The sequence below is a fragment of the Streptomyces ficellus genome (genome assembly GCF_009739905.1).
Classification (GTDB): domain Bacteria; phylum Actinomycetota; class Actinomycetes; order Streptomycetales; family Streptomycetaceae; genus Streptomyces; species Streptomyces ficellus_A.
Genome location: NZ_CP034279.1, coordinates 2,798,052 through 2,912,436, shown reverse-complemented (window position 1 = coordinate 2,912,436; position 114,385 = coordinate 2,798,052). Strand labels below are relative to the sequence as shown.

The 114,385-nt window shown below is 73.3% G+C and carries 98 protein-coding genes, 1 pseudogene and 2 riboswitches (1 of these 101 running past the window's edge); of the genes and pseudogenes, 63 read left to right on the top strand and 36 right to left on the bottom strand.

Translation table 11 applies throughout. The annotated features are described in order from the left end of the window. Window positions 1-731: 731 nt before the first annotated feature. The 6 genes from EIZ62_RS12530 (at window position 732) to EIZ62_RS12505 (ending at window position 13,929) form a co-directional block, all read left to right on the top strand. Window positions 732-3,359: a serine/threonine-protein kinase gene (locus tag EIZ62_RS12530; RefSeq protein ID WP_244375654.1), complete on the top strand. Its 2,628-nt coding sequence runs from the start codon at window positions 732-734 to the stop codon at window positions 3,357-3,359. Window positions 3,360-3,538: 179 nt separating this feature from the next. Next, entirely contained in the window at window positions 3,539-6,274 is a 2,736-nt protein-coding gene (locus EIZ62_RS12525) for a protein kinase (RefSeq protein WP_156692791.1), read from the top strand. Window positions 6,275-6,463: 189 nt separating this feature from the next. After that, a complete protein-coding gene (locus tag EIZ62_RS12520; RefSeq protein ID WP_156692790.1) occupies window positions 6,464-8,257 on the top strand; it encodes a serine/threonine-protein kinase in 1,794 nt (597 codons plus the stop codon). Window positions 8,258-8,285: 28 nt separating this feature from the next. Next, entirely contained in the window at window positions 8,286-10,259 is a 1,974-nt protein-coding gene (locus EIZ62_RS12515) for a serine/threonine-protein kinase (RefSeq protein WP_156692789.1), read from the top strand. Window positions 10,260-10,398: 139 nt separating this feature from the next. Beyond that, window positions 10,399-12,036, top strand: coding sequence for a succinic semialdehyde dehydrogenase (locus EIZ62_RS12510; RefSeq protein ID WP_156692788.1), 1,638 nt, complete (start codon window positions 10,399-10,401; stop codon window positions 12,034-12,036). A gap of 84 nt (window positions 12,037-12,120) precedes the next feature. Next, window positions 12,121-13,929: a GMC oxidoreductase gene (locus EIZ62_RS12505; RefSeq protein ID WP_156692787.1), complete on the top strand. Its 1,809-nt coding sequence runs from the start codon at window positions 12,121-12,123 to the stop codon at window positions 13,927-13,929. A gap of 65 nt (window positions 13,930-13,994) precedes the next feature. Here the strand turns inward: EIZ62_RS12505 and EIZ62_RS12500 are convergent, their stop codons facing one another. Next, entirely contained in the window at window positions 13,995-15,146 is a 1,152-nt protein-coding gene (locus tag EIZ62_RS12500; RefSeq protein ID WP_156692786.1) for an LAETG motif-containing sortase-dependent surface protein, read from the bottom strand. A gap of 275 nt (window positions 15,147-15,421) precedes the next feature. On the opposite strand from EIZ62_RS12500, the gene EIZ62_RS12495 reads away from it, so the two are divergent. Further along, on the top strand, window positions 15,422-17,131 hold the full coding sequence (locus EIZ62_RS12495; RefSeq protein ID WP_156692785.1) for a COG1361 family protein: 1,710 nt from the start codon (window positions 15,422-15,424) through the stop codon (window positions 17,129-17,131). A 450-nt stretch (window positions 17,132-17,581) separates the two neighbouring features. Here the strand turns inward: EIZ62_RS12495 and EIZ62_RS12490 are convergent, their stop codons facing one another. Then, window positions 17,582-17,941: a chorismate mutase gene (locus EIZ62_RS12490; RefSeq protein WP_156692784.1), complete on the bottom strand. Its 360-nt coding sequence runs from the start codon at window positions 17,939-17,941 to the stop codon at window positions 17,582-17,584. Window positions 17,942-18,247: 306 nt separating this feature from the next. Here EIZ62_RS12490 and guaA point away from each other — a divergent pair, with 306 nt between their 5' ends. Beyond that, complete coding sequence (gene guaA, locus EIZ62_RS12485) at window positions 18,248-19,831, top strand: glutamine-hydrolyzing GMP synthase (RefSeq protein WP_156692783.1); 1,584 nt, start codon at window positions 18,248-18,250, stop codon at window positions 19,829-19,831. A gap of 68 nt (window positions 19,832-19,899) precedes the next feature. Here guaA and EIZ62_RS12480 read toward each other — a convergent pair whose 3' ends face one another. Next, window positions 19,900-20,373, bottom strand: a complete 474-nt coding sequence (locus EIZ62_RS12480) for a cupin domain-containing protein (RefSeq protein WP_156692782.1) — start codon at window positions 20,371-20,373, stop codon at window positions 19,900-19,902. Between the two features lie 65 nt (window positions 20,374-20,438). On the opposite strand from EIZ62_RS12480, the gene EIZ62_RS12475 reads away from it, so the two are divergent. Together EIZ62_RS12475 and EIZ62_RS12470 are read left to right on the top strand one after the other, a co-directional pair. After that, a complete protein-coding gene (locus EIZ62_RS12475) occupies window positions 20,439-21,233 on the top strand; it encodes a class II aldolase/adducin family protein (RefSeq protein ID WP_156692781.1) in 795 nt (264 codons plus the stop codon). 258 nt (window positions 21,234-21,491) lie between these two features. After that, a complete protein-coding gene (locus tag EIZ62_RS12470) occupies window positions 21,492-22,010 on the top strand; it encodes a DoxX family protein (RefSeq protein WP_156692780.1) in 519 nt (172 codons plus the stop codon). On the opposite strand, the gene EIZ62_RS12465 is transcribed toward EIZ62_RS12470, so the two are convergent. Both EIZ62_RS12465 and EIZ62_RS12460 read right to left on the bottom strand, forming a co-directional pair. After that, complete coding sequence (locus tag EIZ62_RS12465) at window positions 21,917-22,225, bottom strand: hypothetical protein (RefSeq protein ID WP_244375650.1); 309 nt, start codon at window positions 22,223-22,225, stop codon at window positions 21,917-21,919. The genes EIZ62_RS12470 and EIZ62_RS12465 overlap by 94 nt on opposite strands. Further along, window positions 22,212-23,522: a PspC domain-containing protein gene (locus EIZ62_RS12460; protein ID WP_156692779.1), complete on the bottom strand. Its 1,311-nt coding sequence runs from the start codon at window positions 23,520-23,522 to the stop codon at window positions 22,212-22,214. Before EIZ62_RS12460 ends, EIZ62_RS12465 begins: the two co-directional genes overlap by 14 nt. A 174-nt stretch (window positions 23,523-23,696) precedes the next feature. On the opposite strand from EIZ62_RS12460, the gene EIZ62_RS12455 reads away from it, so the two are divergent. The 3 genes from EIZ62_RS12455 (at window position 23,697) to EIZ62_RS12445 (ending at window position 27,122) form a co-directional block, all read left to right on the top strand. Beyond that, a complete protein-coding gene (locus tag EIZ62_RS12455; RefSeq protein ID WP_156692778.1) occupies window positions 23,697-24,971 on the top strand; it encodes an ATP-binding protein in 1,275 nt (424 codons plus the stop codon). Further along, window positions 24,968-25,660, top strand: coding sequence for a LuxR C-terminal-related transcriptional regulator (locus EIZ62_RS12450; protein WP_156692777.1), 693 nt, complete (start codon window positions 24,968-24,970; stop codon window positions 25,658-25,660). Before EIZ62_RS12455 ends, EIZ62_RS12450 begins: the two co-directional genes overlap by 4 nt. 115 nt (window positions 25,661-25,775) lie before the next feature. Beyond that, window positions 25,776-27,122: an alpha/beta hydrolase gene (locus tag EIZ62_RS12445; protein WP_341873943.1), complete on the top strand. Its 1,347-nt coding sequence runs from the start codon at window positions 25,776-25,778 to the stop codon at window positions 27,120-27,122. Window positions 27,123-27,154: 32 nt separating this feature from the next. Here the strand turns inward: EIZ62_RS12445 and EIZ62_RS12440 are convergent, their stop codons facing one another. After that, on the bottom strand, window positions 27,155-28,189 hold the full coding sequence (locus EIZ62_RS12440) for a C40 family peptidase (protein WP_156692776.1): 1,035 nt from the start codon (window positions 28,187-28,189) through the stop codon (window positions 27,155-27,157). A gap of 231 nt (window positions 28,190-28,420) precedes the next feature. Here EIZ62_RS12440 and EIZ62_RS12435 point away from each other — a divergent pair, with 231 nt between their 5' ends. Beyond that, window positions 28,421-28,774: a hypothetical protein gene (locus EIZ62_RS12435; protein ID WP_156692775.1), complete on the top strand. Its 354-nt coding sequence runs from the start codon at window positions 28,421-28,423 to the stop codon at window positions 28,772-28,774. Window positions 28,775-28,853: 79 nt separating this feature from the next. Here the strand turns inward: EIZ62_RS12435 and EIZ62_RS12430 are convergent, their stop codons facing one another. After that, window positions 28,854-30,119 (bottom strand): C40 family peptidase, encoded by a 1,266-nt coding sequence (locus EIZ62_RS12430; protein WP_156692774.1) that lies wholly within the window; start codon window positions 30,117-30,119, stop codon window positions 28,854-28,856. Beyond that, window positions 30,118-30,284, bottom strand: a riboswitch (cyclic di-AMP (ydaO/yuaA leader). (Overlaps the previous gene by 2 nt.) Before the next feature lie 210 nt (window positions 30,285-30,494). On the opposite strand from EIZ62_RS12430, the gene pcrA reads away from it, so the two are divergent. Then, complete coding sequence (gene pcrA / locus EIZ62_RS12425) at window positions 30,495-32,993, top strand: DNA helicase PcrA (RefSeq protein WP_156692773.1); 2,499 nt, start codon at window positions 30,495-30,497, stop codon at window positions 32,991-32,993. Between the two features lie 20 nt (window positions 32,994-33,013). Here pcrA and EIZ62_RS12420 read toward each other — a convergent pair whose 3' ends face one another. Together EIZ62_RS12420 and EIZ62_RS12415 are read right to left on the bottom strand one after the other, a co-directional pair. Beyond that, window positions 33,014-34,543, bottom strand: a complete 1,530-nt coding sequence (locus tag EIZ62_RS12420) for a M23 family metallopeptidase (RefSeq protein WP_156692772.1) — start codon at window positions 34,541-34,543, stop codon at window positions 33,014-33,016. Window positions 34,544-34,770: 227 nt separating this feature from the next. Then, a complete protein-coding gene (locus EIZ62_RS12415; protein WP_244375648.1) occupies window positions 34,771-35,607 on the bottom strand; it encodes an esterase/lipase family protein in 837 nt (278 codons plus the stop codon). A 295-nt stretch (window positions 35,608-35,902) separates the two neighbouring features. Between EIZ62_RS12415 and icmB the strand changes: the two genes are divergently transcribed. Continuing rightward, window positions 35,903-36,316: a coenzyme B12-dependent isobutyryl CoA mutase small subunit gene (gene icmB / locus EIZ62_RS12410; protein ID WP_156692771.1), complete on the top strand. Its 414-nt coding sequence runs from the start codon at window positions 35,903-35,905 to the stop codon at window positions 36,314-36,316. Between the two features lie 316 nt (window positions 36,317-36,632). Here icmB and EIZ62_RS12405 read toward each other — a convergent pair whose 3' ends face one another. Further along, window positions 36,633-38,258, bottom strand: coding sequence for a DUF5691 domain-containing protein (locus EIZ62_RS12405; protein ID WP_156692770.1), 1,626 nt, complete (start codon window positions 38,256-38,258; stop codon window positions 36,633-36,635). Between the two features lie 15 nt (window positions 38,259-38,273). Next, a complete protein-coding gene (locus tag EIZ62_RS12400; RefSeq protein WP_208827892.1) occupies window positions 38,274-39,626 on the bottom strand; it encodes an SWIM zinc finger family protein in 1,353 nt (450 codons plus the stop codon). A 135-nt stretch (window positions 39,627-39,761) separates the two neighbouring features. Here EIZ62_RS12400 and EIZ62_RS12395 point away from each other — a divergent pair, with 135 nt between their 5' ends. The 6 genes from EIZ62_RS12395 to sucD all read left to right on the top strand — a co-directional run bounded on the left by EIZ62_RS12395 (window position 39,762) and on the right by sucD (window position 47,455). After that, a complete protein-coding gene (locus EIZ62_RS12395) occupies window positions 39,762-40,193 on the top strand; it encodes an MmpS family transport accessory protein (RefSeq protein WP_156692769.1) in 432 nt (143 codons plus the stop codon). A gap of 95 nt (window positions 40,194-40,288) precedes the next feature. Beyond that, window positions 40,289-41,443 carry an ATP-binding protein gene (locus EIZ62_RS12390; protein WP_425281873.1) on the top strand — a complete coding sequence of 385 codons (1,155 nt, stop codon included), beginning with the start codon at window positions 40,289-40,291 and terminating at the stop codon, window positions 41,441-41,443. Further along, the gene (locus EIZ62_RS12385; protein WP_156692768.1) at window positions 41,440-43,866 is read left to right on the top strand and encodes a DUF5682 family protein; all 2,427 of its coding nucleotides are present in this window, start codon (window positions 41,440-41,442) and stop codon (window positions 43,864-43,866) included. The genes EIZ62_RS12390 and EIZ62_RS12385 overlap by 4 nt, the downstream gene beginning before the upstream one ends. Continuing rightward, the gene (locus EIZ62_RS12380; RefSeq protein WP_156692767.1) at window positions 43,863-45,017 is read left to right on the top strand and encodes a VWA domain-containing protein; all 1,155 of its coding nucleotides are present in this window, start codon (window positions 43,863-43,865) and stop codon (window positions 45,015-45,017) included. Before EIZ62_RS12385 ends, EIZ62_RS12380 begins: the two co-directional genes overlap by 4 nt. A 355-nt stretch (window positions 45,018-45,372) precedes the next feature. Next, window positions 45,373-46,551: an ADP-forming succinate--CoA ligase subunit beta gene (sucC, locus tag EIZ62_RS12375; RefSeq protein WP_156692766.1), complete on the top strand. Its 1,179-nt coding sequence runs from the start codon at window positions 45,373-45,375 to the stop codon at window positions 46,549-46,551. 19 nt (window positions 46,552-46,570) lie between these two features. Beyond that, window positions 46,571-47,455, top strand: coding sequence for a succinate--CoA ligase subunit alpha (sucD, locus tag EIZ62_RS12370; RefSeq protein ID WP_156692765.1), 885 nt, complete (start codon window positions 46,571-46,573; stop codon window positions 47,453-47,455). A gap of 95 nt (window positions 47,456-47,550) precedes the next feature. Here the strand turns inward: sucD and EIZ62_RS12365 are convergent, their stop codons facing one another. Both EIZ62_RS12365 and EIZ62_RS32430 read right to left on the bottom strand, forming a co-directional pair. Beyond that, complete coding sequence (locus tag EIZ62_RS12365; protein WP_244375646.1) at window positions 47,551-48,501, bottom strand: sigma factor-like helix-turn-helix DNA-binding protein; 951 nt, start codon at window positions 48,499-48,501, stop codon at window positions 47,551-47,553. 140 nt (window positions 48,502-48,641) lie between these two features. Continuing rightward, window positions 48,642-48,713, bottom strand: a pseudogene (locus EIZ62_RS32430) (helix-turn-helix domain-containing protein); the annotation flags it as partial. Between the two features lie 209 nt (window positions 48,714-48,922). Here EIZ62_RS32430 and EIZ62_RS12360 point away from each other — a divergent pair. Next, on the top strand, window positions 48,923-50,734 hold the full coding sequence (locus tag EIZ62_RS12360) for a cell division protein PerM (protein WP_156692764.1): 1,812 nt from the start codon (window positions 48,923-48,925) through the stop codon (window positions 50,732-50,734). Between the two features lie 29 nt (window positions 50,735-50,763). On the opposite strand, the gene EIZ62_RS12355 is transcribed toward EIZ62_RS12360, so the two are convergent. Next, window positions 50,764-51,591, bottom strand: a complete 828-nt coding sequence (locus tag EIZ62_RS12355; RefSeq protein ID WP_156692763.1) for a hypothetical protein — start codon at window positions 51,589-51,591, stop codon at window positions 50,764-50,766. Window positions 51,592-51,840: 249 nt separating this feature from the next. Here EIZ62_RS12355 and purN point away from each other — a divergent pair, with 249 nt between their 5' ends. After that, the gene (gene purN / locus EIZ62_RS12350; RefSeq protein WP_156692762.1) at window positions 51,841-52,467 is read left to right on the top strand and encodes a phosphoribosylglycinamide formyltransferase; all 627 of its coding nucleotides are present in this window, start codon (window positions 51,841-51,843) and stop codon (window positions 52,465-52,467) included. Beyond that, window positions 52,454-54,007 (top strand): bifunctional phosphoribosylaminoimidazolecarboxamide formyltransferase/IMP cyclohydrolase, encoded by a 1,554-nt coding sequence (gene purH, locus EIZ62_RS12345; RefSeq protein ID WP_156692761.1) that lies wholly within the window; start codon window positions 52,454-52,456, stop codon window positions 54,005-54,007. The genes purN and purH overlap by 14 nt, the downstream gene beginning before the upstream one ends. A gap of 100 nt (window positions 54,008-54,107) precedes the next feature. Here purH and EIZ62_RS12340 read toward each other — a convergent pair whose 3' ends face one another. Next, window positions 54,108-54,698, bottom strand: a complete 591-nt coding sequence (locus EIZ62_RS12340; protein ID WP_156692760.1) for a hypothetical protein — start codon at window positions 54,696-54,698, stop codon at window positions 54,108-54,110. A gap of 268 nt (window positions 54,699-54,966) precedes the next feature. Between EIZ62_RS12340 and EIZ62_RS12335 the strand changes: the two genes are divergently transcribed. From EIZ62_RS12335 to EIZ62_RS12315, 5 genes are all read left to right on the top strand, one after another. Next, window positions 54,967-55,833, top strand: a complete 867-nt coding sequence (locus tag EIZ62_RS12335) for a bifunctional methylenetetrahydrofolate dehydrogenase/methenyltetrahydrofolate cyclohydrolase (RefSeq protein ID WP_156692759.1) — start codon at window positions 54,967-54,969, stop codon at window positions 55,831-55,833. Between the two features lie 24 nt (window positions 55,834-55,857). Further along, window positions 55,858-56,460 (top strand): DUF3017 domain-containing protein, encoded by a 603-nt coding sequence (locus tag EIZ62_RS12330; RefSeq protein ID WP_156692758.1) that lies wholly within the window; start codon window positions 55,858-55,860, stop codon window positions 56,458-56,460. A 157-nt stretch (window positions 56,461-56,617) separates the two neighbouring features. Then, entirely contained in the window at window positions 56,618-57,856 is a 1,239-nt protein-coding gene (locus EIZ62_RS12325) for an NADP-dependent isocitrate dehydrogenase (RefSeq protein WP_156692757.1), read from the top strand. 408 nt (window positions 57,857-58,264) lie between these two features. Then, a complete protein-coding gene (locus EIZ62_RS12320; RefSeq protein ID WP_156692756.1) occupies window positions 58,265-59,362 on the top strand; it encodes an XRE family transcriptional regulator in 1,098 nt (365 codons plus the stop codon). Between the two features lie 482 nt (window positions 59,363-59,844). Further along, window positions 59,845-60,834 (top strand): malate dehydrogenase, encoded by a 990-nt coding sequence (locus EIZ62_RS12315; protein ID WP_156692755.1) that lies wholly within the window; start codon window positions 59,845-59,847, stop codon window positions 60,832-60,834. A 56-nt stretch (window positions 60,835-60,890) separates the two neighbouring features. On the opposite strand, the gene EIZ62_RS12310 is transcribed toward EIZ62_RS12315, so the two are convergent. Then, window positions 60,891-62,042 carry an acyltransferase family protein gene (locus EIZ62_RS12310; RefSeq protein WP_156692754.1) on the bottom strand — a complete coding sequence of 384 codons (1,152 nt, stop codon included), beginning with the start codon at window positions 62,040-62,042 and terminating at the stop codon, window positions 60,891-60,893. Between the two features lie 106 nt (window positions 62,043-62,148). Here EIZ62_RS12310 and EIZ62_RS12305 point away from each other — a divergent pair, with 106 nt between their 5' ends. The 7 genes from EIZ62_RS12305 to EIZ62_RS12275 all read left to right on the top strand — a co-directional run bounded on the left by EIZ62_RS12305 (window position 62,149) and on the right by EIZ62_RS12275 (window position 70,119). Next, entirely contained in the window at window positions 62,149-62,403 is a 255-nt protein-coding gene (locus EIZ62_RS12305) for a helix-turn-helix transcriptional regulator (protein ID WP_156692753.1), read from the top strand. Beyond that, window positions 62,400-62,930, top strand: a complete 531-nt coding sequence (locus EIZ62_RS12300) for a hypothetical protein (protein ID WP_244375644.1) — start codon at window positions 62,400-62,402, stop codon at window positions 62,928-62,930. Before EIZ62_RS12305 ends, EIZ62_RS12300 begins: the two co-directional genes overlap by 4 nt. Window positions 62,931-63,065: 135 nt before the next feature. After that, window positions 63,066-64,562 carry an aldehyde dehydrogenase family protein gene (locus tag EIZ62_RS12295; protein WP_244375642.1) on the top strand — a complete coding sequence of 499 codons (1,497 nt, stop codon included), beginning with the start codon at window positions 63,066-63,068 and terminating at the stop codon, window positions 64,560-64,562. Between the two features lie 44 nt (window positions 64,563-64,606). Then, entirely contained in the window at window positions 64,607-66,145 is a 1,539-nt protein-coding gene (locus EIZ62_RS12290; protein ID WP_156692751.1) for a GMC family oxidoreductase, read from the top strand. Further along, window positions 66,145-67,260 carry a quaternary amine ABC transporter ATP-binding protein gene (locus EIZ62_RS12285; RefSeq protein ID WP_156692750.1) on the top strand — a complete coding sequence of 372 codons (1,116 nt, stop codon included), beginning with the start codon at window positions 66,145-66,147 and terminating at the stop codon, window positions 67,258-67,260. Before EIZ62_RS12290 ends, EIZ62_RS12285 begins: the two co-directional genes overlap by 1 nt. Beyond that, complete coding sequence (locus EIZ62_RS12280) at window positions 67,257-69,161, top strand: ABC transporter permease subunit (protein WP_156692749.1); 1,905 nt, start codon at window positions 67,257-67,259, stop codon at window positions 69,159-69,161. Before EIZ62_RS12285 ends, EIZ62_RS12280 begins: the two co-directional genes overlap by 4 nt. 1 nt (window position 69,162) lies before the next feature. Then, window positions 69,163-70,119: an ABC transporter substrate-binding protein gene (locus tag EIZ62_RS12275; protein ID WP_156692748.1), complete on the top strand. Its 957-nt coding sequence runs from the start codon at window positions 69,163-69,165 to the stop codon at window positions 70,117-70,119. A gap of 117 nt (window positions 70,120-70,236) precedes the next feature. Here the strand turns inward: EIZ62_RS12275 and EIZ62_RS12270 are convergent, their stop codons facing one another. Further along, window positions 70,237-70,797 (bottom strand): TetR/AcrR family transcriptional regulator, encoded by a 561-nt coding sequence (locus tag EIZ62_RS12270; protein ID WP_156692747.1) that lies wholly within the window; start codon window positions 70,795-70,797, stop codon window positions 70,237-70,239. A gap of 109 nt (window positions 70,798-70,906) precedes the next feature. Between EIZ62_RS12270 and EIZ62_RS12265 the strand changes: the two genes are divergently transcribed. Beyond that, window positions 70,907-71,509, top strand: a complete 603-nt coding sequence (locus EIZ62_RS12265) for a DUF2867 domain-containing protein (RefSeq protein ID WP_156692746.1) — start codon at window positions 70,907-70,909, stop codon at window positions 71,507-71,509. Next, window positions 71,499-71,978 carry an LIC_13387 family protein gene (locus tag EIZ62_RS12260; RefSeq protein ID WP_156692745.1) on the top strand — a complete coding sequence of 160 codons (480 nt, stop codon included), beginning with the start codon at window positions 71,499-71,501 and terminating at the stop codon, window positions 71,976-71,978. The genes EIZ62_RS12265 and EIZ62_RS12260 overlap by 11 nt, the downstream gene beginning before the upstream one ends. Window positions 71,979-71,984: 6 nt before the next feature. Here the strand turns inward: EIZ62_RS12260 and EIZ62_RS12255 are convergent, their stop codons facing one another. Then, a complete protein-coding gene (locus tag EIZ62_RS12255) occupies window positions 71,985-74,894 on the bottom strand; it encodes a SpoIIE family protein phosphatase (RefSeq protein WP_156692744.1) in 2,910 nt (969 codons plus the stop codon). A 160-nt stretch (window positions 74,895-75,054) separates the two neighbouring features. On the opposite strand from EIZ62_RS12255, the gene EIZ62_RS12250 reads away from it, so the two are divergent. Beyond that, entirely contained in the window at window positions 75,055-76,143 is a 1,089-nt protein-coding gene (locus tag EIZ62_RS12250; RefSeq protein ID WP_156692743.1) for a GNAT family N-acetyltransferase, read from the top strand. Here the strand turns inward: EIZ62_RS12250 and EIZ62_RS12245 are convergent. Continuing rightward, window positions 76,122-76,847: an isocitrate lyase/PEP mutase family protein gene (locus tag EIZ62_RS12245; protein WP_156692742.1), complete on the bottom strand. Its 726-nt coding sequence runs from the start codon at window positions 76,845-76,847 to the stop codon at window positions 76,122-76,124. The genes EIZ62_RS12250 and EIZ62_RS12245 overlap by 22 nt on opposite strands. Then, complete coding sequence (locus tag EIZ62_RS12240) at window positions 76,844-77,398, bottom strand: carboxymuconolactone decarboxylase family protein (protein ID WP_156692741.1); 555 nt, start codon at window positions 77,396-77,398, stop codon at window positions 76,844-76,846. The genes EIZ62_RS12245 and EIZ62_RS12240 overlap by 4 nt, the downstream gene beginning before the upstream one ends. A gap of 47 nt (window positions 77,399-77,445) precedes the next feature. Here EIZ62_RS12240 and pdxR point away from each other — a divergent pair, with 47 nt between their 5' ends. Continuing rightward, a complete protein-coding gene (gene pdxR, locus EIZ62_RS12235; protein ID WP_156692740.1) occupies window positions 77,446-78,882 on the top strand; it encodes a MocR-like pyridoxine biosynthesis transcription factor PdxR in 1,437 nt (478 codons plus the stop codon). A 46-nt stretch (window positions 78,883-78,928) separates the two neighbouring features. On the opposite strand, the gene rocD is transcribed toward pdxR, so the two are convergent. Then, window positions 78,929-80,131 (bottom strand): ornithine--oxo-acid transaminase, encoded by a 1,203-nt coding sequence (rocD, locus tag EIZ62_RS12230; protein ID WP_156692739.1) that lies wholly within the window; start codon window positions 80,129-80,131, stop codon window positions 78,929-78,931. 107 nt (window positions 80,132-80,238) lie between these two features. Continuing rightward, window positions 80,239-80,330, top strand: a riboswitch (ZMP/ZTP riboswitch). Window positions 80,331-80,366: 36 nt separating this feature from the next. On the opposite strand from rocD, the gene EIZ62_RS12225 reads away from it, so the two are divergent. The 3 genes from EIZ62_RS12225 to EIZ62_RS12215 all read left to right on the top strand — a co-directional run bounded on the left by EIZ62_RS12225 (window position 80,367) and on the right by EIZ62_RS12215 (window position 83,520). Beyond that, window positions 80,367-81,659, top strand: coding sequence for a serine hydroxymethyltransferase (locus EIZ62_RS12225; protein ID WP_156692738.1), 1,293 nt, complete (start codon window positions 80,367-80,369; stop codon window positions 81,657-81,659). 140 nt (window positions 81,660-81,799) lie between these two features. After that, entirely contained in the window at window positions 81,800-82,813 is a 1,014-nt protein-coding gene (gene trpS, locus EIZ62_RS12220; protein WP_156692737.1) for a tryptophan--tRNA ligase, read from the top strand. Between the two features lie 116 nt (window positions 82,814-82,929). Next, window positions 82,930-83,520 (top strand): 2'-5' RNA ligase family protein, encoded by a 591-nt coding sequence (locus EIZ62_RS12215; RefSeq protein WP_156692736.1) that lies wholly within the window; start codon window positions 82,930-82,932, stop codon window positions 83,518-83,520. A gap of 21 nt (window positions 83,521-83,541) precedes the next feature. On the opposite strand, the gene dprE2 is transcribed toward EIZ62_RS12215, so the two are convergent. Further along, window positions 83,542-84,312, bottom strand: coding sequence for a decaprenylphospho-beta-D-erythro-pentofuranosid-2-ulose 2-reductase (gene dprE2, locus EIZ62_RS12210; RefSeq protein ID WP_156692735.1), 771 nt, complete (start codon window positions 84,310-84,312; stop codon window positions 83,542-83,544). Between the two features lie 22 nt (window positions 84,313-84,334). After that, window positions 84,335-85,702: a decaprenylphosphoryl-beta-D-ribose oxidase gene (gene dprE1 / locus EIZ62_RS12205; RefSeq protein ID WP_156692734.1), complete on the bottom strand. Its 1,368-nt coding sequence runs from the start codon at window positions 85,700-85,702 to the stop codon at window positions 84,335-84,337. A gap of 176 nt (window positions 85,703-85,878) precedes the next feature. Between dprE1 and EIZ62_RS12200 the strand changes: the two genes are divergently transcribed. Genes EIZ62_RS12200 through EIZ62_RS12185 form a run of 4 tightly spaced genes read left to right on the top strand, consistent with a single transcriptional unit; the run spans window position 85,879 to window position 88,688 of the window. Beyond that, window positions 85,879-86,472, top strand: a complete 594-nt coding sequence (locus EIZ62_RS12200; protein ID WP_156692733.1) for a phosphatase PAP2 family protein — start codon at window positions 85,879-85,881, stop codon at window positions 86,470-86,472. Beyond that, window positions 86,465-87,376 (top strand): decaprenyl-phosphate phosphoribosyltransferase, encoded by a 912-nt coding sequence (locus EIZ62_RS12195; protein ID WP_167536373.1) that lies wholly within the window; start codon window positions 86,465-86,467, stop codon window positions 87,374-87,376. Before EIZ62_RS12200 ends, EIZ62_RS12195 begins: the two co-directional genes overlap by 8 nt. Further along, window positions 87,373-87,798 (top strand): GtrA family protein, encoded by a 426-nt coding sequence (locus EIZ62_RS12190; RefSeq protein WP_244375640.1) that lies wholly within the window; start codon window positions 87,373-87,375, stop codon window positions 87,796-87,798. The genes EIZ62_RS12195 and EIZ62_RS12190 overlap by 4 nt, the downstream gene beginning before the upstream one ends. After that, on the top strand, window positions 87,786-88,688 hold the full coding sequence (locus EIZ62_RS12185) for a YihY/virulence factor BrkB family protein (RefSeq protein ID WP_156692731.1): 903 nt from the start codon (window positions 87,786-87,788) through the stop codon (window positions 88,686-88,688). The genes EIZ62_RS12190 and EIZ62_RS12185 overlap by 13 nt, the downstream gene beginning before the upstream one ends. Here EIZ62_RS12185 and EIZ62_RS12180 read toward each other — a convergent pair. Continuing rightward, the gene (locus tag EIZ62_RS12180; RefSeq protein ID WP_341873942.1) at window positions 88,621-89,922 is read right to left on the bottom strand and encodes a D-alanyl-D-alanine carboxypeptidase family protein; all 1,302 of its coding nucleotides are present in this window, start codon (window positions 89,920-89,922) and stop codon (window positions 88,621-88,623) included. The two genes, EIZ62_RS12185 and EIZ62_RS12180, sit on opposite strands and share 68 nt — an antisense overlap. 85 nt (window positions 89,923-90,007) lie before the next feature. On the opposite strand from EIZ62_RS12180, the gene EIZ62_RS12175 reads away from it, so the two are divergent. Both EIZ62_RS12175 and EIZ62_RS12170 read left to right on the top strand, forming a co-directional pair. After that, on the top strand, window positions 90,008-90,265 hold the full coding sequence (locus EIZ62_RS12175) for an SCO4848 family membrane protein (protein WP_156692729.1): 258 nt from the start codon (window positions 90,008-90,010) through the stop codon (window positions 90,263-90,265). 6 nt (window positions 90,266-90,271) lie between these two features. Continuing rightward, entirely contained in the window at window positions 90,272-91,558 is a 1,287-nt protein-coding gene (locus EIZ62_RS12170) for a metallophosphoesterase (protein ID WP_156692728.1), read from the top strand. On the opposite strand, the gene EIZ62_RS12165 is transcribed toward EIZ62_RS12170, so the two are convergent. The 10 genes from EIZ62_RS12165 to EIZ62_RS12120 form a co-directional block, all read right to left on the bottom strand. Next, complete coding sequence (locus tag EIZ62_RS12165) at window positions 91,524-92,243, bottom strand: TetR/AcrR family transcriptional regulator (RefSeq protein ID WP_208827890.1); 720 nt, start codon at window positions 92,241-92,243, stop codon at window positions 91,524-91,526. The genes EIZ62_RS12170 and EIZ62_RS12165 overlap by 35 nt on opposite strands. An 11-nt stretch (window positions 92,244-92,254) precedes the next feature. Continuing rightward, a complete protein-coding gene (locus EIZ62_RS12160) occupies window positions 92,255-92,671 on the bottom strand; it encodes a thiol-disulfide oxidoreductase DCC family protein (protein WP_156692726.1) in 417 nt (138 codons plus the stop codon). Window positions 92,672-92,678: 7 nt separating this feature from the next. Continuing rightward, window positions 92,679-93,137, bottom strand: a complete 459-nt coding sequence (locus tag EIZ62_RS12155; protein ID WP_156692725.1) for a hypothetical protein — start codon at window positions 93,135-93,137, stop codon at window positions 92,679-92,681. Between the two features lie 172 nt (window positions 93,138-93,309). Beyond that, window positions 93,310-93,501 carry a ferredoxin gene (locus EIZ62_RS12150; protein WP_156692724.1) on the bottom strand — a complete coding sequence of 64 codons (192 nt, stop codon included), beginning with the start codon at window positions 93,499-93,501 and terminating at the stop codon, window positions 93,310-93,312. A gap of 11 nt (window positions 93,502-93,512) precedes the next feature. Then, complete coding sequence (locus tag EIZ62_RS12145) at window positions 93,513-94,709, bottom strand: cytochrome P450 (RefSeq protein WP_156692723.1); 1,197 nt, start codon at window positions 94,707-94,709, stop codon at window positions 93,513-93,515. 198 nt (window positions 94,710-94,907) lie between these two features. Further along, on the bottom strand, window positions 94,908-95,666 hold the full coding sequence (locus EIZ62_RS12140) for a succinate dehydrogenase iron-sulfur subunit (protein ID WP_156692722.1): 759 nt from the start codon (window positions 95,664-95,666) through the stop codon (window positions 94,908-94,910). After that, window positions 95,666-97,420 (bottom strand): succinate dehydrogenase flavoprotein subunit, encoded by a 1,755-nt coding sequence (sdhA, locus tag EIZ62_RS12135; protein ID WP_156692721.1) that lies wholly within the window; start codon window positions 97,418-97,420, stop codon window positions 95,666-95,668. The genes EIZ62_RS12140 and sdhA overlap by 1 nt, the downstream gene beginning before the upstream one ends. A 22-nt stretch (window positions 97,421-97,442) precedes the next feature. Further along, window positions 97,443-97,922 carry a succinate dehydrogenase hydrophobic membrane anchor subunit gene (locus tag EIZ62_RS12130; RefSeq protein ID WP_156692720.1) on the bottom strand — a complete coding sequence of 160 codons (480 nt, stop codon included), beginning with the start codon at window positions 97,920-97,922 and terminating at the stop codon, window positions 97,443-97,445. Between the two features lie 8 nt (window positions 97,923-97,930). Continuing rightward, window positions 97,931-98,311, bottom strand: coding sequence for a succinate dehydrogenase, cytochrome b556 subunit (gene sdhC, locus EIZ62_RS12125; protein WP_156692719.1), 381 nt, complete (start codon window positions 98,309-98,311; stop codon window positions 97,931-97,933). Window positions 98,312-98,446: 135 nt separating this feature from the next. Further along, entirely contained in the window at window positions 98,447-99,034 is a 588-nt protein-coding gene (locus tag EIZ62_RS12120) for a 2-oxo-4-hydroxy-4-carboxy-5-ureidoimidazoline decarboxylase (RefSeq protein WP_156692718.1), read from the bottom strand. Between the two features lie 145 nt (window positions 99,035-99,179). Here EIZ62_RS12120 and EIZ62_RS12115 point away from each other — a divergent pair, with 145 nt between their 5' ends. The 9 genes from EIZ62_RS12115 to EIZ62_RS12075 all read left to right on the top strand — a co-directional run bounded on the left by EIZ62_RS12115 (window position 99,180) and on the right by EIZ62_RS12075 (window position 106,752). Beyond that, window positions 99,180-100,817: a beta-N-acetylhexosaminidase gene (locus tag EIZ62_RS12115; protein ID WP_156692717.1), complete on the top strand. Its 1,638-nt coding sequence runs from the start codon at window positions 99,180-99,182 to the stop codon at window positions 100,815-100,817. An 85-nt stretch (window positions 100,818-100,902) separates the two neighbouring features. Next, the gene (locus EIZ62_RS12110) at window positions 100,903-101,718 is read left to right on the top strand and encodes a DUF4328 domain-containing protein (RefSeq protein WP_156692716.1); all 816 of its coding nucleotides are present in this window, start codon (window positions 100,903-100,905) and stop codon (window positions 101,716-101,718) included. A 57-nt stretch (window positions 101,719-101,775) separates the two neighbouring features. Beyond that, entirely contained in the window at window positions 101,776-102,276 is a 501-nt protein-coding gene (locus EIZ62_RS12105; RefSeq protein ID WP_156692715.1) for a hypothetical protein, read from the top strand. Between the two features lie 124 nt (window positions 102,277-102,400). After that, on the top strand, window positions 102,401-103,471 hold the full coding sequence (locus EIZ62_RS12100) for a hypothetical protein (RefSeq protein WP_208828212.1): 1,071 nt from the start codon (window positions 102,401-102,403) through the stop codon (window positions 103,469-103,471). Between the two features lie 165 nt (window positions 103,472-103,636). Then, on the top strand, window positions 103,637-104,461 hold the full coding sequence (locus EIZ62_RS12095) for a helix-turn-helix domain-containing protein (RefSeq protein WP_156692714.1): 825 nt from the start codon (window positions 103,637-103,639) through the stop codon (window positions 104,459-104,461). Continuing rightward, window positions 104,458-104,709: a DUF397 domain-containing protein gene (locus tag EIZ62_RS12090; RefSeq protein WP_156692713.1), complete on the top strand. Its 252-nt coding sequence runs from the start codon at window positions 104,458-104,460 to the stop codon at window positions 104,707-104,709. The genes EIZ62_RS12095 and EIZ62_RS12090 overlap by 4 nt, the downstream gene beginning before the upstream one ends. A gap of 41 nt (window positions 104,710-104,750) precedes the next feature. Beyond that, window positions 104,751-105,338, top strand: a complete 588-nt coding sequence (locus tag EIZ62_RS12085) for a DinB family protein (RefSeq protein ID WP_156696355.1) — start codon at window positions 104,751-104,753, stop codon at window positions 105,336-105,338. Window positions 105,339-105,430: 92 nt separating this feature from the next. Next, window positions 105,431-105,991 carry an RNA polymerase sigma factor gene (locus EIZ62_RS12080; RefSeq protein WP_156692712.1) on the top strand — a complete coding sequence of 187 codons (561 nt, stop codon included), beginning with the start codon at window positions 105,431-105,433 and terminating at the stop codon, window positions 105,989-105,991. Then, a complete protein-coding gene (locus EIZ62_RS12075; protein WP_156692711.1) occupies window positions 105,988-106,752 on the top strand; it encodes a hypothetical protein in 765 nt (254 codons plus the stop codon). The genes EIZ62_RS12080 and EIZ62_RS12075 overlap by 4 nt, the downstream gene beginning before the upstream one ends. 548 nt (window positions 106,753-107,300) lie before the next feature. On the opposite strand, the gene EIZ62_RS12070 is transcribed toward EIZ62_RS12075, so the two are convergent. Continuing rightward, window positions 107,301-108,353, bottom strand: coding sequence for a trypsin-like serine peptidase (locus EIZ62_RS12070; RefSeq protein ID WP_156692710.1), 1,053 nt, complete (start codon window positions 108,351-108,353; stop codon window positions 107,301-107,303). Between the two features lie 1,034 nt (window positions 108,354-109,387). On the opposite strand from EIZ62_RS12070, the gene EIZ62_RS12065 reads away from it, so the two are divergent. Together EIZ62_RS12065 and EIZ62_RS12060 are read left to right on the top strand one after the other, a co-directional pair. Continuing rightward, window positions 109,388-110,101: an RNA polymerase sigma factor gene (locus EIZ62_RS12065; RefSeq protein WP_208828210.1), complete on the top strand. Its 714-nt coding sequence runs from the start codon at window positions 109,388-109,390 to the stop codon at window positions 110,099-110,101. Beyond that, window positions 110,101-111,237, top strand: coding sequence for a hypothetical protein (locus EIZ62_RS12060; RefSeq protein WP_156692708.1), 1,137 nt, complete (start codon window positions 110,101-110,103; stop codon window positions 111,235-111,237). The genes EIZ62_RS12065 and EIZ62_RS12060 overlap by 1 nt, the downstream gene beginning before the upstream one ends. A gap of 209 nt (window positions 111,238-111,446) precedes the next feature. Here the strand turns inward: EIZ62_RS12060 and EIZ62_RS12055 are convergent, their stop codons facing one another. Continuing rightward, a complete protein-coding gene (locus EIZ62_RS12055; protein WP_156692707.1) occupies window positions 111,447-112,316 on the bottom strand; it encodes a L,D-transpeptidase family protein in 870 nt (289 codons plus the stop codon). A 185-nt stretch (window positions 112,317-112,501) separates the two neighbouring features. On the opposite strand from EIZ62_RS12055, the gene EIZ62_RS12050 reads away from it, so the two are divergent. Together EIZ62_RS12050 and leuE are read left to right on the top strand one after the other, a co-directional pair. Further along, a complete protein-coding gene (locus tag EIZ62_RS12050; RefSeq protein WP_156692706.1) occupies window positions 112,502-114,082 on the top strand; it encodes an acyl-CoA mutase large subunit family protein in 1,581 nt (526 codons plus the stop codon). 82 nt (window positions 114,083-114,164) lie between these two features. Beyond that, window positions 114,165-114,385: the beginning of a leucine efflux protein LeuE gene (gene leuE, locus EIZ62_RS12045; RefSeq protein WP_156692705.1), read on the top strand. Its footprint extends 439 nt past the window's final position; the window shows 221 of its 660 coding nt (coding positions 1-221); it begins with the start codon at window positions 114,165-114,167; its stop codon lies off the right edge, out of view.

Genomic DNA, 114,385 nt, shown 5'->3' with positions numbered 1-114,385 from the left:
GCCGTGCACGCCGGTCCTGGACGGTTACCCACCGTCAGTCCGCTGCGCCGGTGCGCCGAGGCGAGGAGGAGTGCGGAGGCGTGGTTGCGGCCGCGCCGACACCACGGGGGCAGTTGTCGGGTCGTCACCATGCCGCCGGGGGCGCCGGACGTGCCTGAGGGGAGGACGTGCGGTGCGGGCGCGGGTGGGTGAGGACGCGACATCGGCGGGGGTGCGGCTCGGTGCGGTGGGGCGCGATGCGGCGCGCTGGGGTGTGGTGCGGCGCTGGGCATGGCCGTCGGGGGTAAGTCGCGGTAGAACGGCGGAGGGGGCGGGGGAGGGGGTGGGGGGAGGGCCCCCGGGCAGCGGATCGGCGCCGGGGCCGAGCAGGGCCGTGACCAGCACAAGGTCCCGTCGGGCGTGGGACCGTGGCATCGTGTGGTCTCTCCTGTAAGGGCCGTCCCGGGGCACGGAGGACCCGGGAGATCCGCCGGTCCCGGAGTGAGAGACAATGGACGCTCTTCCAGGGCGGGTTACCGCATCGCGCGGAAGCGGCAGGCGCGGGCGAGGATCAGGGATCGCAGAGGGGACGCATGTCGGGAGCGGAGCAGTCGCGGAACGCGGCTCGGAAACCTCAGCGGAACGTGGGGAAGTCGGGCGTCGAGTCGGACGGGCCGGGCCAGGATCCGCGCACCGGAACGGCCGGGGACGCACCCGCCACGTCGGGTACGGAGCCGGTCAGGGACGCGACCATGAAGCTGAGCACCGGCCGCCCCGCGGACGACGGTGCGAACAAGGGCGAGTCGGTCCCCGCCCCGCGGTCCGGCAAGGGCGCGCGTGCCGCCAAGTCCGGCGGCGGCTCGGGCCAGGACGCGGGCGGCGCGACGGACGCCGACCGGCCCGGTGCGGCCGCGGCCGATGCCGCTGACGACGCGTCGGCGCCCTCGCCCACGGGCGCCGGTTCGGAGAAGCCCGAGGCCCCGAAGGTGCCCGCCGAGGCTGCCAAGTCCAGGGTCGCGAAGGCATCAAAGGCAGCGAAGGACTCGGGCGGCTCCGGGGACGACGTGGACGGCGCGGCCGGCGCGGCCGACTCCGCGGTTTCGTCGGACCCGTCCGTCGAGGGCAAGGATTCCGGAGACCCGAAGGGTTCCCCGGACGCCTCCGCGGACCGGAAGGACCTGAAGGACTCGAAGGACTCGAAGGGCCCGAAGGGTGCGGAGAGCCCGGCAGCCGCTCCCGCGAGCCTGAAGAAGTCCGGGAGCGCGCAGGAGCCCGTCGCCCCGAAGGACGCCGAGGCCCCCAAGTCGCCCAAGCCCGACAAAGCGCCGGCGCCCGCACCCGCCGACGCCCGAGCACCCAAGAGCGCCCAGCCCTCCGACGCCAAGGCGTCCTCCGATGCCAAGCCGTCCTCCGACGCCAAGGCGTCCACCGGCGCCAAGCCGTCCTCCGACGCCAAGGCGCCCGCGGCGGGTGGCCGTGCGGGTGGCCGGGCCGATGCGGCGGCTGCGGTGCGGCCGGCCGGCGAGGGGCGGCTGCTCGCGGGGCGTTACCGGCTCGGAGGCGTGCTGGGCCGGGGCGGCATGGGCACGGTGTGGCGGGCGGTCGACGAGACGCTCGGGCGTACCGTCGCCGTCAAGGAGCTGCGGTTCCCCAGCAGCATCGACGAGGACGAGAAGCGCCGCCTGATCACGCGCACCCTGCGCGAGGCCAAGGCGATCGCCCGGATCCGTAACAACGGGGCCGTGACGGTCTACGACGTCGTCGACGAGGACGACCGTCCCTGGATCGTGATGGAGCTGATCGAGGGCAAGTCGCTCGCCGACGCCATCCGGGAGGACGGCGTCCTGAGCCCGCGGCGGGCCGCCGAGGTCGGGCTCGCCATCCTCGACGTCCTGCGCTCCGCGCACCGCGAGGGCATCCTGCACCGTGACGTGAAGCCGTCGAACGTCCTCATCGCGGACGACGGCCGGGTCGTCCTCACCGACTTCGGCATCGCGCAGGTCGAGGGCGACCCGTCCATCACCTCGACGGGCATGCTCGTCGGCGCGCCCTCGTACATCTCGCCCGAGCGGGCCCGTGGGCACAAGCCTGGCCCGGCGGCGGACATGTGGTCGCTGGGCGGCCTGCTGTACGCGTGCGTGGAGGGCTGCCCGCCGTACGACAAGGGCTCCGCCATCGCCACGCTGACCGCCGTGATGACCGAGCAGCTCGACCCGCCGAAGAACGCGGGCCCGCTGGAGGAGGTCATCTACGGGCTGCTGCACAAGGATCCGGCCAAGCGCCTCGACGACGCGGGCGCCCGCGTGCTGCTCAACGACGTGATTCACGCGCCCGAGGCGCCGGTGGTGCCCGAGCCGTCGCCGGAGACCACCCGTATCGTGCCGCTGCTGCCGCTCCCCGGCGAGGGGGCCGTGGGCAGGGCGAAGGAGGCGGACGACCCGGCGGCGGAGCGGATGCGGGGCGCGCTGCGCTCGGTACGCAACGCGGCGGCGTTCGCCAAGGCGGAGTCGGCCTCCGGGGCGCAGACCGCCGAGCGTTCCGCGCCGGTGACGCCGGCCCGGGCGCCGCTCACCGACGTGGTGCCGCGGCGCACGCTCGTGATCATCGCGGTGGTGGTGGTGCTCGCCGTGCTCGCCACCATCCTGGTCTTCGCGCTGGGCGGTGGCGACGAGCCGGGCGCCAAGGGCCAGGGCACGCCGGGCACCGACCGGACGGCGTCGGCGGGTGCGACGGCCTCGGCCGGTACGGACGCCGGCAACAATGAACGGCCCGACGGTGAGCAGGGCAAGGAGCAGGGCGGTGACCAGCCCGGCACCGGCGGTGGCAATGGCAGCGGAGGCACCGGCGGAGACGGCGGTACGAAGCCGTCCGGTGACACCGGAGCGACGGCCGGGGCCGGTTCGGGCAGTGGCTCGGCGGCCCTGCCGGCCGGGTACCGTCTGGTCACCGACGACCGGTTCCACTTCACCATGGGCATGCCGTCGGGCTTCGCCAGGACCGCCATAGCGGGGCAGAACTCGGGTGGCATATACAGCGCGGGCGGCGGGTTCCCCCGTGTCCAGGTGGACTTCACCAACAGCCCGGGTGACGACGCCGCCGCGGCCTGGGCCGCCGCCGTGGTCGGTCTGAAGGCCAGTGTCAGTGGCTACAAGCATCATGGGATCGACAAGGTCGACTACAAGGGTTATCCGACGGTCGCCGACTGGCAGTTCGAGCGCAGGCAGAGCGGAGAGCAGGTGAGGGTGCTCAACCGGGGCTTCAAGGTGGACGCGAAGCGCGGCTACTCGATCATGATTACGTGCAAGTCCGCCGAGTGGGACGCGGCCGAGTGCAAGACGCTGCGGGACACGGCGTTCGCGACGTTCAGCCCCAAGGACTGACCAGGGCCACGTATCGTGAGAGCTCGTGGACCGTACGCAGCCGGAAAGTAGTGGGTAACTGCACGCCGGGCGACCGGAATTGACGGGTTCGTACGGTCCGTGAGGCAGGCGTACGGTCTGTGAGGCAGGCGTACGGACTGTGAGACCGGGGGACAGCGCGCTCGTGGGGAGGCGGCGTCGTGGACGACTACGCGGGAAGGGTGCTCGCCGACCGCTACCGCCTGCCCTTGCCGCCCTCCGACGAGTACGAACTCGTCGAGACGCGGGCCTTTGACACCTACAGCGGCCAGGAAGTGCTGGTCCGCCAGCTCCCGTTGCCGGAGGTCGTCGACGCCGAGGTGATGGAGCCGGACGGGCCGGCGGGTTACGCCGGAGCGGACGGCGCGCGCGTGCCGTCCCGCGGATCCACCACCGGCCGGGCGGTCCGCAGGTCCGGTGACCCGGCGGTGCGGCGGGCGATCGAGGCCGCGCAGGCGGCCGCGCAGATCCCGGACCACCCCCGGCTCGACCAGGTCTTCGACGTCTTCGCCGAGGCCGGGTCGCTGTGGATAGTGAGTGAACTGGTCGCGGCCCGGCCGCTGGCGGCCCTCCTCGCGGAGAAGCCGCTGAGCCCCTACCGCGCGGCCGAGATCGGCTCCGACGTGCTGACCGCGCTGCGCGCCCTCCACGCGCACGGCTGGGTCCACCGGAACATCACGGTGCGTACGGTGCTGGTCTGCGACGACGGACGGGTGGTCCTGACGGGGCTCGCCGCGGGCGCCGCGGAAGAGGCCCTCTGCGGGTACGCCCCGGTTCCCGACCCGGACGCCGACGACGACTTCCCGCACCCGCCGGACCCTCCGGGGCCCGCGCCCACCCCGCTGCCCGCCCTCGCCCCCGGCTACGAGCCGGCCACCCCCGCGCTGCCGGAACCCCGCACCCTCCAGGAGCCGCCCCCGGCCCTGGGCCACTCCGCCCTCACGGGCACCGGGCGGGGCGGCGCCCCCGGCCTGCCCGCGCCCGAGCGTCCCGGCCTCCCGGAGCCCGCCGCGCCGGACCACCGTGCCTCCCGGGCCGGAGCCATCGCCGCGTACCGGGCCGGGGCGCGGGCCGCCGGGCGCGCGGACGAGGCGGGCGCGGCCCTCTCCCTGCCGCCCCCGCCCAAGGGCCCCGCCGCGCCCGCGGGCGGGACACCGGGCGACTACGAGCCGCAGTGGTGGACCCACGCAGCCGACCTCGACGACGACGAGGACGACGACCACGACCCCGGCCACCCCGGACGGGGCCGTGCCACCGGGCCGGGTGACGGAAGTGATGAGGGCGGGACGAGTGGCGGCGGTGCGCCCCGGCGCGCCCTGCTGACCGGCACCTGGAGCGACGGTCCGGGCTCCGGTTCCGGCATCGGCTCCGGGGCCGGTCCGGTCCCGGCGGGCGGGGGCGTCTCGCCGTACGGGGCGCGGGACGCGCTGCGCGCCGACGCCCGGCGCCAGGGGCAACCGCGGTCCGGCGACGGTACGGTGCCGCCCCCGGGGACCCACGCCGGGGCCCACTCCGGCGCGCCCGGTGCGTCCGGTGAGGCGGCCGAGCCCCGGTACCGGGGTCCGGCCACGCCCCTCGCGGCCGAGCGGGCCCGCCAGGCCCGGGTCGCGATCGTGGGTGCCGTGACCGAGCGGTGGGCGCCCGAGCAGGCGGGGCCGGTCCACGACACGTGGCAGTTGGCGCCGCCCATCGGCCCCTCCACCGACCTGTGGGCGCTCGGGGCGCTGCTGTACCGCGCGGTCCAGGGCCATGCCCCGTACCCCGAGGAGAACGCGGCCGAGCTGGTCCAGATGGTGTGCGCCGAGCCGCCCGCGTTCGCGGAGGAGTGCGGCCCGCTGCGCCCGGTCGTCGAGTCGCTGCTGCGTCAGGACCCGACCGAGCGGCCGGACTTCGAGGAGCTGCGCGGCTGGTTGCGGTCGCTGGTCCGGTCGGCGCCGGAGCCCGACGCGGGCGCCGGGGTCGTCCCCATGCCGTCCGTCGACGCCGCCCGCCTTCCCGTCGTACGCCGCCGGGGCGAACTGGTCCGCAGGCGCCGCGCGGGCGCGGCCGGAACCACTCACGGCCGGCACCGCGGTCACGCCCGGAGGGCGAGGCCCGCGAAGAGCGGTGGCCGCGTGCCCGGAAACGCCGTCGCCCCGCACGGCGCCCGTGGCCCCCGCGCGCTCGGCCGCACCCTGCTGATCGTCATACTGCTGGCCCTCGTCGCGGCCATCGCGTACGCCGTGATGTTCATGCCCAAGGCGGAGCAGCAGCAGGGCCAGGCACGGACCCCCCAGGCCCCGCAGACCCCACCCGCCTCGCAGCAGCCCCAGCAGCCCCAGCTGCCGTCCCAGAACCAGCCGTCCGGGGATCCGCAGCAGCAGCAGCCGACGCCGAGCGTCCCCGCCCCGTCGACGAACACCGTCTCGCCCGGCTCACCGAACGGGCCGGACGCGCCCGACATGCCTGCCGGGTACACGCTGCGTGACGATCCGGAGGGTTTCCGGATCGGTGTCGACAAGACCTGGCACCGCAGCCCCATCAACGACGTCGGACAGATCCGCTACACCGGCGGCGACTTCACCCTGATCGTCGTCCCCGGCCGGGACACCGTCGCGGCGGGCGGCAGCGACCCGCTGGAGTACCAGCGCACCAAGGAGCGCGAACTCCAGCCCTGGCGGGACAGCAGCTGGGCGACCGCCTCCGGCCTGCGCCGGATCGACGTGGGCCGACAGGTCATGGCTGAGGGCCAGTTCACCTGGTCGGACGCCAACGGCCGTGAGGTGTACGTGCGGAACCTCGCCCTCATCGTGGGCGACCGCTACCACGTCGTGCAGGTCCTCGGACCGGAGAGCCAGCGTGACAAGGTGTCCGAGATCTACCAACAGGCCGTCAGCACCTACCGCTCCACGCGCTGACGGGCCCGCGGCGACCGCGTCCCGCACCACCGCCCCCGTCGCCCCCCCCGCGTGGCCCACCGCCCACACACCGCAAATGCGCCCGAAAGCCCAAGGGCGCATCACAGAGCGGTCTCCTTGCCCGCCCCGAGGTTTCGGCCAGGGCGCCACCCTCCGTAACCTGGGATCCGAAGGAACGAGCGGGGGACAGTGGAACACTCTCAAGGTATGGGCGCGGGACTCGTACTCGCCGGGCGCTACCGGCTGAGCGAGGCCATCGGCCGCGGCGGCATGGGCAAGGTGTGGCGCGCCCACGACGAAGTGCTGCACCGCACCGTCGCCGTCAAGGAGCTCACGGCCGGCAAGTACGCCTCCGAGGCCGACCGGGCCGTACTCCACGCCCGTACGCAGAAGGAGGCGCGCGCCGCCGCCCGCATTACGCACCCCGCCGTCGTCACGGTCCACGACGTGCTGGAGCACGACGACCGCCCCTGGATCGTGATGCAGTACGTGGACGGGCCCTCGCTCGCGGACGCCGCCAAGGCGGCCGAGGGCCGTCGCATCGACGCGCGCGAGGCGGCCCGCATCGGGCTGCACGTGCTGGGTGCGCTGCGCGCCGCGCACGCCGCGGGAGTGCTGCACCGGGACGTCAAGCCCGGCAACGTCCTGCTGGCCCGGGACGGCCGCGTCCTGCTCACCGACTTCGGGATCGCGGCCATCGAGGGTGACTCCACCATCACCCGTACCGGCGAACTGGTCGGCTCCATCGAGTACCTGGCCCCCGAACGGGTACGCGGCGGCGACCCCGGCCCCGCCTCCGACCTCTGGTCGCTGGGCGCCACCCTCTACACCGCCGTCGAGGGCGCCTCGCCCTTCCACCGCACGTCACCGATCAGCGTCATGCAGGCCGTGGTGACCGAGGAGCCGCCTCCGGCCGAGCACGCCGGCGCCCTCGCGCCCGTCATCGTGGCGCTGCTCCGCAAGGACCCGGCGGACCGCCCGGACGCCGCCGAGACCGGCCGCATGCTGCTGGAGGCGATGGAGGGCCGCGCCCCGGACGCCGCGCAGGCGTACGTACCGACGCGGACCATCGACCGGGACGAGCTCCGGACCGCGACCGCGACCGCGACCGGGGCATCGACCGGGGCCACGACGGCGAAACTGCCGGACCCCGCGCGGGAGAACAGCCCACACGCCGCCCCCGGCGGAAGCTCGGCGAGCGATACCGAGACCGGAGACACGGCCCCTGGCCCGGCGCCCACCCTCCGCACGACGGACACGTTCCGTGAACAGACGTCGGGCGAAGCGAAGTCCGGCGACGCGACGTCAGGCGACCCGAAGTCCGGTGATCCGGAGGGGACCAAGGGCCAGCACTCCCCGCCCGCGGGAGCCGAACCGCAGCCCCGCCGCAGTCGTTGGCGTACGGCCGTGGTCGGGGCGCTCCTCGCCGGCGTCGTGGGCGGCGCCGCGGGTTTCGCCGTGATGCGGTACGGGAACGACGACACGGCCCGTGCCGAGGCGGCCGACCGGGACGGGGCGGTCCAGACGGTTCCGGACGGCTGGGAGCGGGTCGAGGACCCGTCGGGTTTCAGCCTTCTCGTGCCGAAGGGCTGGAAGCGCCGGACGCAGAGCGGTCAGATCGACTACACGCCCGACAACGGCCGCCACCTCATCCGTATCAGTGTCGACGCCTCACCGGACTTCGAAAATCCCTGTCGCCACATGCTCGATATCGAGAAAGGGCTGAAGAAGCGGCTCCCCCGCTATGAGCGGAAGGAGCTGCACACGAACACGTTCCGTGATCAACTGGAATCGTGTCTGTGGGAGTTCACCTGGGTCGAGAAGAACGAGAACGCGGGCGAGCGGCATGCGATCGACCAGGTGTACTACGCGGACGACGGAACCGAGTACGCGTTGTTCATGTCCGCTCCCGAGGCCGACTGGGCCGTGACCCGGGAGCAGTTCGACATCGTGCTGCGCGGCTGGCGTCCCGCCGAGGAGTGACCCTCGGCGCGAGCAGAGGGGATGTGCCGTGTCCGGATCGGGGCAGCAACGGCGGATCGTCGGACGCTACCGGCTGGAGGCCCGGCTCGGGCGAGGAGGCATGGGGACGGTCTGGCGGGCGTACGACGAGCTGCTCGGCCGCCGCGTCGCCGTCAAGGAACTCCACGTCGACGTGGGCAGCGCGGTCCACCCCACCCTCCGTGAGGCGCGTGCCATCGCGCGCGTGCACCACCCGCACATCGTGTGCGTGCACGACGTCGTCGAGGAGGACGGCGTCCCGTACATCGTCATGGAGCTGGTCGAGGGCGGTTCGCTCGCCGAGCGGCTCGCGAGCCGCGGCCCGCTCGACGCCCGGGAGGCGGCCCGTATCGGCCTCGCGCTGCTGGGCGCCCTGCGTGCCGCGCACGCCCTCGGGGTCCTGCACCGGGACCTGAAGCCGGCCAACGTCCTGCTGGAGGAGGGCACGGGGCGCGTCGTCCTCACCGACTTCGGCATCGCGCAGCTCGCCGGTTCGACGACCATCACGGAGGCGGGGATGTTCGTCGGCTCGCCCGAGTACACGGCGCCGGAGCGGATGCAGGGCGCGCAGGCCGGTCCGGAGACCGACCTGTGGTCGCTCGGGGCGCTGCTGTGCGCGACGCTGACGGGCCAGTCGCCGTTCCACCGCGACTCGTTGGGCGGGGTGCTGCACGCGGTGGTGGAGGAGGACTTCCGGCCGCCCGCCGCAGCGGGGCCCCTCCTGCCGGTCGTACGGGGCCTGTTGCGGCGGGACCCGGCCCGGCGGATGGGCGCGACGGAGGCGGAACGGCTGCTGCGGGCGTACGCCGAGTCCGGACGCCCGCGCGACCACGACGGCGGCTACGAGGAGCGCGGGTACGAGCAGCGCGGCTACGACTCCCGCCCGTACGACTCCCCTCCCTACGACTCCCGCGGGCGCGATTCCCGGGGGCGCGGCTCCCGTGGCCATGGGGTCGCCGACGACGTGCCGTCGCCGTACCGGGGCGGACCGTCCGGGGCGCGCGACCCGTACGCCGACGCCGTTCCGCCCTCCGCGGGCGCCTCGGGCCCCGCTCCGTCCGACGCCGTACCGGAAGGCGCCCGCTCCCGCCCCCGCTCCCGTACCCGTCATCCCGCCCGCCTCCAGGGCCGCCTCCTCGACCGCCGCGGTGAACGCGTCCGCGACCGGCCGCGCGCGCGTGGGGCCCGGCCCGACGGGGTCGCCGTGCCCCGGCGCACCGGCCGTGCGCCCCTGGGCGGGCTCCGGACGCCCCTGGTGGCGGCCGTGGTGCTGGTGGCCCTCGCGGGGGCGGGCGCGGCGGGTGTGCTGCTCCTCCGGGGCGCCGGCGACGGTGACGGGGGCGGCGACCGACCGACGGCGTCGGCCCCCGTCTCGCCCACGCCGAACGCGCCGGCGCCGACCGGTCCGAACATGCCCGGCGCGGCCGCGGGCACCGGTACCGGCCCGGGCGGCACCCCCGACCCCGCAGCCACCGGGAGCGCGGCCACCCCCGGCGCCCCGGCCACGGGTGCGCCGCCCGCGTCCGCGCCCGCCCGCGTACCGGCCGGGTACCGGTCCGCCGCCGATCCGCGCGGTTTCACGCTGACCGTGCCGGTGGGGTACGTCCGCTCCGCCGACGACAGGCGGGTGTTCTACATGTCCTCCGACCGGGCCATGCGGATCGGGGTCCGGATCCGGCCGCCGGATTCCGACGGGCCACTCGCGTCGATGCGCCGCGCCCACGCGAGGGGGCCGGAGGCCCACCCCGGCTACCGCGACGCCCGGGTGACCCCGACGACGCACAACGGGCTGCCGGCCGCGCTCCGCGAGTTCACCTGGAACGGCTTCTCCCGCTCGGAGGGGGCCCGGCGCAGCTACGACATCTGCTGGGACGAGAGCGGCCGTATGTACGACGTGTGGGTGTCGGCGCCGGTGGCCCGGCTCGACGAGCTGAAGCGTCACTTCGACACCGTGCTGGATTCTTTCCGGGTGCGGCATTCCTGACCGATCCGGTCCGGCCAGCCGCTGATCAGGCCTTATTTGCCAGTGAACGCTGGCATGGTGTGAGCGCCTGCGGGAAGCCCGGTGAAAACCTGTTACCGGCGGGTACCGCGCGGGCCGCATCCGGAATACCCTCGCCCCCATGACGGAGACGACCGACGACACGACGGCCCCGCAGGCCCCCGCCACTCCCCGCGTCACCAATCCGGTGGCCCCGGCTCCGGCCGGTGCCCGCACCGCGGCCGACGTGGTCACGCCCGAGGTGGTCGCCCAGCTCACCCGTGGCGTCGTCGGGTCCGGCCGGACCGCCAACCACACGCCCTTCACCGGGGAGCGGCTGGCGGAGCTGCCCGAGTCCACTCCCGAGGACGTCGCCGAGGCGTTCGCCCGGGCCCGCGCCGCCCAGCCCGTCTGGGCCGCCACGCCCGTACGCGCGCGTGCCGCCGTCCTCCTGCGCTTCCACGACCTGGTCCTGGAGCGGCAGGCCGAGGTCCTCGACCTGATCCAGCTGGAGACGGGCAAGGCCCGGCTGCACGCCCACGAGGAGGTCCAGGCCGTCGCCGTCGCCGCCCGCCACTACGGGCGCCGGGCGGCCGCGTACCTGAAGCCGAAGCGCCACACCGGCGTCGTACCGACCCTCACCAAGGTGACCGAGCTGCGCCAGCCGCGCGGGGTCGTCGGCCAGATCGCGCCCTGGAACTACCCCCTCGAGCTGTCCGTGGGCGACGCCCTGCCCGCGTTCGTCGCCGGCAACGCGGTCGTGATGAAGCCCGACACCGAGACCGCGCTCACCGCGCTGTGGGCGCGTGACCTCCTCGTGGAGGCCGGGCTGCCCGCCGAGGTGTTCCAGGTCGTCCTCGGCGACGGTCCGGTCGTCGGCCCCGAGGTGGTCAAGCACGCCGACTACGTGTCGTTCACCGGCTCCACCCGCACCGGCCGCGAGGTCGCGCAGGGCGCGGCGGCCCGCCTCGTCGGCGTCTCCCTCGAACTGGGCGGCAAGAACGCCATGCTGGTCCTGCACGACGCGGACGTGGAGAAGGCCGCCGCGGGTGCCGTGCGCGCCTGCTTCTCGTCGGCCGGCCAGCTCTGCATCTCCATCGAGCGGCTGTACGTCCACGAGTCCGTCGCCGACGACTTCGTCGAGCGGTTCGCCGCCCGCACGAAGGCGATGCGGCTCGGCAACTCCCTCGCCTACGGCGCCGACATGGGGTCCCTGGTCGGCGAGCGGCAGCTGGAGACGGTGACGCGGCACGTCGAGGAGGCCGTCGCCAAGGGCGCCACCGTCGTCGCCGGCGGCGTCGCCCGCCCCGACATCGGCCCGCTGTTCTACGAACCGACCATCCTGGACGGCGTCCAGGAGCCGATGGCCGTGTGCACGGAGGAGACCTTCGGCCCGGTCGTGTCCGTCTACCGCTTCAGCGACGAGGACGAGGTCGTCGAGCGCGCCAACGCCACCGCGTACGGCCTCAACGCCAGCGTCTGGACCAAGGACGGCCGCCGCGGCCACGCCGTCGCCGCGAAGCTCCGCACCGGCACGGTCAACATCAACGAGGGGTACGCGCCGGCGTACGGCAGCGTCCAGTCGCCCATGGGCGGCATGAAGGACTCCGGCCTGGGGCGGCGCCACGGCTCCGAGGGCATCCTCAAGTACACCGAGGCCCAGACGGTGGCCCAGCAGCGGGTGCTCCCGCTGGCGCCCTCCTTCGGCATGGACGACGAGAGGTACGCGGCGCTGATGAGCCGCAGCCTGCGCCTGATGAAGGCGTTCCGCTTCCGCTGACCCCTTCCGCCGGCCCCGTCCAGCCAGCCCCGTCCCGCCAGCCCCTTCCTTCCCCTTCGTTTTCGTTCGGTACGAGGAGAGCCCATGCCCCAGGTCCCCGATGCCCGGAACCAGACCGACGCGCCCGACGGGTACGACTACGACGTCGTCGTCATCGGCTCCGGCTTCGGCGGCTCGGTGTCGGCCCTCCGCCTGACCGAGAAGGGCTACCGGGTCGGCGTCCTGGAGGCGGGCCGCCGCTTCACCCCGGCCACCCTGCCGAAGAGCTCCTGGGACGTGAAGAACTACCTGTGGGCCCCCGCCCTCGGGCTGTTCGGCCTCCAGCGCATCCACCTCCTCGGCAACGTGATGGTCCTGGCGGGCGCCGGGGTCGGCGGCGGGTCCCTCAACTACGCCAACACCCTGTACGTGCCGCCCGAGCCGTTCTTCAAGGACAAGCAGTGGGCGTCCATCACCGACTGGCAGGCGGAACTGGCGCCCTACTACGACCAGGCCAAGCGCATGCTGGGCGTACGGCTCAACCCGACCATGACCCCCTCCGACGTCCACCTGAAGGCGGCGGCGCAGGCGATGGGCGTCGGCGACACGTTCCACCTCGCACCCGTCGGCGTGTTCTTCGGCGACGGCGGGGACGCCGACGGCAGCGCCAAGGCCAGGCCGGGCCAGGAGGTGGCGGACCCCTACTTCGGCGGGGCGGGCCCGGCGCGCCGCGCCTGCACCGAGTGCGGCGAGTGCATGACCGGCTGCCGGCACGGCGCCAAGAACAACCTCACCGAGAACTACCTCTACCTGGCCGAGAAGGCCGGGGCCGTCATCCACCCCATGACGACGGTCACCGCCGTCGCCGACGACCCGTCCGGCGAGGGGTACGCGGTCTCGACCGTCCCCACGCACCGCCGCCGCAAGGCCGCCCCGCGCACCCTGCGCTGCCGCTACGTCGTCGTCGCGGCCGGTACGTACGGCACCCAGACGCTGCTGCACCGGATGAAGGACGAGGGCAGGCTCCCGCGCGTCTCCGACCGCCTCGGCGAGCTGACCCGTACCAACTCCGAGGCGCTGGTGGGCTCCCAGACCACGGACCGCCGCTACCGCAAACGGCACGGCCACGCGCGCGTGGACTTCACCCAGGGCGTCGCCATCACGTCGTCCATCCACCCGGACGCCAGCACCCACATCGAACCGGTCCGCTACGGCAAGGGCTCCAACGCGATGGGGTCGCTCTCCATCCTCCAGGTGCCGCACGCCGAGCGCCGCGTCCGGGCCTGGCTCGGCAACGTGGCCCGGCACCCGGTGCTGACCCTGCGGTCGCTGTCCAACCGCCGCTGGTCGGAGCGGACCATCATCGGCCTCGTCATGCAGTCCCTCGACAACTCCCTCACCACCTACCGCAAGCGCGACGGTCTCGGGAAGGGCCTGCTCACCGCCCGCCAGGGGCACGGAGCGCCCAACCCGAAGCAGATACCCGAGGGCACGCGCGCCGCGACCCTCCTCGCCGAGGAGATCAACGGCTTCGCCGGGTCCAACGTCGGTGAGCTGATGGGCACCCCGCTCACCGCCCACTTCCTGGGCGGCTGCGTGATCGGCGCGACGGAGGCGGACGGCGTGATCGACCCGTACCACCGCCTCCACGGCCACCCGGGCATCTCGGTCGTCGACGGTGCCGCCGTGTCCGCAAACCTCGGTGTGAACCCGTCCCTCACGATCACCGCCCAGGCGGAGCGCGCCATGTCCTTCTGGCCCAACAAGGGCGAGGAGGACCCGCGTCCGCGGCCGGGAGCGGCGTACGAACGCCTCGCCCCCGTCGCCCCCGCGTCGCCCGTGGTCCCGGCGAACGCCTTCGGCGCCCTGAAGCTCCCGTTCCTCGGCATGCCGGCGGTCCCGCCGAAGAAGTGACGGCATGAGAGAGGCGCTGCACCCCCCTCCGAGTGCAGCGCCTCCCTTGCTCTGTGGTGCGTGTGTTACGCGGTGGCGCCACCGTTGCGGCGACGCAGCGCGAAGACGACACCGGCGCCGGCGACGACGGTGATGCCACCGGCGATGCCGATGACCGGCAGCATCGAGTTGGAACCGGTCTCGGCCAGCTCACCCTCGACCTTGATCGGGGTCGAACCGCCCTGCGGCTTGAGGTCGGCGGGCTTCTGGTCGGACGGCTTGGCCTCGCCGGCGTCACCGGCCTCGCTGCCGGCGGCCAGGACCTCGAAGTCGTACGAGTCGAAGTCCTCGTAGCAGGCGTCGTCCTTGTCGTAGCCGGTGACGGCGAAGCCGACGGCGCTGCCCGCGGGGGCGGCCTTGTCGATCGAGATGCGCATCTGGAGCGTGCGCTTCTCGTTCTTCTTCAGGTCGACGACGTCGAAGAAGAAGCCGATGTTCTGGTCGGACAGGTTGCCGCTGTCGGACCAGGTGCCGCCCGGCGTCTTGTACTGGACCTTGGCGTACTTCTCGACGAGGCGGTCGGTCATGGCCTCCATGTCGCTCTCGTACGAGGCCCAGGTGGCGAGGACGACGTCGCTGATGTCTTCCTTGCTGTTGTTCTTGACGTCGACCGTGAAGTTCTTCCAGCCGCTGCCGGCGACGATCTTGCCGGGCAGGCCGGAGAGCTTCACGTCGACGGCGGCCTGCTTGCAGAGCTCCTCGTCGACGATCTCGTCGTCCTCGTCGACGACCTCTTCCTCGTCCTCGCCGGCGCCGGGCTTGCCGTCCTCGGGCTTGGTCTCGCCGGGCTTCGTCTCCTCGCCGGCGCCGCCGGTCTCGGTGCCTGCGGGCTCCTTGCCGTCCTCGGGCTTCGTCTCCTCGCCGGTCTCGGTGCCGCCGGTCGCCTGACCGTCCTCGGTCGTGGTGTCGTCGCCGGCCGTGGCGCCGTCGTCGGTCTTCGTACCGTCGTCGGTCTTGGTGCCGTCCTCGGTCGTCGCGGCGCCGTCGTCCGTCTTCGGGGCCTCGTCCGTCGTCGGGGCGCCGTCGTCGGTGGCGTTCTCCGTCCCGCCCGTGGTGCCGGAGGTGGAGGTCGTGCCGGTGGTGCCGTCCGTCGCGTACGCGGCCGGTGCCGCCAGGAAGGCGGCAGGGGCTATGACGGCGGTCGCGGCGGCGACCGCCATGGCGCGGCGAAGCTTCATGAAGACCTCAGTGAAGTCCGGGCGTGCCGCGTCGTGCGGCACGGTGTCGAGGGGCCGACCCGGCGTGGTGTGACGGGTGTGGCCGTTGTTTCGCATGCATGACCCGTGACGGGTGGGGATGGTTGCACGCCAGCTGGCGAAAATCTGATGTGGGCTGCATCACACATTCCGCTTGTGCTCGATCCGTGATCTCCACGGGCGCAACCATCCGCCCGGCCCCCCGGTCCAACCCGTGATCACGCAACAACGACGCACGTTGCCACGGGGGTCCTTGCATGAGACGCGTTTCCTCCACCCTCGCCGCCGCCGGGCTGCTCGCCGGTGCCGTACTGAGCGCCGCACCCGGCGCGTACGCCGCCGACGAGCCGGTCCTCGCGCTCGGCGGCCCGGCCGAAGTGGCCCTGAGGCCCCACCCGGCCACGGGCGCACCACAACGCACGACGATCGACGTCACGGTCGACCACCCGGCCGAGGACGCGGAGGAGGGCGGGTTCGAGGGCGAGTACACCGTCACCTTCGACCTGAGCGGCCTCACCGGCGTGGCCGACGTCCGCTTCGGCGAGACCGGCAGCTCGCACTGCACGATCACCGGCACCACCGGCACGTGCACCGACGCGTTCGGCGTCCCGCCCGGCCGGAGCAGCGTCGCCGAGCTGGAACTCACCGCCGCCAAGGGCGCCGAACCCGGCGCCACGGGCGACCTCGACGTCACCGGCAAGGCCGAGGGCGCCACCTTCACCGCGTTCACGTCCCGCGTGACCGTGGGCGGGCCGGACCTGGTGATGCACCCGCTCGCCCTGAAGGGCGACGTCGAACCGGGCCAGGTGCAGGACGCGCCGCTGTCCTTCACCAACGCCGGCACGGCAGACGCCGACGGCGTACGCCTCACCCTGAGGAGCACGCACGGACTCGGCTACACGCAGCGGTACGCGAACTGCGACTACGCCACCGGGACCAGGGGCTGGACCGAGGCGGTCTGCGACTTCCCCGGCACGTTCGAGGCGGGTGCCACCTACACGCTGGCCGAGCCGATCGGCCTGAAGATGGCCCCCCACGCGTACCGCGAGACGTTCCTGCACCGCGTCGAGGAGCTCGGCGCGACCCGCCGGGCCGCCCATGAGGCCGGGCGGGCCGGGGCGGCCGGGGGCACCGGACCGGAGCTCACCCTGTGGAAGGCGCCCGCGACCGCCCGCGCCCTGGACCTCGACCCGCTGGACAACCAGCAGGAGTTCGACTTCCGCGCCGAGAACACCGCGGACTTCGCCGCGTACGGCGAGACGATCACCGCCACCGCGGGCCAGACGGTCGAGGCGCGGGTCGGCTTCCGCAACGAGGGCCCGGCCTGGATCGGGAACGTCCGCTCCGGCGAGCCCGTCGCCACGGTGGACGTGACCGTCCCGGCGGGCGCCACGGTCACGGCCAAGCCGGCCGGCTGCGCGCCCCGTACCGCCGAGGGCGGGCACCGCGAGGAGCCGCTGGGCGCGCCGCGCTACGTCTGTGACACCTCGATCATGGTGTTCGAGGACGAGGACGTCACGCTGCCCTTCGAGCTGAGGATCGACAAGGTCGTCCCGGACGCCAGGGGCGCCGTGACCGTGCGCGACCAGTACCCGAGCCGGCCGCGGCTCGGCTTCGACCCCGAGGCGGCCAACAACACGGCCCAGCTGGTCCTGAACCCCGCGGACACCGGTTCGGACACCACGGGCGGTACGACGGCGGGCGGTTCGACGAGCGGTTCGACGAGCGGCACGGCCACCGGCGGCACGGCGGCGGGCGGTGCGACGACCGGCGGGACCACCACGGCGGGTACCGGCAGCACCTCGGGTACCACCGGCTCCACCACCGGCTCCGCCGCCACCACCCAGACCGGAGGTCTCGCGAGCACCGGCTCGGCGGCCCTTCCGGTCGCGGCGGGCGCCGCCGCCCTGGTCGTCGCGGGCGCCGCGGCCGTCGCCGTCACCCGCCGCCGCGCGGGCGCCTCCTGACCCTCGGAAGGGCGGCCGACTGATTCGGCGTACGACAAGGGCCCCGCGGAAACGCTTCCGCGGGGCCCTTGGGCGTCGGCACCGGCGTCAGGGCAGCGCCGGGACCGAGCGAGGCGGCGCCGGGGGGTAACGCCGCTCGATGGCAGTGGTTCTGGGGTGGGGACAGAAGGGGAACGGATCCGCGGGGGTGGGGGGCTGGGCGGACCCGATGCGGTCGGCTCCGGGCGTCCCCGGAGCCGACCGCCTTTTCGGGTGACCGGGCTGCTGTCCCCTGCCGTCCGGTCACGCGCGCTGGAGCGAGGTCCCACGACGCACCCCATGAGGTACGCCACACGCTCCAGCGGAGCCACGCGTGGTTTCTTCGGCCCGCCCCTGGATGACACGGACAACGGGACCAACGAAGCCGTACGGGAGCGGTCACGCGCCGTACGGGTGAGAGCGCGCCCGAACTCAGATGCGGCCCCGGCACAGCTCCAGCATCGTCATCGCCAGCGCCGTGCCCGGCCTGCCCAGCGCGTCCCTGTAGTGGCCCAGCACCTCCATCTCGCGCGTCAGGCTCACGCGACGGCCGCCCGACGAGATCCGTGCGTCCTGGATGACGGCCGAGACGGCCATCCGTTCCTGGATCAGGCCGATGATGCGGTCGTCGAGCGCGTCGATGCGCTCGCGTGCGCCCGTGATCACGTGCGCGGCCTCGTCGGTGCGGGCGCCGGTCCTCTCGGCGGCGCTGACGGTGGCGGCGCCACCGGTCGTGGCGGTGGTGTTCGCGCGGGTGGTGTGGGGGCGGGTGGTGTTCGCGGTGGTCGTCATGGCGGGGCTCCTCTGGCGGGGGCGGGCCCTGGGACGGCGACGAGATCCGCGAACGACAGACGCCCCGGACCTTGTCGGCCCGGGGCGCCTGGGGAAGTGCTTGTCAGTGGCTCAAGCAGCACGACCATGGCAGCCGGACGGGCCCGGTGCCATAGGTAAAGACGAAGGTCGAGAGCTTGCGCATGCGGCCAGTATGGACCATCGCCCGAGCGGGACGAGCGCGGGTTCGGATGGTGAGACAAAGGCGCCCCTCGCCGCGCCGGTAGAATCGACATACAGACTCCTCCCCGCCGGAAGGCCGCCGTAGTGTCATCAGCGAATCCCGCTGCCGCGCCCGACGCCGTACTGGTCGTCGACTTCGGCGCGCAGTATGCCCAGCTCATCGCCCGCCGCGTCCGTGAGGCCCGGGTCTACAGCGAGATCGTCCCGTCCACCATGCCGGTGGCCGAGATGCTGGCCAAGAACCCGAAGGCGATCATCCTCTCCGGCGGCCCGTCCTCCGTGTACGAGGAGGGCGCCCCGCAGCTCGACCGCGAGATCTTCGAGGCCGGCGTCCCCGTCTTCGGCATGTGCTACGGCTTCCAGCTGATGGCCACGACCCTCGGCGGCACCGTCGACAACACCGGCGCGCGCGAGTACGGCCGTACGCCGCTGCACGTGTCCCGGTCGTCCTCGACCCTCTTCGAGGGCACCCCGGCCGAGCAGCCGGTGTGGATGTCGCACGGCGACGCCTGCTCCGCCGCCCCCGAGGGCTTCACCGTCACCGCGTCCACGGACGTCGTTCCGGTCGCGGCCTTCGAGAACGACGAGAAGAAGCTGTACGGCGTGCAGTACCACCCCGAGGTGATGCACTCCACGCACGGCCAGCAGATCCTGGAGCACTTCCTCTACCGCGGCGCCGGTCTGCGTCCCGACTGGACCACCGGCAACGTCATCGAGGAGCAGATCGAGGCGATCCGCGCGCAGGTCGGCGAGAAGCGCGCCATCTGCGGCCTGTCCGGCGGCGTGGACTCGGCGGTGGCGGCCGCCCTCGTCCAGAAGGCCATCGGCTCGCAGCTGACCTGTGTGTACGTCGACCACGGCCTGATGCGCAAGGGCGAGACCGAGCAGGTCGAGAAGGACTTCGTGGCCGCCACGGGCGTCCAGCTGAAGGTCGTCGACGCGCAGGAGCGGTTCCTGGCGGCGCTCGCCGGGGTCTCCGACCCCGAGGAGAAGCGGAAGATCATCGGCCGGGAGTTCATCCGGGTCTTCGAGCAGGCGCAGGCCGAGATCGTCGCCGAGGCGCCGGACGACCACCCGGTCGAGTTCCTCGTCCAGGGCACGCTCTACCCGGACGTCGTCGAGTCCGGCGGCGGTACGGGCACGGCCAACATCAAGTCCCACCACAACGTGGGCGGGCTCCCCGAGGACCTCGAGTTCCAGCTGATCGAGCCGCTGCGCAAGCTGTTCAAGGACGAGGTCCGGATGGTCGGCGCCGAGCTGGGCCTGCCCGAGGAGATCGTCCAGCGGCAGCCCTTCCCGGGCCCCGGCCTCGGTATCCGGATCGTCGGCGAGGTGACCAGGGAGCGCCTGGACCTGCTGCGCGAGGCCGACGCCATCGCCCGCGAGGAGCTGACGGCCGCCGGTCTCGACCGTGACATCTGGCAGTGCCCGGTCGTCCTGCTCGCCGACGTCCGCTCGGTGGGTGTGCAGGGTGACGGCCGGACGTACGGCCACCCGATCGTGCTGCGGCCCGTCTCGTCCGAGGACGCGATGACGGCCGACTGGACGCGTATGCCGTACGACGTGCTGGCGAAGATCTCGACGCGGATCACCAACGAGGTCAAGGACGTCAACCGGGTCGTGCTCGACGTGACGTCGAAGCCGCCGGGCACCATCGAGTGGGAGTGACTCCGCACACCGGAGTGACCCGCGCCTGACGCGGACGCGGGTGCCACGCGCCCGACCGGAGCCGTCGCCTACTTCCTGTGGGCGGCGGCTTCGAGCGTCGCGAGGGTGAAGTCGTCGTACCGGAACCCGGGAGCGACGACACAGGTGACGAGGACCGGCTCGTCGCCCGTCGGCTCGGCCGCCTGCCAGGTGCCGGCCGGGACGAGGAGCTGGGGCTGTTCGCCGGTCTCGACGCCGGGCCCCAGGACCAGGTCCCAGGGGCGGGACGGCTCGTCGCCCGCGCCGCCCAGGGAGAGGAGCAGGGGGCCGCCGCGGTGCCAGAGCCACAGCTCGTCGGAGCGGACGCGGTGCCAGCGGGACCGCTCGCCGGGGTGCAGCAGGAAGTAGATCCCGGTGGCGAACGTACGGGGACCCGGATAGCCGCGGGGCCTGGTCGTGCCGGCCGTCCGCCAGGTCTCGCGGAACCAGCCGCCCTCGATGTGCGGCTCCAGGTCGAGTAGCTCGACCAGCGGGGAGAGCGGGTGCCGGTCGGTCTCGTCCATCCGGTGCACCTCCGTCCTGTGCGACGTCTCTGGTCAGTTGTCGTGACCGGCGGTAACTTCCGGCCATGAGCGAAGCCGAGGCACCTGCACCGGTACCGGTCGAGCGGCTGCACTTCGCCATGCCGCCCGTCCACGCGTCCCTCGCCGACGAGCGGGCCCACCGCAAGCAGCGGCTGGCGGGCGCGCTGCGCCTGTTCGCCCGGCTCGGGTACGAGGAGGGCGTCTCCGGGCACATCACCGCGCGGGACCCCGAGTTCCCCGACTGCTTCTGGGTCAACCCTTTCGGCGAGCCCCTGGCCGGCCTCACCGCCGCCGACCTGATCCTGGTCAACGGCGACGGGCAGGTCGTCGAGGGGACCCGGCATGTCAACCAGGCCGCGTTCACCGTGCACGCCGAAGTGCACCGGGCACGCCCCGACGTGGTGGCCGTGGCGCACACCCACTCCACGTACGGCCGGGCGCTGGCCGCGCTCGGGGAGCTGATCGAGCCGATCACACAGGAGGCGTGCGCGTTCTACGAGGACCACTGCCTGTACGACGCGTACACGGGGGTCGTCGTGGACGCCGCCGAGGGACGGCGCGTCGCCGCCGCGCTCGGGGGCCGGAAGGCGGTCGTCCTGCGCAACCACGGGCTGCTGACGGTCGGCGACTCGGTCGACGCGGCGGCCTGGTGGTTCATCACCATGGAGCGGTGCAGCCAGGTGCAGCTCGTGGCCCGCGCGGCGGGCCGACTCGTGTCGATCGAGCACCGGGAAGCGGTCGCCACCCGCGACCGGCTCGGCGGCGACCTCGTCGCCTGGATCAACTACCAGCCGCTGTGGCGCCTCATCAGCCGCCCGGACCCCGGCCCGCAGTCCTGACGCGGGACGAGTAGGGGCGGGGCGCGACCTCACCCGTACGGCGGCCCGCCGGGCACCGGCCCCGGGAGCGGTGCGGGTCCGCGGTGGGACCGGAGCGGTACGGGTCCGCGGCGGAGGCCGGAGCGTGCTCGTGGCCCTGTCCGGGTGCGACCGCAGTGGCGGGCCCGTGAACCGGTGCGTCGCCCGCCGCGTATGCACGGGCGGGAATGCCGAGGAGAATCGGTTCCGGGGACAGCCGTGTGGAGAGGCAGGCCGGCGATGACGCACACCTACCGGGCGAGAGCGAACTACGGCGACGGTGGCGAGCCGCCCGGCCTGCGGGCGAGCGCCGCCCGGTACGCGCTGCTGCCGCTGCGCGTCTTCCTGGGCGTCACCTTCATCTACGCGGGCCTCGACAAGCTCACCGACGCCGCCTTCATGTCGGCGACCGGCACCGGTTCGATCGGCGAGATGATGCGGTCCGTCCGTGACTCGTCCGCCGTGCCCTGGCTCGTCGACCTGGCGCTGAAGAGCCCGGAGGGGTTCGGGTACGGCATCGCGCTGGGCGAACTGGCCGTCGGGCTCGGCACCCTCGTCGGCCTCCTGGCGCGGCTCGCCGCGCTGGGCGGGGCGCTCATCTCGCTCAGCCTGTGGCTGACGGTGAGCTGGCAGTCCGACCCCTACTACTACGGCAACGACCTCGCCTACCTGATGGCGTGGCTGCCGCTCGTGCTGGCCGGTGCGCCGCTGCTGTCGCTCGACGCGGCCCTGTCCGCGCGGCGGCGCCGGGCGCGGTGACCGATCCAGCCGGCGGCGCCCGCCAGGACCAGCCCGGCGCACAGCACCGGCAGGCCCGCGTACCAGGGCGTGTCCCAGGCGCGGGTCGCGTCGCCCGCGTACAGCGCCGCGATGCCCAGGCCCGTGAGGCCCATGACCAGCCGCCCCGGCCGGAACCCGTGGCGCCGCCGGCGAGGCTGCCCGGGGTGGGCGGCGGCCCGCTCATGAGGTGGCACGGGTGACCTCCAGCTGTCCGAGGGCGACCTCCAGGGTGAGGTCGAGGGTGCCCGCCGGGGCGGTGCCCCGGGGCGGGGCGATCGTGCGGACCGCCTCCCGGTCGGGGGCGACGTCGATGTCGTTCGCCGGCTCGGCGGGGAGCCGCAGGTCGCCGAGGCCGACCTGGGCGTGGACCCGGACGGTGACGTTCTCCGGCACGACGACGTGGAGGCGGCCCGCGCCGACCTCGGCGCCGGTGCGTGCCGTCCGCCCGGCCGGGAGGGCCAGCCGGGACAGGTCCAGGGTGCCGACGCCGGTGCCCAGCTCGTAGCGGGGCCGCAGGTCCGCCGCGGTGGCCGGCCGCCAGTCGGTACGTATCCACTCCGTGCCGATCTGCCGGGGTATCAGCGCCGCGCCGGCCAGGAGCACGGCGGTCACCACCGTCATGAAGATCGTGCCCACCCCCGTCCGGCCCCCGAACGAGCCGGCGACCAGGCCGAGCGCGAACACCGCCAGCGCGCACACCAGCCCGATCTGGAGGCAGACGCCGAGCGGCTGCGGCCCCCAGGACAGGCCCGTGCCGAGCCCGCCGGCCACCAGGGCCAGCAGGAACACCGGGCCACCGATGGAACGCGGGCCCCGCGCGGCGCCCGCCCCGGCGGGCCCGCCCTGACCGGCGCCCTTCGCGGGGCGCCGCAGGATCGCGTCCTCCACCCCCGCGCCGTCCTCGGGGCCCCACAGGTACCCGAGCGGGACGGGCCCCGAGGTGCCGTCCTTGACGATCGGCTCCCGCCACCACGACGGGGACTCCGGGGGCGGCGGCGCCTTCGTCTCCGGCGGTGCCTCCGCCACCGTGTGCGCCGTCGCGTGGTCCGCGGCCGCGTCGGGGCCGTCGGCGAGCCGGCGCCGCCGCGACCAGACGGCGGCCCCGCTCACCGAGAGGATCAGCAGCACCGAGAAGGTGATGGTGCTGCCGTTGCCCAGCATCGACAGGAACAGGCCGCAGCCGACCAGCGCCATGAGGAGCGCGATCAGCGAGGCGCCGTCGACCCGGCCCGCCATCAGCCGCCGCGCCTCGTTCTCGTCGTCGCCCTCCGCCGTGACGGCGAGCCAGGCGAAGCCGTAGAAGACCAGGCCCAGGCCCCCGGTCACGGCGAGCACGCCGGTTGCGACCCGGAAGATCACCGGGTCCACGTCGTAGTGCCGCCCGAGCCCGCCGCACACGCCCGCCACGACCTTCCGCCGCGTGGTGCGCCGCAGCGGCGGGTGGGGCGGCGCTCCATCGGCCTCGGCGGGAGCGGGGGTCGTACGCGTCATACGTCCATGGTGACGGCCCGTGCGCCGCGTGGGCACCTTCCGCGACCCTGGCCCGTCCCTGATATTGCCCTCACGGGCCGCACCCGGGACCGGGCGGCGTCTCAGGGTCGGATGGGGGTTCGGATGAGGGACGGCCCTGATGTCCGGCGCCGTCGGGCGTGTGACCATCGGGGCATGCCAGTCGCCGCCCGCCCGCCCGAGACGACCGACGACCCGCCCGTGCGCAGGCTGTACCGCAGCGCCGACGGGCGGATGCTCGGCGGTGTCGCGCGCGGCCTGGCCGGGCACCTCGGGCTGCCCGTCGTGTGGGTGCGGCTGGTCTTCCTGGCCCTCTTCGTCGCCGACGGCCTCGGCGTGCTGGTGTACGCGGTCTTCTGGATCGTCGTCCCGCTGGGCGTGGGCGGCCGGTCCGCCGAGCCGCGCTCCGTCTTCGCGACCGCGCCCGACGGCCGGCGCCGGCTGCGCAAGCCCGACAAGGGCCAGATCGTGGCCCTCGTCGCGCTGGCGATCGGCGCGGCCGGGTTCGTCACCAGCGTCGACCTCGGCGGCGACGCCAACCGGTACGTGTGGCCGACGCTCCTCGTCGGCGTCGGTGTCGTCCTGGTGTGGCGGCAGGTGGACAACGCGCGGCGGGCGAGCTGGACCGAGCCGGGCCGCCGCAAGCGGATCTTCCAGCTCGTGCGGGGCCTGGCGGGCGTCGCGCTCGTCGGCATGGGTCTGACGGTCTTCATGGTGGTGCGCGGCTCGGCGGCGCAGCTCGGCACCGCGCTCACGGCGGCGATAGCCGTCCTCGCCGGGATGGCGCTGCTCGCGGGCCCCTGGCTGGTGCGCATGTCGCAGGACTTGTCGGAGGAGCGCACCATGCGCATCCGCGCCCAGGAGCGCGCCGAGGTCGCCGCCCATGTGCACGACTCCGTCCTGCACACCCTCACCCTGATCCAGCGCAACGCGGACGAGCCCGGCGAGGTCCGCCGACTCGCCCGCGCGCAGGAGCGCGAGCTGCGCAACTGGCTGTACCGGCCGGAGGGCAACGGCAAGGACGACGACCAGGAGCCGGAGACCCTGGCCGAGGCGGTCAAGAAGAACGCGGCGGAGGTCGAGGACAAGCACGGCGTCCCGCTGGAGGTGGTCGTCGTCGGCGACTGCCCGCTCGACGAGGGCCTGGCCGCGCAGATGCAGGCCGCGCGCGAGGCCATGGTCAACGCGGCCAAGTACGGTGGCGAGGGAGGGGCGGTGCAGGTGTACGCGGAGGTCGAGGGCCGCACGGTGTTCGTGTCCGTACGGGACCGGGGGCCGGGCTTCGACCTCGATTCCGTGCCCGCCGACCGGATGGGCGTACGAGAATCGATCATCGGCCGTATGCGGCGCAACGGCGGTACCGCGCGGCTGCGGGCGGTGCCGGGCGGCGGCACCGAAGTGGAGCTGGAGATGGAGAGGGCGGACGGATGACCGAGGAGACGACGACCGGGGGCGCGGGACGTCGGGTGCGGGTCGTGCTGGTGGACGACCACCGGATGTTCCGCACCGGCGTGCAGGCCGAGATCGGCCGCACCGAGACGACCGGGGTCGAGGTGGTCGGTGAGGCCGCCGACGTCGACCAGGCGGTCACCGTGATCACCGCGACCCGCCCCGAGGTGGTCCTCCTGGACGTGCACCTGCCGGGTGGCGGCGGTGTCGAGGTGCTGCGCCGCTGCGCGAGCCTGATGTCGGCCCCCGAGAACCCGGTGCGCTTCCTGGCCCTGTCCGTCTCGGACGCCGCCGAGGACGTCATCGGCGTCATCCGGGGCGGTGCGCGCGGGTACGTCACGAAGACGATCACCGGGGCCGACCTCGTCGACTCCGTCTTCCGCGTCCAGGACGGCGACGCGGTGTTCTCGCCGCGGCTGGCGGGCTTCGTGCTGGACGCGTTCGCCTCGACGGACGCCCCGCCGGTCGACGAGGACCTGGACCGGCTCACCCAGCGCGAGCGGGAGGTGCTGCGGCTGATCGCGCGGGGATACGCGTACAAGGAGATCGCCAAGCAGCTGTTCATCTCGGTGAAGACGGTCGAGTCGCACGTCTCGGCGGTGCTGCGGAAGCTCCAGCTCTCCAACCGGCACGAGCTGACCCGCTGGGCGACCGCCCGTCGCCTGGTGTGACCGGAAACCCGGGCGGGCCGGGTGAGTGGACCGGGCATCCGTGTGGCCAATTGTGAGATAAACGGCACATAGGAGTGGCAACCAGTACGGCGGTGGGCCCCTCCTATTCACCGTGATGAGCCTGACGGGTACTCCCTTCTTCGTGACCGCGGCCGTGCTGGCCGTGGTCGCCGTCCTGCTGCCGCTGGCGCTGTGGAGCCGTGTGCGCGGCCCCGCCGTCGTCCGGGGCGCGACGCGGCTGGGCATGCTGGCCTTCGCGCAGATCACCGCGATCCTGGTGGTCTTCGTCGCGGTGAACAACGTCAACGGGCTCTACGACAGCTGGGACGACCTGCTCGGCACCAGCGACCACGTCGACTCCGCCATCGACCTCGGCACCGACGGGCTCGGCGGCCGGCGCATCGCCGACCTGCCGAAGGTCAAGCAGACCTTCGCACCCGTCGACGACCCCGCCATGGGGCCCGGCGTCCGCAGGGCCGTCCTGAAGGGCGGCATCTCCGGCGTGCAGGCCGAGGTGTACGTGTGGCTCCCGCCGCAGTACGACGACCCCGCCCACAAGGACCGGAAGTTCCCCGTCGTGGAGCTGCTCTCCGGCTTCCCCGGCTCCCCGAAGTCCTGGTTCGTCGGCATGCACGTCAACGAGCAGCTGGAACCGCTGATGCGCAACGGAACGGTCGAGCCGTTCATCCTCGTCGCGCCGCGCAGCCACCTCCTCGGCCACACCGACACCGGCTGCGCCAACGTCCCCGGCAAGATCAACGCCGACACATGGCTCAGCGTCGACGTCCGCAAGATGGTCACCGACAACTTCCGCGCCGCGACCACGGCCGACGGCTGGTCCGTCGCCGGCTTCTCGTCGGGCGCCCACTGCGCCACCAAGCTGGCCATCGCCCACCCCGACCGCTACCGGTTCGGCATCAGCCTGTCCGGCTACAACGACCCGGCCGCCGAGCCGTCCTCGCTCACCGGCAAGGACCCCGGACTGCGGCACGCCCACAACCCGCTCACCATGCTCAAGACCGCCCAGGTGCCGCCCCGCGTCACGCTGCTGCTCACCGGCGACGGCGCGGACGGCTACGAGCAGGGCGTCGCGCTGCGAGAGGTGTCCAAGCCGCCGACGCGCATCGACGTCCGGCAGGTCTACGGCGGCCACCGCACGAGCACCTGGGTGCGGGAGGTGCCGTCGGCCTTCCAGTGGCTGACACAGCAGTACCGCGCCGAACGCGCCGGAGCCGCCCAGGACGAGACCGCCCAGGACGAGACCGCCCAGGACGAGACCGCCCAGGACGCGGAGACGGACGCGGGCGCGGGAACGGGCGGAGACGGCGGCGCGGGCGCGGACCGGGGTGAGGGGTTCGGCGCCGGTACGGACACGGGCGCGGGCGCCGGGAGCGGCGCGGGTGGCGCGGGCGATCCGGTCGGGGCGGGCCCGGGGACCCTGTCCGTCGGCGGCCGCCCGTAGGGTTCGGGCGCAGGAGAGACGCGGCGGCGGGCTCACGCCACGCGCGTCGCGCCCGCCCACGGCATCTCGTCGATCGGAGCGATCCGGACGGGGGCGCCCGGCCGGGGCGCGTGGATCATCCTGCCGTCGCCGACGTAGAGCCCGACGTGGCTGACGCCCGAGTAGAAGAACACCAGGTCGCCCGGGGCCAGCGCGGACCGCGGCACCCGTCGGCCGGCGTCGATCTGGCTGTAGGTGGTGCGGGGCAGCGCCACCCCGGCGGAGCGCCACGCGGCCTGGGTGAGCCCGGAGCAGTCGTACGAACCCGGGCCGGTCGCGCCCCACACGTACGGCTTGCCGAGGGCGCCGTACGCGTACGCGACGGCCTGCGCGGCGCGCGTGCCCTGCACCGGGGCGGCGGCGCCGACGGGCGCCGGGCCGGTCGCCGCGCCGGCCCCGGCGGAACCGCCGTCGTAGGCGGCGCGCTGGGCGGCGGTGAGCCGGTCGAGGAGCTTCTCGGCGGCCCCGATCCGGTCCTGGACCGTCGCCTTGTGGCGGGCGAGTTCGGCCCGCCGCGCGGCCAGGTCGCGGAGCCGGCCCGTGGCCTCGGAGTGCAGCCTGGCGAGTTCGGCGGCCTGGCCTGCGGCGGCGCCGACCGCCGCGGCCTGGCGGTCCCCGACCCGGTCCGCGACGGCGGCGCTGCGGAGGTAGGCGTCCGGGTCGCTGGACAGCAGGAACCGGGCGGCGGGGTCGAGGCCGCCACCCCGGTACTGGGCGGTGGCCACGGAGCCGAGCGCGTCGCGGGCGGCGTTGAGACGGGCGGTCCGGCGGGCGGCCTCGTCGCGCAGGGCCTTGAGCGCCGCCTCGGCCCGCTCGGCCTCCTCCTTGACGCCGTTGTACTTCTCGGTGGCCTCCTCGGCCTCCTGGTACAGCCGGTCGGCCTGTGCCCTGACCTGGGCGGGCGTCTGGCGGGGTTCGGCGTGTCCGGAACCCTCGAAGGCGGTGGCGGTGGCCGCCCCGGCCAGTGCCAGGGTGACGGCGGCACGGCCGCTCAGCGGGTGCTGCCTGGGTTTCCGGTGCGCTGCCACGAGGGCGGTCACTTCCCTTCGCCGGGGGTGGGTCTGGGGGAGGACGCTAAACCTGGAGGTCACGGCCCGGCGGCGGCATGACCGCAATTGGCCCCAGGTGAGGGTTCACGAACGAATTCGCCGGAGCGGGCACGCTCGGAATCCCGCATTCCGTATCAGCCGCGACCGATGCGACCGTTGAGGCAACCCTGGCCGGGGGCCGGTGATATGGCCCCGGTTAGGGTGCGGCCCATGGACGCACTCATCAATGTCTTCGTCGCACTGCACGTCATCGGTATCGCCAGCCTGCTGGGCGGCTTCCTGACCCAGATGAAGGCGATGGGTGAGGGAACGGCGCGCTTCAGCCCCGCGATGCTGCACGGCGCCCTGACCATGCTGGTCACCGGCGTGGCCCTGGTCGGCCTCAACCAGGCCGACGACCAGGCCGTGAACAACGTCAAGATCGGTGTGAAGCTCGCGGTCCTAGTCGTCATCCTCGCCCTGGTCTACGTCAAGCGTGACGAGGAGAGGGTCGACAAGGCGTTCTTCGGGGCGGTCGGCGGCCTGACGGTGGCCAACATCTTCATCGCCACGCTCTGGACCTGACCGCCGGCCGGCGGGCCCGGCGGAACCGTCAGGCCCGCCGCGCCCGCCGTGCCCGCCGGGGTCGTTCGTCCGCCTCGGGTCAGGCCGGGCGCACGGCGCTGTGCACGGGCATGGAGTACACCGACTCCTCGCGGACGCTGTCACCGGGCCTGGGCGCGTGGATCATCTTCCCGTCGCCCCGGTAGATCCCGACGTGGCTGACGTCGTCGTGGAAGAACACCAGGTCCCCCGGGCGCAGGTCCTCCACGGCCACCCGCTGCCCTTCCATGACCTGCTCCCGCGTGGTGCGCGACAGGTAGACCCCCGCCGCCCGCCACGCGGCCTGGGTGAGCCCGGAGCAGTCGTACGAGCTCGGGCCCGTCGCGCCCCACACGTACGGCTTGCCGATCTGGGCCTCGGCGAAGGCGAGGACCTCGCGGGCCTTGGCCGTGGGACCACTGCCGCCGTCCAGCCCCACGCCCGCCGGCGCCGGCCCCGGCGCCTGTGCCTGCGCCTGCGCCTGCGTGAAGCCCAGGTCCGGCGCGTGCGCCTGCGTGAAGCCCGGCTCCTGGCCGGGCGCCTGGCCGAGGTTCACGCACGGCATCTCCGCCCGTACCCGCTCCCCGGCCGTCAGCCGGGCGAACAGGGCCCGCGCCTCGGCAAGCTTGCGCTGGACGGTCTGCTTGGTGGTGCGTAGGGAGGCCTGCGAGGCGGCGAGGGTGTCCGGCTCCGACGTCGCCGCCGGCCGCTGCTCCTCTCCGCCCCAGGTCCCGGCCGCGACTGCCGCCGTGGCTGCCGTCGCCGGCGGCTCGTACGGCGTGAGCGGTTCGGGTTCCCGGTCGGTGAGCCGGTCCATCAGCTGCGTCCGGTCCATCAGCTGTGTCCGGTCCACGGAGTCCTGCGGGTCGTCCGCGAGGGTCAGCGAGGCGGCCGGGCCGGGTCCGCCCGAGCGGTACGGGGCGGCCTCGGGGGCGCCGAGGGCGCGACGGGACCCGTTCGGCGCTTCCGTACGCCGCGCGGCGCCGTCGGCCGTCCGGCCGGCCTCGCGCCGCTGCGGGGCCGGGGCTTCCGTGGCCTTGGGGATCCTGGGGAACTGCAGCGTCGCCGTGCCCGCCTGCCGGTAGAGGTCGTCGACCTTTCTCTGGACCTCCTCGACCGTCGGCCTGCCGTCCGGCTTGCTGTCCGGGTCGCTCACCGGCGTGGCCGGTCCGTCCGTCCGGGGTGCGGCGGTCGCGCTCTGTGACGACAGGAGCGTGACCGAGGCCAGGGCGGCGGCCGTCGTGACCCCGACGGCGGGGGAGTGGGCATGCAGGGTCTGCAAGGTGCGCGGTGCGCGCGGCTTGCGATGCGACGCCAAGGCCGGCATCTCCTTCCGTGGACCGCCTACCGGGTTAGCTGTCAGGTTCGGGCGGAACGGAAGGTGCCCTACGGCCGTGCCCGAGGGGCTGCGGGCCGATTCACCTCGGTCGTGCGTGTGGGTCCCCGGTTCCGAACTGCCCCGAGGGCAGCACGAATTCGGCGTGGGCGATCCGACTGGCGTGGTTCGCCGAAGAGAAAACGGACCGCCTGGGCGAGCACGCTAGCCAACCTGTGGTGGTGCTGTGAAGGATGATGTTCGATATGCCCGATACGTTTCCGTGACCTTGGCGTGATGTCGCCGACTCGGTACGGAGGGTGACGAATCGGGCCGGTTCGCGGTTCGTCCACGGGTGTCAGTGGGGCCGCCTAGACTCGATAGGCGATGAGCAGCCTCTTTGACGACAGCTTCCTGGCGGACCTCCGGAACCACTCCGAGGAGCCCCCGCCGCCGCCCGAGGACTCCGAGGGCCCCGGGGACGCCCCGGCCGCGGAGGAGGTCCCGCACGACCTCTTCGGGGACCGTTTCGACGTTCCCCCGCCCCGGGACACCCACTACCGCGACGGCGCCCACCGTCCCGTCGTCGACCCCGCCGCGCTGCTGGAGGGGCTGAACGAGCAGCAGCGCGCCGCCGTCGTGCACACCGGCTCCCCGCTGCTCATCGTCGCCGGTGCCGGATCGGGCAAGACCCGGGTGCTGACCCACCGCATCGCCCACCTCCTCGGCACGCGTCACGTCCACCCCGGCCAGATACTGGCGATCACCTTCACCAACAAGGCCGCCGGCGAGATGAAGGAGCGCGTCGAGCAGCTCGTCGGCCCGCGCGCCAACGCCATGTGGGTCATGACCTTCCACAGCGCGTGCGTCCGCATCCTGCGCCGCGAGTCGAAGAAGCTCGGTTTCACCTCGTCCTTCTCGATCTACGACGCCGCCGACTCCAAGCGGCTGATGGCGCTGGTCTGCCGCGACCTGGACCTGGACCCGAAGAAGTTCCCGCCCAAGTCGTTCAGCGCCAAGATCTCCAACCTGAAGAACGAGCTGATCGACGAGGAGACCTTCGCCGACCAGGCCGCTGGGGGCACCTCCCACGCCGAAGGCGTAGGGGGAGGCTTTGAGAAGACCCTCGCCGAGGCGTACCGGATGTACCAGGCGCGGCTGCGCGAGGCCAACGCCCTGGACTTCGACGACATCATCATGACGACGGTGCACCTGCTCCAGGCGTTCCCGGACGTCGCCGAGCACTACCGCCGCCGCTTCCGGCACGTCCTGGTCGACGAGTACCAGGACACCAACCACGCCCAGTACACGCTCGTCCGCGAGCTGGTCGGCACCGGGTACGAGGACCTGGACCCGGCCGAGCTGTGCGTCGTCGGTGACGCCGACCAGTCGATCTACGCCTTCCGCGGCGCGACCATCCGCAACATCCTCCAGTTCGAGGAGGACTACCCGGACGCCACCACCATCCTGCTGGAGCAGAACTACCGCTCCACGCAGACCATCCTCTCCGCCGCCAACGCGGTCATCGAGCGCAACGAGAGCCGCCGCCCCAAGAACCTGTGGACCAACGCCGGCGAGGGCGCCCGCATCACGGGGTACGTCGCGGACACCGAGCATGACGAGGCGCAGTTCGTCGCCGACGAGATCGACCGGCTGACGGACGCGGGCGACGCCAAGGCCGGTGACGTCGCGGTCTTCTACCGGACCAACGCCCAGTCCCGTGTCTTCGAGGAGATCTTCATCCGCGTCGGCCTGCCGTACAAGGTCGTCGGCGGCGTCCGCTTCTACGAGCGCAAGGAGGTCCGGGACGTCCTCGCCTACCTGCGCGTCCTGGCCAACCCCGAGGACACCGTCCCGCTGCGCCGCATCCTCAACGTCCCCAAGCGCGGCATCGGTGAGCGCGCCGAGGCGATGGTCGACGCGCTGGCGCTGCGAGAGAAGATCACCTTCCCGCAGGCGCTGCGCCGCGTCGACGAGGCGTACGGCATGGCGGCCCGCTCGGCGAACGCGGTGAAGCGGTTCAACACCCTCATGGAGGAGCTCCGCACCGTCGTCGACTCGGGCGCCGGCCCGGCGGTGGTCCTCGAGGCCATCCTGGAGCGCACGGGATACCTGGCCGAACTCCAGGCCTCGACCGACCCGCAGGACGAGACCCGTATCGAGAACCTCCAGGAACTGGCCGCCGTCGCCCTGGAGTTCGAGCAGGACCGCGGCGAGGGCGAAGGTACCGGCACCCTGGCCGAGTTCCTGGAACAGGTCGCCCTGGTAGCCGACTCCGACCAGATCCCCGACGAGGACGAGGAGGGCTCCGGCGTCATCACGCTGATGACGCTGCACACCGCCAAGGGCCTCGAGTTCCCGGTGGTGTTCCTGACCGGCATGGAGGACGGCGTGTTCCCGCACATGCGCGCCCTCGGCCAGACCAAGGAGCTGGAGGAGGAGCGCCGCCTGGCGTACGTGGGCATCACCCGCGCCCGCGAGCGGCTCTACCTGACGCGGTCGACGATGCGCAGCGCGTGGGGGCAGCCCTCCTACAACCCGCCGTCGCGGTTCCTGGAGGAGATCCCCGGCGCGTACCTGGAGTGGAAGCGCACGGGTGCGACGGCCAAGCCGTCCGGCCCGGTGTCCGGCATCGCGTCGTCGCTGTCCTCCTCGCTGTCGTCACGCTCGCGGTCCGCCGGCCCCTCCGGCTTCGCCACGCGGCGTACGACGGACAAGCCGGTGATCTCGCTGGCGGTCGGGGACCGGGTGACGCACGACCAGTTCGGTCTGGGCACGGTGATGGCGGTGACGGGAGCGGGCGCGGACGCGCAGGCGACCATCGACTTCGGCGACGAGAAGCCGAAGCGGCTCCTGCTGCGGTACGCGCCGGTCGAGAAGCTGTAGGGGCCGGGCGGCCCCCGGGCTCAGGAGGTCGGGTCGAGGCCGTGGCCCCGCAGCCACGGCAGCGGGTCGATCGCGGCGCCGCCGCCGGGCCGTACCTCGAAGTGCAGGTGCGGTCCGGTGGAGTTGCCGGAGTTGCCCGAGTAGGCGATGACCTCGCCGGCCTTGACCTCACCGGAGCGGATCTTGGTGCTGCTGAGGTGGCAGTACCAGGTCTCGGTGCCGTCCTTGGCGGTCACGATCGCCATGTTCCCGTACGCGCTGTTCCACTGGGTGCGTACGGTGCCGTCGGTCGCGGCCATCACCGGCGTCCCGTACTGCACGGGGAAGTCGATCCCGGTGTGCAGGGACATCCAGTTGACGCCCGCCTGACCGTACTGCGCGCTGAGCTGGTGCAGGGCGACCGGGAGCGCGAACTTGGGACGCAGCGCCTCCTTGCGGGCCGCCTCCGCCTCGCGCTTCTTGCGCTCCGCCTCCTGGCGCTCCTTGAGGTCGATGCGCTCCTGGGTGCGGCTGGCGCGGTCGCCGAAGTCGCGGGCGTCGGCGCTGAGCGCGGCCAGCTGGGTGTCGAGTTCGCTGTTGGCGACGACCGGCTTGACCGTGGCCGGGTCGGCGGCGGTCACCGTCTTCTCGTCGCTCTTGGTCTCGCCGGTGCCGCCGGGGTTGAGGCCGCTGACGGACGCGGCGGCGATGCCGGCGACGCCCATCACGCAGGCCGAGGGCACGGCGACGGTCAGCAGCGCGGAACGCTTCGCGGGGGTGCGGCGGCGCCCACGGCTGCCGCCACCGCCCTGGCCGGCGCGGCGGCTGGGGCGGGGGGCGACGGGCGTGAGCGCGGTCTGGGTGAGGCTGTCGTGCAGGCCCTCGGACCCGGTCGCCTGCTCGGCCCCGTGCTCGGGCTCCGGGGTGAACTCGGCCCCGTGCTCGGCCTCGTGAGCGAACTCGGCCTCAACAGCGAACTCGGGCTCGGCGGTGAACTCGGACTGCGGGGTGAACTCGGGCTCCAGGGTGAACTCGGGTTCGGTGGCGAGCCCGGTCTCCGTCAGGTGCCTGGTCTCCGTCAGGTGCTCGGCAGGCGTCTGCGCCGGGTGCGCCTGGTCGGCCGCCGCGTAGTCGTACTGCTCGGGGACGGTGAACGTCTCGGTCGGCGCGGGGGCATGGTTCCAGGCGGTGGCGTCATAGGCGCCGGTCTCGAAGGCGGCGGTGGCGCCGGCGGCCTCGGCGGTCAGGTTCCACTGGCCGGTGGTGTCGTACGCGCCGCTCGCCTCGCTCCACGCGCCGGCGTCCCACTGCCCCGTGTGCTGGGAGTACTCGGCGTACCCGGTCGTGTCCGTCGTGGCCCACTGCTGGGTCGCGGCGGCGGCGCCCCACTGGGAGGAGTCGTACTGGCCGCTGTGGTCGGCGTAGTAGCCGCTGCCGCTGCTGTCGTAGGCGTTCGCCTGGACGTTGTCGTACGTGCCGGGAAGGGCGCCGAAGAGGGGATCGGTGGCGAAGCTGCCGGTGGAATACGCGTCGTCTCCGACGTACCCGGCGTGGGGGGGCTGGTCGTTCACCAACTTCTCTCTCGCCTCGGCAGCAGAACCAGATCCGGGCGGCCCCGGCTACGGGGGACCCAGAGGGGGAAAGCAGTGGGCGCGACTGTACCCGGCGGTATGCGCAAGCGACAATCTTCCGTGGGTTTTGGCCCAGCGGGAAACGGGCATTCGGCCGCCTTTCGGCGGAGTGCGGGCAGAGCCTTGGCCCTACGTTCGAGAGCTGTTCGAAACCGGAGTGGGTCGCGTCAGGCCACGGACGCGGAATCAGATGTTCCGGCGGTCGCCCCACCGGAGTCCAGGACCTGGCGGACGCCCGCCGCGACCGCCGGGTGCACCGGCAGGGCGAGATGACCGATGCCCGTGACGCGCACGTTCTCCGCGACCAGGTCCGGATGCTCGACGCGCGCCGTCTCCACGGGAACCATCCACTGGTCCAGATCGCTCCAGAAACCCACGAAGCGCGTACGGCAGCCGGGCGCGGGGGCGCTGAGCTCCCGCAGTACGGACGAGCCGGGGCGCATCTGGCGCACCAGGGGGTGCGCGCCCGCGAGCGGTGCGACGGTCGTGCCCGCATGCGGCGTACCGAGGGTGACCAGGGTGCGTACGCGGTGGTCGCCGCCGAGCCGCTGTACGTAGTAGCGGGCGATCAGCCCGCCCAGGCTGTGGCCCACGATGTCCACCTCGCGGTGGCCGGTGCGGTCGCAGATCTCCTCGATGTGACGGCCGAGCAGCTCGGCGGCGGCGCGGACGTCGCAGGTCAGCAGCGAGTAGTTCAGGGACTCCACATGGCGCCGGCCGTGCCGGACGAGGGAGCGGCGCAGCAGGACGAACACGGAGCGGTTGTCCACGAAGCCGTGCAGCAGCACGGTCGGCGGATGGACGTCCGCGCCGGCGGACGGTGTCGCGCCCGCGATCCGGGTGGCGCCGGTGGCGAGCGGCCGCCGCTCCGGCGCCATGCCCGTGGGGTAGAGGACCAGGTGGCCGGCGAGGATCGCCAGCTCCAGGACGGTGGCCCTGAGCAGCGCGGTCGACAGCGTCAGGGGGAAGAAGGGCAGGAGCTTCCAGGGCAACAGGACCTTCACGGCCGACCTCCGAAACCGGGGTGCCGTCTCGGAGAGGGTGGCGGCGCGGTCGCACCGCCGCGCCGCGCGGCTGGCGGCACGGTGATACGACGACCTCGTTACGGCTCCCTAGACGCCGCCCCGGCTCGCGCGAGGCGGCCGGGCCGCCCGATGCGGGTACGACGCTTGGCGAACATGTCCCACGTGTGATTTCCCCCTCCCTGCTTACCGTGAAACGGCGGGTTGCGGGATGCTGTAGATAACGTTCGTTCACCTCCCCGGGATTTTGGTACGGGGGACGCATGTGGAGGCAGTGATGGGTGTGACCGGTCCGATCCGCGTGGTGGTGGCCAAGCCGGGTCTCGACGGCCACGATCGCGGCGCGAAGGTGATCGCGCGGGCGCTGCGTGACGCCGGTATGGAGGTCATCTACACCGGCCTCCACCAGACGCCGGAGCAGATCGTCGACACGGCGATCCAGGAGGACGCGGACGCGATCGGTCTGTCGATCCTGTCGGGCGCCCACAACACGTTGTTCGCCAAGGTGATCGAGCTGCTGAGGGAGCGCGACGCGGAGGACATCAAGGTGTTCGGCGGCGGGATCATCCCCGAGGCGGACATCCCCCCGCTGAAGGAGAAGGGCGTGGCGGAGATCTTCACGCCGGGCGCGACGACGACGTCGATCGTCGACTGGGTCAACGCGAACGTCCGCGTTTCCGCCGAGGCGTAACCCACCGGGGCGCCCGCCCCGGCCCCGCCCGGGCGCGCCGCGCGCTGGGCGTGCTGCCCGTGCGGGCGTTGCGCTGCGCGGGTCGCCCCTGCGGGGTCGGTTGCCGTCGGGGTCCGCTCCGGGAGGTGTGTCCCGGGCTCTCCTTCGCAGGCTCAGTCGTCTTACGCCCGGAACACACCCCCTGCGCGTCCCCCTTCGAGGCGGCCCCAAGGTCTGCGTCGGCTTCCACCTGCGCCCGCCCCGCACCACCGGCGAGAGCCGGGACGGCCGTGTCCGCAGACACCCGACCGTCACCCGGGGCCGAGGCCCAGGCCCGTTACCGGGGCCCCGGGGTGGACGCCCCGGTGAGTTCGGCGAGCATCGCCGCGCGGAGCCGCAGCGTGGCGACCAGCCGCTGGAACGCCTCGGACCAGTAGCCCCCGGCGCCCGGCGAGGCGCCTTCCGGCTCGTCCGGGACGGCGGTCAGGACCTCCAGCCGGTCGGCCTGGCCGGGGTCGAGGCAGCGTTCGGCCAGCCCCATCACGCCGCTGAAGCTCCACGGGTAGCTCCCGGCGTCGCGGGCGATGTCCAGCGCGTCGACCACCGCGCGGCCGAGCGGTTCGGTCCACGGCACCGCGCAGACGCCCAGGAGCTGGAACGCCTCCGACAGCCCGTGCGCCGCGATGAAGCCGGCCACCCACGCGGCCCGTTCCCCGTCTGGCAGGACGGACAGGAGTTTCGACCGTTCGGCGAGGGACGAGGTGCCCGGGCCGGTCGCCGGGGGTGTCGTGGGCGGGCCGAGCAGTGCCCGGGCCCATGCCGCGTCCTGCTGCCGGACCGCCGCCCGGCACCACGCGGCGTGCAGTTCGTCCCGCCAGCCGTCGGCGACCGGCAGGGCGACGATCTCCTCGGGCGTGCGGCCGCCCAGCCGGGACGGCCAGAGGGCGAGCGGGGCCGACTCCGCCAACTGACCCAGCCACCAGGACCGTTGGCCCCGGCCCGAGGGCGGGTCGGGCAGGACGCCGTCGCGCTGCATGCCCGCGTCGCACTCGTGCGGCGCCTCGACCGTGATCGACGCCGCTCCCCCCGTACGGTCGAGGCCCACGCAGGTGGACGCCCGGTCGGCCATGCGGCGGGCGAGCGCCGAGCGGGGCAGGGCGGACAGCAGCTCGGCCGCCGTGGAGCGGACGTTGCGGCTGCGGTCGGAGAGGGCCTCTTCGAGGAACGGCTCGTCGGCGTAGGTCAGTCCGGTGCGCAGCGAGTCGAGGAACATCAGCCGGTCCTCGGCCCGTTCGGTGGACCAGGTGGACGCCAGCAGGGTGGCCGCGGCGGCCGCGTCGTGTTCCCGTACCGCTCCGAGAAGGGCGACCCGCTCGGCGAACAGGCCCTCCTCCCACAGGCGCCGTACGCCGTCCCGGTCCGTGGGGTCGGGCAACGACGTCCCGCCCGGGGCGCCGCGCAGGGCGAACCGCCAGTCCGGGTTGAGCCGGGCCAGCCACAGCCCGCGCGGCCCGGCGAACGTGAGCGCGGCCGGCCGCAGGTCGGTGCGGGCCCGGCCCGCGTCCAGCAGGGCGGGCAGCAGGGACGCGGGCGCCCGGTGGCCGTGTGCGTTCGCGGCGGCGAGCCACTGGGGCAGCAGCTCGGTGAGGTCGGGCGCCGTGCCGCGGCGGCCACCGGCGGCGGGCGCGCCGGAACGGCCCGCGAGCAGCTGGCCGAGCCGGAGCCGGGCCGCCTCCGGCAGCGGTGGCCGTTCGTCGTCCGGCGCCGGCTCGGGCAGGGGCGAGGCGGGCGGCGCGGGCAGCAGGCCCGCGCGGCGCCGCACGGTGTGCACGGCGGCGGCATCCAGCAGGGCGGCCGGCGCGTCCTTGCCGGGCGCCCGCGCGAGCACCTCGGGCGCGGGCGCGCGGCGGTCGGTGCCGAGCAGCGCCGAGGTGACGAGGTCTTCCCAGGTCGTGGTGGTCATCGTGTCCTCCGTGCGTCAGGTCAGCGGGACCGTCTCGGGCGTGTCCGCGGACCAGGCGGTCAGCGGGGTGAAGCCGCGGTGCCCGCACTCGCCGAACACCGTGACCGGCCGCCCGCCGGACAGCGCGGCCAGCCGCCACAGGCCGGGCCGGCCGAGCGCGGCCGGGGTGACCGGCAGCGCGGAGCCCCCGCCCGCGTCGGCCAGCAGCCAGGGGCCGTCCTGGGACGGCACGGGTATGACGCCGGTCAGCGTCACCGGCCAGGAGTCGAGCCACGGGTCTTCCCGCAGCGCCGCCCCGTACGCGGCCGGGGCGTCCGCCACGGACCCGCCCGGAGGCGGACCGGTGTCGGGCACGGGCGGGGAGAACCGCTCGCCCAGCTCGGCCCTCAGCTGCCCCGCGCCCGTGTGGTACCTGACCTCGGCGTCGAGGGCCAGGCCCACGGGCAGGGCGAGGGCGGGCGCCCGGCCGGCCGCGCCGAAGGAGAGCAGCAGGGCCGTGCGCCCGCTGCCCCGCCCGTGGAGCCAGACGCGCCGCGTGGTCAGCCTGCCGTCGCCGGTGTCGTACTGGGCGAGGACCGACCACTGGTCGCGCACGACGGGCCCGTCGGCGGGCGCGGTCAGACCGACCCGGGTGCGGACGGTGGCGGCCAGCGGCTCCGGCAGCCGCTCGACGTCCAGCCAGGCGCGGTCGAGGAGATGGGTCAGCGCGCACTCCTCCAGCAGCCGCACGGGCCAGTCCGGCCCGGAGCCCGGTATCGCCCCGAGCTCCCTGACCCGGCCGGCGAGGCCGGGTGCCTGCGCGTCGACCATCCGGGCGGCGGTCTCCTCCCAGAGCCCGTACCCCGAGCGGTCGGCGGCGGCGAGCCCGCCGCGCAGCAGGTCGGCCAGCCGCTGCTCCAGCTCCTCGGCCCCCGCGGTGATCCGCGCCGCCCGCTGCTGGGCCCGGCGCCGTGCCGCCTCCGGGTCGGCGGGCTTCGCGGGCGGGCCGCCCCCCGCCCGGTCCCCCTGTCCGGCCGCCGCTCGTGTGCGGCGCCCGGCCAGCCACTGCCCGGCCCAGTCCGGCACGTCGGAGCCGCGCAGGGGCTCCCCGTCCGCGGCCCACAGGAGCAGCAGCCCCAGCGCGTGCTTGCACGGGAACTTCCGGCTCGGGCAACTGCACCTGTACGCCGGACCCGTGGTGTCGACGACCGTCTGGTACGGCTTGCCGCCGCTGCCCCTGCACAGCCCCCACACCGCGCCCGAGCCGTCGCTCCCGCCGCCCGACCACGGCCCTGCCGTGCCGAGCTTGCTTCCCGCTCTGCGTGAGGCGTCGTCAGGAGCCAGGGCCAGCACCTGTTCCGCCGTCCAGCGCACCCCCTGCTGATTCATGTGAACGACCGTAGGTCCCCCCACTGACAATCGATCCTGACCAGCGGATTCGCCGGGACGCACGTCAGTTGACTTTGCCTTCCCTTTACTGTTTTCTGCCCTTGACGCAGTCAACTCACCCGGGGGGTCAGCCACATGAACCGCACCAGCCGCACCAGCCGCACCATCGCGTCGGCGCTCGTCGCCGGCGGACTCGTGCTCGGGCTCGGCGCCTGCTCCGCCGTCGCGGACGAGGCCGCCAAGCAGGTCGAGAAGGAAGTGAACGAGCAGTACGAGGTGACGTACGAGATCACCGGCAAGGGAATCGACTCGATCGACTACCACACCGACGGCGGGGACGCGACGACGCCGAAGATCGAGTCGGTCAAGAAGCCCGCCCTGCCGTGGAAGAAGACCGTGAAGCTCCGCGGCCTGCTGCCGCCCGGCGTGCTCCCGGTCGCCGTCGACCCCGCGGGCGTCGAGATGAGCTGCAAGATCACCTACAAGGGCAAGGTCATCCAGGAGCAGACCGCCAAGGGCATGGCCGCCGCCACCGGCTGCATCGCCGTGTCGCCCGTCGCCGGCTGACGCTCCCCCAACCGGAGCCGCACACCGGCCGATTGTCAGTGGCATGGTGCACGGTGGATCCCACACCCGGTCGCACATGATCTGGAGGGGGATCCATCACCGTGCCCGCAATCACCGAAGCCGCCGAAGCCACCGAGCCCGTCGAGGAAGCCGCCGGAGCGGCATCCCGTGACGAGGCCCTGCGCCCGCACGCCGAGGACGCGTTCGCGCACGAGCTGACGGCACTGGCGGCCGCCGACGACCGGCCCCGCCCGGCCCGCTGGCGGCTCTCACCGTGGGCCGTCGCCACCTACCTCCTCGGCGGCACCCTGCCCGACGGCACCGTGATCACACCGAAGTACGTGGGGCCGCGCCGGATCGTCGAAGTCGCCGTCACCACCCTCGCCACCGACCGCGCCCTGCTGCTGCTCGGCGTCCCCGGCACCGCGAAGACCTGGGTCTCCGAACACCTCGCCGCAGCCGTCAGCGGCGACTCGACCCTCCTGGTGCAGGGCACGGCCGGCACCCCCGAGGAAGCCATCCGGTACGGATGGAACTACGCGCGGCTGCTCGCCCACGGACCCAGCCGGGACGCCCTCGTGCCCAGTCCGGTGATGCGCGCCATGGCCGAGGGCGCGACCGCCCGCGTCGAGGAGCTCACCCGCATCCCCGCCGACGTACAGGACACCCTGATCACGATCCTGTCCGAGAAGACCCTGCCGATCCCCGAACTCGGCCAGGAGGTGCAGGCGGTCCGCGGCTTCAACCTCATCGCCACCGCCAACGACCGCGACCGCGGGGTCAACGAGCTGTCCAGCGCGCTGCGCCGCCGCTTCAACACGGTCGTCCTCCCGCTGCCCGCCACGGCGGACGCCGAGGTCGACATCGTCTCCCGCCGCGTCGACCAGATGGGGCGGTCCCTCGACCTGCCCGCGGCTCCCGAGGGCATCGACGAGATCCGCCGGGTCGTCACCGTCTTCCGCGAACTGCGCGACGGCGTGACGACCGACGGCCGTACCAAGGTCAAGTCCCCCTCGGGGACGCTGTCCACGGCCGAGGCGATCTCCGTCGTCACCGGCGGTCTCGCCCTCGCGGCGCACTTCGGCGACGGCGTGCTGCGCCCCGCCGACGTGGCCGCCGGCATCCTCGGCGCCGTCGTCCGCGACCCGGCCGCCGACCGCGTCGTCTGGCAGGAGTACCTGGAGACGGTCGTCCGCGAACGGGACGGCTGGAAGGACTTCTACCGCGCCTGCCGAGAGGTGTCGGCATGACCGCGAGCACCATGCGGACGGGCACCACCGGGCCCCTGCTCCTCGGTGTCCGCCACCACGGCCCCGGATCGGCCCGGGCCGTGCGGGCCGCGCTCGACGCGGCCGGGCCCACCGCCGTACTGATCGAGGGCCCGCCCGAGGGGGACGCCCTCCTGCCGCTCGCCGCCGACGAGCGGATGAGCCCGCCGGTCGCGCTGCTCGCGCACGCGGTCGACGACCCCGGGCGCGCGTCGTTCTGGCCGATGGCCGAGTTCTCGCCCGAGTGGGTCGCCATCCGCTGGGCGCTCGCCCACGGGGCGGAGGTCCGCTTCATCGACCTGCCCGCCACCCACACCCTCGCCATGGCGAAGGACCCGACCTGGCGGGACGGCGAGGGCGAGGAGGCGGACGGCGGGGACACGGACGGGCAGGGGTACGGCCTGCGCGTCGACCCCATCGCCGTGCTCGCCGAGACCGCCGGGTACGACGACCCCGAGCGCTGGTGGGAGGACGTCATCGAGCACCGGGGCACCGGCGCCGCGCCCAACGGACCACCGGGCGCCGGCGACCTCGGCCCGGGCGCCGGCGAACCCGACCCCCTCGCCGTCTTCTCCGGCCTCGCCGACGCGATGGCGGCGCTGCGCGAGACCTACGGACACGGCGGGCACGACCGCGACCTCGTCCGCGAGGCCCACATGCGCCTCCAGCTCCGCGCCGCGCGCAAGGCGCACGGGGACGGCGTGGCCGTCGTCTGCGGCGCCTGGCACGTACCGGCACTGGCCGAGAAGACCACCGTCACCGCCGACCGGGCGCTCCTCAAGGGGCTGCCCAAGGTCAGGACCGACGTCACCTGGGTGCCCTGGACCCACCGCAGGCTCGCCCGGCACAGCGGCTACGGCGCCGGCATCGACTCGCCCGGCTGGTACGGGCACCTGTTCTCCGCGCCCGACCGGCCGGTCGAGCGCTGGATGACCAAGGTCGCCGGTCTCCTGCGCGACGAGGACCGGACGGTCTCGTCGGCCCATGTGATCGAGGCCGTACGGCTCGCCGGGACGCTCGCCGCCATGCGCGGGCGTCCCCTCGCCGGGCTGACCGAGACCGTCGACGCCGTACGGGCGGTGATGTGCGAGGGCTCCGACGTGCCGCTCGGCCTCATCACCGACCGGCTGATCATCGGCGACGCCCTCGGAGAGGTACCCGACAGCGCCCCCGCAGTCCCGCTCCAGCGCGACCTCACCCGTCTCCAGCGCACCCTGCGCCTCAAGCCCGAGGCCCTGGAACGCGAGCTGGACCTGGACCTGCGCAAGGACACCGACGCCGCGCGCAGCCGCCTGCTGCACCGGCTCCGGCTGCTGGGCGTCGACTGGGGCGAGCCGTCCGGCGGGCGCGCCGGCACCGGCACGTTCCGGGAGGGCTGGCGGCTGCGCTGGGAGCCCGAACTGCACGTGAAGGTCGCCGAAGCCGGCGTATGGGGCACCACCGTGCTCGCGGCCGCCACCGCCAGGGCCCGGGCGGACGCCGCCTCGGCGACCGCGCTCGCCGAGATCACGGCCCTCGCCGAACGGTGCCTGCTGGCCGGCCTCCCCGACGCGCTGCCCGTGGTGATGCGGGCCCTCGCCGACCGGGCCGCGCTCGACGCGGACGTCGGCCACCTCGCCCAGGCCCTCCCCGCCCTGGCCCGCTCCCTGCGCTACGGCGACGTGCGGTCCACGGACACCGCCGCGCTCGCGAAGGTCGCCACCGGGCTGGCCCTGCGGATCTGCGTCGGCCTGCCGCCCGCGTGCACGGGCCTCGACGCGGACGGCGCGGACGAGATGCGCGGCCACCTCGACGCCGTCCACACCGCGGTCCGGCTCCTGCCGGGCACGGCGGACGGGAGCGGGGACACCGGCGAGGACGTCACCGCCCGGTGGGCCGCCGTCCTGCACAGGCTCGCGGCGCGGGACAGCGTTCCCGGCGTGATCCGGGGGCGGGCCGCCCGGCTGCTGCTGGACGACGGCCGGCTCGCCCCGGACGAGGCCGCCCGGCTGATGGGGCTCGCCCTCTCGCCCGGCACCCCGCCCGCCGGGGCGGCCGCGTGGATCGAGGGGTTCGTCGGCGGCGGCACGTCCCACCCCGGCGGCGGGATGCTGCTCGTGCACGACGAGCGGCTGCTCGGCCTGGTCGACGCCTGGCTCACCGGAGTCCCGGCGGAGGCGTTCACCGATGTGCTGCCGCTGCTGCGGCGCACCTTCTCGGCGTACGAACCGGGCGTCCGGCGCACGCTGGGCGAGCTGGTGCGGCGCGGCCCGTCACCCCAGGGGCCGTCCCGCGCGGGCGCCGCCCCGCCCGGCTTCGCGGCCGGACTGGACGAGCGGCGGGCGGACGCGGTGCTGCCCCTGCTGCGGCTGCTGCTGGGCGCGGCCGGGGACGACGACAACGAACTCTTGGGGGCCGGACGGTGAGTGAGGACGAGCGGCTGCGGCGCTGGCGCCTGGTGCTGGGCGGGGGAGCGGCCGACGGGACGGGCCACGCGCTCACCGGGAACGACGCCGCCATGGACGGCACCCTGGCCGCGCTCTACGGGGAGAGGAGCGGCAGGGGACGCGGCGGACGGGACCGTTCGGCGGGGCTCGGCGCGTCGGCGCCGTCCGTGGCCCGCTGGCTCGGCGACATCCGTACGTACTTCCCCAGCCCGGTCGTCCAGGTGATGCAGCGGGACGCGATCGACCGGCTCGGCCTGTCGGCGCTCCTGCTGGAGCCCGAGATGCTGGAGGCCGTCGAGGCGGACGTCCACCTCGTCGGCACCCTCCTGTCGCTCAACAAGGCGATGCCCGAGACGACCAAGGAGACGGCCCGGGCGGTCGTGCGCAAGGTCGTCGAGGACCTGGAGAAGCGGCTCGCGACCCGCACCCGGGCCACGCTCAACGGCGCGCTCGACCGCAGCGCGCGCGTCGCCCGGCCGCGCCACCGGGACATCGACTGGGACCGCACCATCCGGGCGAACCTCAAGAACTACCTCCCGGAACACCGCACGGTCGTCCCCGAGCGCCTCATCGGGTACGGGCGGGCGGCCCAGTCCGTGAAGAAGGACGTGGTGCTCTGCATCGACCAGTCGGGTTCGATGGCGGCGTCCGTCGTCTACGCCTCGGTCTTCGGCGCCGTGCTGGCATCCATGCGGTCCCTCGCGACCCGGCTCGTCGTCTTCGACACGGCCGTCGTGGACCTCACCGACCAGCTCGACGACCCCGTGGACGTCCTCTTCGGCACCCAGCTCGGCGGCGGCACCGACATCAACCGGGCGCTGGCGTATTGCCAGTCGCGGATCACACGCCCCGCCGACACCGTCGTCGTCCTCATCAGCGACCTGTACGAGGGCGGCATACGCGACGAGATGCTGAAGCGGGTGGCGGCGATGAAGGCCTCGGGCGTGCAGTTCGTGACGCTGCTCGCCCTCTCCGACGAGGGGGCACCGTCGTACGACCGGGAGCACGCGGCGGCGCTCGCGGCGCTCGGCGCTCCGGCGTTCGCCTGCACCCCGGACCTCTTCCCGGAGGTGATGGCCGCGGCGATCGAGAAGCGCCCCCTGCCCCTGCCGGACACGGCCACCGCGTAGGGCGGGTCCGGGGCCGGGGCGGGGGCGGGTCCGGGGCGGGCCGGCCGGGGACGTATGGCGACCGGCGCGCCGGTCCGGTGGGCGACGCGCCTGGTCCGGTACGAAATCCGCAGCAAAGGGCGGTCTCACAGACCGTGGGACCGCCCCGATGAGGTGCGTGCTTGTGACAGGTATCACCGCTCAGGTGTGATCTGCGATTTAGGTGCCCCGGTCTCCCGGGGATAACCTGCGAGACGGACATGCCGCGTCCACGGACACCGTGTACGCCTCCCTTGTGACAGCGCAGTCACGTTGCCCTCCGCGGCACGCCCACGCAGACAACGAACCGCGATCACCAGAAAAGGGACGGACGCGCGTGGACCTGTTCGAGTACCAGGCGAGGGACCTCTTCGCCAAGCACGGTGTACCGGTGCTGGCCGGTGAAGTCATCGACACGCCTGAGGCGGCGCGCGAGGCGACGGAGCGACTGGGCGGCCGTTCGGTCGTCAAGGCGCAGGTGAAGGTCGGCGGCCGCGGCAAGGCCGGCGGCGTCAAGCTCGCCGCGACGCCGGACGAGGCCGTCGCCCGCGCGACGGACATCCTCGGCATGGACATCAAGGGCCACACGGTCCACAAGGTGATGATCGCCGAGACGGCACCCGAGATCGCCGAGGAGTACTACGTCTCGTACCTCCTCGACCGCACCAACCGCACCTTCCTCGCCATGGCCTCCGTCGAGGGCGGCATGGACATCGAGGAAGTCGCGGCCACCAAGCCCGAGGCCCTGGCGAAGATCCCGGTCGACGCCAACGAGGGTGTCACCGAGGCCAAGGCCCGCGAGATCGTCGAGGCCGCCAAGTTCCCGGCCGCGGTCAAGGACCAGGTCGCCGAGATCCTGGTGACCCTGTGGAAGACCTTCGTCGCCGAGGACGCCCTCCTCGTCGAGGTCAACCCGCTGGCCAAGGTCGCTGACGGCCGTGTCATCGCGCTGGACGGCAAGGTGTCGCTCGACGCCAACGCCGACTTCCGCCAGCCGGAGCACGAGGCGCTCGAGGACAAGGCCGCAGCCAACCCGCTCGAGGCTGCCGCCAAGGCCAAGAACCTCAACTACGTGAAGCTCGACGGCGAGGTCGGCATCATCGGCAACGGCGCGGGTCTGGTCATGTCGACCCTCGACGTCGTCGCGTACGCCGGTGAGGCGCACGGCGGCGTGAAGCCGGCCAACTTCCTCGACATCGGTGGCGGCGCGTCCGCCCAGGTGATGGCGAACGGCCTGGAGATCATCCTCGGCGACCCGGACGTCAAGTCCGTCTTCGTCAACGTCTTCGGTGGCATCACCGCCTGTGACGAGGTCGCCAACGGCATCGTCCAGGCGCTGAAGCTGCTCGCCGACAAGGGCGAGGACGTCACCAAGCCGCTGGTCGTGCGCCTCGACGGCAACAACGCGGAGCTGGGTCGCAAGATCCTGTCCGACGCCAACCACCCGCTCGTGCAGCGCGTGGACACCATGGACGGCGCGGCCGACAAGGCCGCCGAGCTCGCGGCTGCGAAGTAAGGGACGAGGTCAGAAACACATGGCTATCTTCCTGACCAAGGAAAGCAAGGTCATCGTCCAGGGCATGACCGGTGCCACGGGCATGAAGCACACCAAGCTCATGCTGGGTGACGGCACCAACATCGTCGGTGGCGTCAACCCGCGCAAGGCGGGCACCTCCGTCGACTTCGACGGCACCGAGGTCCCCGTCTTCGGCTCCGTCGCCGAGGCGATGGAGAAGACCGGCGCCGACGTCTCCGTCCTCTTCGTGCCGCCGGCCTTCGCCAAGGCCGCCGTCGTCGAGGCCATCGACGCCGAGATCCCGCTGGCCGTCGTGATCACCGAGGGCATCGCGGTGCACGACTCCGCCGCGTTCTACGCGTACGCCGTCGAGAAGGGCAACAAGACCCGGATCATCGGCCCGAACTGCCCCGGCCTGATCACGCCGGGCCAGTCCAACGCCGGCATCATCCCGGGCGACATCACCAAGCCCGGCCGGATCGGCCTGGTGTCCAAGTCGGGCACGCTGACCTACCAGATGATGTACGAGCTGCGGGACATCGGCTTCTCGTCGGCCGTCGGCATCGGTGGCGACCCGGTCATCGGCACCACCCACATCGACGCGCTCGCGGCCTTCGAGGCCGACCCCGAGACCGAGCTGATCGTGATGATCGGTGAGATCGGTGGCGACGCGGAGGAGCGGGCGGCCGACTTCATCAAGGCCAACGTCACCAAGCCGGTCGTCGGCTACGTCGCGGGCTTCACCGCCCCCGAGGGCAAGACGATGGGTCACGCCGGTGCGATCGTGTCCGGTTCGTCCGGCACCGCGCAGGCGAAGAAGGAGGCCCTCGAGGCCGCGGGCGTGAAGGTCGGCAAGACCCCGACCGAGACGGCCAAGCTGGCGCGCGCGATCCTCGCGGGCTGAACGGCCGCCACCGTCTGAACGGTACGAGGCGAGGGCCCGCCCCCGGACGTCACACAGACGTCCGGGGGCGGGCCCTCGTCGTACCCGGGCCCGCGTCAGTGCGGGTCGGGCACCAGGCGGGCCGGGCCGGTGACCGGTTCGGCGTGCAGCCGGGCCCGCAGCGCCTCGCGCTGGGGGGTCAGCCGCTGTGGACCGCTGAGTGCCGGGACGCCGTCGACCGCCTCGCCCGGTGCCAGCGGCGGAACGTACGAGGTCGGCGCGGTGGCCAGGGTGAACGCGGTCGCGCCGACGACCAGCACCGTGAGCGCGACGGCCGCCCTGGTCCAGAACGTCGCCCGGCGCTCACTGCCGGTGCGTACCGTCCGGGGCGGGGCCAGCACCATGGCCGGGCCCTTGGTGAGCAGCGAGACCAGGCGCTGGTGCAGGACCTCCGGGTCGGCCAGTTCGGGAATCCGCTCGGCCAGCAGCTCGCGGGCGTGCAGGACGCGGTTCCCGGCGGCGGGGGTGCTCGCCTCGGTCTCGGCGGCCGTCTCCGGCAGGTCCAGGCCGAGGCCGTCGTACAGCAGCAGCGTGCGCCGGTACGCGGGCGGCAGCTCCAGCAGCGCGCCGCGCACCGCCTGGGCGGACTGGTCGGTGGACGGGGCGTCGGGCTGCCGGTGCGAACGGCGCAGCCGGTGCCACGGCGACAGCGCGTACTCGTGCATCGCCGCCCTCACCCAGCCGGCCGGGTCACGGTCGACCGCGACCTCGGGCCAGCGCTCCCAGGCCAGGTGGAAGGCGTACTCGACGGCCTCGCGGGACAGCCGGCGCCGCCCGGTGAGCAGGTACGCCTGCTGTACGAGGCCGGGGGCGGCGTACTCGTACAGCGCGTCGAACGCGGCGAAGGCGTCGGCGGGGGTGGCGGGTTCGGCGGGGGTCGCGGGGGTCGCGGGGGTGGCGGAAGCGGCAGGTGAGGCCTCCGCCGCGGCGGGCGGGCGCTCCGGCTCCTCCGGCTCCTCCTGCTCCCGCTCCTGCTCCCGCTTCGGCTTCGACGTCGGCTTCGACATGGGCTCGGGGGCGGGTCCGGGCTCGGGTCTGCGCGCGGGCCCGCCCGCCGGGGCGGGGGCCGTGGCTCCGGTGGGCCGCACTCCTGCGGGGCGCACAGCAGCTTGACGTACGCCTCCCGTTTGCGCCCGCGCGGGTTGGTGCGCCCGGTCTCCCAGGAACGCACCGTCGCGCGGGTCACCCCGACCTGCTGGGCGAGCTGTTCCTCGGTCATGGACATCGCCTCGCGCAGCCGGCGCCGCTCCTTGGGAGTGGGCAGCGGGGGCGCGTTACGGGTGGCAGCGCTCGTGGCCGTGGTCTGGGTCATGGCCGGCTCCCGGCAGGGCTGCACTCGACGAAAAAGTACATAACCGTATATTGCGCGCCACACCGGCCATTCTGTCGTTACGCGGATCAAGCGCGTGTCGTTGGCAGCATGGCGCCGTGACCGAAGCGACCGATCACCCGCCGGCCCTCGTGCAGGGCGGCCGGACCGCCGTACTGGCCGGGACCTGTGTGCGCGGCGCGCTCGCCGCCGGGCTCGGTCTCGGCTCCGTCACCGTCCTGGTGATGGCGATGTGGATCAGCTCCCCGTACCCGGACAGCGGCCCCGGCGGCGCCCTGCACGTCGCCGCGGGCGTCTGGCTGCTCGCCCACGGCGCCGAACTCGTGCGCCCCGCGACGCTCGGAGGAACGCCCGCACCGGTGGGCCTGGTCCCGCTGTTGCTGATGGTGCTGCCGGTGTGGCTGGTGTACCGGTCCGCCCGCGACGCGGCCGAGCCCGGCGCGGGACGCCCCCGGCCGTCGGCGGGCGGCGCGGTCGCCGCCGTGACCGCCGGCTACCTCGCGGTCGCGGCGGGCGCGCTCGGGTACGCGAGGGGCGGGCCGCTGCCCGCCGATCCCCTCGGCGCCGCGCTGCACGTTCCGCCGCTGGTGGCGCTCGCCGCCGCGGCCGGGGTGTGGACCGCGCAAGGGCGCCCCACCGGTCCGCTCCCGGCCTGGGTGCCGCAGCGGGTCCGTGTCGGGCTCGCCCGCTCGCGGACGGCCGTCGCGTTCCGGGCCGCGCGCCTCGGGCTGGCCGTGCTGACCGGCGGGGGAGCGGTGCTGGTCGCGGTGTCGCTGGTGTGGCACGCGGGCGCCGCGCGCGCGTCGTTGCTGAGCCTGTCCGGTGTCTGGTCGGGCCGGACGGTGCTCGTGCTGCTCGCCGTCGCGCTGCTGCCGAACGCCGCGGTGTGGGGCGCGGCGTACGGGCTCGGGCCGGGCTTCCTGCTCGGTACGGGGCTGACCGCGACGCCGCTCGGGGTGACCGGGGTGGCCGGGCTGCCCCCCTTCCCGCTGCTCGCCGCGGTTCCGTCGGACGGGCGCGGGACGTGGCTGAACTGGACGGCCGCGGTGGTGCCCCTGGCGGCGGGCGTCGCGGTCGGCTGGTTCTGCGGAGGGCGGGCCTGGGACGGTCGTGCGCGTGGCGACACCGGTACGCCGGGGGACACGGTGACGCGCGGCCCGGGCCTGCGGGACGTGGCGCTCGCCGCGCTGCTGGCGGCCGTGCTGACCGGAGCGGCCCTGGCGGGGCTCGCCGCGATGGCGGGCGGACCGCTGGGCACCGGGCGCCTCGGGGCGTTCGGCCCGGTGTGGTGGCGCGTGGGCGGGGCGGCCGTGGCGTGGACCGCGGGGCTGGGCCTACCGGTGGCGCTGGTGCTGCGGGTGTGGCGTCGGCGGGGCGAGCGCGGTCCGGCGGAGGAGCCGCCGGAGCCCGCCCCCGCGAAGGCGCCCGCCCCCGCGAAGGCGCCCGCCCCCGCGAAGGCGTCCGCCCCCGCGAAGGCGTCCGCCCCCGCCCCGGCGCAGGCCCCGCTCCCCGGAACCGGCTCCGGAACCGGCTCCGCTTCCGCGCCGGTTCTGGACACCGCTGGTGCCCGTGACGCGGGGCGGTCGCGGGAACGGCCCGCCCCGGAGGACGACCCGGGCGACCCGGCGTTCGAGCCCTACGACTTCCTGCCCGCCGCGTGGGAGGACCCGACGGCGCGCGAGGCCCGGTGGACGGCGCTCAAGGAGGCCTCGGGCAGTTTCATGGCGGCGTTCCCACCGGCCCCCGCCTCACCCCCGCCCGCGACTCCGGAGCAGCCCGCGACTCCCGAGCCGCAGGACGCGGACGAGCCGCAGGACGCGGACGAGCCGCCCGCCGAGGAGCCCACCGTGTCGCCGGACGCGCCGGAGGCCCCCGGTCCCGACGACCAAGGGCCTCCCGCGCAGACCTGATTCAGGCCGTCACACCGTCACACCACTCGTCACTCCTGGACGCCGAAGACGTCGCGCAGCGGCTCCGGGAGCATCTGGTTGCAGGACAGCTGGCCCGTCTTGGTCAGGGCGTCGTCCACGCACGCGTAGTAGTCGCGGTAGACGAGCTGGATGGTGAACGTCGCCGCCACGATCATCAGCGCGAGCGCCGCCGTGACCAGGCCGCTCACCGCGGCGGTCGTCTGCGGGCGGCCGGTGCCGGCCTGCGGGCCGCCGGCGGTGGCGGCGGCGCCGGGAGCCCCGGGGGTGCCCGCGGCTCCGGTCAGGGCGCCGCCGCGGGACCCGGCGGCGTCGCCGGCCGCGGCGGTCCGGGCGCCGGCGGGGCGGGCCTTGCCGCGCAGGGAGCTGATGCCCCAGTACAGCGCCAGGGCGCCCAGCAGCAGGCCGATCTCCGGGAAGTCGAAGATCGCGAAGAAGAACGCCCACATGCCCGCCAGCAGCGCGTACCGCGCACGCCGCTGCGCCGGGTCGGTCGGGTCCCAGCGCGGGGCGGGCGTCTCGGGCCCGCGCCGGCCGCCGCCCGGCTGGTCACCGCTCGGGCGGTTGCCGAAGCCGCCGGAGGAGCGCCCCGGCTGCCGCGGGCTCCACTGGCCGCCCCAGGCCGGGCGGTCCCGCCCCGGTTCCCCGGAGGAGCCGTCGGAGCCCTGCGAGGACCCGTCGCGGTCGCCGTCGTCGCCCGGGGGACGACGCGGCTGCCAGGGCTGGTCCGGCCTGCCCTCCGGCGGCGGCGCGAACGGATTGTTCTCGTCCCTGGGCTCCGTGGACTGGCGTTCCCGCGGCAGGAGGTGGATGGCCGTGCGGCGGCGTCGGTCCGGCATGTGGTGAACGTCTTCCCCTCAGACCCCGGATCGGCGCGACTGCGCGGGCGGGGGTCTCGTGTCGTCGTGTCCGTCCGTTCGGGGACGGCCCTGCCTCAGACGCTACCCCCCGGCCCCGCCCCCGTCCCGTGGGGGCGGCTCGGTGTGCCGGTATCGTTGCTGACGGTCGGCTCTCTCGTAGAGTTCCCCGTATCGAGGGGCCCGATTCATTCGTACGACCATACAAAGCAACGCGAAAAGGGTTTCCCCGTGGCTGCCGCCCGCCTCGTCGTCCTGGTCTCCGGATCAGGGACGAACCTGCAAGCTCTCCTCGACGCCATCGCCGCCGATCCGCACGGCTTCGGTGCGGAGATCGTCGCCGTCGGTGCCGACCGCGACGGCATCGCGGGTCTGGAGCGGGCGGAGCGTGCCGGGCTGCCCACCTTCGTGTGCCGGGTGAAGGACCACGCCACCCGCGACGAGTGGGACCACGCGCTGACGGAGGCCACCGCCGCGTACGAGCCGGACCTCGTCGTCTCGGCCGGGTTCATGAAGATCCTGGGCAGGGAGTTCCTGGCCCGCTTCGGCGGCCGGATCGTCAACACCCACCCGGCCCTGCTGCCCAGTTTTCCCGGTGCCCACGGAGTGCGGGACGCGCTCGCGCACGGCGTGAAGGTCACCGGATGCACCGTCCACTTCGTCGACGACGGCGTCGACACCGGCCCGATCATCGCCCAGGGCGCGGTGGAGGTCGTGGAAGAGGACTCGGAGGAGGGCGAAGCCGCTCTCCACGAGCGCATCAAGGAAGTCGAGCGCGCGCTGCTCGTCGAGGTCGTGGGGCGTCTGGCCCGGCACGGCTACCGCATTGAGGGACGAAAGGTTCATGTCGGTGAATAAGCCCATCCGTCGAGCGTTGATCAGTGTCTACGACAAGACGGGGCTCGAGGAGCTCGCCCGAGGGCTGCACGAAGGCGGCGTCGAGCTGGTCTCCACCGGCTCCACCGCCGCGAGGATCGCCGGCGCGGGTGTGCCGGTCACCAAGGTCGAGGAGCTGACCGGCTTCCCCGAGTGCCTGGACGGCCGCGTCAAGACCCTGCACCCGCGCGTGCACGCCGGCATCCTCGCCGACCTGCGCCTGGACGCGCACCGCGAGCAGCTCACCGAGCTGGGCGTGGAGCCGTTCGAGCTGGTCGTGGTGAACCTGTACCCGTTCCGCGAGACGGTCGCCTCGGGGGCGACGCCCGACGAGTGCGTCGAGCAGATCGACATCGGCGGCCCGTCCATGGTCCGCGCCGCCGCCAAGAACCACCCCTCCGTCGCCGTGGTCACCTCCCCGGCCCGGTACGGCGACGTCCTCGACGCCGTCAGGGCGGGCGGTTTCGACCTGACCGCCCGCAAGCGCCTGGCCGCGGAGGCGTTCCAGCACACCGCCGCGTACGACGTCGCCGTCGCCGCCTGGTTCGCCGACGAGTACGCCGCCGCCGACGCCAGCGGCTTCCCCGACTTCGCCGGCACGACGTACACCCGGAGCAACGTCCTGCGCTACGGCGAGAACCCGCACCAGGGTGCCGCGCTGTACGTCGACGGCACCGGCGGTCTCGCGCAGGCCGAGCAGCTGCACGGCAAGGAGATGTCGTACAACAACTACACGGACACCGACGCCGCGCGCCGGGCCGCGTACGACCACGACGAGCCGTGCGTCGCGATCATCAAGCACGCCAACCCGTGCGGCATCGCGGTCGGCGCCGACGTCGCCGAGGCGCACCGCAAGGCCCACGCCTGCGACCCGCTCTCCGCGTTCGGCGGTGTGATCGCGGTCAACCGCCCGGTGTCGGTGGCGATGGCCGAGCAGGTCGCCGAGATCTTCACCGAGGTCATCGTCGCCCCCGGCTACGAGGACGGCGCGGTCGAGGTGCTGGCCCGCAAGAAGAACATCCGCGTGCTGCGCGCCGAGGGCGCCCCCGCGGGCCACGTCGAGGTCAAGCCCATCGACGGCGGCGCGCTGCTCCAGGTCACCGACCGCCTCCAGGCCGACGGCGACGACCCGGCCAACTGGACCCTCGCCACCGGCGAGGCGCTGTCCCCGGCCGAACTGGCCGAGTTGTCCTTCGCCTGGAAGGCCTGCCGCGCCGTCAAGTCCAACGCCATCCTGCTCGCCAAGGACGGCGCCAGCGTCGGCGTCGGCATGGGCCAGGTCAACCGCGTCGACAGCGCCAAGCTCGCCGTCGAGCGGGCCGGCGAGGAGCGGGCCCGTGGCTCGTACGCCGCGTCCGACGCGTTCTTCCCCTTCCCCGACGGCCTGGAGATCCTCACCGCGGCGGGCGTCAAGGCCGTGGTCCAGCCGGGCGGTTCCGTCCGCGACGAGCTGGTCGTCGAGGCGGCGAAGAAGGCGGGCGTGACGATGTACTTCACCGGCACGCGCCACTTCTTCCACTGACCCGGGCGACTGACCGGGACGACCGACCCGGTGAACGGCCGAAGGCCGTAACCCCCGCCGCGAAGCGGGTGTTACGGCCTTCGTGCGTGAGGCGCGCGTATCAGTAGCGCGGGCGGTTGAACCACGCGGTGGCGCTGCTGTTGACCATGGAGGCGAGGATGATGCCGCCGATGGCCAGACCGATGATGCCGCCGACCGCCGCGCTGGCCGTGCCGTTGGCGAAGTTGCCCAGGCTCAGCAGGATGAACAGCGCGGAGTAGACGATGGTCGCCACCCGGACGCCGTTGCCGCCCTTGGAGAACTTGGCACCCAGGATGATCGCCCACACGGCGAAGGCGATCAGGATCAGGACGATGACGAAGCCGAGACCGGCGAAGACGCTGGCCTCCTCGCCGACGCCGGCCGAGTTGGCGACGTCCTGCGCGGCCGCGATCGCGATGGCGGCGATGATGCCGCCGATGATCTGGAGGCCCGCGACGATGAAGAGCAGGACGCGCGCCGTCTGCATCAGGCCCGGCATCGTCATCGGGGCGCCGCCCGGGTAACCGCCGCCGTAGGCGGGGGGCGGGGGCGGGGCGGCCGGGTAGCCGTAGCCGGGCTGCTGGGGCTGGCCCTGCTGGGGGTAGCCGTAACCGGGCTGCTGGGGCTGGCCCTGCTGGCCGTAAGGATTGTTCGGGTCGCCGAAGCTCATGGCGGGTTTCCTCCGTTGATGTGCGGGGACGGCGCGGCCCGCGCGGAGGAACTTCACGTACTTTGAGCGGTTTTGCCCCCCGGCACTGCCCGCGGCACTGCGCGGATCATCGTCGTCGTACCGTCGACTTTTTGTCCAGTCGGAATAACAGAGTGTTGTGCAAGTGCAACCTCCCCGGACGGGCGCCGGAGGTTTGCCGGGGGCGTGGGCGCACGGCGGGGCGCACGCGAATTGGAACCGGGGCGGGGTCATCCGCGAGGATGGGCACATGACCGCCCAGATTCTCGATGGCAAGGCCACCGCCGCCGCGATCAAGTCCGACCTGACCGCCCGCGTGGCGGACCTCAAGGCCCAGGGCATCACCCCCGGCCTCGGCACCATCCTGGTCGGCGACGACCCGGGCAGCCAGAAGTACGTCGCGGGCAAGCACCGCGACTGCGCGCAGGTGGGCATCGCCTCCATCCAGCGCGAACTGCCCGCCACCGCCACGCAGGACGAGATCGAGGCGGTCGTCCGCGAACTGAACGAGGACCCCGCCTGCACCGGCTACATCGTGCAGCTCCCGCTCCCCAAGGGCATCGACGAGAACCGCATCCTCGAACTCATGGACCCCGCCAAGGACGCGGACGGGCTGCACCCGATGAACCTCGGCCGTCTGGTGCTCAACGAGCCCGCGCCGCTGCCCTGCACGCCCAACGGCATCATCACACTGCTGCGCGCCCACGGCGTCGAGATCCGCGGCGCCGAGGTCGTGGTCGTCGGCCGCGGTACGACCATCGGGCGCCCGATGCCGCTGCTCCTCACCCGCAAGTCGGAGAACGCGACGGTCACGCAGTGCCACACCGGTACGCGGGACCTCTCCGCGCACCTGCGGCGGGCCGACATCATCGTCGCCGCGGCGGGCGTACCGCACCTGATCAAGCCCGAGGACGTCAAGCCGGGCGCGGCGGTGCTGGACGTGGGCGTCAGCCGTGACGAGAGCGGAAAGATCATGGGCGACGTGCACCCGGGCGTCAACGAGGTCGCCGGCTGGCGCGCCCCGAACCCGGGCGGCGTCGGCCCGATGACGCGGGCCCAGCTGCTGGTCAACGTCGTCGAGGCGGCCGAGCGCGCCGCTGCCGCCACCGCGAGCTGAGCCGGACCGAAAGAGGGCGACCCCATGGGTGTACGGGCGAACGACGACTCCGCCGCCACCCCGGCCGGGACCGACGAGGGCGGTGCCGGCACGGGTGCCGGCGAAGGCGGCCGTCGTCCCGCTGACGGCTCCGACGGCTCGCACGGTACGGCGGACGGTACGACGGCCGGCGCGCCGACCGACGCGGCGGCTCCGTCCACCCGCGCCGCGGCCACGGGCCGTCCCGGCTCCGGGTCGCGGCGGCCGCCCACCGTCACGCGGGACACCGCGCGCCCCGAGGGCGGCGGGCGGGCCGCGCCCGGGGACGCTCCGGCGCCCGCGCGGCAGTGGCCGCTGCTCACCGTGCTCGGTCTGACCGCGCTCGGGTTGCTGATCGTCGGGTCCGACCTCTTCCCGCACGCGCCCCGCATCGGGACGATGCTCATCGGCGTCGCCCTGCTCACCGGTGCGGCCATACGGCGCGCCCTGCCCTCCGTGGGGATGCTCGCCGTCCGGTCGCGCTTCACCGACATGGCCGCGTACGGCGTGCTCGGCACGGGCATCGTGCTGCTGGCGCTGATGACCCAGCCGTCCCCGTGGCTGGAGATCCCCTTCCTCGAGGACGCCGTCCGGTTCGCGGTCCGCTGAGGCCGGTCCCGCCCGGAGCCGTACGCCCGCCCCGCCACTCTCGCGACCCCGCCCCGCCACCCGCGGCTCGCCGCGCGTCGCGGGGCGGTGTCCGTCCCGGCGACTTACCTTGACGAAAGAGACATGTCGTCGCCGCGCGAGAGGGACGTACCGCCTCATGTCCAAGATCAAGGTTGCCCGCCCCGTCGTCGAGCTCGACGGTGACGAGATGGCCCGCATCGTCTGGCGGTTCATCAGGGACCGGCTGGTCCTGCCGTACCTCGATGTCGACCTGAAGTACTTCGACCTGGGCATCCAGAACCGCGACGCCACCCGTGACCGGGTGACCGTCGACGCGGCCGAAGCCGTCGGGGAGCACGGCGTCGGCGTCAAGTGCCCCACCGTCACGCCCGACGAGGCGCGCGTCGAGGAGTTCGGGCTCAGGGCGATGTACCGCCCGCCGGGGGACACCGTCCGCGAGGTGCTCGGCGGCGGCGCGGTCTTCCGCGAGCCGGTCGTCATGGGCAACGTGCCGCGGCGCGTCCCGGGCTGGACGCGGCCGGTCGTCGTCGGCCGCCACGCCTTCGGCGACCAGTACCGCGCCACCGACCTCAAGGTCCCCGGCCCCGGCACGCTCACCATGACCTTCACGCCGCAGGACGGCTCCGACCCGGTCGAGCTGGAGGTGTACGAGTTCCCCGGCCCGGGCGTCGCCCTGTCGATGTACAACCTCGACCGGTCGGTCCGCGACTTCGCGCGGGCCTCCTTCCGCTACGGCCTGGCCCACGGCTACCCGGTGTACCTGGCGACGAAGAACACGGTCCTGAAGCGGTACGACGGGCGCTTCAAGGACGTCTTCCAGGAGGTGTTCGACGCCGAGTTCCGGGCCGACTACGACGCGGCGGGCCTGACGTACGGACACCGCCTCGTCGAGGACATGGCCGCATCGGTCCTGAAGGGGGAGGGCGGTTGCGTCTGGGCGTGCAAGAACTACGACGGGGACGTCCAGTCCGGCGCCGTCGCCGGGGGCTTCGGCTCGCCCGGGCTGTCGACCGACGTCCTGGTGCCGCCCGACGGACGGACCCTGCTGGCGGAGCCCGCGCACGGCACGGTCACCCGCCACTACCGCCGCCACCAGCAGGGCCGGTCCACCTCGACCAACCCGGTCGCGTCGGTCCTCGCCTGGACCCGGGCCCTCGCGCACCGCGGTGCCCTGGACGGTACGCCGGAGGTGACCGGGTTCGCGCGGGCGCTGTGGGAGGTCTGCGTCGAGACGGTCGAGAGCGGCCGGATGACCCGGGACCTGGCCGAGCTGATCTCCCCGGACCACCCGTGGCTGACCACGGAGCAGTTCCTCGACGTGCTCGACACCGCCGTCCAGAAGCGGACCCTGTCGATGGGGCTCGCACCGATGTGACCGGTCGCCCCGCCTGCTCGGCCTCGCGACCGGTGGTGTGACACGCGGCACCCCGGCCGCGGCGCCCGTCCTCTCCCCCGAGCAGGACGGGCGCCGTGACCTGCGTAAGAGCGTCATGCACGCGCCAAGCCCGATCAATACATGTCCGGCGCCTGTGGCACGGAGGTGACCATTCCGGCATGGTGTGATCGACGCGCAACGGATGCGAAACTGGGGCGGCACTCGGGACAGGGGCGCGTAAGGGGGCACGCCCATGTTCCGAATGCGCCCGTGCGCCCCCGGTTCAGGAACTGACATCCTGGCTCCGCGCATCCCTCCCGGTGGACTCCGCACGAGCCCCGAGAGACGTCAGGGGGCACGCAGCGCGGGGAGCACATCAGGCACGTACGGGGGGACAAGGGGGAAGCAATGCCTCGTTGGAAGGCGCTACCGGAAGAACTCGACCCGCAGGTCAAGGAGTTCGCGAGTCAGCTGCGCCGGCTGGTGGACCGCAGTGGTCTGAGCGTCGCCGCGGTCTCGGACCGCACCGGTTACAGCAAGACGTCGTGGGAGCGCTATCTGAACGGGCGGCTTCTCGCGCCCAAGGGGGCGATCGTCGCGCTCGCCGAGGTGACCGGGACGAACCCGATGCACCTCACGACCATGTGGGAGCTCGCGGAGCGCGCCTGGAGCCGCGCCGAGATGCGCCACGACATGACGATGGAGGCCATACGGATCTCGCAGGCCCGGGCCGCGCTGGGTGAGTTCGGCGGCACGGCCGGCCCGGGCGCCGACGGCTCGTCCCGGGTGAAGGCGGCGCCGGGGCCCGGCTCCGCCGACCCGGCCGCGGGCCGCGGTACGGGACCGGCCGCGGGACGTGCGGCCGAGCAGGGCACCGGCCGGGCCGGGCGTCCTTCCGTGATACCGCCCGACGGTGGCCCCAACGGGCCCGCCCGCCGTGGCCCGGCCGCTTCCCCGGCGGCGCCCGCCCCGAAGCCCGCGCCCGCGTCCTCCGCGCCGCGGGGTGGTGGGCGCAAGGTGGCCATGATCGTCGCCGCTGTGGTCGGCGTCCTGCTGGTGATAGCCGCCGCCGTCCTCCTGGGCGGCCTCGGAGGCGACGACGACCCCGGAAAGAACGTCGCCCAGTCGCCGTCGGCCACCCCCAGCACCAGTGCCTCGAAGGCGCTGCCCGCCGGGGTGAAGTGCAGCGGCGACGACTGCACGGGCCAGGACCCGGAGGCCATGGGCTGCGGCGGCGAGTTCGCCACCACGACGTCCTCGGCGACGGTCGGCACCAGCAAGGTCGAGGTCCGCTACAGCAAGACGTGCGGAGCGGCCTGGGCCCGTATCAGCCAGGCGGTGGCGGGCGACAAGGTCACCATCAGCGCGGGCGGCGAGACGCAGAACGGCGCGGTGAAGATCGACAAGGACGCCTACACGCCCATGGTCGCCGCGGCCGACGGCGCCGAGCCGGAGGCCTGCGCCACGCTGGCGAGCGGCACGAAGGGCTGCACGGAGTCGCCGTGACCCCCCGGCGCCGCCGCCACCCGGACGACCTGGCTCGGGCCCGCCGTCACCCGGGCCCGCCGTCACCCGGGCCCGCGGTGAGCCGGACCCCGCCGGGACCCGCATGCCTGTGACCCGGACCCGCCCCGGCTCAGGCCCACCGCCCGTGGCCCGGGCGACCGCGGTGGCTCGCGACCGCCGTGGGCCGGACCGACCGTGTTCCAGGCCCACGCCCCAAGCACCGGCCCCACGACCCGGACCCCACGCCCGTCACCCGGGCGACCGCCGTGACCCGGACCCACATCCCACCCCACGCCCCGCCCCCGCTCGCCATCCGGACGGCGGCCGTGAGCCGGGACACAAGGGGGCGGGGGTTGAGGGGGGTCCGGGTCGGATAGCCTGACCGCTGGATATCTCTTCACGTCGAGACACCGATCGATCAGCAGGGATGTCCAGCACCAGGGGCAGGGACCCCCACCGCCAGCTGTCTTACGGAGATCGCCATGACCCGCACTCCCGTGAATGTCACCGTGACCGGCGCGGCCGGCCAGATCGGTTACGCGCTGCTCTTCCGCATCGCCTCCGGCCACCTGCTCGGCGCGGACGTGCCGGTCAAGCTGCGCCTCCTGGAGATCCCGCAGGGCCTCAAGGCCGCCGAGGGCACCGCCATGGAGCTCGACGACTGCGCCTTCCCGCTGCTGCGCGGCATCGAGATCACGGACGACCCGAACGTCGCCTTCGACGGCGCCAACGTCGCCCTCCTGGTCGGCGCCCGCCCGCGGACCAAGGGCATGGAGCGCGGTGACCTCCTGGAGGCCAATGGCGGCATCTTCAAGCCGCAGGGCAAGGCCATCAACGACAACGCCGCGGACGACATCAAGGTCCTCGTCGTGGGCAACCCGGCCAACACCAACGCGCTGATCGCTCAGGCCGCCGCCCCGGACGTACCGGCGGAGCGCTTCACCGCGATGACCCGCCTGGACCACAACCGCGCGATCTCGCAGCTGGCGGCGAAGACCGGTGCTGCCGTCTCCGACATCAAGCGCCTGACGATCTGGGGCAACCACTCGGCCACCCAGTACCCGGACGTCTTCCACGCGGAGATCGCCGGCAAGAACGCCGCCGAGGTCGTGAACGACCAGGCGTGGCTCGCCGACACCTTCATCCCGACCGTCGCCAAGCGCGGCGCCGCGATCATCGAGGCCCGTGGCGCCTCCTCGGCCGCCTCCGCCGCGAACGCCGCGATCGACCACGTCCACACCTGGGTCAACGGCACCGCCGAGGGCGACTGGACCTCCATGGGCATCCCGTCGGACGGCTCCTACGGCGTCCCGGAGGGCCTCATCTCCTCCTTCCCGGTCACCTGCAAGGACGGTAAGTACGAGATCGTCCAGGGCCTGGACATCAACGAGTTCTCCCGCACCCGGATCGACGCCTCGGTCCAGGAGCTCGCCGAGGAGCGCGACGCCGTCCGCGGCCTGGGCCTCATCTGAGCCGTACGCCTCACCCGAGCCGTAACGCTCGCTCCGAGCCGTAGCGCTCGCGCACGTCACCGCCCCCGGTAGCTCTCCCGCTGCCGGGGGCGCGGTGGTTCCGCGGTGGGCGGGGCGCCGGTGTAGGGGCGGCGCAGGCGCAGGAACGGCAGTTCGATGGCGTGGTACGTCAGGAACGACACCGCGACGGTCAACGGCAGGGCCACCAGCAGCGTGACGGCGAAGGCGGCCCACACCGGCGGCAGGGCGGCGGGGAACCACCCCCACTCGCCGATCACCGTCAGCACCATGAAGTGCGTCAGGTACACCGAGAAGCTGATCTCCCCGAGCCGGGCCGCGCCGCGGGAGAGCCGGCCGCCGCCGTTCTCCCGGGCGCCCGCCACGTACGCCGCGACCACCAGCGCCCACACCGCGCCCTCCGCGCCGCTCCAGGCCAGCTTCAGCGGGCTGTCGGAGACGAACCCGTGCACCTGGTTGAACGACCACAGCAGCCCGAGCGCGAGCGCCAGGGCCACCGGCGGCAGCCAGCGGGCCCGCAGCCGGTCCCGGTGGTGGACGTACACCCAGGCGGCCAGCATGCCGAGCAGGAACTGGTCGATCCGCCCCGCCAGGCCCAGGTAGAGCGACGCGGTGTGCGGTTCGGGAGCCGGGCTGCTCAGCCACACCAGTGCCCGCAGCAGGAACACCGCCGCCAGCAGCCGCAGGAGGGCGCCGGGGCCGCGTTCGGCGAGGAGCCGGCACAGCAGCGGGAACACCAGGTAGAACTGCATCTCCACGCACAGCGTCCAGAAGACGCCCCCGTACGGCTGGGCCGGGGTGGCGAACGTCAGGATCCGCAGCAGGTCCTGGAACGTGGGCAGGGTGACCTGGGTGGCCAGGCCCAACAGGGCGACGACCAGGTAGAGCGGGTAGATGCGCAGCAGCCGGTTGGTGAGGAAGCGGCCGTAGCGGACCGGTCTGCCGTACGCGCCGACGGTGAAGATGAAGCCCGACAGGACCATGAACAGCGCGACGCCCGTGTGGCCCTCGAAGACGAGGGTGGCGGCCGGGTTCGCCGAGTACAGCCAGTCCGTCGCGGGGACGAAGCGGCGGCCCTCGATGCGCGCGCTGAGCAGCTGGCACCCGTGGTACAGGACGACGAGCACGGCGGCGACGGCCCGCAGGTGGTCGACGGGGGCGAGGTAGACGCGGTCGTCGCTGCTGCGCATGGACGCACCCTAGGGCGCCCCGGGGGCGCTGCCCGGGAGCGACGCCGACACCGGTCATCCATTCGGATCATTGCAAAAACGCTATGGGATGTAGTACTTCTTATACATGAGCGAGCAGGTGCACAACAGGCTGGCCGTGGTGCGGGCGGAGCGCAAGGTGTCGCGTCAGACGCTGGCCGACGCCCTCGGGGTCCACTACCAGACCATCGGCTACATCGAGCGGGGGCAGTACAACCCGAGCCTCGACCTGGCCCTGAAAGCGGCCAAGTACTTCGGGCTGCCGGTGGAGGCGCTGTTCTCCCTGGAGCCGTTCCAGCCGCTCACCACGGAGATCTACGGGGACAACGGGAGGAAGCAGTGACCACCACCGCGACGCGTTACGACCGGCGGATGTACGCGATCATGAACCGCCGGGACATGCAGGCCCTGGGCCGCACGGCCGGGCGCCGCCGCACCCTGGTCGCGGTGCACGCCGCGCTCACGGCCGCGTCGATCGCCCTGTGGCTCGGCAGCGTCCACCTCGCCCCGCTGTGGATGCCGGTCGCCCTGCTGGCGCTGGTCCTGCCCTGGTGCGTCGCCATGGGCGCCATCAACGCGACCACGCGCGGACTGCTCGAGCTGCGCGGCCACATGCTGGACGAGCGTCAACTCGTCGAGCGGGACCGGGTCCGGTCCGTCGCCCACCGGATCACGCTGGGGCTGCTGTTCGCCGCCGCCGCCGGGACGGGCCTGGCGATGTGGCTCGCAGACGTCCGCTTCGACGGCTCCCTGCTCTTCCCGGCGCTGTTCGCGCTGCTGGTCACGCACTGGATGCTGCCCGCCTGGGTGGCGTGCCTGCGGGTGCAGGACGACCTGCCCGACGAGGACTTCGAGCCCGTCGGCAACTGAACGCGACCGCGCGGCTACCCAGCCTAGGAGTGAGCAAACCCACTTTCGCGCATGCTTTCCGTTCTTCGGGGCAGGGACCCCGGTCGCCGACCACCGTCGGTGACGAACCGATCGGGAACGGAAGGCAAACGCGACGTGTCGGACCAACTGACCATCCATGTGGGCGGGGAGTGGCGAGCAGCCGCCACCGGCGCCACGCGCGAGATCCTCGACCCCGCCGACGCCACCACCCTCGCGGTCGTCGCCGAGGGCGGCGCCGAGGACACCGACGCCGCGATAGCCGCCGCCCGGACGGCGTTCGACGACGGCGCCTGGCCCCGCACCCCCGTCGCCGAACGGGCCGCGCTGCTGCGCCGGGTGGCCGACCTGCTCCAGCGCGACCGCGAGACCCTGGGCCTGCTGGAGAGCCGCGACGCCGGGAAGACCCTGGAAGAGGGCCGCGTCGACGTCGACTGCGTGACCGACGCGTTCCGCTACTTCGCCGACCTCGTGATGAACGAGAGCGGCGGCCGGGTCGTCGACGCCGGCACCCCCGACGTCCACAGCGTCGTCGTCCACGAGCCCGTCGGTGTGTGCGCCCTGATCACGCCCTGGAACTACCCGCTGCTCCAGGCCAGTTGGAAGATCGCCCCGGCGCTGGCCGCGGGCAACACCTTCGTCGTCAAGCCGAGCGAGATCACCCCGCTCACCACGGTCGCCCTCGTCCGGCTCCTCGCCGAGGCGGGCCTGCCCGACGGCGTCGCCAACCTGGTCACCGGCCCCGGCGACCCCGTCGGCGCTCGCATGTCCGAACACCCCGACGTCGACCTGGTGTCGTTCACCGGCGGACTCGTCAGCGGTACGAAGGTGATGCGCGCCGCCGCCGACAGCGTCAAGAAGGTCGCCCTCGAACTGGGCGGCAAGAACCCCAACGTCGTCTTCGCCGACGCCTGCGCCACCGACGAGGGCTTCGACACCGCCGTCGACCAGGCGCTCAACGCCGCGTTCATCCACAGCGGCCAGGTCTGCTCGGCCGGCTCCCGCCTCATCGTCGAGGAGTCGCTGCGCGAGCGCTTCGTCGCCGAACTGGCCCGCCGCGCCGAGAGGATCCGGATCGGCCGGGGCACCGACAAGGGCGTCGAGTGCGGCCCCCTCGTCTCTGCGCAGCAGCTCGCCCGCACCGAGGAGTACGTCGCCTCCGCCCTCGCCGAGGGCGCCGTCCTGCGCGCCGGTGGCGAACGCCCCACCGGACCGGCGTACGGGGACGGCTACTTCTACCGCCCCACCGTCCTCGACCGCTGCCACCGAGGCATGCGCGTCGTGCGCGAAGAGGTCTTCGGCCCGGTGCTCACCGTGGAGACCTTCCGCACCGAGGACGAGGCCGTCGCCCTCGCCAACGACACCGAGTACGGCCTGGCCGGCGGCGTCTGGTCCGCCGAACCCGGCCGCGCCCGCCGCGTCGCCGGCCGGCTGCGCCACGGCACCGTCTGGATCAACGACTTCCACCCCTACCTGCCGCAGGCGGAGTGGGGCGGCTTCGGCAAGAGCGGTATCGGCCGCGAGCTGGGCCCCGCCGGCCTCGCCGAGTACCGCGAGACCAAGCACGTCTACCAGAACCTGGCTCCGCGCCCCGTGCGCTGGTTCGCCGGCTGAGCGCCGCCGAGCGCGCCGAGCAGGGACGACAAGGAACACACAACATGAACACCGAGCACACCGACAACACCGAGTACGACTACGTCATCGTCGGCGGCGGCACCGCCGGGTCCGTCATCGCCCACCGGCTCAGCGCCGACCCCGGCGTCACCGTCGCCGTCATCGAGGGCGGACCCTCCGACGTCGACCGCCCCGACGTCCTCACGCTGCGCCGCTGGATGGGCCTCCTCGGCGGCGACCTCGACTACGACTACCCCACCACCGAGCAGCCCCGCGGCAACTCCCACATCCGGCACAGCCGCGCCCGCGTCCTCGGCGGCTGCTCGTCGCACAACACGCTCATCTCCTTCAAGCCGCTGCCGTCCGACTGGGACGAGTGGGAGGAGGCCGGGGCCGCCGGCTGGAACGCCGCCGCGATGGACCCGTACTTCGACAAGCTGCTCAACAACGTCGTCTCCGTCGACGAGAAGGACCGCAACGCCATCGCCCGCGACTTCGTCGACGCCGCCCAGGCCGCGCTCGGCGTCCCGCGCGTGGAGGGCTTCAACAAGCAGCCGTTCCACGAGGGCGTCGGGTTCTTCGACCTCGCGTACCACCCGGAGGACAACAAGCGCTCCTCCGCGTCGGTCGCCTACCTGCACCCGGTCATGGACGAGCGCGCCAACCTCCACCTGATGCTGGAGACCTGGGCGTACCGGCTGGAGCTGGACGGCACCCGCGCCACCGGCGTCCACGTCCGCGCCAAGGACGGCACCGAGCGGCTCGTCACCGCCCGCCGCGAAGTCCTCGTCTGCGCCGGCGCCGTGGACACGCCCCGGCTGCTGCTGCACTCGGGCATCGGGCCCCGCGAGGACCTCGAGGCACTGGGCATCCCCGTCGTCCACGACCTGCCGGGCGTCGGCGAGAACCTGCTCGACCACCCCGAGTCGGTCATCGTCTGGGAGACCGACGGGCCCATCCCCGAGAACTCCGCCATGGACAGCGACGCCGGTCTGTTCGTCCGGCGCGACCCCGAGTCCCGGGGCCCGGACCTGATGTTCCACTTCTACCAGATCCCCTTCACCGACAACCCCGAGCGGCTCGGCTACGAGCGCCCCGCGCACGGCGTGTCGATGACCCCGAACATCCCCAAGCCGCGCAGCCGCGGCCGCCTCTACCTCACCAGCGCCGACCCCGAGGTCAAGCCGGCCCTCGACTTCCGGTACTTCACCGACGAGGACGACTACGACGGCCGCACCCTCGTCGACGGCATCCGCATCGCCCGCGAGATCGCGAAGACGGAGCCGCTCGCCGGCTGGCTCACCCGCGAGGTGTGCCCCGGGCCCGCCGTCACCGGTGACGAGGAGCTCAGCGAGTACGCCCGCAAGGTCGCCCACACCGTCTACCACCCCGCCGGCACCTGCCGGATGGGCGCGGTGGACGACGAACAGGCCGTCGTCGGGCCCGACCTGAGGATCCGCGGACTCGACGGCATCCGGATCGCCGACGCGTCCGTCTTCCCGACCATGCCCGCCGTCAACCCGATGATCGGGGTGCTGATGGTCGGCGAGAAAGCCGCGGAACTGCTGGGAGGCGGTGCCTGATGAGTACGGACCACGTGAGCGACGACCCGACCCCGACCCCGACCCCGACCTCTGACGCGACCCCGGCCCCCGACGCGGCCCCGGTCTTCTCGGTCGAGGGCCTGTGGAAGGTGTTCGGCCCCAAGGCCGACCGCGTCCCCGGCTCGCCCGAACTCGCCGGGCTGCCCGCCGCCGAACTGCGCGAGCGCACCGGCTGCACCGCCGCCGTCCGCGACGTCTCCTTCGACGTCCGCAAGGGCGAGGTGTTCGTCGTCATGGGCCTGTCCGGCTCCGGCAAGTCCACCCTCGTCCGCTGCCTGACCCGGCTCATCGAGCCGACCTCCGGCAGCGTCGCCATCGACGGCGAGGACATCCTGTCCATGGACAAGGCCCGGCTGCGCGAACTGCGCCGCCACCGCGCCGCCATGGTCTTCCAGCACTTCGGCCTGCTGCCGCACCGCACGGTCCTCGACAACGTCGCGTACGGCCTGGAGATCCAGGGCATGGGCCGCGCCGAACGCCGCGCCAAGGCCGCCGAGGTCGTCACCAAGGTCGGCCTGGCCGGCCTGGAGGACCGCAGGCCCGGCCAGCTCTCCGGTGGCCAGCAGCAGCGCGTCGGGCTCGCCCGCGCCCTCGCCGTCGACCCCGAAGTGCTCCTGTTCGACGAGCCGTTCAGCGCCCTCGACCCGCTGATCCGGCGCGACATGCAGGAGGAGGTCATCCGGCTCCACCGCGAGGAGGGCCGCACGATGGTCTTCATCACCCACGACCTCAACGAGGCCCTGCGCCTCGGCGACCGCATCGCGCTGATGCGCGACGGGCGGATCGTGCAGCTCGGCACGCCCGAGGAGATCGTCGGCTCGCCCGCCGACGACTACGTGCGCGACTTCGTCCGGGACGTGCCGCGCGAGCAGGTCATCACCGTGCGGTCCGCCATGCGCCCACCGCGCGAGAGTGACGCCGAGTCCGGCCCGGCCGTCGCCCCCGGCGCCACCGTGTCCGAGGCCATCGAGGCGGTCGCCCGCAGCGGCGGCCCCGTCCGGGTCGTCGACGCCGGCCGGTGCGTGGGGATGGTGGACCACGAGGGCCTGCTCTCGGTCGTCGCCGGTGTCCCCGCGGGGAAGGCGGCGGCATGACCGCGGCCGTGACCGCCCCCGCGAACCCCCGCCTGCCGGCCGCCGCGCGCCGCTACTGGCCGCTGGCCGCGGTCCTCGTGCTCGTCCCGCTCGGCCTCCTCCTCGCCGGGCGCGGCACCTGGCCCGCCTCCCTCTCCGTCGACCTGTCCGGACCGCTCGGCTCCGCCAGCGACTGGATCGTCGACAACCGCGACAGCCACCCGCTGTTCCTCTACTTCTTCGGGCACGTCAGCAACGCCGTCGTGCTGTCCGTGCGCGGCGTCTACCTGGTGCTCCTCGCCGCCGGCTGGGCGGGCGTCACCGCCGCCGCCGGACTCGTCGCCTGGCGCGTGGCCGGCCCGCGCCTCGGGGTCACCGCCGTCGCCGCGTTCGCCGTGTGCGGGCTGCTCGGCATGTGGGTGCCCACCATGCAGACCCTGGCGCTCATGGTCGTCGCGGTCGCCGCGTCCGTCGCCCTCGGCGCGGTCCTCGGCCTCGCCGCGGGGCTCTCGGACCGTACGTACCGGGCGCTGCGGCCCGTGCTGGACACCATGCAGGTGCTGCCCGCCTTCGCGTACCTGCTGCCCGTGGTGCTGGTCTTCGGCATCGGCGTCCCGGCCGCCGTCCTCGCGACGGTCGTCTACGCCGCCCCGCCCATGGCCCGCCTCACCGCGCTCGGCCTGCGCGCCGCCGACCCCGGCGTCCTGGAGGCCTCGGCCTCGCTCGGCGCCACCGGCAGGCAGCGGCTGCTCACCGCCCGGCTGCCGCTCGCCCGCAAGGAACTGCTCCTCGGCGTCAACCAGTCGATCATGATGGCCCTGTCCATGGCCGTCATCGCGTCCGTCATCGGCGCGGGCGGCCTCGGCGACCGCGTCTACCAGGCGCTCGCCTCCGTCGACGTCGGCGCCGCGCTCGCCGCCGGCATCCCGATCGTGCTCCTGGCGGTCGTCCTGGACCGCACCGCCACCGGCAACAGCCCGGACTCCGGTCCGGCGGCCCGCGCCTGGCTCGCCGCCGGCGCCGCCGTGATCGCCGCCGCCGTCGCCGGCCGCCTGGCGGGCGCGCTCACCTGGCCCGAGGCGTGGCACGTCGACATCGCCGAGCCCGTCAACCGCGCCGTCGACTGGATGACCGCCCACCTCTACTCGGGCGTCCCCGTCGTCGGCGGCACCGCCGACTGGGCGGCGCACTTCACCGGCTGGGTCCTCGACCCCGTACGCGACGGGCTCCAGGCCCTGCCGTGGTGGGCGCTGCTGCTGCTCGTCGGCGCCCTCGCGCTGCTCGTCGGCACCTGGCGCACCGCGCTGACGGCCGTCGCCGCCATGGCCGCCATCGGCGTCCTCGGCGTGTGGGACGCCTCGCTCGACACCCTGTCGCAGGTGCTCGCCGCCGTCGCCGTCACGCTGGTCCTCGGCTTCGGCGTCGCGGTCGCCGCCGCGCGCAGCGCCCGGCTGGAGCGTGCGCTGCGCCCGGTCCTGGACGTCTTCCAGACCATGCCGCAGTTCGTGTACCTGATCCCGGTGGTCGCCCTGTTCGGCGTGGGCCGCGCCCCGGCGGTCGCCGCCGCCGTGGTGTACGCCCTGCCCGCCGTCGTCCGCATCACCACCCAGGGCCTGCGGGGCGTCGACCCCGTGGCGCTGGAGTCCGCCCGCTCGCTGGGCGCCACCGGCTGGCAGCAGCTGCGCCAGGTGCAGCTCCCGCTCGCCCGGCCCGCGCTGCTCCTCGCCGTCAACCAGGCGGTCGTCCTCGTCCTCGCCGTCGTCATCATCGGCGGCCTGGTCGGCGGTGGCGCGCTCGGTTACGACGTGGTCTTCGGCCTCGCCCAGGGCGACCTGGCGACCGGCCTGGTCGCGGGCGCCGCGATCGTCTGCCTGGGCCTGATGCTCGACCGGGTCACCCAGCCGACCGGAAAGGAGGCGTGACATGCGCAGGCGCATCATGGCTCCGCTGATCGCCGCTTCGACCCTGCTGTCCCTCTCCGCGTGCGGCGCGGCCGACATGACCCAGCAGGCCTCCCCGTACGCCGCCGCCGAGGGCGCGAAGACGGTCACCCTGTCCGTCCAGTCGTGGGTGGGCGCGCAGGCGAACGTCGCCGTGGCGAAGTACCTGCTCGAACACGAGCTGGGCTACCGGGTCGACACCGTCCAGGTCGACGAGGTCCCCGCGTGGGACGCCCTCAGCCAGGGCCGGGTGGACGCCCTCCTGGAGGACTGGGGCCACCCGGAGCAGGAACAGCGGTACGTCGAGGACAAGAAGACCATCGCGCGCGGCGGCGACCTGGGCGTGACCGGCCACATCGGCTGGTTCGTACCGAAGTACTTCGCCGACGCGCACCCGGACGTCACCGACTGGAAGAACCTGAACAAGTACGCCGACCAGCTCCGCACCGCGGAGAGCGGCGGCAAGGGGCAGCTGCTGGACGGCTCCCCGTCGTACGTGACGAACGACAAGGCGCTGGTGAAGAACCTCGACCTGGACTACAAGGTCGTCTTCGCGGGCTCCGAGGCGGCCCAGATCACCCAGATCAAGCAGTTCGCCAAGGAGAAGAAGCCGTTCCTGACGTACTGGTACAAGCCGCAGTGGCTGTTCGAGAAGGTGCCGATGACGGAGGTGAAGCTGCCCGCGTACAAGGAGGGCTGCGACGCCGACCCGGAGAAGGTCGCCTGCGCCTACCCGCACACCCCGCTCCAGAAGTTCCTCAACGCCGACTTCGCCGAGAAGGGCGGGAAGGCCGCCGCCTTCCTGAAGAACTTCCGCTGGACGGTGGAGGAGCAGAACGAGGTGGCGCTGATGATCGCCGAGGAGAAGCTGTCGCCGGAGGCGGCGGCCGAGAAGTGGGTCGAGGCCAACGAGCCGACGTGGCGGAAGTGGCTGCCCTGACCACCGGCCGACCGGGTGCCGGGTGACCCCCCTGACCCGGTGAACTCCCGCGCCCCCGGCGACCGGTCCTCCGGCCGCCGGGGGCGCGCGGCGTGCGGTGCGGCGGCGTACCGGGGGTCAGCGCAGGAGCCATTGGCGGGTGAGCGCCATGACGTCGGCGCGGCTGTGGGCGCCGTGGTCGGCGGCGACCACATGGGCGCCGATCCGGACCGAGAAGGTGAGCATGCAGCGGACCTCGACGTCGGCCGGGTCCGGGCAGAACGACGCGAACAGCGCCCGCAGGTAGTCCATCCGCCGGTTGTCCACCCGGCGCAGCCGCTCCGCCACCGCCGCGTCGCGGCGCGCCCACTCGCGGATCGCGAGGTCGACGGCGGTGCCCCGGACCGCCTCCTCGTCGGAGGCGGCGACGAGGGTGAACAGCCGCTCCAGCTTGCTCCGCCCGTCGCCGCCACCACCGTCGACGTGCTCGATCACCGCCTCGGTGACCTCGCGCTCCCAGGTGTCCAGCATCTCGGTGAGGAGCGCGTCCCGGTTGGCGAAGTACCCGTAGAAACCGCCCTTGCTGACGCCGAGCGCCTGCGCCAGCGGCTCGATCCGCACGGCGTCCGGGCCGCCGGCCGCGAGCGCCCGCAGGCCTGCCTCGATCCACGTGCCGCGCGGCGTCCGGGCCAGCGCCATGGTGTGTCTCCCCTCACGTCGGCCCGTTGTCTATACGGAGCCGTATACGGAGCCGTACGAACGGGTCTAGCCTTGATCTGTACGCCATCGTATAGATAGGGGTCCGTAGATGAGGCTGCCCAGAAGCGCCCACACGTCCCGCCCGTGGAGGATCCACGAGATCGCCACCGGCTTCCACGTCGAGGACGTGTGGGAGCTGCCCACCCCCGGCGGCCCCGACGACCTCGCCCGCCTGGTGCGCCAGATGGCCGACGGCGAGGGCGGCGACGGCCGCTCGCCCATCTCCGCCCCCGTGCCGCGCGCCCTGTTCGCGATCCGCTGGAAGCTGGGCGCCCTGCTCGGCTGGGACCGGCCCGGTGACGGTGTCGGCGGCCGGGTGCCCAGCCTGCGCGCCCGGTTGCCGGCCGACCTGCGCGACGGCCCGCGCGGCCCCGACCTGCGGGCGGCCCCCTTCACCTCGCTCTACCAGACCCACGACGAGTGGGCCGCCGAGATGGCCAACCGCACCGTCCACACCGTGATGCACATCGGCTGGGTGCCGGACGCCGGCGGCGGCGGCCACCACGGCCGCATGGCCGTCCTGGTCAAGCCCAACGGGCTGCTCGGCGCCGCCTACATGGCGGCCATCAAGCCCTTCCGGTACCTGGGCGTCTACCCGGCCCTGCTCCGGATGATCGGGCGCGAGTGGCGGGCGGGCGCCGGTGCGCGCTGACCCGGGCGGCGGCGCCCCGGCCCGCCGCGCCCTCGCCCGCCGCGCCCCCGCCGCCTTCCGTGCCGGGGCCTGGGCGTGGGTCGTCACCGGTGCCGGACACCTCGCGCTGGAGGGCCTCCTGGCGCTGCGCCCCGAGGACCCGGCGGCGGCCCGCGCCACCGGGGCCATGCGGGCGTACGGCATCGCGTTCGGCGGCGTCCGGCGCAGCCTGTACGACATCGACCGGGGCATGTCCTACGTGATGGCCACCGCGCTGGTCTTCGCCGGGGTGGTGTGCCTGCTCGTGGCGCGCTCCGCGCCCGGCCTGGTCACGCGGTCCCGGGCGCTGAGCGGTCTGGCGCTGGCCGCCTCCCTGGTGGTGCTGGGCGTGTCGCTGACCCTGCTGCCGGCCCCGCCCGCCGTCCTGTTCACCGTCGCCTGCGCCGCGTTCGGCCTCGCGCTCGCCGGAGCCCGGCGGGATCCGGCGTAGTCGGGCTCACGCCAGGTCGTCGTACATGGACAGCAGCGTCTGCTCGTCCGGTTCGGCGGCCGGTGGGCCCCCGTGCGGGACCTGTTCAGCCCAGACGACCTTGCCCCCGGGGGTGAAGCGGGCGCCCCAGCTCCTGGTGAAGCGGGCCACCAGGAACAGGCCGCGCCCGCCCTCCTCGGTGGTGGCCGCGCGGCGGATGCGCGGGGAGGTGTTGCTGCGGTCGGACACCTCGCAGAACAGCGAGCCGTCCCGCAGCAGGCGGAGGCCGATGGGGCCCCGGCCGCCGTACCGGACGGCGTTGGTGACCAGTTCGCTCACCACGAGCCCGGTGCTGAAGTCCAGTTCCGCCAGCCCCCATCGGGCGAGCTGGTGGTGCGTCAGCTCGCGGGCGCGGGCGACCACCGCCGGGTCGGAGGGCAGCTCCCAGGACGCCACCCGGTCCTCCGGCAGGGCCCGCACCCGGGCCAGCAGGAGCGCCACGTCGTCGTGCGGGCCGTCGGGCAGCAGGGCGCCGGTGACCCGGTCGCAGATCCGCTCCAGCGACGGTTCCGGACCGGTGAGCGAGGCCAGGAACAGCGCGGTGCGGGCCTCGGTGTCGGTGCCGCCGTAGCCGCGTATCTCCTTGAGCAGCCCGTCCGTCCACAGGGCCAGCAGGCTGCCCTCCGGCAGGTCCACGCCGACCGACTCGTACGGCCCGAGGTCGCCGACGCCGAGCGGTGGCCCGGCCGGCAGGTCGAGCAGCCGCGCCCGGCCGCCCGGGGTCAGCAGCGCGGGCGGCGGGTGACCGGCCCGGGCGGCCGTGCAGCGGCAGGACACCGGGTCGTACACCGCGTACAGGCAGGTCGCCCCGGTGGCCGGGTCGTCGGACGTGCGGCTGACGAGGTCGTCCAGGTGGGTCAGGACCTCCTCCGGCGGCAGGTCCATGGCGGCGAGGGTCCGCACCGCCGTACGCAGCCGGCCCATGGTGGCCGCCGCCTGGAGCCCGTGCCCGGCCACGTCGCCGACCACCAGGGCCACCCGCATCCCGGACAGCGGGATCGCGTCGAACCAGTCCCCGCCCACGCCCGCCGTGGCGTCCGCCGGGAGGTAGCGGAAGGCGAGGTCGGCGGCGGTGAGCCGGGGCGTGTCGCGCGGCAGCAGACTGCGCTGGAGGGTGAGGGAGGCCTGGTGCTCGCGGCTGTAGTGGCGCGCGTTGTCCAGGCTGATCGCGGTACGGGCGGCCAGCTCGCCCGCCAGGGTCAGGTCGTCGTGCTCGTACGGCCGGTTCCGCCCCCGGCGGTAGAACCCGGCGAGGCCGAGCACGGCGCCCCGGGAGCACAGCGGGGCGCCCAGGTACGAGTGCACGCCCTCGCCGAGCAGGTCCACGGGGTGACCGGCGGCCGCCTCGGGCCCCGTCAGGGCGTCCGTGACCACCGAGTCGGTGACCGGCCGCCCGGTGGCCAGGCACCGGGCCTGGGGTGTGCCCGGCGGGTGGGTGACCGTCCCGTCCACGAAGGCGGCCCCCTCGGCTCCCGCGCCCCGCGCACCCCTCGCGCCTCCCGCGTCCCGCGCGTCTTCGTCCGGCCAGGCCGCCACCCTGCGCAGCACCGCACCGGGCCCGAGCGGCGAGGCCGGGGGCTCCTCGCCCGCCAGGGCGCCCTCCACCAGGTCGACCACGACCAGGTCGGCGAAGCGCGGCACGGCGATCTCGGCCAGCTCCTGGGCGGTGCGCCGCATGTCGAGGGTGGTGCCGACGCGCACGCCCGCCTCGTTCAGCAGCGACAGCCGTCCGCGCGCCTCCGCCGCCAGGCGCCCGACCCCCGGCTCGCCCACCAGCAGCAGCCACGCGTCGGTCGGGTCACCGGGCGCATCGGTGCCACTGGCCGCATCCGCCCCGGCAGCCTCACCGGGCTCACCGGCCCCGGTGGGCGTGTCCGGCTCGGCCGGTCCGCCGACCGCCGCCCGGTGCAGCAGCGGCACGGCGCGGCCGTCGGGAGCCGTCGCGGCGGCCGCCCCCACCGTGCGGCCGCCGCCACCGTCACCGCCGCCCGTGGTCCCGGTGTCGGCGAAGCTGACCTCGACGGCGGCGCCCTCCGCGTCGCCGTGGCGCAGCTCCCGGCGGCGCAGCGTCGCCACGCGCCCGCCCGCCAGCGGTACCTCCGCGAACGCCCGGCCGCCGTCGTCCCCCGACGGTGCGGCGATCAGGTCGATGGCGCTCTCCAGCAGCGCCAGGCGCTCCGCGCCGGCCAGCCGGGGCGGGGCCGCGCCGAGGGGGGCCAGCTCGCCCGAGCCGAGGTGGAGCCGGGCGTGCCCGCCGCGCTCCCTGGCCCGCAGGAAGGAGCTCATCAGGTTGCGCTCCCTGGCCGCGCTCAGGTCCAGCAGACGCTCGGCGATGCGGTCGGTGGCGTCCTGGAGGGCCAGCGCCATCCCCGGCTCGGCCAGCTCCTTGGGTACGGAGAGGTTGACCGCGCCCAGCACGGTCCCGCCCACGGGGTCGCGCACCGGGGCGGCCATGCAGGTCAGCTCCTTGAGGTTGTGCAGGAAGTGCTCTTCGCCGACGACCACGAAGGGTGCCCTGGTGCTCAGCACCATGCTGACGCTGCTGGTGCCCATGTACCGCTCGTCGACGTTGGCGCCCGGCACCAGGGAGGCGGCGTCCATGAGCTCCAGCCCGGCCGGGTCGCCCCGCCGGTCGACGAGGTTCGCCCGGGCGTCGGCCAGGGCCACGGTGACGGGCAGGCCCGCGAACCGTTCGCACAGCCGGTCCAGCACCGGTGCGGCGGCCCTGACGAGCCTGGAGTCGGGGTCGAGGTCGTCCTCGACCGGGAGGGCAGCGCCCTCGGTGCCGATCCCGAGCGACTCCGAGCGCCGCCAGGAGGCGAGGATCTCCGGGCGTACTCCGCCGTCGGGCGGCCTCTGCTCACCGTGATCGTCCACACCGTCAGGATAATCGGGCTAATCGGGCATTTCGCCCCCGGTTCTCTCGGGTCGCTCCCGGGTGTCCTCGCGCGCGTGCTCCCGTGGCCGGTCGCCGCGCACGGACGGCGGGCCGGAAACCGCTCGCCCGCACGGGCGGCCGGGCCCTAGGGTCACCGGTATGACGATCATGGGGGCACAGGACATCGACGAGGCGGTCGCGGTCACCGCCGCCGCCCTGCGGGGCGTGGCGGACCGGGACTGGTCCGGACCGGCGGCCGGACTGGACTGGAGCTGTTACGACACGGCCGTGCACATCGCCGGGGACTTCACCGGCTACGCCACCCAGCTGACCGGCCGCTCCACCGACTCCTACGTCCCGTTCGAGATCGGCGCCGACCCGGGGACGCCGCCCGCCGGGCTGGTCCGCGTCATCGAGGCCACCGGCGGTCTGCTGTCCGCCGCCGTCCGCACCACGCCGCAGGACGTGACCGCCTGGCACCCCTACGGAATGGCCGGGGCCGACGGCTTCGCCGCGATGGGCGTCGTCGAGGCGCTGCTGCACACGTACGACATCCTCGGCGCCCTCGGCGAACCCGGCTGGCGGGCGCCCGGCCACCTCGCCGCCCGCGTCCTGGACCGCCTCTTCCCGCACGCCCCGCGCGACCTCGACGCCACCGAAACCGCCACCGCCACCGACCCGTGGCGGACCCTGCTGTGGGCCACCGGCCGCGCCGGCCTGGGCGACCTGCCGCGACCGGCCGTCTGGCGCTGGTACGCCGCACCGGTCCGCAGCGAGCGCCTCCTGCTGTGCGAGGTGTCCCCGCTCGTCGGGGCCGACCTGCGCGACGGCGGCTCCGGCGGCTTCGCCTGGGCGGCCGGCGGCCCGCCGGAGGGCACCCGCATCGCCGGCGGGCTGGTGGCCGACGCCCGCGAGGCGGGGACGTACCGGCCCGGCTGGGGCACGTACGTCGTCGTCCGCGCCGCCGACCGCCGCGCGGTGGGCGCCATCGGCTTCCACGCCGCCCCGGACGCCGACGGCCGGGCCGAGGTCGGTTACGACCTGGTGGAGGGCGCCCGCGGCCACGGCTACATGACCGAGGCCCTGCGCGCCCTCACCGGCTGGGCGTTCGCCCGGCCGGAGGCGGCCGTGCTGCGCGCCGTCGTCGACAGCAGCAACACGCCCTCGCACGGGGTCGTGTCCCGCGCCGGGTTCACCAGGGCCGCCGAGGCCGAGGGCCGGGTGGTCTACGAGCTGCGCCGCACCTGATCGGCGATCTCCCGCACCGCCACCATCGCGCGGTGCAGCAGCCCGGGCCCGAACGTGACGCGGGTGGCGCCCAGGCGGCCCAGTTCCCCGACCGGCGGACCGCCCGGGAGGGGGGCCACGTTGATGGGCCCGTCGATCCGCGCGCGGAGCAGCGGAAGGTGCTCGGGCGGCACGCGGATCGGGTAGACGCAGTCGGCACCCGCCGCGACGTACAGCCTCGCCCGGGTGACCGCGTCCTCCGGGTCGGTGCCGCCGCGCAGGAAGGTGTCCACGCGGGCGTTGACGAACAGCTCGCCGCCCGCCTCCGCCCGTACCTCCGCCAGCCGGTCGGCGTGCGCCCGCGGGTCCAGGAGCGTTCCCGCCCGGGAGTCCTCCAGGTTCACCCCGACCGCGCCGGCGTCCAGAACGCGGGCGACGAGCTCCTTGGGCGCGAGCCCGTAACCGCCCTCCACGTCCGCCGACACCGGGACGGACACCGCCCGGGCGATCCGGGCGACGGCCGCGAGCATCTCGTCGGCGGGCGTCGCCCCGTCCTCGTACCCGAGCGACGCCGCCACCCCCGCGGACGGCGTGGCCAGAGCGGGGAACCCGGCCTCCTCGAAGGCGCGGGCGCTGGCCGCGTCCCACGGGCCGGGCAGGACCAAGGGGTCCTCCGGGGCCCGGCCGTGATGCAGGGCACGGAAGACGCCCGCGGCGCCCGTCACTTGGCCGTGCCGTGGTACTGGCCGGGCGTGTAGTGGCCGGGGACCATGCGGGTGGTCACCGCGAAGCGGTTCCAGGCGTTGATGACGTTGATCGCCGCGATGAGCTGGGCCAGTTCCTTCTCGTCGAACTGCTTCGCGGCCCGCTCGAACACCTCGTCCTCGACGAAACCGTCCGTCAGGACCGTGACCGCCTCGGTCAGTTCGATCGCGGCCAGCTCCTTCTCGGTGTAGAAGTGCCGCGACTCCTCCCAGGCGCTGAGCTGGATGATGCGCTCGACCGACTCGCCCGCCGCCAGCGCGTCCTTGGTGTGCATGTCCAGGCAGTAGGCGCAGTGGTTGAGCTGCGAGGCGCGGATCTTGACCAGCTCCAGCAGGACCGGGTCGACGCCCTGGCGGGCGGCGGCGTCCAGCCGGACCATCGCCTTGTAGACCTCGGGCGCCTGCTCGGCCCAGGAGAGGCGGGGGGTGTGCTCGGGCGCGTACCCGTCCGTGGCCGTTCCGGTGTGGGTGTGGGTGTGGGTCTGCGGCTTCGTCTGCGTCTCTGTCGTCATGGCTACGACCCTACGAGGGGTGTGGCACACGGGTATGGTCCATTTCCATGACGGATTCCTGGGCCACTTTCGGCGCCGACCTGCACCTGGAGCTACGGGGCACCGGACTGCGCTCCGGCCTGATGGAGGCGCTGCGGGAGGCCGTCAGGAGCGGGCGGCTGGCCCCGGGGACGCGGTTGCCGTCCTCCCGGTCGCTCGCCGCCGACCTGGGCGTCGCCCGCAACACGGTCGCCGACGCGTACGCGGAGCTGGTCGCCGAGGGCTGGCTCACCGCGCGGCAGGGCTCGGGCACCCGCGTGGCCCGGCGTGCGGCCCTCCGCCCCGGCCCGGCGGCCGGGCAGCGCGGTACGGGGCACCGGGGAGCCCCGGCCGCCCCGGCCCCGGCCCGCCGGCCGCCCGTGCGCCGCCCCGCCCCGCACACCCTGTACCCGGGCGCGCCGGACCTGGCGTCCTTCCCGCGCGGCGAGTGGCTGAAGGCGGCCCGCCGCGCGCTGACGTCCGCCCCGCACGAGGCGCTCGGCTACGGCGGACCGCACGGCCGCGTCGAGCTGCGCACCGCCCTCGCCGACTACCTGGCCCGCGCGCGGGGCGTGCACGCCGACCCCGACCGCATCGTCGTCTGCTCCGGCTTCGTCCACGGGCTGCGGCTGATGGCCCGGGTGCTGCACCGGCGCCGGGTGCGGGAGGTCGCCGTCGAGTCGTACGGGCTCGACATCCACTGGAACCTGCTCGCCGAGGCCGGACTCGCCACGCCCGCCCTGCCGTACGACGAACACGGCACCCGCACCGGTGAGCTGCGCCGCCAGGGCGCGGTGCTGATCACCCCCGCGCACCAGTTCCCGCTCGGCGGCGCGCTGCCGCCCGACCGGCGGGCCGCCGCCGTCGACTGGGCGCGCGGCACGGGCGCGCTGATCCTGGAGGACGACTACGACGGCGAGTTCCGCTACGACCGCCAGCCCGTCGGCGCCCTCCAGGGCCTGGACCCCGAGCGCGTCGTCTACCTCGGTACGGCGAGCAAGTCCCTGACGCCGGGGCTGCGGCTCGGGTGGATGGTGCTCCCCGAGGGCCTGGTCGACGACGTGCTGGCGGCCAAGGGCGGCAGCGACTGGACGTCCAGCGCGCTGGACCAGCTGACGCTGGCGGAGTTCATCCGCTCCGGCGCGTACGACCGGCACGTGCGGGGCATGCGGCTGCGGTACCGCCGGCGGCGCGACCAGCTGGTGGCCGCGCTCGCCGAACGGGCGCCCGGCATCCGCGTCTCGGGCATCGCGGCAGGGCTCCACGCGGTGCTGGAACTCCCGCCCGGCACCGAGCGGACCGTCGTCCAGGCCGCCGCCTGGCACGGCCTGGCCGTCAACGGCCTGGACCGCTTCCGCCACCCGGACGTCCCGCCCGGCCGCGACGCCCTCGTGGTCGGCTACGCCACCCCGACGGACAGCGCCTGGTCCGGCGCCCTGGAGGCCCTCTGCCGGGCCCTGCCGTGACCGCGGGAGTCCCGGCGCCCCCGCGTCCCGGTACGCCGGCGCCGGGTCAGCGCAGCACCTGCCGCAGCTGCTCCAGGCCCCAGTCGAGGTCCTCCTTGCTGATGGTCAGCGGCGGGGCGATCCGGATCGTGGAGCCGTGGGTGTCCTTGACCAGGACCCGGCGGTCCATCAGCCGTTCCGAGATCTCCCGGCCCGTGCCGAGGCCCGGCACGATGTCCACGCCCGCCCACAGGCCGCGGCCCCGCACCGCCTCCACGGCGCCGCCGCCGACCATCAGGCCCAGCTCCTGGTGGAGGTGGTCGCCCAGCTCGGCGGCGCGCTGCTGGTACTCGCCGGTGCGCAGCATCGCCAGCACCTCCAGCGCCACCGCGCACGCCAGCGGGTTGCCGCCGAACGTCGAGCCGTGCTCGCCCGGCCGGTGGACGCCGAGCACCTCCGCGCTCGACACGACCGCCGACACCGGTACGACACCGCCGCCCAGCGCCTTGCCCAGCACGTACATGTCCGGGACGACGTCCTCGTGTTCGCACGCGAACGTCCGGCCCGTGCGGCCCAGACCCGACTGGATCTCGTCCGCGACGAACAGCACGTTCCGCCGCCGGGTCAGCTCCCGCACCGCCGGCAGGTACCCGGCGGGCGGCACCAGCACCCCCGCCTCGCCCTGGATCGGCTCCAGCAGCACGGCGACGGTGTCCTCCGTCATGGCCGCCTCCATCGCCGCCAGGTCGCCGTACGGCACGATGTCGAACCCGGGCGTGTACGGGCCGTAGTCCGCCCGCGCCTCGGGGTCGGTGGAGAAGCTGACGATCGTCGTCGTACGGCCGTGGAAGTTGTCCGACGCCACGATGATCCTCGCGGCGCCGTCCGGCACGCCCTTGACGCGGTACCCCCACTTGCGGGCGGTCTTCACGGCGGTCTCCACCGCCTCCGCCCCGGTGTTCATCGGCAGCACCATCTCCATGCCGCAGAACTCGGCCAGTTGCTCGCAGAAGTCGGCGAACCGGTCGTGGTGGAACGCCCGCGACGTCAGCGTCACCCGCTCCAGCTGCGCCTTCGCGGCGTCGAGCAGCCGCCGGTTGCCGTGGCCGAAGTTGAGCGCCGAGTAGCCGGCGAGCATGTCGAGGTACCGGCGCCCCTCGACATCGGTCATCCAGGCACCCTCCGCCGACGAGACGACGACGGGCAACGGGTGGTAGTTGTGCGCGCTGTGCGCCTCCGCGGAAGCGATCGCCTCTTGTGTTCTCGACACGGGTTCTCCGTTCGTCCTGCGGCGTGGGGCGGTGGTGGCGCCCCTTTCTATCGTCGCTCGCCATACGGACGAGGAAACATCGAGTCGCGCGTGGCGGTTAGGCTGGCGGTACGCGCGGCGACTGGCGTACGGGGAAGCGACCCCGGGGGAGCCGTGCGCGGCAGACCACACGAGGGTGCCGCCCGCCTGGGCATCCGAGGACCTCGTCCGTGCTGCCGGCCCCCTGGAGGACGCCATGACCAGCCTCGCCGTCTCCGCCCACCACGCCCCCGCCCGCCACCCGGCGCTCGCCGCCGCCGATCCGGAACTCGCCGCGCTCGTCGGCGCGGAGGAGCGGCTCCAGGCGGACACCCTGCGCCTGATCCCCAGCGAGAACTACGTCTCGCAGGCGGTCCTGGAGGCCTCCGGGACCGTCCTGCAGAACAAGTACAGCGAGGGCTACGCGGGCCGGCGCTACTACGAGGGCCAGCAGAACGTCGACCAGGTCGAGCGGCTCGCCGTCGCCCGGGCGAAGGCCCTCTTCGGCGTGGACCACGCCAACGTCCAGCCCTACTCCGGCTCCCCGGCGAACCTCGCCGTCTACCTGGCCTTCGCGCAGCCCGGCGACACCGTGATGGGCATGGCCCTCCCGATGGGCGGTCACCTCACGCACGGCTGGGGCGTCTCCGCGACGGGCTCCTGGTTCCGGGGCGTCCAGTACGGCGTCCGCCAGGACACCGGGCTGATCGACTTCGACGAGGTGCGCGACCTCGCCCTCAAGGAGCGTCCCAAGGTCATCTTCTGCGGGGGCACCGCCCTGCCCCGGACCATCGACTTCGCCGCCTTCGCGGAGATCGCCCGCGAGGCGGGCGCCGTGCTGGTCGCCGACGTGGCGCACATCGCCGGCCTGATCGCGGGCGGCGCCCACCCGTCGCCGGTGCCGCACGTCGACGTCGTCTCCACGACCACCCACAAGACCCTGCGCGGGCCGCGCGGCGCGATGCTCATGTGCCGGGAGGAGCACGCGAAGGCCATCGACAAGGCGGTCTTCCCGGGGCTCCAGGGCGGCCCGCACAACCAGACCACCGCCGCCATCGCCGTCGCCCTGCACGAGGCGTCCGGCGCCTCCTTCCGCGACTACGCGCACGGCGTCGTCGCCAACGCGAAGGCGCTCGCCGACGAGCTGCTGGCCCGGGGCTTCGACCTGGTCTCCGGCGGTACGGACAACCACCTGATCCTCATGGACCTCACCCGCAGGGACGTCCCCGGCAAGATCGCGGCCAAGGCGCTGGACCGGGCGGGGATCGTGGTCAACTACAACACCGTCCCCTACGACCCGCGCAAGCCGTTCGACCCCTCCGGCATCCGCATCGGCACGCCCTCCCTCACCTCGCGGGGGCTCGGTACGGAGCACATGGGGGCCGTCGCCGAGTGGATCGACCGGGGTGTCACGGCGGCCCGCACCGGTGACGAGGCGGCCCTCGCCATGATCCGCGCCGAGGTCGCCGACCTCATGGCCGCCTACCCGGCCCCCGGCCTCCCCGTCTGACCCCGCTCGGCCTCCCCGCCCGGCCCCGGACCGGCCGCCCCCTCCCGGGACGGCCGGAACCGGGGGCCCGGACGGCTGTGTCGCTCGTCTCAGCCCCTTGAGTTCCCGACCTGTCGGCGGCAACTGAGAGAATGAGGGACATGGCCTCTGATCGTCCTCGCGTGCTCTCCGGGATCCAGCCCACCGCCGGCTCCTTCCACCTCGGCAACTACCTCGGCGCGGTCCGCCAGTGGGTCGCTCTCCAGGAGAGCCACGACGCCTTCTACATGGTCGTCGACCTGCACGCGATCACCATTCCGCAGGAGCCGGGGGAGCTGCGCGCCAACACCCGGCTCGCCGCCGCCCAGCTGCTCGCGGCAGGGCTCGACCCCGAGCGCTGCACGCTCTTCGTCCAGAGTCACGTCCCGGAGCACGCCCAGCTCGCCTGGGTCATGAACTGCCTCACCGGCTTCGGCGAGGCGTCCCGCATGACGCAGTTCAAGGACAAGTCCGCCAAGCAGGGCGCCGACCGCGCCTCGGTCGGCCTGTTCACGTACCCGGTCCTCCAGGTCGCCGACATCCTGCTGTACCAGGCCCACGAGGTCCCGGTCGGTGAGGACCAGCGCCAGCACATCGAGCTGACGCGCGACCTCGCCGAGCGGTTCAACGCCCGCTTCGGTGAGACGTTCAGGGTCCCGGCTCCGTACATCCTGAAGGAGACGGCGAAGATCTACGACCTTCAGGACCCGTCGGTCAAGATGAGCAAGTCCGCCTCCACCCCGAAGGGCTTGGTCAACCTCCTGGACGAGCCGAAGGCGACCGCGAAGAAGGTGAAGAGCGCGGTGACCGACACCGACACCGTGATCCGCTTCGACCCGGTGGACAAGCCGGGCGTCAGCAACCTGCTGACGATCATGTCCACCCTCACCGGCACCCCCGTCCCCGAGCTGGAGCGCGGCTACGAGGGCAAGCTGTACGGGGCGCTGAAGACCGATCTCGCCGAGATCATGGTCGACTTCGTGACCCCGTTCAAGACCCGTACCCAGGAATACCTGGACGACCCGGAGACGCTGGACTCGATCCTGGCCAAGGGCGCGGAGAAGGCCCGCTCGGTCGCCGCGGAGACGCTGGCGCAGGCGTACGAGAAGGTGGGCTTCCTGCCCGCGAAGCACTGAAGCGGGCAGCTCTGGTCACGCGGCGGGTCCACCCGCCACACTGGCGGCTGACGGCGGAGACGACCGCCGGCCGGCAGCACACCACCGACGACCGCACCGACACTGAGGAGAACGACGTGGGGACCGTAACGCTCGGCGTTTCGATCGCGGTCCCGGAGCCATACGGCAGCCTGCTCCAGGAGCGGCGCGCGGGCTTCGGCGACCCCGCCGCGCACGGCATCCCCACGCACGTCACGCTGCTCCCGCCGACCTCGGTGGAGGAGGCACGGCTGCCCGCGGTCCGGGCCCACCTCGCCGAGGTCGCGGCGGCCTGCCGGGCGTTCCCGATGCGGCTGTCCGGCACGGGCACGTTCCGTCCGCTGTCGCCGGTCGTCTTCGTGCAGGTCGTGGAGGGCGCGGCGGCCTGCTCGTGGCTCCAGAAGCGGGTCCGGGACGCCTCGGGCCCGCTGGAGCGGGAGCTGCTGTTCCCGTACCACCCGCACGTGACGGTGGCGCACGGCATCGCCGAGGAGGCGATGGACGTGGCGTACGAGGAGCTGGCCGACTTCGAGGCGTCCTGGACCGTCGGCTCCTTCGCCCTGTACGAGCAGGGTGCGGACGGCGTGTGGCGGAAGCTGTCCGAGTACGAGTTCGGCGCCGGCCGCCCGGCCCCGTCCGTCCCCGCCCAGGGCTCCCCGGTGGACGAACCGGCCACCAGCCGCGGCTGACCGGCCCGCCGGCGACACGCCCTAGAGGGGCAGGCGGCGGAAGAGCGGGCGGGGCAGGTGCCGTACGGCCGCCATCACCAGGCGGAGCCTGCCCGGCACCCACACGGTCTCCGACCGGCGCCACAGCCCCTGCTCGATGGCGTGCGCCACCGCCTCCGGTGTCGTGGCCATGGGCGCCTCCGCCAGCCGGGCCGTCATCCGCGTCCGTACGAACCCGGGCCTGACGATCATGACGTGGACGCCGGAGCCGTGCAGGGCGTCGCCCAGGCCCTGGGCGAAGGCGTCGAGGCCCGCCTTGCTGGAGCCGTAGATGAAGTTCGCCCGCCGGGTCCGCTCGGCGGCCACCGACGACAGCACGACCAGCGCGCCGTGCCCCTGCGCCCGCAGCGCGTTGGCGCAGGTCAGGCCGGCGGAGACGGCGCCGGTGTAGTTGGTCTGGGCGACCCGGACGGCGTCGAGCGGCGCCGCCTCGTCGCGACCCTGGTCGCCGAGGACGCCGAAGGCCAGCAGCACCATGTCGACGTCGCCCTCGGCGAACACCTTCCCCAGCGTCTCCTCGTGGGCGGCCGGGTCCAGGGCGTCGAACGGCACGGTGTGGACGGTCACCTCGTCCTGCCCGGTGCGCAGCTCGCGCAGCGAGACGGCGGCCGCGTCCAGCTCGGGGGAGGGGCGGCCGGCCAGCCAGACCGTGCGGGTGCGGCGGGCGATCAGGCGCCGGGCGGTGGCGAGCGCGATCTCGGACGTGCCGCCGAGGACGAGCAGGGACTGGGGGGCGCCGAAGGCGTCCTTCATGACGGCGTACTCCTTCACGATTTCACAGAGACAGGCGGCGGGCGAGGTCCGAGGTGAACACCGAGCGCGGGTCCAGCTCGGCGCGCAGGGCGAGGAAGTCGGGCAGCCGGGGGTACATGGCGCGCAGTGCGTCGGGGCGCAGCCGGGAGTCCTTGGCGAGGTAGACGCGTCCGCCGGCGTCCGCGACCTCCTCGTCGAGCTCGTCGAGGAACGTGCCGAGGCCGCTGAGCCCGGCCGGGATGTCCAGGGCCAGGGTCCAGCCGGGCATCGGGAAGGACAGCCAGCCCGGGTCGCCCTCGCCGAAGCGTTTGAGGACGGCGAGGAAGGACGGGCAGCCCCGGCGGGCGATGCGGCGCACGATGCGGCGCAGGGTGTCCTCCCGGCCGTGTCCGACGACGAACTGGTACTGGACGAAGCCGCCGCGCCCGTAGACCCGGTTCCAGTGCGGGACGCCGTCCAGCGGGTGGAAGAAGGCGGACAGCCGCTGGAGTTCGCCGGTGCGGTGCCGGGGCGCCTTGCGGTACCAGAGTTCGTTGAACAGGCCGACCGCCGGGCGGCTGAGGAGCCCCTCGGGCACGAAGGAGGGCGCCGGGGGCAGCCGGCCGGGGCGGAAGGCGAGCGGGTCGCGCCGGGCGCGGCGGGGGAGGGCGTCGTGGGGGGCGTGGTCGCCGCGGGTGAGGACGGCGCGGCCGGTGGCGGCGCCGCGGGCGAGCAGGTCGATCCAGGCGACGGAGTAGCGGTAGCCGTGGTCGTCGGCGGTGAGGCGGGCCATCAGGTCGTCGAGGTCGGCGGCGCGTTCGGTGTCGACGGACATCCAGGACGTCTCGACGGGCAGCAGCTGGAGGGTCGCGGAGAGGATGACCCCGGTGAGGCCCATGCCGCCGGTGGTCGCGTCGAAGAGGTCGGTGCCGGGGGCGACGGTGTGGATCGTGCCGTCGGCGGTGAGGAGGTCGAAGGCGCGTACGTGGCGGCCGAACGACCCGGAGACGTGGTGGTTCTTGCCGTGGATGTCGGCGCCGATGGCCCCGCCGACGGTGACGTAGCGGGTGCCGGGGGTGACGGGGACGAACCAGCCGAGCGGCAGCAGCACCTGCATCAGGCGGTGCAGGCTGACGCCCGCGTCGCAGACCACGAGCCCCGCGTCCGCGTCGACGGAGCGGATGCGGGCGAGGGAGGTCATGTCCAGTACGGCGCCCCCGGCGTTCTGCGCCGCGTCGCCGTAGGCGCGGCCGAGCCCGCGGGCGATGCCGCCGCGGGTGCCGCAGGCGCGGACGGCGGCGGCGGCCTCCTCGTAGCTGCGGGGGCGGACGACGCGGGCGACGCTGGGGGCGGTGCGGCCCCAGCCGGTCACCGGTTCGGCGGGGTCGGTGGAGGTGTCGGCGTCAGACATGGATGCGACCGTATCGCCGCACTTGGGTCATTTGACGGGTTTGTCGGTGGAGTCGTCGGCTCGCCGATATGGGTGATTAAACGAGTGTCGTACAAGATTGTCGCGTCCTGTGGTGTGCGGAGCGCCAGAGTCGTCCGTGGTGCACCGGCCAGGGACGACGAAAGGGGTGGCGGAGGATGCGATTCGCGGGCGCCCGGTGGGAGGGCGCCGATCATCTGCTGCTGGACGCGCTGCACGCCTGCGGCCACCGCCGGCCGGCGCTGGCGTCGGCCGCGCGCGCCCTGTCGTACGCGGGCGAGCACGGCGCGCTCTGGCTGGCCGCCGGACTCACCGGCGCGGTGACCGACCGCCCCCGGCGCGGCCCCTGGCTGCGCGCCACGGCCCTCACGGCCACGGCCCACCTGGCCAGCGTGACCCTCAAACGCCTCGTCCGCCGCCCCCGCCCCTCCCTGTCGCCCATCGTCACGGTCGGGCGCGGCAGGGAGGGGCGGGGGGTGCTGCGGCCCGTCGTGGGGCGGCACTCGTTCCCCAGCTCGCACGCCACCTCGGCGGTGGCCGCCGCCCTGGTGTTCGGCGCGCTGCGCCCGGGCGTCCGGCGCGTGGGCGTGCCGCTCGCGACGGCCATGTGCCTGTCCCGCCTGGTGGTGGGCGTGCACTACCCGACCGACGTCGCGGCCGGCGCCCTGCTCGGGGCCGTGGCGGCGAAAGCGGGCCGCACCTGGGTGCACCGGGACGTGGCGGATCGTTTCCGTAGGCGTCGCCGTGGCTGAGCCGGGCGTCGTGGCGGCCGTCACCCGCCCGCTCGCCCAGGCCGTGGGCGTGCCGCTCGGGCTCGTCCGCACCGCGCGGCCCCGCCAGTGGGTCAAGAACGTGCTCGTGGTCGCCGCGCCCGCCGCCGCCGGGCAGCTGGCGTCCCGGCACACCGCCCTGCAACTCGGCATCGTCTTCGTGCTGTTCACCGCCGCTGCCGCAGCCGTCTACCTCGTCAACGACGCCCGTGACGCCGACGCCGACCGCGCCCACCCCGTGAAGTGCCGCCGCCCCGTGGCGGCCGGGGACGTCCCGGTGTCCGTGGCGTACGGCACCGGCGGCCTCCTCGCGCTCGGGGCCCTCACCGGCGCCGCCGTCCTGTGCAACGCGCTCACGGCCGCGCTGCTGGCCGCCTACCTCGTCATGCAGCTCGCCTACTGCCTCCGCCTCAAGCACGTCCTCGTGGTCGACCTGGCCGTCGTCACGACCGGCTTCGTGATGCGGGCCATGATCGGCGGGGTGGCGCTCGGCATCCCGCTCTCGCGCTGGTTCCTCATCACCACCGGCTTCGGCGCCCTGTTCATGGTGGCCGCCAAGCGCTACTCGGAAGCCGTCCAGATGGCGGGGCGGGAGGGGGCCACGCGCCTGCTGCTGACCGAGTACACGACCGGCTACCTCCGGTTCGTCTGGCAGCTGGCCGCCGGCGTCGCCGTGCTCGGCTACTGCCTGTGGGCCCTGGAGCACAGCGGGACCTGGCGCCAGCTGTCCACCATCGCGTTCATCCTCGCCGTCCTGCGGTACGCCGTGTTCGCCGACCGCGGCACCGCCGGCGCCCCGGAGGACGTCGTCCTGCGCGACCGCCCGCTCGCCGTCATCGGCCTGGCCTGGCTCGCGATGTACGGGATGGCGGTGGCGGACCTGTGAGGCCGGACCCACCCGTGCGGCGCGAGGCGGCCGGGTTCCTGATCGCGGGCGGCATCGCCTACGCCGCCGACCTCGCGCTCTTCCTCGCGCTGCGGCCGCACCTCGACCCGCTCATCGCCAAGGCGCTCGCCTTCCTCGCCGGCTGCACCGTCGCCTACGTGGGCAACGCCCTCGGCACGTACCGCCGCCGCGGCCTCCACCTGCGCCAGTACGGGGCGTTCTTCGGGGTCAACCTGGCGGGCGCCGCCGTGCAGCTGGCGTGCCTGGGGGTGTCGCACTACGCGCTGGGGCTCACGTCCCCGCTGGCCGACACCGTCTCGGGGCTCGGCGTGGGGATGGCCCTCGCCACCTGCGTGCGTTTCTGGGGCACCCGCACGCTCGTCTTCCCGACCGGGGGTAGGGGCACGTCATGGACTGGCTGACCAAGCTCCCCGTCATCGGCCCCTGGGCCGCCCGCCTGATGCGGACGCACGCGTGGCGCTCGTACGAGACGCTCGACGCGGCGCACTGGACGCGGCTGGCCGCCGCCATCACCTTCATCAGCTTCCTCGCCCTCTTCCCGCTGATCACCGTGGCCGCGGCGGTCGGCGCCGCGCTGCTCAGCGAGGAACAGCTCCGCACCCTGGAGGAGAAGATCGCCGAGCAGGTGCCCGGCATCTCCGACCAGCTCGACCTGGACTCCCTGGTGGCGAACGCCGGCACGGTCGGCCTGGTCGCGGGCGCGCTGCTGCTGTTCACCGGCATCGGCTGGGTGGGCTCCATGCGCGACTGCCTGCGCGCCGTGTGGGGCGTCGACGACCGCGACGAGGGCAACCCGGTCGTCCGCAAGGGCAAGGACGCCGTGATCCTCCTCGGCCTCGGCGCCACCGGCCTGGCGTCGCTCGCCGCCTCCTGGCTGGGCTCCACCACCGTGGGCTGGACCGCCGAGCGGATCGGGATCTCCGAGAGCGGCGCCGGGGGCGTACTCCTCCAGGCGGTCGCCCTCGCGGTCGCCGTCCTCGCCGACTTCCTGATCCTGCTGTACGTGCTGACCCTGCTGCCCGGCGTCCACCCGCCGCGCCGCCGCCTCGCCGTGGCGGCCCTGATCGGCGCGGTCGGCTTCGAGGCGCTGAAGCTGCTGCTCGGCGGCTACATGCGGGACGTGGCGGCGAAGTCGATGTACGGGGCGTTCGGCGTGCCCGTGGCGCTCCTGCTGTGGATCAACTTCACCGCCAAGCTGCTGCTGTTCTGCGCCGCCTGGACGGCTACTCGCTCCCGGACCCGGGACGGCGGCGACGGCGCACCAGATCGGGAAGCGGCCAGCGCCGGTTGACCATGAACCACCCGGCGGCCAGCAGGACGAGCACCCCGCCGACCACCGCCAGCGCCGTCCCGGCCCCGCTCGCACCGCCGGCCGCCGCGACCGTCGCGCCGCCGGAGCGGTCACCGGCGGCCTGGTCGCCGCCGCCCGGGCCGGTCTGCCCGGTGCCGCCGCTCTCGCCGGTGCCGGCGCCCGCCGACTTCGGCGCCACCAGCTCACCGACCGGCCGCACCCTCCCGGCCGCCGAGAAACCCCAGTCCAGCAGGCGCGCCGCCTCCTTGTAGACGGCGTGGCCCTCCTTCGCCGACGGGTTCATGACGGTGACCAGCAGAACCTTGCCGTTCCGTTCGGCCACACCGGTGAAGGTGGCGCCCGCGTGGGTGGTGCTGCCGTTCTTCACACCGGCGATGCCCTGGTACGCCGGGATGCCGAAGTCACCGGTCAGCAGCCGGTTGGTGTTCTGGATCTCGAACGTCGACCGCTTCTTGTTGCCCGGCTTCACCTCGCCGGGGAACTTCGCGCGCGGCGTCGAGCAGTACTCGCGGAAGTCCTTGTTCTGCATGCCGCTGCGCGCGATCAGCGTGAGGTCGTACGCGGACGAGACCTGGCCCACCGCGTCGTACCCGTCCGGCGAGACGACGTGCGTGTCGAGCGCCTGGAGCTCGGCGGCGCGGGCGTTCATGTCCCGGACGGTCTGGTCGATGCCGCCGTTCATCGCGGACAGCACGTGCACGGCGTCGTTGCCGGAGCGCAGGAAGACGCCCAGCCACAGGTCGTGGACGGTGTAGGCCTGCTTCTCCTTCACCCCGACGAGGCTGGAGCCCTCGCCGACCTTCGCCAGCTCCTCGGGGGCCACCACATGCGACCGGTTCTTGGGCAGCTTCGGCAGGACGGTGTCCGCGAACAGCATCTTCAGCGTGGAGGCCGGGGGCAGCCGCCAGTGCGCGTTGTGCGACGCCAGCACGTCGCCGCTCTCCGCGTCCGCCACGATCCAGGAGCGGCCCGTGACCTCCTTGGGCAGCACCGGCACGCCGGGGGCCAGGTTCACCTGCGTACCCGGCGTGCCGAGCTTCAGCCCGCCGACCGTGGACATCACGGCGGGTGGCTTGGGCTGCTTGTCCTCCTTGTCCGCCGGCGGGGCCGCGAGGGCCGGCGCGGCGGTGAGGACGGGCAGCAGCGCGGCGGCGGCGACCGCCGCGGCGGCCCTGCTCAGGTACGTCTGCGCGGTCTTCTTCACGGCGGGCACGGACGAGAACGTACAGGGGGCCGTTCCGGGAGCCGACACCACACCCCGCGGCAGGGCCCCGGGCGGCGGTGGTGATACTGAACCCATGAAGCTCAGCCGCTCCGCCTCCTGGTTCCTGCTCGCTTTCGGGGTGTGGAGCTGGTTCATCTGGATCACTTTCGTCAAGAATCTGTGGAACGACGGGAGCGGTCTGGCCTTCGACGACGCGGGTGACCCGACCGCCTACTTCTGGGTCCACCTGTTGCTCGCCATCACGTCCTTTGTTCTGGGGACGGTGGTGGGCGTCATCGGGTTGCGTGGCGTACGCGCATCGCGTCGCGGCGCGCGCGGCGAAGAGGGGTAGGGGCCGGTGTTGCTCGTCCTGCTGGTGCTCGTCGGGGTCGTCGGCCTGCTGGCCGTGGTGCACTGGTACGTGTGGCGCCGCCTGGTCCGTGATGTGACCGTACCGGGAGGCGCCGCCCGCCGCCTGGGCACGATCGCCCTGGTGGTACTCCCGCTGCTGTCGCTGGCCGCGCTGACGGCCGGCCGGGCGGGGGTGCCGTTCTGGCTCCAGCGGGTGGTGTCCTGGCCCGGCTTCCTGTGGCTGGCCCTGCTGCTGTACCTGGTGCTCGCCCTGGTGGTGGGGGAGGCGGTGCGGCCCCTGCTGCGCCGCGCCCTCGACCGCCGGGCCGCGTCCACCCCCGCCGCGCCGCCCGCCCCCGCCGCGCCGCCCGTCACCGTGCCGCCCGCGCCCGCCCCCGCGGCTCCCGCCCCCGAACCGCCGACCGCCCCCGAGCCGCCCGCCTCCGCCGGGCCCACCGCGGCGACCGGCCCGTCACGGCGGCTGTTCGTCTCGCGCGTCGTCGGCGGTGCGGCCGCGGCCGCCGCGCTCGGGACGGTCGGGTACGGCACGTACGGCGTGCTGCGGGGGCCCCGGGTCAAGCGGGTCACCGTCCCGCTCGCCAAGCTGCCCCGAGGGGTGCACGGGTACCGGATCGCGGTGGTGAGCGACATCCACCTGGGGCCGATCCTGGGGCGCGCCCACACGCAGCGCATCGTCGACGCCATCAACGCCACCCAGCCCGACCTCGTCGCCGTGGTGGGCGACATGGTCGACGGCAGCGTCGAGAACCTGGGCCCGGCGGCCGAGCCGCTCGCCGGGCTGCGGGCCCGTGACGGCTCCTTCTTCGTGACCGGCAACCACGAGTACTTCTCCGGCGCCGAGCAGTGGGTCGACCACGTGCGCGAACTGGGCATGCGCCCGCTGCGCAACGAGCGCGTGGAGATCGCCGGGTTCGACCTCGCGGGCGTCAACGACGTCGCGGGCGAGAACTACGGCGACGGCCCCGACTTCGCCGCCGCCCTCGGCGACCGCGACCGGGCGCGCGCCGCCGTGCTGCTCGCGCACCAGCCGGTCGTCATCCACGACGCGGTGGAGCACGGGGTGGACCTCCAGCTGTCCGGCCACACCCACGGCGGTCAGCTCTGGCCCGGCAACTACCTCGCCGAGCTGGCCAACCCCACCGTCGCCGGGCTCGAACGGTACGGCGACACCCAGCTGTACGTGTCCCGGGGCGCGGGTGCCTGGGGACCGCCGGTCCGGGTCGGCGCGCCCTCCGACATCACGCTCGTGGAGCTGGCGTCGAAGCGGGCGTAGCCGCGCCGGTCACCGCGTCCGGCAGGAACTCCTCCAGCACCTCGTGCAGTTGCCGCACCAGCGGCCTGAGGACCCGGAACCGGGACAGCGCGATCGCCCGTGCGACCAGGGGCGCGGTGCGGACGACGAGACGGCGGCTGCGCCGGGTGTCCGGCGACCGGTCGTACACCCAGAACAGCACCAGTCCCATCTGCATCAGCCACATCAGGTGGGGGAGCTGTCCGGCCAGCTCCGGCGCGGTCTTGGTGTCGGAGCCGGCCAGAATCCGCTCGTGGACGGAGATGGCGGCCTCGCGGGCCGCGACCGACTCGTCGGAGAACGGGCTGAGCGGGCTGTCGGGATCGGCGGCGTTCTTGAAGAACTGGGTCGCGAACGGGTGGTACGGCTCGGCCACGTCCAGCCACGTCAGCAGCGAGTCCCTGATCCGTACCGCCAGGTCCCTGTCGCCCGCGAGGACGGGCTGGACGGCCACCTCGTGCTCGGCGGCGAGCCGGTCGTAGAAGCCCTGGACCAGGTGCTCCTTGGAGGAGAAGTAGTAGTAGGCGTTGCCGACGGAGACGCCCGCCTCCTGGGCGATGGCCCGCATGGTCGTCCTGTCGTACCCGCGCTCCTGGAACAGCCGGAGCGCGGTTTCGAGGATGAGGGTGCGGGTCTGCTCGCTCTTGGCGGCCTTCTGGGCATTCACGGTGACCGAGCCTAATGGGGTGCGTCCGGCACGCCGCACCGGCCGCCCTCGCACCCCCGGCCGCCCGCCGGGGCCAGCGCCTCGCGCCACTTGGCGGCGGCGAGGACGGTGACCCGGGCGAAGGGCGACCCGGCGGGGGTGGCCAGCCAGTTGGCCTTGGCGCGGTGGTCGGCCAGGGCCCACAGGCAGACGATCCACGCGGCCGTCGAGCGGTAGACCTGGCCGCCGTCCCCGACCACCGTGATCTCCTCGAGCGTGGCCCGGTGGTCCAGCGCCGGGAAGCGGCGGCGGGCCTCCTCGGAGGCGGCGGGCACCAGGTCCAGCGGAACGAGCTGCGCCTGCCGTGCCAGCCAGTGCCGCAGGTGGACGCAGAGCGGGCAGTGCGCGTCGTACAGCACGGTGAGCCGTCGTACGGCCGGGCCGGTCACGGCCGCCTCACGCCCCGGTCGCGGGGGCCGGGCCCTGCGGCGGCGCCCAGCCCTGCGGGGGCGTCCAGCCCTGGGGAGGGGTCCAGCCCTGCGGCGGCACCGGGGGCGTCTGCTCCCGGTCCAGCGCGCCGCGCCGGCGGATCCTGTTGAGCACGTAGACGTTGCCGAGGTGCATCACGCCGAGGACGAGCAGGACCACACCGAGCTTCACCGACAGCGCCTCGAACAGCCGCCGGGCGTCGGCGACGCTCTCGTCCTGGCTCAGGTGGAGCGCCACGAAGCCGAGGTTGACCAGGTAGAAGCCCACGACCAGCAGGTGGTTCACCGCCTCGGCGAGCTTCTCGTTCCCCCGGAGCACATCGGCGAGGAAGATCCGCCCGTTCCGGCTGAGCGTGCGCGCCACCCATACGGTGAGCGCCACGCTGATCAGCAGGTAGATGACGTACGCGACCACAGTGAGGTCCATCCCCCACCCTCCTTTGAACGCGTTCAAAAGCTGACGGTCATGACTGTAGACCTGTCTTTGAACATGTTCAACTCGCGGGGGCGGGGGTGGGCGCCCGGGGCACGACATGACACCGCCCGGCGAGGAACCCCTCGCCGGGCGGTGTGCCGGTGGCCGGTGGCCGGTGCCGGGGCTAGCCCGCCACCTTGATCGCGCTCACCGGGCACGCCCGGGCCGCCTCCCGCACCAGGGGGCTGCCCGCGCCGTCCTCGCCGCCGGGAACGAGCTCGCTGAAACCGTCGTCGTCCTGGGTGAAGACGTCCGGGGCGGTCAGGGCGCACTGGCCCGCACCGATGCAGACGTCCTTGTCGATCAGAATGTCCATGAGGCCCATCCTCACCATGTGACGGGGAGTTCGATCATCCCCTGGAGCGTGTCCCCGGGTTTGAACGGGATCTCCTCGGCCGGTGCCGCCAGCCGCAGCCCGGGGAGCCGGTCGAAGAGCGTCCGCAGTGCGATCTCCATCTCCGCCCGCGCCAGGTTCTGGCCCAGGCACTGGTGGATGCCGAAGCCGAACGCGACGTGGTGGCGGGCGGAGCGGTGCCAGTCGAGGGTGTCGGGCTCGGGGTAGGCGGTGGTGTCCCGGTTGATGACCGACGTCGAGAAGACGACGCCCTCGTCCGCGCGGATCGTCACCCCGTCGACGTCGATGTCCTCCTTCGCCACCCGCAGCATCCCGTCCGCGATCGACAGGAACCGCAGCAGCTCCTCCACCGCCGTCGGCATCAGCTCCGGGGCGGACCGCAGCTCGGCGAGCTGCTCCGGGTGCTGGAGCAGGGTGAACGTCCCCAGCGAGATCATGTTCGCCGTGGTCTCGTGCCCCGCGACGAGCAGGATCGTGGCCAGCTCCACCAGCTGCTGCTTGTCGAGGTGGCCGTGGGCGAGCTGCTGCGCGATCAGGTCGTCCAGGACGCCGTCCCCGGGTTTGTCGCGTTTCCGCTCAACCAGATCGCCGAGGTAGCCCTCCAACTGGTCGCGGGCGTCCTCGATCTCCTCGGCCGTCGAGCCGCGCAACAGCCGCCGCGACTGCCCCTCGAAGAAGTCGTGGTCGGCGTACGGCACCCCCAGCAGGTCGCAGATCACGATGGACGGCACGGGGAGGGCGAACGCGGACACCAGCTCGGCCGGCGGCCCCTGCTCGGTCATCGCGTCGATCAGCTCGTCCACCGCCCGCTGGATGCGCGGGCGCAGGTCGGCCGTGCGCTTGAGCGTGAAGCTCGGGATGAGCATCCGCCGCTGCGCGTGGTGCACGGGGTCGTCCTCGCCCAGCAGGGCCGTACGGCGCGGGCGGCGGCTGCGCACGGCGGCGACCCGTTCCGCGAAGATCGGGAAGGCCTCGTTGGTGGAGTCGGTCGACAGCCGCTGGTCGGACAGGAGTTGGCGGGCGGCGGCGTGCCCGGTGACGACCCACACCGACCGGCCGTCGTAGAGCGTGACCCGGGACAGCGGCCGCGCCTCGCGCAGCGGATCGTAGGCGGTGGGCGGGTGGTAGGGGCAGGTGCGGTTCTGCGGGAACGCAACGGCTTCCGTCATGGTGGCCTCGCAAGCGGCGGATCGGCGGCGGATCGGAGGTTGATTCGGACTGCCGATCACCACTACATGCCCTAGGCATCCATCCGGTCTACGCGTAGTTCGGCCAAACCACCGGGACGAGGGAGAGCGGGCGGGACGCACGGCGAAGGGCCCGCCTCCGTGCGGAAGCGGGCCCTTCGGCGGGACGAACGGGAAGCGTCAGAAGCGGCGCGTGATCAGCGCGCGCTTCACTTCCTGGATCGCCTTGGTGACCTCGATGCCGCGCGGGCAGGCGTCCGTGCAGTTGAACGTGGTGCGGCAGCGCCACACGCCGTCCTTGTCGTTGAGGATCTCCAGCCGCTGCTCCCCGGCCTCGTCGCGCGAGTCGAAGATGAAGCGGTGGGCGTTGACGATCGCGGCCGGACCGAAGTACTGGCCGTCGTTCCAGAACACCGGGCAGGACGACGTGCACGCGGCGCACAGGATGCACTTGGTGGTGTCGTCGAACCGCTCGCGGTCCTCGGCGGACTGGAGCCGCTCACGCGTCGGCTCGTTGCCCGTGGTGATCAGGAAGGGCATCACGTCGCGGTACGCCTGGAAGAACGGCTCCATGTCCACGACCAGGTCCTTGAGGACCGTCAGGCCCTTGATGGCCTCGACCGTGATGGGCTTCTCCGGGTTGATGTCCTTGATCAGCGTCTTGCAGGCGAGCCTGTTCTTGCCGTTGATCCGCATCGCGTCGGAGCCGCAGATGCCGTGCGCGCAGGAGCGCCGGAAGGTGAGCGAGCCGTCGACGTCCCACTTGATCTTATGGAGGGCGTCGAGGACGCGCTCCTTGGGGTCGATCTCGATCTGGAAGTCCTCCCAGACCGCGTGCTCCGACACCTCGGGGTTGAAGCGGCGGATCCGGAAGGTGGCGGTGATGTACGGGGAGTCGGCGAAGCCGGCTTCCCGCTTCTCCAGGGTCGGGGTTGCCATCAGTACTTACGCTCCATCGGCTGGTAGCGGGTCTGGACGACGGGCTTGTAGTCGAGACGCACGGTCTCGGAGCCGTCGGCGCCGACCTCGCGGTACGCCATGGTGTGGCGCATGAAGTTGACGTCGTCGCGGTTCGGGTAGTCCTCGCGGTAGTGACCGCCGCGGGACTCCTTGCGGGCCAGCGCCGAGACGGCCATGACCTCGGCCAGGTCGAGCAGGTTGCCCAGCTCGATGGCCTCCAGCAGGTCCGTGTTGAACCGCTTGCCCTTGTCCTGGACGGACACGTTCAGGTACCGCTCGCGCAGCTCGGCGATCTTCTCGACCGCCGTCTTGATCGTCTGCTCGGTGCGGAACACCATCACGTTGGCGTCCATCGTCTCCTGGAGCTCCTTGCGCAGCACCGAGACCCGCTCGCTGCCGGTGGAGTTCCGCAGGCGCTCGACTTGCTCCTGGACGAAGGACGCCGGGTTCTCCGGCAGCTCGACGTAGTCGGCCTTGGCCGAGTACTCGGCGGCGGCGATGCCGGCGCGCTTGCCGAAGACGTTGATGTCCAGCAGCGAGTTGGTGCCCAGGCGGTTGGCACCGTGCACCGACACGCACGCGACCTCGCCCGCGGCGTACAGGCCCGGGACGACGGTGGTGTTGTCGCTGAGGACCTCACCCTCGACGTTGGTCGGGATGCCGCCCATGGCGTAGTGCGCGGTGGGCTGGATCGGGATCGGGTCCGTGTAGGGCTCGATGCCGAGGTAGGTCCGCGCGAACTCGGTGATGTCCGGGAGCTTGGCGTCCAGCTGCTCCGGCGGCAGGTGGGTGAGGTCCAGGTAGACATGGTCGCCCTCGGGACCGCAGCCGCGGCCCTCGCGGATCTCCGTGTAGATGGAGCGCGAGACGACGTCACGCGACGCGAGGTCCTTCATGACGGGCGCGTACTTCTCCATGAAGCGCTCGCCGTCCTTGTTGCGGAGGATGCCGCCCTCACCGCGGGCGCCCTCCGTCAGCAGGATGCCCATGCGCCAGATGCCCGTCGGGTGGAACTGGAAGAACTCCATGTCCTCCAGCGGCAGGCCCCGGCGGTAGCAGGCGGCCTGGCCGTCACCGGTCAGGGTGTGCGCGTTGGACGTCACCTTGAAGAACTTGCCGGTGCCGCCGGACGCGTAGATCACGGCCTTCGCCTGGAAGACGTGGATCTCGCCGGTGGCCAGCTCGTAGGCGACGACACCGGCCGACTTCTTGACGCCGTCGACCTCGGTGATCAGCTGGTCCAGGACGTAGAACTCGTTGAAGAACTCCACGCCCTCCTTGACGCAGTTCTGGTACAGCGTCTGGAGGATCATGTGGCCGGTGCGGTCCGCGGCGTAGCAGGACCGGCGGACCGGCGCCTCGCCGTGGTTGCGGGAGTGGCCGCCGAAGCGGCGCTGGTCGATGGTGCCGCCCGGGGTCCGGTTGAACGGCAGGCCCATCTTCTCCAGGTCGAGGACGGCGTCGATGGCCTCCTTCGCCAGGATCTCGGCGGCGTCCTGGTCGACCAGGTAGTCACCGCCCTTGACCGTGTCGAAGGTGTGCCACTCCCAGTTGTCCTCCTCCACGTTCGCCAGCGCGGCGGCCATGCCGCCCTGCGCGGCGCCCGTGTGGGAGCGGGTGGGGTAGAGCTTCGTCAGCACGGCGGTACGGCTGCGCTTCGTCGCCTCGATGGCGGCGCGCATGCCCGCGCCACCGGCGCCGACGATGACGGTGTCGTACTTGTGGATCTTCATGCGGATTTCCTCAGCCCCGTGCCTAGCGGATGTTCGGGTCGAAGGTGAAGATCACCAGCGTGCCCAGAAGGATGGTGAACACCGTGGCGGTGTACAGCAGGCCCTTGAGCCACAGGCGCGTGTTCGGGCGCTCGGCGTAGTCGTTGATGACGGTACGCAGGCCGTTGGCGCCGTGCAGCATGGCCAGCCACAGCATCAGCAGGTCCCAGACCTGCCAGAACGGGGACGCCCAGCGGCCGGCCACGAAGGCGAAGCCGATCTTGGAGACGCCGCCGTCCAGCACGAGCTGGATCAGCAGGTGGCCGATGACGAGGACGACCAGCACGATGCCGGACAGGCGCATGAAGAGCCACGCGGCCATCTCGAAGTTGCCGCGGGTCGACTTGGGGGTCTTGCCGGTCCGCTTGCGCGGCGGCTCGATGACCGGGGCCGGGTTGTCGGCGTCGTACAGCCCCACGCCTTCGACGGGGCCGACGGCGGACTTGGTGAGATCAGTGGACATCTCGGACATCAGCTCCCGAACACTTCGCGTACGGCGTGGCCGAGGACGGGGTAGAGAGCGCCCACCATCAGGACGAACCAGATGCCCATCACGGTCCAGAGCATCTGCTTCTGGTAGCGCGGGCCCTTGGACCAGAAGTCCACGGCGATCACACGGAGACCGTTGAGCGCGTGGAAGAGGATGGCGGCCACGAGGCCGTACTCCAGCAGCGCGACGATCGGCGTCTTGTAGGTGGCGACGACCTCGTCGTAGGCCTCGGGAGAGACGCGGACGAGAGCGGTGTCCAGCACGTGTACGAACAGGAAGAAGAAGATGAGGACGCCGGTGACTCGATGAGCCACCCACGACCACATGCCTTCCCGGCCGCGGTACAGCGTTCCAGCCGGCACGGAAAAACCCTCCGGGAGCGGGGATCAGGGTCGGCCGGCTTCGATGTCGGTCTGACCCGGCCGGGTACGGTCCACCGGCCCCGGTCATCGTAGCGACGACTTGTCGGATCCCTCGCGCGGGGTCCTCAGGTGTGATCAAACAGGCACGGACGGGCTACCGACGGTGTCCGCTCGTCCGATCAGACGGGACAAACGGGCACGAGCCAGGCGACGCAGCTCGTCGGCGGCGATCGCCCGCTCCTTCTCGGGCGGGTGGCTCATCCGGGTGTGGATGGCCGACAGCGCCTGGTTGAGCTGCTCCGCGGGCCGGTGGCCGTCCAGGCAGATCACGAACGCGTGGTGGAAGCGGCTCTCGTACTGGGACTGGGCGGCCTCCCACGCGGTGTGCGCGGCCGCGGGCGTGCCTGGCGGCAGGTCCGCCGACGTCTCGTCCGCCAGCGCCTCGTCCAGGTCCTCGCCGTGCAGGTCGTACCCCGCCTCGTCGGCGGCGGCGAGCAGGGCGTCCAGCGTGGGGTACGGGCGGTGGGCGGCGACGCGCCGGGCCCAGCCGCGGCTGCCGCAGCAGGCGAGCAGGGCGGCCTCGGCGGCACCGGCCGGGGCCGCGTTGAACGCCGCCAGGCCCTCGGGCGTACGCACAGCCGGACCGCCGGACGCGTGCCCGGCACGGCCCGGGGCAGGTATGGCCCGGGCGCGGGCGGCTGCCGCATTGGAGTCGCCGGCCATCGTGTGCTCCTCGAAAAAGGACAGCGGAACGTGTGGGGACGGTGTGAGGGAAGGGGCACAACATTACCCAGGGTGAGCGAGAGCTGTACGGAAGATGCGAAAAGTTCACTCGGAAGGGAGAGTTTCCGTACAGCCATGGACACCCATGGACGGAGGTAAGCGCGTGAACCGGCATTCCACAGGGGGGCTCGTCGCGGTCGCGGTCCTCTCCCTCACCGTCGCGGGCTGCGGCGACGGCGACGGCGCCGACCGGGGCACCTCGGCCCCCGGCACCGCCACCACCCCGGCGGCCACCTCACCGGCCCCCGAGACGTCACCCGACCCGTCACCCACCCGGACGTATCCGCTCTCCACCGCGCCCGCCACCATCCCCGCCGTGCGCGAGCACGAACCCGCCCGCGGCCCCGGCTGGAAGCCCGGCGCCGGCAGCGCGGTCGTCGTCGCCAAGGGCAGCGGCGCCCTCGCCGACGAGGCCCGGCTCCTCGCCGGCGAGCTGAAGACGGCTTACCGCGGCGAGGCCGCCGCCCGCCCGGGCGACGTCGAGCTGGCCCTGAACACCGGCCAGGCCGGCGGTCCCGAGTCGTACACCCTCACCACCCGTGACGGGAAGGTGCGGATATCCGCGCCCGACGAGGCCGGGGCCTTTTACGGCACCCGGACCGTCAAGCAGGCCCTGCGCTCCGGCGGGACCGTCCCGGAGGGCGTCGTCCGCGACCGGCCGGCCAAGCCGCAGCGCGGCCTGAACCTCGACATCGCCCGCAAGCACTTCGACGCGGCCTGGATCGAGGACCGGCTGCGCGACATGGCCGACCTCAAGCTCAACCAGCTCGTCCTGCACTTCTCCGACGACCAGGGCTTCCGCATCGCGTCCACCTCGCACCCCGAGGTCGTCTCGAAGGACCACCTGACCACCGCCCAGGTGCGCCGCATCATCGCGCTCGCGAACCGGCTGCACATCGACGTCGTCCCCGAGGTCGACTCGCCCGGACACCTCGGCGCCGTCCTGCGGGCCCACCCCCAGCTCCAGCTGCGCAACGTGCAGGGCGCGCCCCGGCAGGGCGCCATCGACATCTCCAAGCCCGAGTCGGCCAGGATCGTCGACGACCTGATCCGCGAGTACGCGGCGCTGTTCCCCGGCCCCTGGTTCCACGTCGGCGCCGACGAGTACCAGGCGCTGACCGTGCGCGACCCGGCCGCCTCCTACCCGCAGCTCGCGCGGGCGGCGCGCCAGGAGTTCGGCGCGAACGCGACGGTCGAGGACCTGGCGACCGGCTGGCTGAACGACCGCGCGGCGGTCGCGAACGCGGCGAAGAAGAAGGCCAAGGCCTGGAACGACGGCTTCTTCGCGGGCGGGACGGTCACCGCGAACAAGAACATCGAGGTCGAGTACTGGACCGGCAAGGAGATCGGCGCCCGCGAGCCGGTCTCGTACCTCGCCGAGGGCCGCAAGGTGGTGAACCTCAACGACGAGTACCTCTACTACGTGCTCGGCGAGCCGAACGAGTTCACCTACCCCACCGGCCGCCGGATCTACGAGGAGTGGACCCCGCGGGTGCTGCGCGGCTCCTCGGCGGCGCCGGAGCGGTACGCGGGCCAGATCCTCGGCGGCCGGTTCGCCGTCTGGTGCGACCTGGCGGACGCCCAGACCCAGGCGCAGGTGGCGGACGGCATCCGGATGCCGCTGCGGGCGACGGCCCAGAAGCTCTGGGACCCGGCCACCCCCGAGCTGACCTGGCAGCAGTTCCAGGCGCTCGCCAACAAGCTGGGCAGCACCGGCGCCTGAGGTAACGTGCGCGGGCGGCCGAGGATGGTCGCGTACATGACGCCCTGGGGAGAGGGCGTCCCGACACCCGGGGGGCCATGCGGCCATGCTGTGCACCAACTGCGGACTGAACACCGTCTCCACGCGGGAGGGGCTCTGCGGCGTCTGCGCGGTGACCGCGCCCGGCGCCCCGGCGGCGCCGCCCGGCGTCACCGGGAGCCGGGGCGGGACCTTCCTCCAGTCGCCCGTCGGCCTGGGCCGGGCCGTCGTCGTCCTGCTGTGCGCGGTGGCGGCCGTGGACCTGTTCGCCGTCTTCACCGACCTCCGCCTGTACGGCTTCGTCTCCGACCTGGCGGCGGGGACCTGGGAGGGCATGGAGGAGGAGGCCGAGCGGGCCGACCTGTTGCTGGAGTGGGGCGGCAGGCTCCAGGTGCTGGGGATCGTCGCCACCGGCGTCGTCTTCATCATCTGGCTCCACCGGGTCCGGAAGAACGCCGCCGTGTTCGCCCCGGACGTCGTCACCAGCGGTGCGGGCTGGGCGATCGGTGGCTGGTTCGTGCCCATCGCGAACCTCTTCATGCCCCGCCGGATCGCCCGCGAGAGCTGGCGGGCGAGCACCCGCCACCCGCACGGCGCGCCGGAGAAGGGCGAGCGCGCCACCGTGCTCAACACCTGGTGGACGCTGTGGCTGCTGACGATGTTCACCGGCCGGGCGGCGGGCGCGCTGTACGACAGGGCCGAGACCGTGGACGAACTGGTGCGGGCCGCGCGGATGTACGTCGTCGCCGACACCGTGAGCACCGCCGCCGCCCTGTGCGCCGCCCTCTTCGTGCACCGGCTGACCACGATGCAGCACGCCAAGGCGCTGCGCGGGCCCGGCCCGGTCGTTGCTGAACCGATGGTTTCCAGCCACACGCAGTGACGAAAACGGGCCAGGTGGCGCAGTATGGGGAGTACGCGTCCGCGACGGGAGACGTCCATGAGTCACAGCGTCCAGCAACTGATCGCCCACGCCGGTGAACGGGGGCTGGCCGCCTCCGCGCTGGCCTGCCTCGACCGCTGCCTCCCTCTGCTCGACCCGGCCCCCGACGACCTCCTGCGCCCCCTGTGGCGCGGCGTCGCCGAGGGCGGGGCGGGCTGGGCCGACGGGCTGGCGGAGGTCCGGGGCCTGGTCGCGGACGTGGAGGGCGACGCGGTACTCGTCCGCAAGATGCTGGGCGCCGCCCCGTCCGACTGGGACGCCACCGCCCTGCGCCCCTGGGCCGAGATGTGCTCCGCCGCCGCGCTGGAGCTGCACGAACGGCTGGGCGGCGGACCGCTGGTGGACGGCGAGGAGCGGCGGCAGGCGCAGATCCTGGAGTACCTCGAGACCACCGCGTCCGACGATCCGCCCGCCGGGCTCCGGCCGGTCCTGGACGTCTCGGCCGAGGGCCGCCGCGTGCTGAGGGCCGTCGTCTCGCGTCGCGAACGCAGCGCCTGAGACGCGCCGTTCGCACCGACACGGTCCGGCGGGGGCAACCTTTCGGGGGTGTGGTGAGTCTTCAGTGCGATCACGTCGTGATCGCACTGACGAGGAGACCATCATCACCGCCATACGCAAGACCCTGACCGCCACCGCAGTCGTCGGCGCCGTCCTGGCGGGTTCGGCCGCCTGCGGCACGGTCGAGCAGCTGTCCGCCGGGAAGAAGCTCGACCGGGCCTTCGAGAAGCTCGGCAAGGAGAAGACCCTCTCCTTCGAGCTCGACCTGGACACCGACGCCGCCTCGCTGAAGGCGCTGGACGCCAAGTCGGAGCCCGAGCCCGGCGAGGAACTCCCGGACGAGGCCGCCGACCTGCTCAGCGGCGCGAAGATCAGCTTCACCGTGGAGTCCACCAAGCCGATCGAGAAGTCCGGCGAGAAGGACTACGTCGGCATGGCCATGAAGGTCACCACCCCGGACGGCGACCTCGCCGAGTTCCGGCAGGTGGGCGACTGGGGCTACATCCGCACCGATCCCAAGGCCCTGGAGAAGATCTCCGGCGAGCCCATGCCGGACAGCAAGGAGCTTCCCCCGGAGGCCGGCGCGTTCAAGGACGTGCTGGAGGGCAAGTGGGTCAAGTTCAACACCAAGGAGATGGAGAAGGCCGGCGGCCAGGGAGCCGGCACGCCCTCGCCGGAGCCCACCCTGGACGCCAAGACCCAGGAGAAGCTGCTCGACTCCCTCCGTGAGGTCGTCTCCCGCGAGGTCGAGTTCACGACCGGCAAGAGCGAGGACGGCACCGAGCACATCACCGCCGTCGCGCCCTTCCGCACGCTGATCACGGAGCTGATCGGCGAGATCCGCCCGCTGGCCAAGGACCTGCCGCCCGGCATGGAGCTGCCCACGGACAAGGACCTCAAGGACGCCCCGAACGCCAAGGTGACGGCCGACTTCGCGCTCAAGAACGGCGAGCTGAAGGAGGTCCGCGTGGACCTCGCCAAGCTCGCCGAGGACGCCAAGGTCAAGAAGTTCGGCCTGGTGCTGCGTCTGGGCGAGGGCCAGAAGCCCACCGCCCCGGCCGGAGCCACCGAGCTGGACCTCGAAGGGTTCCTGGGCGGCTTCGCCGGCCCGTCGATGGACGAGGAGGGCTTCGACGAGACGGCTACGGACCCGGAGGGCTTTCCGGTGGAGGGCTTCCCGGAGGACGCGGCCTAGGTCGTGTCCGTAGGACGCGGTCGGTCGGCGACCGGTACACGACCCGTACCCCGCCCGTACAGACGGTGACTGTACGGGTGCGGACGGTGGACGGTGTGCCGCCCGCCCTGTGAGCATGGGTGACCCGACGCGGGGTGGACCATGAACGACCCGGGGGTCACCGGCATGACAGAAGGCATCACCGAGCCCGAACGGTCCGAGAGCCTCAAGACCTTCGGCGCCGTGCTCCAGGCGTTCCGCGAGAACGCGCGGCACACCCAGGAGACACTGGCGCCGGAGCTGGGCTACTCGGTCCACTACCTGGCCTCCGTGGAGCAGGGCCGGCGGTTCCCGACACGGGAGTTCGTCGAGCGGGCGGAGGAGACGCTGGACGCCTTCGGCGCGCTGCGGAAGGCGTCCCGGCACCTCACCCGCAAGCCGGGGCTCGCGATCTGGTTCCAGAAGTGGGCGCTGCTGGAGGCGTCGGCGATCACCCTCGACACGTACGAACCGAGGGTGCTGCCGGGCCTGTTGCAGACGGAGGCGTACGCCCGGACGCTGTTCCGCGGCCAGTTGCCGCCGCTCAGCGACGAGCAGGTGGAGGCGCAGCTGCTCGCCCGGCTGGAGCGGCAGCGGCTGCTGCGGGACCGGCCGAACACGGCGTACAGCTTCATCCTCGAGGAGCACCTCTTCCACCACCGGGTGGGCGGGACGGAGGTGACGCGGGAGCTGCTGGACCATGTGCTGGAGGTCGTCCAGCTGCGCAACGTGGAGGTGCAGGTGCTGCCGCTGGGGCGGGGGCATCATGCGGGCTTGGGTGGGCCGATTCAGTTGGCTGAGACGCCGGAGCATGAGTGGCTTGCCTACTGCGAGGCACAGCGGGGCGGGCAGTTCATCGCTGAATCGAAAGAGATCAGTGTGCTTCAGATGCGCTATGGGAAACTGCGAGCGCAGGCCCTCACCCCGGATGACTCCAAGGGTCTGCTGTCGCAACTGCGAGGAGCGCTATGAGCACCCACGAACTGACTTGGTTCAAGAGCAGCTACAGCAGCGGTGACGGCGACAGCTGCGTCGAAGTCGCCCTCTCCTGGCACAAGTCCAGCTACAGCGGCGGTTCCGGCGACAGCTGCGTCGAGGTCGCCACCTGCCCCTCCACCATCCACGTCCGGGACTCCAAGGTCCCCGCCGGGCCGCAGCTCGCGCTGACGCCGGGCTCCTGGTCCTCCTTCGTCACCTATGCGACGGCGACCGGCCGTTGACCCCTGTCGGCGGCGATGACGTGCTGTCCGCCGTCCGCCTCATGGTGAGCACCCTGCGCCGGGCGGACGGCGGCGCCGACTGGGACGCGAAGGCCGGTTCCCTGGAGTGGACGTGCTGGGAGACCGTCGAGCACCTGGCGGACGACCTGTTCGCGTACGCCGCCCAGCTCGGCCCCGAACGGCCGCCCCTCGACGGCCCGGTGCCGTTCCTGTGGGAGCCCCGCCGTCCGGGCGGCCCGGCGAACGTAACGTACGCCGACCGGAAGGCCGGGCCCGCCGGGCTGCTCCAGGTGCTGGAGGCGTGCGGGGCGATGCTCGCCGCGATGGTGCGGGTCACGCCGGCCGAAGTGCGGGCGCACCACGTGTTCGGGGCCTCGGACGCGGAGGGCTTCGCCGCGATGGGCGTGGTCGAGACCCTCGTGCACGCCCATGACGTCACCCAGGGGCTCGGCCTGCCCTGGGACCCGCCGCCCGAGCTGTGTCGCCGCGTCCTGCGGCGGCTCTTCCCCGACGCCCCCACCGCCACTCCCGCCTGGGCGACTCTGCTGTGGGCCACCGGCCGTGGCGGGCTCCCCGGCCGCGAGCGGCTGACGTCGTGGCGCTGGTACGGGGCCGCGAACGGCGGCTGAGGCGGTTCCGGTTCGCCCGGGGAGTGACATTTCCGGCCGTCCGGACGCAGAGAGAACCGGGGAACTGTGACGGTCGGCGCGAAGAGGGAAGCGTGGGGGCGTACGACACGGAACTCGGTGCCGCCGTCGAGCGCGCCCAGCGGGGGGACGAGGTCGCCTTCGCGCGGGCCTACCGGCTGGTACACCCGGGCCTGCTCGGGTATGTTCGCGGCCTCGTGGGCGACGACGCGGAGGACGTGGCCGCCGAGGCCTGGCTGGAGATAGCCCGGGACCTCGGGCGCTTCCGGGGCGACGGTGCCGGTTTCCGCGGGTGGACGGCGACCATCGCCCGCAACCGGGCGCTGGACCACCTGCGCAAGCAGAGGCGGAGTCCCCGTACCGCCACCCTCGAACAGGACGTACTGGACCTGCCGGACGCCCAGGACACCGCGGGCGCGGCACTGGAGAGCCTCTCGACGGCGCACGTGCTGGCGATGGTCCGCGGCCTGCCTCCCGACCAGGCGGAAGCGGTGCTGCTGCGGGTGGTCGTGGGGCTGGACGGCCCCGCGACGGCCCGGGTGCTGGGCAAACGGCCGGGGGCGGTGCGGACCGCCGCGTACCGAGGACTCAGGAAACTCGCCGGACGACTGGCGCAGGGCGGAGCTAGAGGATGAGAAGGGACAGGAAGCGGCTGCGGGACGGTGATGCCGCGGACCGCGACACCGCTGTGCGGGCCGCGCTGCTTGCGGCCCTCGTGCCGGGCGGCGAGGCCGACCCGGCGGGCGAGGAGCGGGCGGTCGCCGCGTTCCGGGCGGCCCGGGACGAGGGCCGGCACGCCGGGGCGCGCGGACTCGGGCGGCAGGGCGACTGGCGGCCGGGCCGGGAGCGGCGCCGGCGGCGTTCGCTGCGGGCCGGGGCCATGGGGCTGGCGGCGACCGTGCTGCTGGGCGGTGTCGCCGTGGCGGCGCAGTCCGGTGCGATCCGTTCGCCGTTCGGCGGCGGAGGCGGCGGTGCCGCGCCGGAGCCGCGCCCCTCGGTGACGTCGACGCCGCCCGATGTGACGGGGGCGCCCGACGCGACGAGGGCGCCCGGGGGCGAGCCGCAAGGTCCTGGGCCCTCGCGACAGCACCCTACGACTACGCCGTCCGACAGGCCCGGCGATCACAAGGACGGCGACGACGAGCGCGCCAAGGGCCGTGAGACGAACGGTAAGAAGAACCACGGTCGGGACCAGGACCAGGATCGCGGCGGATCCCACAACGACAAGGGTTGGGCCCATCGTCATGACAAGGACCGTGACACGGGCCGCGACCGGGAGAAGGCAAAGGACCACAGCCGTGAGAAGGACCCGGACCGTGACAGGGGCACGGGCCAGCAGAAGGGCCGCGTCGGCCCGGGGCAGGACCGGGAGCACGACCGCGGACGTGGCAGGTGATGCCCCCCGCACCGTCTCGCAGAAAGGTCCAGGATGTGAGCCACGCACTGTCCCAGGGCACGTCGTCGACACCGGAATTGAGCCGGATCCCGACACCCGCCACTCCATGTGGCCGGTAAGCGCGGGCGGGCTTGTTGTCTTCTGGTGTCCACCTGCGGCTGAGTGGTTTGCTGGGAGCGTCCGTATGCATCGGTGTGGGGCGTGAGCACGGCTACTCGGCCAGACCGGCCGGTGCTTGCGGTCGCAGAGGGAGAGGGCGAGACATGGAAGGCGCGTTACGAAGCAATGCGGGGCGTTCGCGGGTTCTGCGACGCGTAGGAGTCGGTGTGTTGGCGCTGTGTGCGGCGGGCTTGGCGTTGTCGGGGGTGTCGAAGCCTATGGATCCCGAGCCTGGTGAAGTGATCGTGGAAGAGAATCAGCAAAGCCCCGAGGAAGCTCGTGAGTACTGGACGCCGGAGCGTAGGAAGCAGGCAGTCCGCAACGGGCTGTGAAAGGCCCGCCCCGCGGAGTGCGGGGCGGGCTTCGAGGTTCAGAGCTTCCGGCGTACGTCAGCCCTTGTTGACCAGATCGATGACGGCGACCGCGACCTTGCCGTGGTTGGACGAGTACATGTAGGGCTTGGTCCACTTGCCGTTCTTGTCGGCATCACGGTGGCTGTTGACGCCCACGATCTTTGGCTTGCCGCTGTTGTAGGCCGATGCCATGGGGCCGCCGCTGGAGCCGTGTCCCATGTCGCAGGTCAGCCGAAGCCGGTTGTCCAGCGGGTTGAGGTTTCCGGCATCGATGGTCTTGCCGCGGCAGTACATCATCGTGGAGCCGTAATGGAAGTCCTTGTTGGGGCGGCCGTATCCATCCGACGGGTAACCCATGGAGTGGACGTCGGCGTGATCCGTGGCATCACTGAACTGGTAGCCCCAGGCGCCGACCTCGTCCTGGAGGTTCCCGTAGGCCGGTTCACCGCTGGCCATGACGAGTGCGCCCATGTCGGAGGACCTCAAGTCTCCGCTCTTACCCCAGGTATCCGGCACGATGACTCGCTTGTGGTACCACCAGCCGGACGGGTAGGTGTCCTCGTGGTAGCCGGGCAGGAAGATGAAACTCTTATAGAAGCCGTTGGCTCCGCCACTCCCCTTGTGCAGGCAGTGGGCTGCTGTCCAGACTGCGTTCTTGGTTTTGGACGCGATTACTGTGGCGCTGCACGAGGCGTCACCTTTCCCAGGCACCTGGAAGAGAAGCTTCCCTACGACACGGTTCGGCCATGCCTGAGGGGAAGCCACTTCTTTCGCCTTGGGCACTGCTGCGGCCTGTGCCGCACGAGCATCCACCGCTGCTTTGTGGTCCGCGGGCAGCACCGCTTCCGCGGAGGCAGTGATTTCGGGCAGGTCGGAGCCGGAAGTCTCGGCGGAGGTCTCGTCCGATGGCAGGTCGTCGGCCGGGGCCTGGAGCGGATTCGCCAGAGCGTTCTTGATGCGCTCCGGCGTCCAGTGCGCCTGGACGCTGCGCGCTTGGACGGTTGCGTCTTCGACGCTTTCGGAGAGGACTGCTGGGAGTCGCGGTTCGGCGTCCACGGCTACGGGCTGTGCTGCTGCGGGTGCGGTCATGGCGGCTGCTGTGGTCAGGGCAGCCGCAAGGGTGAGGAGTACGCCATGTAATGGGCGTCTGGTGAACAGGTGCAACTTGATCTCCCCCTCGCTGTTGGCGCTTTGGCGGAATGCCCGTGGGTGGGACCACCTCCGCGCCGCCGTCGGGCATTTGACACCCCATCAAGATTCGAACGCACGTTCAAGTGCATATAGGGGAGAGTGAAAAGTGTCTATTACTCGCAAATCACTGCGAAATTCACCAACGCGGCTGCCGCCTTCGAGGCATTCCAGGCAGTCGAGGCGAGCCGGCGGGGCTCGGGGTCGCTCGGTTGACGGTGTGCGTGATCCCCCGCGAAGTCGCCGGTGCCGGGCTTCGCCTACGGGAGTGCCGACGATGCGGCGGGTCGCCGCTGGTGCACGCGTACACCGGGCCGGGGCGTTCGGAGTGGTACGCCAGCCATCCGGACAGGTGGCCGCCGCAGTTGGGGATCAAGCCCCGGTGCGGCCTCGGAGCGCAGCCTGTCCACTTCGTCGAGAAGAGGAAGCATGCCCCTCGATGTCGTGTGGGCGAAGCGGGGCTGCTTGCAAGGGAAGCAGGGCAGCGTCCCGGGCGGCCGCATGGCCGAGCGGAGCCATGGGACTATGTTCACCGCCTCCGCCGACCGGTGTCAGGGGGCCGAGGAACTGGAATCGGAGCCGGCGCTGCCTATGGGCCGGGAGGCTCGAATGAGGTGCCCGACGCGTTGGTCACGCCATTGGCCGCAGCGGTGGTGACGCCCTCCCCGCACCGCTGGTCGGAGCCAGGAAGCGGAGGACGACCGGGGCCGCCACCCCCCACAGGAGAGGCCCCGGTCGTCGTCCACGGGTCCGTGGTACGGCCCCGTACTCCTAACAGCGCCACGGGTGCGTTTTCTGTCACACCGCGCTCGGTCAACGTGAAGTTGCAGGTTGTACAAGACATGGACGTGATGCCGTTCGACCACGTAGCGTGCTGCTGCGCGCCGGGCGTAGCGACGGCGGTGACCAGCCGCGATGACGAACAGGTAGTGGGAGTGCTGGGGGACGACGCGGAGCTGACCACCGCGGTGCTCGCGGCACAGGACGGGGACGAGGACGCCTTCCGTGCTGTGTACCGCGCCGTGCACCCGCGGCTGCTCGGTTACATACGCACGCTGGTCGGCGACGCCGACGCGGAGGACGTGGCGTCCGAGTCCTGGCTCCAGATAGCCCGTGACCTGGACCGGTTCAGCGGTGACGCCGACCGTTTCCGGGGCTGGGCGGCCCGTATCGCCCGCAACCGGGCCCTGGACCACCTCCGGATGCGGGGCAGGCGCCCCTCGATCGGCGGGGACGAGACGGAGCTGGCGGAGAAGCCGGCCGAGTCCGACACGGCGGACGAGGCGATGGAGGCCCTGGCCACCGGCCGCACCATGGACCTCATCGCCCAGCTTCCGCAGGACCAGGCCGAGGCCGTCATCCTGCGTGTCGTGGTCGGGCTGGACGCCAAGAGCGCCGCCAAGACGCTGGGCAAGCGCCCCGGCGCCGTACGCACGGCCGCCCACCGCGGGCTGAAGCGGCTGGCCGAGCTGATGGACGCCGACGCCGCACCCGGCGCGGGGCCGGCCGGCGTGGAAAGCGCCGGTGGAGCTGGTGGAACGCTGTCGGCGGCGCTCGGTGTCGTGCCGCCGCAGCCCAAGCGCCGGGCGGTTTCCGGGGTGCGTACCGGTGTGACGCAATGGCGCTCGCGGACGCAGAAGGACATGTGATGGCCGACGAGCGGGATGAATGGCTCGACCACGACGCGGCGGAGAACCTGCTGCGAGGTGAACCGGTCGGTCCCGTAGCCGATCACGCGCGGGAGCGGGCCCGGAAGGTCGAGCGGGCGCTGGACGCCCTGCGCGCCACCGCGCACCCCGCGGCGGGCGGACTGCCCGGCGAGGAGGCGGCGCTGGCGGCGTTCCGGCAGGCGCGCGCGGAGAAGGCCGCCGGAGCCGCAGCAGCCGGGGCGGCAGCAACCGGAACGGCAGGGGCCGCGACGGCTTCCGGCGGGGCGGGCGTCGCGGGCGTGCCGGAGGTCGGCACCGTACGGACCCGGCCCGGGCCCCGGCGGCGGATGCGCTGGGGGCGGCCGGTCCGGTGGGGTCTGGCCGCCTCGGTCGCGGGCCTCGCGGTCGGCGGTGTGGCGGTCGGCGCCGGGACGGGCGTCCTGCCGGTGCTGGGCGGCGACAGCGAACCGCTGCCGGCCGCGTCGGTGTCGGCCGCGGCGTCGGACGAGCCCGAGGCCGCCGGTCCGACGGGCGGCACGGACGCCGGGACGCCCGGGACACCCGAGGAGCCCGGCGCGGTGCCGCCGTCCGCCTCGGCGACGCCCGGTCCGGGCACGGACCGCGAACCGGGCCGCCCCGACCCGGAGGGCTCCGGGGACTCCGGGACGACGGGCGGCACGGTCGGCGAGCCCGGGGGCGACCTGGGCGAGGTGACGGGCGGCGGGTCCGGCTCGGCCTCCGCGGGCGTGTCCGGCTCGTCCGGCGACGGCCGGGGCGACACCTGGCTGGCGCGGACCGCCCAGGACTGCCGGGACTACCGCGACGGGCGCCTCGACCTGGACCGGCGGGAGCGGCTGGCCGACGAGGCCAAGGGCGTGGCGCTCATCAAGATCCTCTGCGACCGGGTGCTGGCCGCCGAGGAGCACCAGCAGGGCGGCTCGCCGGGCTCCGGCTCGTCCGGGTCCGGCGGCGGCGCTCCGGGCGGCGGCGGTCACGGCACGGGTGCGGGCGGCGGCTCGGGCGGCGACGGCGAGGGGCGCGGGGACGGCGACGGGTCGGACACCGCGCGCCCGTCGGCCTCCTGGCGTCCGCTGGCCCCGGCACTAACAGTCCGACGGACCGGTTTGGCGTTCTAAGTCTCTGACCTGCGGTTTCAAAAAAAATCGCGCGAGGGTGTGACGTTTTTCCGACCCGTGGCGCAGTAATGAGTGAGCCGACTGGTCATCGGCAGCGCGAAGAGCCGGGGTTCCCCCCGTACCTACGGCTCAGCGCACATGGCGCGGGCGGGACACGTTCCCCCGGTCCCGCCCGCGCCCTCTCTCCTTACGAGGTTCCCGCCCCTGGCTCACCAGTGGACGACGACCTTGTCGCCGACCTTCACCTGGCCGAACACCGCGGCGAGCCGGTCCATGTCCCGGACGTTGACGCAGCCGTGCGAGCCGCCGTTGTAGCCGCGGGCCTTGAAGTCGGACGAGTAGTGCACGGCCTGGCCGCCGCTGAAGAACATCGAGTACGGCATCGACGTGTGGTAGAGCGTCGACTCCCACTCCCGCTCCTTGCGGTCCACCTTGAAGATGCCCTCGCGGGTCGGCGTGTTCTCCGAGCCGAAACGGACGTCCATCGCCGAGACGACCTTGCCGTCGACCATCCAGGCGAGGGTCCGGCTCTCCTTGCTGATGCACAGCACCCGGCCGGTCATGCAGCGCTCGTCCGGCTTGTCCAGCTCGTTGGTCGTCGGCGGCCGCAGCTCCCCGGCGGTCGGCGTGCGCGACGCGGCCGTCAGCTTCGCCCAGGTGGTCCCGTCGACCTTGGCCGTGGCGGGCAGACCCTGCTTCTCCTGGAACGCCGAGACGGCCTTGCCGGTCATCGAGCCGTAGAACGCGGTGGGGCTGCGGTGGAAGTGGCCGAGCTGGCGCAGCCGCGCCTGAAGCTCCCGTACCTGCTCCGTCTCCGTGCCCTCCGCCATCAGGACCTTCGCGGCGTCCGGTGACGCCGGGGCCGAGGCCGCCGGCGCGGCGCCGCCCGCGGCCGACGCGGCGGACGACGGCGAGGCCGTCGCGTCCCCGGACGCCGGCGCGCCGGACGGGGTCGACGACGCGGACGCCGGGCCCCCGGCCGCCCCCACGGCCTGGCCCGCGCAGCCGGTGGCTGCCAGCGCGGTGGCGACGGCGGCCGCCGCCAGTGCGGCTCTGCGTATGACGGACGTACGGTGCATGAGAGGCCCCCCGAGGTGGTTACGTGTACAGCTAGGGATGCTTCCCGGGGGTGCTTGGTTGCGCGCCGTGGATCGCGTTGTGAGCAAGCTCCCAGCGATCGCCCCTGCACCCCGCCGCACGGGCCCCACTACAGTCCGTCGCGAGGGTTGTTACCAGCGAGTAGATCTCATCGGAAGGCACAGCCATGGCGCGCGAGTCGGAGTCGGGACTGCCCATCGAGCCGGTGTACGGACCGGACGCCCTGAGCGGCTGGGACCACGACGAGAAACTCGGCGACCCGGGCTCGTACCCCTTCACCCGGGGCGTCTACCCGAGCATGTACACCGGCCGCCCCTGGACCATGCGGCAGTACGCCGGGTTCGGCACCGCCGTGGAGTCCAACGCCCGGTACCAGCAGCTCATCGCCAACGGCACCATGGGCCTGTCCGTGGCGTTCGACCTGCCCACCCAGATGGGGCACGACAGCGACGCGCCGATCGCGCACGGCGAGGTCGGCAAGGTGGGCGTGGCGATCGACTCGATCGACGACATGCGGGTGCTGCTCGGCGGGATCCCGCTGGACAAGGTCTCCACCTCGATGACGATCAACGCCCCCGCCGCCCTCCTGCTGCTGCTCTACCAACTCGTGGGCGAGGAGCAGGGCGTGCCGGCGGACCGGCTGACGGGCACGATCCAGAACGACGTGCTCAAGGAGTACATCGCGCGCGGCACGTACATCTTCCCGCCGAAGCCGTCGCTGCGGCTGATCGCGGACATCTTCAAGTACTGCCGGGCCGAGATCCCAAAGTGGAACACGATCTCGATCTCCGGCTACCACATGGCGGAGGCCGGGGCCTCGCCCGCGCAGGAGATCGCCTTCACACTGGCCAACGGCATCGAGTACGTGCGGACGGCCGTGGCCGCCGGCATGGACGTGGACGACTTCGCGCCCCGCCTGTCGTTCTTCTTCGTCGCCCGCACCACGATCCTGGAGGAGGTCGCCAAGTTCCGGGCGGCCCGCCGGATCTGGGCCCGGGTCATGCGGGACGAGTTCGGCGCGAAGAACCCCAAGTCGATGATGCTGCGCTTCCACACCCAGACGGCGGGCGTGCAGCTGACCGCCCAGCAGCCCGAGGTGAACCTGGTGCGCGTCGCCGTGCAGGGCCTGGCGGCGGTCCTGGGCGGCACGCAGTCCCTGCACACCAACTCGTTCGACGAGGCCATCGCGCTGCCGACCGACAAGAGCGCCCGCCTGGCGCTGCGGACCCAGCAGGTCCTGGCGTACGAGACCGACGTCACCGCCACCGTCGACCCCTTCGCCGGGTCCTACGTCGTGGAGCGGATGACGGACGACGTGGAGGAGGCGGCCGTCGCGCTCATGGCGAGGGTCGAGGACCTCGGCGGCGCGGTCGACGCCATCGAACGCGGCTTCCAGAAGAACGAGATCGAGCGCTCCGCCTACCGCGTCGCCCAGGAGACCGACTCGGGCGAGCGGGTCGTCGTCGGCGTCAACCGCTTCCAGCTCGACGAGGAGGAGCCGTACGAGCCGCTGCGCGTCGACCCGGCGATCGAGGCCCAGCAGGCGGAGCGCCTCGCCGGCTTGCGCGCCGGGCGTGACCAGGAGGCGGTCGACTCGGCGCTCGCCGCGCTGAAGAAGGCCGCCGAGGGCACCGACAACGTCCTCTACCCGATGAAGGACGCCCTCAGGGCGCGGGCCACGGTCGGCGAGGTCTGCAACGCCCTGCGGGAGGTCTGGGGGACGTACGTCCCGACGGACGCGTTCTGACCCGTCACGCCCCGTAGAGGGCGTATTCCGCGATCCGGAACCCGGGGGCGGAGTGTCGTACCCGCGTGCGAGACTCCGCCCCATGCTGGGTGTCACCGATCTGCCGACCTATCTCGCGGGCCTCGCCCTGATCATTCTGCTGCCGGGGCCGAACTCGCTGTACGTGCTGTCCGTCGCCGCCCGGCGCGGCGTACGGACGGGATACGCCGCCGCGTCCGGGGTGTGGTGCGGCGACACCGTCCTGATGACGCTGTCGGCGGCCGGTGTCGCCTCCCTGCTCCAGGCGAACGCGCTGCTGTTCGG

Coding starts and splice junctions, on each gene's coding strand:
- EIZ62_RS12530 (WP_244375654.1), top strand. CDS start 732: ATGAAGCTGAGCACCGGCCGCCCCGCGGACGACGGTGCGAACAAGGGC.
- EIZ62_RS12510 (WP_156692788.1), top strand. CDS start 10,399: ATGACGGAGACGACCGACGACACGACGGCCCCGCAGGCCCCCGCCACT.
- EIZ62_RS12505 (WP_156692787.1), top strand. CDS start 12,121: ATGCCCCAGGTCCCCGATGCCCGGAACCAGACCGACGCGCCCGACGGG.
- EIZ62_RS12500 (WP_156692786.1), bottom strand. CDS start 15,146: ATGAAGCTTCGCCGCGCCATGGCGGTCGCCGCCGCGACCGCCGTCATA.
- EIZ62_RS12495 (WP_156692785.1), top strand. CDS start 15,422: ATGAGACGCGTTTCCTCCACCCTCGCCGCCGCCGGGCTGCTCGCCGGT.
- EIZ62_RS12490 (WP_156692784.1), bottom strand. CDS start 17,941: ATGACGACCACCGCGAACACCACCCGCCCCCACACCACCCGCGCGAAC.
- EIZ62_RS12480 (WP_156692782.1), bottom strand. CDS start 20,373: ATGGACGAGACCGACCGGCACCCGCTCTCCCCGCTGGTCGAGCTACTC.
- EIZ62_RS12475 (WP_156692781.1), top strand. CDS start 20,439: ATGAGCGAAGCCGAGGCACCTGCACCGGTACCGGTCGAGCGGCTGCAC.
- EIZ62_RS12470 (WP_156692780.1), top strand. CDS start 21,492: ATGACGCACACCTACCGGGCGAGAGCGAACTACGGCGACGGTGGCGAG.
- EIZ62_RS12460 (WP_156692779.1), bottom strand. CDS start 23,522: ATGACGCGTACGACCCCCGCTCCCGCCGAGGCCGATGGAGCGCCGCCC.
- EIZ62_RS12455 (WP_156692778.1), top strand. CDS start 23,697: ATGCCAGTCGCCGCCCGCCCGCCCGAGACGACCGACGACCCGCCCGTG.
- EIZ62_RS12450 (WP_156692777.1), top strand. CDS start 24,968: ATGACCGAGGAGACGACGACCGGGGGCGCGGGACGTCGGGTGCGGGTC.
- EIZ62_RS12445 (WP_341873943.1), top strand. CDS start 25,776: ATGAGCCTGACGGGTACTCCCTTCTTCGTGACCGCGGCCGTGCTGGCC.
- EIZ62_RS12435 (WP_156692775.1), top strand. CDS start 28,421: ATGGACGCACTCATCAATGTCTTCGTCGCACTGCACGTCATCGGTATC.
- EIZ62_RS12430 (WP_156692774.1), bottom strand. CDS start 30,119: ATGCCGGCCTTGGCGTCGCATCGCAAGCCGCGCGCACCGCGCACCTTG.
- pcrA (WP_156692773.1), top strand. CDS start 30,495: ATGAGCAGCCTCTTTGACGACAGCTTCCTGGCGGACCTCCGGAACCAC.
- icmB (WP_156692771.1), top strand. CDS start 35,903: ATGGGTGTGACCGGTCCGATCCGCGTGGTGGTGGCCAAGCCGGGTCTC.
- EIZ62_RS12405 (WP_156692770.1), bottom strand. CDS start 38,258: ATGACCACCACGACCTGGGAAGACCTCGTCACCTCGGCGCTGCTCGGC.
- EIZ62_RS12400 (WP_208827892.1), bottom strand. CDS start 39,626: ATGAATCAGCAGGGGGTGCGCTGGACGGCGGAACAGGTGCTGGCCCTG.
- EIZ62_RS12395 (WP_156692769.1), top strand. CDS start 39,762: ATGAACCGCACCAGCCGCACCAGCCGCACCATCGCGTCGGCGCTCGTC.
- EIZ62_RS12385 (WP_156692768.1), top strand. CDS start 41,440: ATGACCGCGAGCACCATGCGGACGGGCACCACCGGGCCCCTGCTCCTC.
- sucD (WP_156692765.1), top strand. CDS start 46,571: ATGGCTATCTTCCTGACCAAGGAAAGCAAGGTCATCGTCCAGGGCATG.
- EIZ62_RS12365 (WP_244375646.1), bottom strand. CDS start 48,501: ATGTCGAAGCCGACGTCGAAGCCGAAGCGGGAGCAGGAGCGGGAGCAG.
- EIZ62_RS12355 (WP_156692763.1), bottom strand. CDS start 51,591: ATGCCGGACCGACGCCGCCGCACGGCCATCCACCTCCTGCCGCGGGAA.
- purH (WP_156692761.1), top strand. CDS start 52,454: ATGTCGGTGAATAAGCCCATCCGTCGAGCGTTGATCAGTGTCTACGAC.
- EIZ62_RS12340 (WP_156692760.1), bottom strand. CDS start 54,698: ATGAGCTTCGGCGACCCGAACAATCCTTACGGCCAGCAGGGCCAGCCC.
- EIZ62_RS12335 (WP_156692759.1), top strand. CDS start 54,967: ATGACCGCCCAGATTCTCGATGGCAAGGCCACCGCCGCCGCGATCAAG.
- EIZ62_RS12330 (WP_156692758.1), top strand. CDS start 55,858: ATGGGTGTACGGGCGAACGACGACTCCGCCGCCACCCCGGCCGGGACC.
- EIZ62_RS12325 (WP_156692757.1), top strand. CDS start 56,618: ATGTCCAAGATCAAGGTTGCCCGCCCCGTCGTCGAGCTCGACGGTGAC.
- EIZ62_RS12320 (WP_156692756.1), top strand. CDS start 58,265: ATGCCTCGTTGGAAGGCGCTACCGGAAGAACTCGACCCGCAGGTCAAG.
- EIZ62_RS12315 (WP_156692755.1), top strand. CDS start 59,845: ATGACCCGCACTCCCGTGAATGTCACCGTGACCGGCGCGGCCGGCCAG.
- EIZ62_RS12310 (WP_156692754.1), bottom strand. CDS start 62,042: ATGCGCAGCAGCGACGACCGCGTCTACCTCGCCCCCGTCGACCACCTG.
- EIZ62_RS12305 (WP_156692753.1), top strand. CDS start 62,149: ATGAGCGAGCAGGTGCACAACAGGCTGGCCGTGGTGCGGGCGGAGCGC.
- EIZ62_RS12290 (WP_156692751.1), top strand. CDS start 64,607: ATGAACACCGAGCACACCGACAACACCGAGTACGACTACGTCATCGTC.
- EIZ62_RS12285 (WP_156692750.1), top strand. CDS start 66,145: ATGAGTACGGACCACGTGAGCGACGACCCGACCCCGACCCCGACCCCG.
- EIZ62_RS12280 (WP_156692749.1), top strand. CDS start 67,257: ATGACCGCGGCCGTGACCGCCCCCGCGAACCCCCGCCTGCCGGCCGCC.
- EIZ62_RS12275 (WP_156692748.1), top strand. CDS start 69,163: ATGCGCAGGCGCATCATGGCTCCGCTGATCGCCGCTTCGACCCTGCTG.
- EIZ62_RS12270 (WP_156692747.1), bottom strand. CDS start 70,797: ATGGCGCTGGCCCGGACGCCGCGCGGCACGTGGATCGAGGCAGGCCTG.
- EIZ62_RS12265 (WP_156692746.1), top strand. CDS start 70,907: ATGAGGCTGCCCAGAAGCGCCCACACGTCCCGCCCGTGGAGGATCCAC.
- EIZ62_RS12250 (WP_156692743.1), top strand. CDS start 75,055: ATGACGATCATGGGGGCACAGGACATCGACGAGGCGGTCGCGGTCACC.
- EIZ62_RS12240 (WP_156692741.1), bottom strand. CDS start 77,398: ATGACGACAGAGACGCAGACGAAGCCGCAGACCCACACCCACACCCAC.
- pdxR (WP_156692740.1), top strand. CDS start 77,446: ATGACGGATTCCTGGGCCACTTTCGGCGCCGACCTGCACCTGGAGCTA.
- EIZ62_RS12225 (WP_156692738.1), top strand. CDS start 80,367: ATGACCAGCCTCGCCGTCTCCGCCCACCACGCCCCCGCCCGCCACCCG.
- trpS (WP_156692737.1), top strand. CDS start 81,800: ATGGCCTCTGATCGTCCTCGCGTGCTCTCCGGGATCCAGCCCACCGCC.
- dprE2 (WP_156692735.1), bottom strand. CDS start 84,312: ATGAAGGACGCCTTCGGCGCCCCCCAGTCCCTGCTCGTCCTCGGCGGC.
- dprE1 (WP_156692734.1), bottom strand. CDS start 85,702: ATGTCTGACGCCGACACCTCCACCGACCCCGCCGAACCGGTGACCGGC.
- EIZ62_RS12200 (WP_156692733.1), top strand. CDS start 85,879: ATGCGATTCGCGGGCGCCCGGTGGGAGGGCGCCGATCATCTGCTGCTG.
- EIZ62_RS12185 (WP_156692731.1), top strand. CDS start 87,786: ATGGACTGGCTGACCAAGCTCCCCGTCATCGGCCCCTGGGCCGCCCGC.
- EIZ62_RS12175 (WP_156692729.1), top strand. CDS start 90,008: ATGAAGCTCAGCCGCTCCGCCTCCTGGTTCCTGCTCGCTTTCGGGGTG.
- EIZ62_RS12155 (WP_156692725.1), bottom strand. CDS start 93,137: ATGGACCTCACTGTGGTCGCGTACGTCATCTACCTGCTGATCAGCGTG.
- EIZ62_RS12150 (WP_156692724.1), bottom strand. CDS start 93,501: ATGGACATTCTGATCGACAAGGACGTCTGCATCGGTGCGGGCCAGTGC.
- EIZ62_RS12145 (WP_156692723.1), bottom strand. CDS start 94,709: ATGACGGAAGCCGTTGCGTTCCCGCAGAACCGCACCTGCCCCTACCAC.
- EIZ62_RS12140 (WP_156692722.1), bottom strand. CDS start 95,666: ATGGCAACCCCGACCCTGGAGAAGCGGGAAGCCGGCTTCGCCGACTCC.
- sdhA (WP_156692721.1), bottom strand. CDS start 97,420: ATGAAGATCCACAAGTACGACACCGTCATCGTCGGCGCCGGTGGCGCG.
- EIZ62_RS12130 (WP_156692720.1), bottom strand. CDS start 97,922: ATGTCCACTGATCTCACCAAGTCCGCCGTCGGCCCCGTCGAAGGCGTG.
- EIZ62_RS12120 (WP_156692718.1), bottom strand. CDS start 99,034: ATGGCCGGCGACTCCAATGCGGCAGCCGCCCGCGCCCGGGCCATACCT.
- EIZ62_RS12115 (WP_156692717.1), top strand. CDS start 99,180: ATGGACGGAGGTAAGCGCGTGAACCGGCATTCCACAGGGGGGCTCGTC.
- EIZ62_RS12110 (WP_156692716.1), top strand. CDS start 100,903: ATGCTGTGCACCAACTGCGGACTGAACACCGTCTCCACGCGGGAGGGG.
- EIZ62_RS12105 (WP_156692715.1), top strand. CDS start 101,776: ATGAGTCACAGCGTCCAGCAACTGATCGCCCACGCCGGTGAACGGGGG.
- EIZ62_RS12095 (WP_156692714.1), top strand. CDS start 103,637: ATGACAGAAGGCATCACCGAGCCCGAACGGTCCGAGAGCCTCAAGACC.
- EIZ62_RS12090 (WP_156692713.1), top strand. CDS start 104,458: ATGAGCACCCACGAACTGACTTGGTTCAAGAGCAGCTACAGCAGCGGT.
- EIZ62_RS12085 (WP_156696355.1), top strand. CDS start 104,751: ATGGTGAGCACCCTGCGCCGGGCGGACGGCGGCGCCGACTGGGACGCG.
- EIZ62_RS12075 (WP_156692711.1), top strand. CDS start 105,988: ATGAGAAGGGACAGGAAGCGGCTGCGGGACGGTGATGCCGCGGACCGC.
- EIZ62_RS12070 (WP_156692710.1), bottom strand. CDS start 108,353: ATGACCGCACCCGCAGCAGCACAGCCCGTAGCCGTGGACGCCGAACCG.
- EIZ62_RS12060 (WP_156692708.1), top strand. CDS start 110,101: ATGGCCGACGAGCGGGATGAATGGCTCGACCACGACGCGGCGGAGAAC.
- EIZ62_RS12055 (WP_156692707.1), bottom strand. CDS start 112,316: ATGCACCGTACGTCCGTCATACGCAGAGCCGCACTGGCGGCGGCCGCC.
- EIZ62_RS12050 (WP_156692706.1), top strand. CDS start 112,502: ATGGCGCGCGAGTCGGAGTCGGGACTGCCCATCGAGCCGGTGTACGGA.